Genomic DNA, 96446 nt, shown 5'->3' with positions numbered 1-96446 from the left:
AAGAGCACGCCGCCTAAAATCCTGCGGTAGCTATTACCTAAAGCAGTTACACGGAGTACAGCCGTGGGAGCGTTGCCGCCTCTGGAAAAAATGGCTTGATGAAAACCATCAAGACAGTTGCTCCCACATTAGATCTGCATCGTTTTGGAGCGATAGGTTCAGGCCAGCTCGGTGGCGGTGTTCTTGACCACCGCCAACTCCGGATGCGCCACCAGCTTATCAATGTGTAACTCATCATTGTTCAACCAAGTCTCCGTCAGCACCCGGTAGTGCTCCATGTCCCGGCAACGCATGCGCAGGCTGTAGTCAAACGGCCCGCTGATCAGTTGGCATTCGAATACCTGGGGGCAGGCCTTCACGCAGGCTTCGAAGGCCTTTTGCGCCGAGCGCCCGCTCTGGTTGGACAAGGCCACCAACACCAGCAGCGACAGCCCTGGCGAGACCATCTGCACATCGATGATCGCCCCATAGCCACGGATCACCCCACGTCGCTCCAACTTGCGCACCCGCTCCAGGCAGGGCCTGGGGGTGAGGTGCACCAGCGACGAAAGCTTTTCGTAGGTGATACGGCCCTGGTGGCGCAGCACTTCGATGATGGCTTCATCAATGCGGTCCAGTACGGGGGCGGAATGGGGTCCGGAGGCCTTGGTATCCATGGGGTTCACTTCAAACGGTTGGAATAAATGGCGGCAAACCTTGCGTGGTTGCCTGACCCTTCACATGGTACGGCCTTCCTCCGTCAACGTCTGTATGCGCTCGGGGACGTGCCTGTACACCTCAGGCGCGTTTTTGCTGCTGCACGCGAGGCTGCTGGGCGAGTCGGGCAAACAAGTCTTTCGGGTCGGCGAGGTCCGGCACCAGCTCAAGTTCGCTGCCCACGTCCAGTGCCTTGGCCACATCCAGTACATAACGCAGCGCCGAGTAGTCTTCGATGGCAAAGCCCACGGAGTCGAACAGGGTGATCTGGTGCGCGTTCTCACGGCCGGGCTGCTGGCCGTTGATCACTTGCCACAGTTCAGTCACCGGTGAGTCGTGCGGCATCTGCTGGATTTCACCTTCGATGCGGCTTTGTGGCTCGTACTCGACGATCACGCGGGCGCGCTCGACGATGCGTCGGTCCAGCTCGGTTTTGCCTGGACAATCGCCGCCCACCGCGTTGAGGTGCATACCGGGTTCGATCATTTCGTCTGTGAGGATGGTGGCGTAGGCCTTGTCGGCCGTGACGGTGGTGACGATATCCGCGCCTTTGACCGCTTCGGCGACGCTGCCGGCCAGGATCACCTTGATGGCCGGAAAAGCCTTGAGGTTGTCGGCCAGTTTGGCGGTGGCTTTGGCATCGATGTCGAACAGACGGATTTCCGTGATGCCGAGCATGGCGTGGAAGGCCAGGGCTTGGAATTCACTCTGCGAGCCATTACCGATCAACGCCATGCTGCGGCTGTTCTCGCGCGCCAGGTAGCGGGCGACCAGGGCTGAGGTGGCGGCTGTACGAATGGCGGTGGTCAGGGTCATTTCCGCCAGCAGCACCGGCTTGCCTGTGTCGACATCGCCCAGCGCGCCAAAGGCCATCACGGTGAGCATGCCGGCCAGGGTGTTTTTCGGGTGACCGTTGACGTACTTGAAGGCGTACAGCGACGCGTCGGACACCGGCATCAGCTCGATCACGCCATCCGGGGAGTGGTTGGCCAGGCGTGCGCATTTCTCGAAATCCTGCCAGCGCAGGTAGTCGGCGCGAATGTATTCGGCCATTTCGGTCAGGCAGGTTTGCAGGCCTTTTTGCGCGACCAGATAGCTGAGGTCATTGACGTCGATATAGCGGGTCATGGAAATGCTCCTTGTTATTGGAAGGCGGCCAGCGGTTTCTGCTGCGCACAGAGCGCCGTCATGGAGTGGGCCAGTGCGGTTATTGTGGCGGTTGTTGCGCAAGGATCTCGGCTGAAACTGGGGGGTGGCTCAGCCGGTAAAGCTGAAAAGTGGGGTCGGGCAGCCGAATCGGCTGTCGAGCCTGAGAGGCGATCAAATAAGGGAGGGAGCGTGCTCCTTCCCACATTGCTACAGTGGCGACTCTGATAGCGCGGTCAGCCAGGAGGAGCCATGTCTACCGTTGTTCGTATTGCCCAGCCCGCCGATGCCGAGGGGATCAGCCAAGTGATTCTGGCGGCATTGCACAGCAGTAATGCGCGGGATTATCCGGCGGATGTGATTGCCCGGGTCGCCAGTAACTTCACGCCGGATGCGGTACTGGCATTGCTTGAGCGCCGCGTGGTGCTGGTGGCGATTCAGGATCGGATGATCGTGGCCACCGCCGCACTCGACGGCAGTGTGGTGCGCTCGGTGTTCGTCAATCCGGTGCTGCAAGGGCAGGGCATTGGGCGGCTGTTGATGATTGAAATCGAGTTACGCGCCCGCGAGGCCGGGGTCACGGTACTGAGCGTGCCGTCTTCGCTGACCGCCGAACCGTTCTATGCCAAGTTGGGGTTCCATACTGTGCGCGACGTCTACCACGGCAACGAGCGTACGTTGGTGATGGAAAAGGCGCTGCTGTCCAGGCATCCCATCGGGCCCTATCGCGACCGTCAGCATCGTGCGCAAGTGGTTGCGCTATGGCAGGAGGCTTTTGGCTATGAAACCGCCCATAACCTGCCGACCCTGGCGATTGATAAAAAGCTGGCCGTCAACGATGGGTTGTTTTTCGTGGCGACCGACAAAAAAACTGTGATCGGGACGATTCTGGCGGGCTACGACGGCCATCGTGGCTGGCTGTATTCGGTGGCGGTGCACGCTGACTATCGGCGTCATGGCCTGGGTTCGTCACTGGTACGGCATGCGGAACAGGCATTGACGGCGCTGGGCTGCATGAAGATCAACCTGCAGATCACCAGTGGCAATGAGGCGGTGGCGGGGTTTTACGAGGCGTTGGGGTATGGGGTGGAGCCGAGGATCAGTATGGGGAAGAAGATTGTTGGGAATATTCCGACTCGATCCTGAGAACACCTGAGCTCAAATGTGGGAGCTGGTAAGCCAGCTCCCACATGGGGTTGGGGCGTAGCTTGGTGTGGCTTAGACCTTGACGATCCAGCCCGCTGGCGCTTCAACGTCGCCGGTCTGCACGCCGGTCAGCTCTTTGTAGAGCTTCTGGGTGATCGGGCCGACTTCGGTCTCGCTGTGGAACACGTGCAGCTTGCCGTTGTACTGGATACCGCCGATCGGCGAGATCACCGCGGCGGTACCGCAGGCACCGGCTTCCTTGAACTGGTCCAGTTTGTCGATGAACACTTCGCCCTCGACCACTTCCAGGCCCAGGCGGGTCTTGGCCAGTTCGATCAGCGACAGACGGGTGATGCCTGGCAGCACCGAAGGCGACTTCGGTGTGATGAACTTATTGTCGTGGGTGATCCCGAAGAAGTTGGCCGAGCCGACTTCTTCGATTTTCGAGTGAGTCATCGGGTCCAGGTAGATCGCATCGGCGAAACCGGATTTCTTCGCTTCGGCGCCCGGCATCAGGCTGGCGGCGTAGTTGCCACCGACCTTGGCGGCACCGGTGCCCTGGGGTGCGGCGCGGTCGAAGGTGGAGATCTGGAAGTTGTGTGGTACCAGGCCGCCTTTGAAGTAGGCGCCAACCGGGATGGCGAACACCGAGAAGATGAACTCCGGCGCGGTACGCACACCGATGTTGTCACCGGTGCCGATCACGAACGGGCGCAGGTACAGCGCGCCGCCACTGCCATACGGCGGGATGAAGCGCTCGTTGGCCTTGACCACTTGTTTGCAGGCGTCGATGAAGTCTTCGGTCGACACATGCGGCATCAGCAGGCGCGCGCAGCTGCGCTGCATGCGGGCGGCGTTCTGGTCCGGGCGGAACAGGTTGATCGAGCCGTCCTTGCAGCGGTAGGCCTTGAGGCCTTCAAAGCATTGCTGGCCATAGTGCAGGGCGGTGGAGCCCTCGCTGATGTGCAGCACGTTGTCGTCGGTCAGGGTGCCAGCTTGCCATTCGCCGTTTTTCCAGACCTGGAGAAACCGCTTGTCGGTCTTGATGTAGTCAAAACCCAGCTTGTCCCAATTGATGCTTTCGTTACCCATGACACCCTCTATCTTTGGTCAAGTCGGTTTTTTTTCTGAATGGGCGCAACAATACTGCATTCTTGGCTTGTGTGGGAGCCACTGGGTGGACGCCTTCAGCCTCTGTATTGACCGATCCACCGCTATCGGGGGCAAGCCCCCACCCCCATTTGGCATGCATTCCCCTGTGGGAGGGGGCTTGCCCCCGATGGCCTCCCCGCGGTTTTACAGGTGCAGCGCGTGGCCCAGCGCCCGCAGCGCAGCCTCCTGCACCGCCTCGCCGAGGGTCGGATGGGCGTGGATGGTGCCGGCCACGTCTTCCAGGCGCGCGCCCATTTCCAGGCTCAGGCCGAAGGCGGTGGACAGCTCGGACACGCCGGCGCCAACTGCTTGCCAGCCGACGATCAGATGATTGTCGCGGCGTGCCACCACCCGTACGAAGCCGGTTTTCGACTCCAGGGTCATTGCGCGGCCGTTGGCGGCGAACGGGAAACTCGACACGATGCAGTCCAGGCCGGCGGCCTTGGCTTCATCGGGTGTCTTGCCGACCACCACCAGTTCCGGGTCGGTAAAGCACACGGCCGGGATTGCCGCCGGGTTGAATTCGCGGGATTTACCGCTGATCAGTTCGGCAACCATTTCACCTTGGGCCATGGCCCGATGGGCCAGCATCGGCTCGCCGCTCAGGTCGCCGATGGCCCACACGTTGCGCATGCTGGTCTGGCAGCGGCTGTCGATTTTGACCGCCGCGCCGTTCATCTCCAGGTTCAGCGCCTCAAGGTTCCAGCCCTGGGTATTGGGGGTGCGACCCACGGCGACCAGCACCTGGTCGGTTTCCAGCGAGAGGGTGTCACCCTTCGGGTCACGTACCTGCAACTGGTTGTCGGCAAAACCGCTGACGCTGTGATTGAGGAACAGCTTCACCCCCAAGTGCTTGAGGGACTCGTTCACCGGTTGGGTCAATTCGGCGTCGTAGGCCGGCAGGATGCGATCCTGCGCCTCGACCACGCTGACCTCGGCGCCAAGCTTACGGTAGGCAATCCCCAGTTCCAGGCCGATATAGCCGCCGCCCACCACGATCAGGCGCTTGGGCACCCGCGTTGGCGCCAGCGCCTCGGTGGACGAGATGATCGGCCCGCCAATCGGCAGCATCGGCAGGTTGACGCTTTTCGAACCAGTGGCCAGCAACAGGTGTTCGCACTGGATGCGCTGGTCGCCGACGTCGACGGTCTTGCCGTCCGCCACCTTGGCCCAGCCGTGGATCACTTGCACCTTGTGCTTCTTCAGCAGCGCGGCGACGCCGGTGGTCAGGCGGTCAACGATGCCGTCTTTCCATTCCACGCTCTTGCGGATGTCCAGGGTTGGCACATCCACTTCGATGCCCAGGTGTGAACCCTGGCTGTGCTGGACTGTTTGCTGGAATTGCTCGGCCACATGGATCAACGCCTTGGACGGGATGCAGCCGATATTCAGGCAGGTGCCGCCCAGCGCCTGGCCTTCCACCAGGAGGGTCGGGATGCCCAGTTGGCCGGCACGGATCGCCGCCACATAACCGCCAGGGCCGCCGCCGATAATCAGCAGCGTGGTATTCAATGTCTGCGTCATGCCTTACTCCAGGAACAGGCTGGCGGGTTGTTCGAGCAGGCCGCGAATGGCCTGGATGAATTGCGCTGCATCCATGCCATCGACCACGCGGTGATCGAAGGAGCTGGAGAGGTTCATCATCTTGCGCACCACGATCTGGCCCTTGATCACCATCGGCCGCTCGACGATGCGGTTGACGCCGACGATGGCCACTTCCGGCAGGTTGAGCACCGGCGTGCTGACGATGCCGCCCAAGGCGCCGAGGCTGGTCAGGGTGATGGTCGAACCGGACAGCTCGTCACGGCTGGCCTTGCCATTGCGTGCAGCAGTGGCCAAACGTGCGATTTCCTCGGCATTGCCCCACAGGCTGCGGGCCTCGGCGTGACGCACCACCGGTACCATCAGGCCCACGTCGCTTTGGGTGGCGACACCTACGTGAACCGCGCCAAGGCGGGTGATGACCTGGGCTTCGTCGTCGTAACGCGCATTGATCTGTGGAAAGTCCCGCAGCGCCACGACCATGGCTCGCACGATGAACGGCAGCAGGGTCAGCTTGCCACGCGTGGCGCCGTGCTTCTCATTGAGGTGCACGCGCAGTTCGTCGAGAGCGGTGACGTCGATTTCTTCCACGTAGCTGAAATGCGCGGCCCGCCGGGTGGCGTCTTGCATGCGCTGGGCGATCTTGCGGCGCATGCCGATCACCGGGATCTGTTCTTCGTCGTTGCGTTCGGCGTAGGGGTTGGCTGCGGTTTGGGTTTGCGTCGGACGCTGCTGCAAGTAAGCGTCGAGATCTTCGTGCAGAATCCGCCCCGCCGGGCCTGAGCCCTGGACCAGGCGCAGTTGAATCCCCGCATCCAGCGCATGTTTGCGCACGGCAGGGGAGGCCAATGGGCGTTCGTCGGCGGTACGGGCCACCGGGGCCTGGGCTGCGACAACCGGAGCGGGTTGGCTTTCAACCACCACCGGTGCAGGCTTGGCTTGCACCACCGGGGCGGCCTTCGGCGCCTCCTTCACGACCGGCGCGTCCTTGGCGTTGCCCGCACCCTCCACTTCAATGCTGATCAGAATACTGCCCACGGCCATGACTTCACCCGGCTCGCCGCCGAGGGAAATCACCTTGCCATGCACCGGCGAGGGAATGTCCACCATCGCCTTGTCGGTCATCACATCCGCCAGCACCTGGTCTTCGACCACCATGTCGCCGACCTTCACATGCCACACCGACAGTTCAACTTCCGCGATGCCTTCGCCAATGTCCGGCATCTTGATAACGTGCGTGCCCATTCAGACCTCCATGACCCGTTTCAACGCCGCGCCCACTCGGGACGGGCCTGGGAAATACGCCCACTCCTGCGCGTGCGGGTAGGGGGTGTCCCAACCGGTGACGCGTTCGATCGGCGCTTCCAGGTGGTGGAAGCAATGCTCCTGCACCAGTGCGACCAGCTCGGCGCCAAAGCCGCAGGTGCGAGTGGCTTCGTGCACCACCACGCAGCGGCCGGTCTTCTTGACGGAGTTGACGATGGTTTCCAAGTCCAGCGGCCACAGGCTGCGCAGGTCGATGACTTCGGCGTCGATGCCGGTTTCTTCGGCGGCGACTTGCGACACATACACCGTGGTGCCGTAGGTCAGCACGGTCACGGCCGAGCCCGGACGCACGATGGCGGCCACGTCCAGCGGCACGGTGTAGTAACCGTCCGGCACTTGGGCTTGCGGGTGCTTCGACCATGGGGTGACGGGCCGGTCGTGATGGCCATCGAACGGACCGTTGTACAGGCGTTTGGGCTCAAGGAAGATCACCGGGTCATCGTTTTCGATGGAGGCGATCAACAGGCCCTTGGCGTCATAGGGGTTGGACGGCATCACCGTGCGCAGGCCGCACACCTGGGTGAACACCGCTTCGATACTCTGGCTGTGGGTCTGGCCGCCGTAGATGCCGCCGCCGCAAGGCATGCGCATGGTCAGCGGCGCGGTGAACTGGCCGGCCGAGCGATAACGCAGGCGTGCCGCTTCGGAGATGATCTGGTCGGTGGCAGGGTAGACGTAGTCGGCGAACTGGATTTCGGCGACCGGGCGCAGGCCGTAGGCGCCCATGCCCACGGCCACGCCGATAATGCCGCTTTCGGAGATCGGCGCGTCAAACACTCGCGAGCTGCCGTACTTGGTCTGCAGGCCTTCGGTGCAACGGAACACGCCGCCGAAATAGCCGACGTCCTGGCCGAATACCACCACGTTATCGTCACGTTCGAGCATCACATCCATGGCCGAGCGCAGGGCCTGGATCATGGTCATGGTGGTGGTGGTCATGGCGGTTTCCACTTCAATGCTGTTGTTGTGATCGTTCATGTCAGATCCCCAACGCTTGACGCTGGCGCTTCAAGTGCTCCGGCATCTCTTTGTAGACGTCTTCGAACATGGTCGCGGCGCTTGGAATCTGGCCGCCGGCAAGGGTGCCGTACTGTTCGGCTTGTTTTTGCGCCGCAATCACTTCGGCTTCTAGTTCGGCACTGACCGCCGCGTGTTCCTCTTCGGACCACTGGCCAATCTTGATCAGGTGCTGCTTGAGGCGGGCAATCGGGTCGCCGAGGGGGAAGTGGCTCCAGTCATCGGCGGGGCGGTATTTGGATGGATCATCCGAGGTGGAGTGCGGGCCGGCACGGTAGGTGACCCATTCGATCAGCGTGGGTCCGAGGTTGCGGCGCGCACGTTCGGCAGCCCAGGCGGAAGCGGCGTATACCGCGATGAAGTCGTTGCCGTCCACGCGCAGGGAGGCAATACCACAACCTACGCCGCGTCCGGCAAAGGTGGTGGCTTCGCCGCCGGCGATGGCTTGGAAGGTGGAGATGGCCCACTGGTTGTTGACCACGTTGAGGATCACCGGCGCGCGGTACACGTGGGCAAAGGTGAGGGCAGTGTGGAAGTCGGATTCGGCGGTGGCGCCGTCGCCGATCCAGGCGGAGGCGATCTTGGTATCGCCCTTGATCGCCGAGGCCATGCCCCAGCCCACGCCTTGTACGAATTGGGTGGCGAGGTTGCCGGAGATCGTGAAGAAGCCAGCGTCTTTCACCGAATACATGATCGGCAACTGGCGGCCCTTGAGCGGATCACGCTCGTTGGACAGCAACTGGCAGATCAGGTCCACCAGGGGCACGTCGCGAGCCATCAGGATGCTTTGCTGGCGGTAGGTGGGGAAGCACATGTCGTCGATGTTCAAGGCCAGGGCCTGGGCGCTGCCGATGGCTTCTTCGCCAAGGCTTTGCATGTAGAACGACATTTTTTTCTGACGCTGGGCGACGACCATGCGGTTATCGAAAATCCGCGTCTTGAGCATCGCGCGCATGCCTTTGCGCAGGATCTCGACGGGAACACCGTCAGCCCAGGGGCCGAGGGCCTGGCCCTGGTCGTCGAGCACGCGGATCAGGCCTTTGGCGAGGTCGGCGGTGTCGGCGGGTTCTACGTCGATGGCGGGTTTGCGCACCAGGCCGGCGTCGGTCAGGCGCAGGTAGGTGAAGTCGGTCTTGCAGCCTGGGCGTCCCGAGGGTTCAGGGACGTGCAGGCGCAGCGGTTCGTACGGCTGATTCATGGCTTCTACGCTCGATCTTGTGAATTTCTTGTAGTGGGCGCGCTAGCTGACAGTCAGTCTCCGGATAGGAGAAATCTTGTCCTACAACAATCATAGGCGGGGCGTAGAAGAATATTTATCTGTGTTTCATTGCGCTCACGATCATTTGCGGATAAAAAAACTGCATAAACATAATAAACAGGTGATTTTGTCTCATGCGCAAACTGGACCGTACCGATATCGGCATTCTCAACGCCCTGCAGGAGAACGCCCGCATCACCAACGCCGACCTGGCCCGCTCGGTCAACCTGTCGCCCACGCCGTGCTTCAACCGGGTGAAGGCAATGGAGGAATTGGGCCTGATTCGCGAGCAGGTCACGTTGCTGGACGCCGATCTGCTGGGGCTGCACGTCAATGTGTTCATCCACGTAAGCCTGGAAAAACAGAATGAGTTGGCGTTGCAGCAGTTCGAAGGCGCGATTTCCGACCGGCCCGAGGTCATGGAGTGCTACCTGATGGCTGGCGACCCGGACTACCTGATCCGGGTGCTGGTACCGACGATCCAGTCGCTTGAGCGCTTCATGATGGATTTTCTGACCAAGGTGCCGGGCGTGGCCAACATCCGCTCAAGCTTTGCCCTCAAGCAAGTGCGTTACAAAACCGCACTGCCACTGCCAAGGGACGGACTGATGGTTTGATAACGGCGCGCTATTACATTGAGTACTTTGATCGTTAGCTGGGTAACTAACTTCATCGTATTTTATTTTTGCGGCTAATAAAAAAATGCGTAATCAGTCACGTATTTTTCACATGTGTTTTAACACATTAACCCCCATCAGGCCGTGAAGTTCGCGGTCCAGGAAAGGGGTGAGCCGCAATGTTCATGAGAGCCTTGAAGTTAAACTTTCGTACCACACTTTGTTTTGGCGTGGTGTGCCTTCTGCTGTTAGTACAAGGAGCAATGACGCTGATAAAAGTCGATAAAGTTTATTCGTCGACGGTTGAAATCGAAAACAACTGGCTCCCCAGTATCCGTTTGGCCGGTGAGATAGATTCTGCATTTTATAAACTTCGTCTTGACCTGCGTCGTTATGCCATGGAAACGACCCGCCAGGATCCGGCCTCCCTTGAAAAGCTTAAGGCGACGCGTACGGAAGTGCTCGACATTGCCGAGCGTTATGTGCCGTTTGTGTCGAGCCCCGAGGAGCAATCCACCTACAACGGGGCATTAGCCAGCATCAAGAACTACAGCCAGAAGATGGATGAGTTTCTCGCGCAGGCGTCCAGCCTGTCCGTTGAACAGATGTCGACCTACTTGCGTGATGTCAACGGACCTATCGCCCTGGATGTGCAGCGTGCCATCCGTGAGCTGATCGCGTTGAACGAGAAGGGCTCCAAGGCGGCGGTACAAGTTGCCTCCGGCGAGTATGAAACAGCACGCTTGTTTACCTGGATACTGATGGTAGGCTCCTTGCTGATCACCGTCGTGGTCGCACGCTTGTTTACCCGCAGCATCATTGCTCCGGTACGTGAATTGCTGGTGTCGACCGGCAAAATTGCCGACGGCGATTTACGTGTAGCCATTGCGATCAATGGCAATGACGAGCTGACGGCGTTGCAACGGTCTACCGCGTCCATGCAAATGAATCTGAAAAGTACCCTGCAGCACATCTCGGAAGCGTCCGGGCAGTTGGCGTCGGCGGCAGAGGAGATGAGTGCCATTACCCGCGAATCCAGTGCGGGGATCGAGCGCCAAAGCCTGGAGACGGACCAGGCCGCCACAGCCGTAAACGAGATGACGGCGGCAGTGGAGGAGGTCGCCCGCAATGCGGTGTCGGCGTCCCAATCGACGCAAGATTCCCAGCGCTCGGCCAAAATGGGTCAGGAGCGTGTGACGCAAACCATCGCCTCAATCGAGAAACTCAGCGCCACGGTGCAACAGACCGGCGTGGAAGTTGAAGGCCTGGCCAAGCAGGCTCAGGATATTGCACGGGTGGTTGAAGTGATCCGCTCGATTGCCGAGCAAACCAACCTGCTGGCGTTGAACGCCGCCATTGAGGCGGCCAGGGCAGGAGAACAGGGCAGGGGGTTTGCGGTAGTGGCCGACGAGGTGAGGGCACTGGCGCACAGAACGCAGACATCGACGCAGGAAATCGAGCAGATGATTGCCAAAATCCAGAGCTGCTCCAGCGAAGCGGTGTCCTCCATGGCGCTTAACCGCAACGAGGCGGTGGATTCCTTGAAGATCGCCCATGAAGCGGGCCTGGCCATTACACAGATCACCGAAGCCATCACGGATATCAATGAACGCAACCTGTTGATTGCGACAGCGTCCGAGGAGCAGGCCCATGTAGCCCGCTCCGTGGACCAGAACCTGATCAGTATCCGTGACCTGTCTATCCAGAGTTCTTCGGCGGCCGGCCAGACTTCGATTGCCAGTCAAGAGCTGTCAAGGCTGGCGGTGGACCTCAAGCAGATCGTGTCGAAGTTCTCCGTCGCCTGATAAAACCTGCGCAACCCGCGCAACATGGCGCGGCACGGAGGCCGCGCCTGCCCGCTTTCACAGTTGGTTCAAGGGGATCTTCAGGTAAGTCACCCCATTTTCCTCTGCAGGCGGCATATTCCCCGCCCGCACATTCACCTGGATCGCCGGCAGCAACAGCGTCGGCATCCCCAGCCCGGCATCACGCTGGGTGCGCATCGCGACAAACGCCGCTTCATCCACTCCGTCATGCACATGGATATTCCCCGCGCGCTGCTCGGCCACCGTGGTCAGGCACTTTGCTTCACGGCCTTCGGGCGGGTAGTCATGGCACACGTACAGCTCGGTCTCCAAAGGAAACGCCAGCAGCTTGCGCATCGATGCATACAACTGCCGCGCATCACCGCCGGGGAAGTCGCAGCGCGCCGTGCCGACGTCGGGCATGAACAGCGTATCGCCCACCAGGATCAGCCGGTCGTCGATCAGGTAGGCCATGTCCGCCGGGGTATGCCCGGGCACATGCAGGGCCTGGGCCTTGATAGAGCCGATATGAAACACCTCATCCGGCGCAAACAAGTGATCGAACTGCGAGCCGTCCACGCGAAATTCCGATTCCAGGTTGAACAGGTTCTTGAACACGTCCTGCACTTTGCTGATGGACTGGCCAATCGCGATCTTGCCGCCCAGCGTCCGGCGCAGGTAAGGCGCGGCGGAGAGGTGGTCGGCATGGGCGTGGGTTTCGAGCAACCATTGCACCTGCAGGCGATGTTCGCGCACGTAGGCGATCACCTTGTCGGCCTGGCGGGTGTCGGTGCGCCCGGAGGCCGGGTCGTAGTTGAGCACCGAGTCGACGATGGCACAGGGGCCATCATCTGCCTCGTGTAGGACGTAGGTGTAGGTCGACGACGCCTCGTCCAGAAAGGCTTGTATCAACGCGGGCATGGCGGCGGTCCTTGTAGTGGATTGCGGCTTACATTCGAGATGTTTTCCACATAGGCTTGCGAGCTTAAGGGAAAAAAACGGTCCGAGGCAAAGGATCGACCTGTAACGGGACGTGACGCCATACGGCAACGCTCCTTGTGTGCATCGAATTAAAAAGGCGATAGACCATGACCGAACAACACTGGGGCCCTACCATCAGTGGCGATATCGTAGTCATCGGCGGCGGCTCGGCGGGGATCGGCCTGCTGGCCAGCCTGCTCAAGCGCGACCCCCACCTGAATATCACCCTGATCGAGCCGAGCGACCACCACTGCTACCAGCCCGCCTGGACCCTGGTGGGCGGCGGCGCCTACGACCTGGAAAAGACCCGCCGCCCGCTGGCCGACGTACTGCCCAATGGTGTCACCTGGGTACAGGCCGCCGTCACCGAACTGTTGCCGGACGAACAGACGCTGGTCCTCGACAGCGGCCAACGCGTCACCTGGAACAACCTCATCGTGTGCCCTGGCCTGCGCCTGGCCTGGGAGAAGATCGAAGGGCTGCAAGACACCCTTGGCCAGCATGGCGTCACCTCCAACTATAGTTACCAGCACGCGGCCTATACGTGGCAGTTGGTGCAGCAACTCAAGGGCGGCAAGGCGATTTTTACCCAGCCGGCCATGCCGATCAAATGCGCGGGGGCGCCGCAAAAAGCCCTGTACCTGTCGTGCGATCACTGGCTCAAGCAGGGCGCTCTGAAAAACATCGACGTCGAATTCAACCTAGCCGGCGCCGCGCTGTTCGGCGTGGCGACGTTTGTGCCGCCGCTGATGAAGTACATCGAAAAATACGCTGCCCGCCTGGCGTTCAATTCCAACCTGGTGAAGGTTGATGGCCCGGCACGCAAGGCCTGGTTCGAAGTGAAGGACGCCGCAGGCAATGCGACGGTTGAAGAGAAATCCTTCGATATGCTTCACGTGGTCCCACCCCAAGTTTCCCCGGAGTTCATCCGCCAGAGCCCGTTGGCTGACGCCGCCGGCTGGTGCGAAGTAAACCCCCACAGCCTGCAACACCTGCGTTACCCGCATATCTTCGGCCTTGGCGACGTGTGCGGCACCACCAATGCCAAGACCGCCGCTGCGGCGCGCAAGCAAATCGTGGTGGTCGCCGAAAACCTGCTGGCCCTGCGCAAACAGGCGCCGCTGCCGCTCAAGTACGACGGCTACGGTTCCTGCCCGCTGACGGTGGAGAAGGGCAAGGTGGTGCTGGCCGAGTTCGGCTATGGCGGCAAATTGCTGCCGACCTTTCCCCTGGACCCGACCCAGGCGCGCCGCTCAATGTGGTTCCTCAAGGCCACCTTGCTGCCGTGGTTCTACTGGAACGGCATGCTCAAGGGCCGCGAATGGCTGACCCGCCTGAGCAAGGTGGACTGAATGCTGCTGGCCAGTGTGTTGGGATTATTGATGGGCCTGGTCATGGGCCTGACCGGCGCGGGCGGCGGCATCCTCGGGGTGCCGGCGCTGGTGCTGGGCCTGGGGTTGAGCATGACCCAGGCGGCGCCGGTGTCGCTGCTCGCCGTGGGCGCGGCGGCAGCGGTGGGGGCGATTGACGGTTTGCGCCATGGCCTGGTGCGCTACCGTGCTGCGTTGCTGATCGCGTTGCTTGGCGCGTTGTTTTCGCCAGTGGGCGTGTTCTTTGCCCACCAGTTGCCGGAGCCCGTGCTGATGGGCCTGTTCAGCGCGTTGATGGTGCTGGTGGCCTGGCGCATGTTGCAGCGCGAAAAACGCGAGGCCGGGCCGAGTGACCATGGCACCGCCTCCTGGGCCCAGAAAAACTGCATGCTCGACCAGCAAACCGGGCGCTTCGCCTGGACCGCCAAGTGCAGCGCAACCCTGGCCGCCCTCGGTGCGGTGACGGGAGCGGTGTCCGGCCTGCTGGGCGTCGGCGGCGGGTTCCTGATCGTGCCGGCGTTCAAGCAGCTCACCGATGTGCAGATGCGCGGCATCGTCGCCACCTCCTTGATGGTGATCAGCCTGCTCTCGCTGATCGGTGTGGCCGGTGCGTTCCATGCCGGTGTCCGCATTGAACCGATAGGCTGGGTATTTATCGGCGCAAGCATCGTCGGCATGCTGGCCGGCCGACGCCTGTGCTCGGTGATTCCCGCGCGTATCTTGCAGGTGGGTTTTGCCAGTTTGTGTGTACTGGTTGCTATTGGCATGGTGGTTAAAGCGGCCATCTGATCGGCTCATCCTCTCGTGTCCTCCACCCAGTGCCCAGCACCGTTGTTGAACAAACCGTCAAGCCCGGCGAGTGGCGGGCCGTATTGAGCCCGCTTTTGGCTTGAGGCGTTGATACCTGTCAACGCAGCCTGTGGCAATCCAGGGCATGCTTGCGGCCTGATTTGAAGGCTGATGGAGCCCGCCATGAACGCCCCCGCCACAACCGCCGCATCATTCAAATTTCCCCTGGGCCTGGTAGTCGCCGTGCTGGTGATGGCCGGGGTGCTGCTGTTGCCGCTGCCCGCTGACTTACCGGTGGCTGGGCACCGCATGCTGGCGATCCTCGCGTTTGCCGTGGTGGTGTGGATCACCGAGGCGGTGTCCTATGAGGCCAGTGCGATCATGATCACCTCGCTGATGGCTTTTCTGCTCGGCACGGCGCCGTCGGTGCAAGACCCTATCCATCTGATCGGCACCAGCCCGGCCATCAGCATGGCGCTTACCGGTTTTTCCAACCCGGCATTGGCGCTGGTGGCGGGCGCGTTGTTCATCGCCGCCGCGATGACGCATACCGGTCTGGACCGGCGCATTGCCCTGGTGACGCTGAGCCGGATCGGCACGAGTACCCGGCGCATCCTGCTCGGAGCGGTTGCGGTGACCATTCTGCTCAGCCTCGTTGTGCCCAGCGCCACGGCGCGCAGTGCCTGCGTGGTGCCGATCATGATGGGCGTGATCGCCGCGTTTGGCGTGGACAGACGCTCGAACATCGCGGCCGGCATCATGATCGTGGTGGCCCAGGGCACCAGCATCTGGAACGTCGGCATCCAGACCGCCGCCGCGCAGAACCTGCTGACCGTCGGCTTCATGGACAAGATGCTCGGCCAGCGCGTGTCGTGGATCGACTGGCTGATTGCGGGGGCACCGTGGGCGTTGATCATGTCGGCGGTGTTGCTGTTCCTGGTGCTCAAATTGTTGCCGCCGGAGACCGACAGCATCCCGGGCGGTAAAGAGGCGGTGGCGCAATCGCTGGTGGACATCGGGCCGATGACGGGGCCGCAGAAGCGCCTGTTGACGGTGTCGGTGTTGTTGCTGCTGGCTTGGGCCACGGAAGGGCGTTTGCACAGTTTTGACACCACCTCGACCACGTACGCGGGGTTGGTGTTTCTGTTGCTGCCAGGCATCGGCGTGATGACGTGGAAGGATGTGCAGTCGCGGATTCCTTGGGGCACGGTGATTGTGTTTGGGGTGGGCATCAGCCTCGGGACGGCGCTGCTTACCACCCAGGCGGGGCAGTGGTTGGGGGCTGCCGTGGTGGCTCACACGGGGTTGGATCAGGTTGGGCCGCTGGGGGTGTTTGCGATTCTTGGGGCGTTTTTGATCGTGATTCATTTGGGGTTTGCCAGTGCCACGGCATTGACCTCGGCGTTGTTGCCGATCCTGATTGCGGTGTTGCAGACGTTGCCGGGGGAGTTCAGTCGGTTGGGGATGACGATGCTGCTGGGGTTTGTGATGAGTTATGGGTTTATTCTGCCGATCAATGCGCCGCAGAATATGGTGTGCCTGGGAACGGGGACGTTTACGGCTCGGCAATTTGCCAAGGTGGGGGTTCTGGTGACGGTGATCGGCTATGCGCTGATGCTGGTGTTTGCCGCCACTTACTGGAGCTGGCTCGGCTGGGTCTGACAGTGTAAAGGTTGTCCCCAATACACTGCAGATGCCATGTGGGAGGGGGCTTGCCCCCGATGGCGGTGTGTCTACTTCGATGACCCATTGTTCCTTCGAAATGACAAGATGAACTCCCCTCAGGTTTACTACTCCCTGAGTAATGGTTTTACCGACATCCTGCGTCGGGTCATCTAGGTCATCGAATGAACACATACACCCCCCACACCTGGGAGCCCCACGAGCGGCCCAGCCTGCCCGGTTCGCCGTCGACGCCGTTGCACCCCACCTATAAGCGTTGGTTGTTCGCGATGGTGGGGGTGCTGGTGGCAATTACCGGCGGGCTGGGTAACGCGCTGGTGATCGCCAACCTGCAATACCTGCAAGGTGCACTGGGCGCGACCACCGCTGAAATGGCCTGGCTCCCCGCCGCCTATGTGATGACCAACGTGTGCATGAACCTGCTGCTGGTGAAGTTTCGCCAGCAGTTCGGCCTGCGCGCATTCACCGAAGTGTTCCTGGTGCTGTATGCGCTGGTGACCTTCGGCCACTTGTTCGTCAACGACCTCAACTCCGCCATTGCGGTGCGGGCGGCCCACGGCATGGTGGGGGCGGCGCTGAGTTCATTGGGCTTGTACTACATGATCCAGGCCTTCCCGGCCAAGTGGCGCTTGAAGTCGCTGGTGCTGGGGTTGGGCACGGCGCAGTTGGCCTTGCCGCTGGCGCGGTTGTTCTCCGAAGATTTGCTGCAAATCGCCGAATGGCGCGGGCTGTACCTGTTCGAACTGGGCATGGCGCTGATCTGCCTGGGCTGTGTATTCCTGCTCAAGTTACCGCCCGGTGACCGCTTCAAGACCTTTGAAAAACTCGACTTCCTGACCTTCGCCATCCTGGCTACCGGTGTCGCGTTGCTCTGCGCCGTGCTGTCCCTGGGCCGCATCGATTGGTGGCTGGAGGCTCCGTGGATCGGCGTGGCCTCGGCCTGCTCCCTGGTGCTGATCATGGCTGGCCTGGCCATCGAGCATAACCGCGCCAACCCGATGCTCATGACCCGCTGGCTGGGCAGCGGCGTGATGATTCGCCTGGCACTGGCGGTGATCCTGATTCGCATGGTGCTGTCCGAGCAGTCCACCGGTGCCGTGGGGTTCATGCAGATGTTGAACATGAGCTACCAGCAGATGCACACGCTCTATGTGGTGATGCTCGCCGGGGCGATTGCGGGGCTGGCGGTCAGCGCCCTGACCATCAACCCGGCGCATTTGCTGATGCCGCTGGTGATTTCCCTGGCGCTGATGGCCACGGGGTCGGTGATGGACAGCTTTTCCAGCAACCTGACCCGGCCGCAGAACCTGTATATCAGCCAGTTCCTGCTAGGCTTCGGCGGGACGTTCTTCCTGGGGCCGACCATGGTGCTGGGCACCAAGAACGTGCTGGCCAACCCGCGCAACCTGGTGAGTTTTTCGGTGATGTTCGGCATTTGCCAGAACCTCGGCGGCCTGATCGGCGCGGCGTTGTTGGGGACGTTCCAGATCGTGCGCGAGAAATATCATTCGAGCATGATCGTCGAACACCTGACCCTGCTCGACCCGCGTGTGGCCGCGCGGGTGCAGAGCGGCGGCTCGGCCTACGGCGGCATTGTCGCCGACCCCGAGCTGCGCAACTTGATGGGCATTCGCAGCCTGGCCACGGCGGCGACCCGTGAAGCGAACGTGATGGCCTACAACGATGTCTTCATGCTGATCGCGATCATCGCAATACTGACCATGATCTGGATCTTTATCCGCAGTCTGTGGCTGATGAGCACCACCCAGGCAGCAGCCCCTTCCGTTCAACCCAGCGGCGCTTCTTCATGACCGAACCGACTTCCACCACCACGACCACCAACGCCATCGCTTCCACGCCGGAAGGCAGCACGCCTCCCGGGGCCACGGTGACCGAGCCGCGCTCCTTGCGGGTGCGCATCGTCTCGTCCCTGGGCTTTGCCGCGATTGCCATCGTTGGTGTGCTGATTGTGCTGTATGCCTGGCAATTGCCGCCGTTCAGCAGCGCGGTGGAAACCACCGAAAACGCGCTGGTGCGTGGGCAAGTCACGATTATCGGTCCGCAGCTCAGCGGCTATGTGTTCGACGTGCCGGTGCAGGATTTCCAGTACGTGAAGGCAGGCGATCTGCTGGTGCGCCTGGATGATCGTATCTACAAGCAGCGCCTCGACCAGGCGCTGGCGCAACTGGCGGTGCAGAAGGCGTCGTTGGCGAATGTGGTGCAGCAGCGCAACAGCGCCGAAGCCACCATCCAGTTACGCCAGGCGGCCTTGGTGGACAGCCAGGCGCAGGCGCGCAAAAGCACGGCCGACTTGCGCCGCAATGAAGCGTTGATCAGTGACGGTTCGGTGTCCAAGCGCGAGCTGGACGTGACCCGTGCCGCCAACGCGCAGACCGTCGCGGCGGTGGCCCAGGCCCAGGCCAGCCTGGAAATCGCGCGTCAGGACCTGCAGACGGTGATCGTCAACCGCGGTTCCCTGGAAGCGGCCGTGGCGAGTGCCGAGGCGGCGGTGGAGCTGGCGCGTATAGACCTGTCCAACACCCGCATCATCGCACCGCGTGACGGTCAGTTGGGGCAGATTGGCGTGCGCCTGGGGGCCTACGTCAACTCCGGCGCGCAGTTGATGGCGCTGGTGCCCAAGCAGCTGTGGGTGATCGCCAATATGAAAGAAACCCAGATGGACAATGTGCAGGTCGGCCAGCCGGTGACCTTCACGGTCGACGCCCTGAACCACCGCAAATTCCACGGCACGGTGCAACATATTTCCCCGGCCACCGGCTCGGAGTTCAGCCTGTTGCAGGCAGACAACGCCACCGGCAACTTCGTGAAGATCGCCCAGCGGGTGCCGGTGAGGATTACGGTGGATCCCGACCAGGCCGAGAGCGAGCGGTTGCGGCCGGGGTTGTCGGTCGTCGTCAGCATCGACACCGCTGGCCGCCTGAAAAACAGCCCACCCTGACATCACTGACACAACACAAATCAAAACTGTGGGAGGGGGCTTGCCCCCGATAGCGGTGCCTCAGCCACCCAATGTATTACTGATTCACCGCCATCGGGGGCAAGCCCTCTCCCACATTTTGAATGTATTTCAGGTTGAAGGTGAGGTGGGTTGACTGGCCCTGTTCCAGCAGTTTCAAACCGGGCCGCCCCGGCAGGTGATGGGCATTCACCGGATGGCTCACCGGCTCGATGCAAAAGAACCCCAACCCCGGCGGGCAATACAGCAGGAAGTAATCCGCGCCGCTCGCCTGGCATTCCAGCGCATAACCCAGCTCCGGTTGCTCGATCCGGCACTGCCCATCCCACTGGCAAAAACCATTGTCCACCAGGCCCTCGGGCAGGCTTTTCAATCCTTGGAAATCCCACTCGCCCGGCACCGGCGCCAACCCCGTCGGCAGCTTGGACGCATCACTCATCCACACCTGTGCGGCCTTGGCCCGCAACCGGGTACCCGGCCGACGCGGAAAGTACGGGTGCAAGCCCACGCCATGCCATGCGGCTGTTTCGGCCAGATGAGTCACCCGCAGTTCGATACGCAAGGCCCCATCGCTCAAGCGAATACGCTGCTCGGCGCGATAGGCAAACGGCGTGTCACATCGCACTTCCAGCACGGCTTCATCCGCCGACTGGCTAACCACCTGCCACGCTTGTTGCCAGGCCGAACCGTGAATCGGCAGCGGATCGGTCAGGCTGTTGGGCGTGAGTGCCAGCCAACCCTCGGGGTTATCGAAACCGCCGTGGGCAATGCGGTTGGACCAAGGCACCAACGGATAGCACCCCAGCTTGCCCGGCAAACCGGTGAGGATCGCCTGCTCATCGTTATGGCGCAGCAACGGCTGCCCGGTGGCGCGCACCGTCCAATTGACGAGGCTGCCGCCCACGGCCGGATTCACCGTGAGGTGGGTCAGGTTGTCTTCAAGTTCAATCATCATCACAGCACCACGCTGGGCAGCCACAGCGACAGCGCCGGAATGTAGGTCACGGCCATCAGGATCAGGAACAGCACCCCATAGAACGGCAGCAGCGCCTTCACGGTTTTCTCGATACTGACCTTGCCCACTGCCGCCCCCACGAACAACACGGCACCCACCGGCGGCGTAATCAAGCCAATGCCGAGGTTGACCAGCATGATCATGCCGAAGTGCACCGGGTCGACGCCGAGGCCGAGCACCACCGGCAGCAGGATCGGTGTGAGGATCAAGATCAATGGCGCCATGTCCATCACCGTGCCGAGCAACAACAACATGACGTTGATGCACATCAGGATCACGTAGCGGTTGTCCGACAGGGTCAGGAACATCGTGGTGATCTTCGCCGGGATCTGCATCAGGGTCATGATGTAGCCGAAGCTGGCGGCAAAGGCGATCAGGATCATCACGATGGAAATGGTGCGCACCGTGCGGTGCATCAGCTTGGGCAGCTCCCGCCACTTATAGTCACGGTAGATGAACATGGTCACGAAGAACGCCCAGAGCACGGCAATCGCGGCGGACTCGGTGGCGGTGAAGATGCCCGAGAGGATGCCGCCGAGGATGATCACCATGGCCATCAGGCCCCAGAGTGCGTCGGCGGCGATCTTCAGCGCTTGCTTCAAGGGGATGACGTCGCCCTTGGGGTAATTGCGCTTCTTCGCGAAGATCAGGCACAGCACCATCAGGCAGGCGCTCATCAGCAGGCCCGGTACCACGCCGGCCATGAACAGCGAGGCGATCGACACCGTGCCGCCCGCCGCGAGGGAGTAAAGCACCGAGTTATGGCTGGGCGGGGTCAGCAGCGCCTGCACCGAACCGCTGACGGTCACGGCCGTGGCGAACTCACGGGGATACCCGCGGCGTTCCATTTCCGGAATCAGCACCGAACCGACCGAGGCGGTGTCCGCCACCGACGAACCGGAAATCGCGCCGAAAAACGTCGAGGCCATGATATTCACCAAGGACAGGCCGCCCCGCACAAAGCCCACCAGCACCCCGGCAAACGCCACCAGCCGCCGCGACATGCCACCTTCGGCCATGATCGCCCCGGCCAGCACAAAGAACGGAATCGCCATCAGCGAAAACTTGTTCACCCCGCCGGCCACCTGAATCATCAGGGCCTGGAACGGAATGTCGATCCACCACGCGCCGATCAGCGCCGACAGCCCGAGGGCATAGGCCACGGGCATGCCGATCAGGATCAAGGCGATAAAACTGCCCAACAGAATCAATGCGTCCATATCAGGCGGCCCCTTCGCTTTCTTCAACCAGATCGAAACGCACGACCCGACGATTGCTCTGGTCACCGAGCAGGAGTTTTTCCACGACAAAGATCAGCGTCAGCAGGCCGCCAATGGGAATCGGCATATAGGTGATGCCCACGCGCAGGGTGGGGATGGCGCTCATGAACTGGTTCCAGGTGGACAGGCACAGCTTGGAGCCCCAGACGGTCATGAACAGGCAGATGATGGCCATCAACAGTTGTGAGACGACGCCGACCACTTGGCGTTGGCGCGGTGCGAGGCGGTCGGTCACTACCGCCACCGACATGTGGGCCCCCGCGCGGTAACTGGCGGCCGCGCCGACAAAGGTGAACACCAGCATCAGCAGGATGGCGGTAGGTTCCGGCCAACTCGAGCCGGTGCCGAGGATATAGCGGGCGAAGATGCCCCAGGGGATGATCAGTGCGACCCCGAGTACCGAGAGGCCGGCGACCCAGATGCAGGTCATGTAGATGCGGTCGTTGATGCGCAGCAGTAAATTCTTCATGGCGTTCACCGTAACCGGGCGCGTCCGCATGGGCCGCACCGGGCCTTGCTAGGGGGAAGGGAGGTTACTGAACGGCGTTGATACGCTCGATGATGTCGGCGTAGGGTGCGCCGTACTTATCACGTACCGCTGCGGTGGCGTCATAGAAGGGTTTTTTGTCGACGGTGATGAACTCGACACCGGCCTTTTTGAGTTTTTCCTCACTGCTGGCGGACTTGGCGTCCCACAGCACGCGCTCGTCAGCCTGGGCGGCCTTGGCGGCTTTTTTCACCATGTCCTGTTGCGCGGGGGTGAGTTTGTTCCAGGTGATTTTCGACATCACGATGGGTTCCGGCAGGATCAAGTGCTCGGTGAGGGTGTAGTACTTGGCATTCTGGAAGTGGTTGTGTTCCAGCAGGGTGGGGGGGTTGTTTTCCGCACCGTCGATCACGCCGGTCTGCAGGGCGCTGAAGATCTCGCCGGTGTCCATGGCGATGCCGTTGGCGCCCATGGCATTAAAGGCGTCGATGAACAGCGGGTTGCCTTGCACGCGGATCTTCATGCCCTTCAGGTCTTCGATCTTGCGCACCGGCTTCTTGGTGTAGAGGTTGCGCGTGCCGCCGTCCATCCAGGCCAGGGCGACCAGGCCGAATTCGGAGTTGGTGATCTTGGCGAGGATCTCGTCGCCGATCTCGCCGTCGATGACCTTGCGCATATGGGCCTGGTCACGGAACACGAACGGCAAGTTGAAGACGTTCACGTCCGGGACCACCGGGCCGACGATACCGAGGCTGACGCGGGTCATCTGCACGGCGCCGACCTGGGCCTGCTCGACCACTTCTTTCTCGGAGCCCAGCACACCGCCAGGGAAGTATTTGAAGGTCAGTTCGCCGTTGCTTTCCTTGGTCAGGGCTTTGCCCATGTTTTCTTCGGCCACGACGGTGGGGTAGCCGGCGGGGTGGATGTCGGCGAATTTGATTTCCAGCGCGTGGGCGGCGCTGCTCAGGGCGAAGCATGCAGCGGCGAGCAAGGTGCGTTTGAAGTCCATGGGGTACGTCTCCAGTCTTGTTATTGTTGTATTCAAGGCACAGCGATGCAGCTAGAGGGTGAACGTGGGCTCGGGTAAACCGGTGATGCCAGGATTGAGGGCGAATACGCCGCCGGCCAGCGACTGCTCACTCTGGTCGTCACGGATCGAGGTGACGTACAGGGTGTCCAGGCGACTGCCGCCAAAGGCGCACATGGTGGGTTTTTTCACCGGTACGGTGAGGGAACGGTCGAGACGCCCCTCGGGGGTGAAGCGGTGGATGAGCCCGGCGTCGTTGGCGCAGATCCAGTAGCAGCCATCGGCATCCACGGCGGCGCCGTCGGGTCGGCCGAGGTGCTTATGCATGTCCACGAACACGCGGCGATTGGACGGCGTGCCGGTCTCGATGTCGTAATCGAAGGCCCAGATCTGTTGCACCAGCGGGTGTGAATCCGAGGCGTACATCGTGCGGCCATCGGGGCTGAAGGCCAGGCCGTTGAGGGTGATGAAACCGTTCAACTGGGCATGGGGCAATGAACCCGATGCATAGCGATAGAGGATGCCTTCGGCTGCGTTCGCGCCCATGTTCAGCACCATGCTACCGGCCCAGAAACGGCCTTGGCGATCACAGCGGCCGTCGTTGAGGCGCATGTCCGGGCGTGGGTGTTTGACGCTCGCCAGAGACGTGGTGTCGAGGCTGCCGTCGTTGTGCGGTGTGAGTTGGAAGAAGCCGGTTTCCATCCCCGCGACCCAGTTGCCCGCGTCGGTGCGGGCGATACAGGCGAGCATCTGCGGGGCAGTCCAGGCGGCAACGTGGCCGGTGTCGGCGCTCCAGCGTTGCAGGCCACCGTTGGGAATATCCACCCAGTACAGGGCGTTTTCCTCCGGCACCCACACCGGGCATTCGCCCACGGCATTGCGGGCGTCGACAATCAATTCAGCGTTCATGGCAACTCATTCCCTTGGGTTGTTGTGCGCTCAGTCACCGAATGGCCCAGCGGCGCAGAACGCACCGCCCTGATAAACCTTGGCCGGGTCGTCGGCGGCGACCGGTGGCTGGGTTTCGACCTGCGCGCGGAAGACTTCGGAACTGTCTTTGGGGGCATAGCCCAGGTGTGCGGCGTAGCGGTTGTCCCACCAAGTGTCGAGGTTATCCGACATGCCGTAGACCACGGTGTGGCCGACGTTTGGCGTGTACAGCGCGCGCTCGAGCAGTTGAGTGAGGTCGTCGAAGCTCAGCCAGGTGTGCATCATCCGACGGTTCTGCGGTTCCGGGAACGATGAGCCGATGCGGATACTGACGGTCTCGATGCCATAGCGGTCGAAGTAGAAGCTCGCCATGTCTTCGCCGTAGGACTTGGACAGGCCGTAGTAGCTGTCCGGCCGGCGAGGGGAGTGGGCGTCGATTTTCTCGCCTTGTTTATAGAAGCCGATGACATGGTTGGAGCTGGCAAAAATCACGCGCTTCACACCGTGGCGGCGGGCGGCCTCGTAGATATGGAAAATGCCGCTGATATTGGCGCCGAGGACTTCTTCGAACGAACGCTCAACCGAAACGCCGCCAAAGTGCAGGATCGCATCGACACCTTCCACCAACTGGTGCACCGCGTGTTTGTCGGCGAGGTCGCAGGTGTGCACTTCTTCGGACGCGTCGGCAGCCGGAGCCATGTTGGCGATGTCGGACAGGCGCAGCACGTGGGCGTAAGGACGCAGGCGTTCACGCAGGACTTTGCCCAGGCCGCCGGCGGCGCCGGTGAGCAGTAGGCGGTTGAAGGGAGCGGGGGTGGTCGTGGTCATGGGGATTCCAAATTTTTGTTGTAGGTTGTCGTATGACTATGTCGAAGTATTGTGAGTGATCCCCCAGGTTGTCAACGTTCTTCCTGTAGTGAGCGGGCTTGCCCCGCGCTGGGCTGCGAAGCAGTCCTAAAACCAGACGCCGAGAACGACCTGATAAAACGCATAGACCTATTGGGGCTGCTTCGCAGCCCAGCGCGGGGCAAGCCCGCTCACTACAAGTATTCCAGGGGCTAGAGCAACGAGATCGGATAGCTGATAAAGATCCGGTTCTCATCAAACTCGTTGTTGCTGAAATCCCGACGCATGGTCGAGTTGCGCCACTTCACGTTGAGGTTCTTCAGCGCACCGCTCTGCACCGTGTAGGCCAGTTCCGACTCACGGCCCCATTCCTTGCCATCGGTGATCGCGCCGGTGTGCACATTGCTGCCGCTGATATAGCGGTTCATCAGGGTCAGCCCCGGCACGCCGAGCACCACGAAGTTGAAGTCGTGACGCAACTGCCAGGATTTTTCCTTGGCGTTGTCGTAGCTGGCGTTGTAGCTGTCGTTGGCCAGGGTACCGCCGCTGGTGCCGTTGATGCGCATCCAGGCGCTGTCGCCGGTGAGTTTCTGCAAGCCCACGTAGAAGGTGTGACCGTTGTATTTGGCCGAAAGCAGGGCGAAGGCGGTCTTGTTATCGAGGTCGCCGGCCAGGGCGCTGCCATCTTCCTTGCCGTTGAAGAAGCCGAGATTGGCGCCCAGGGTCCAGTCGCCCACCGGCTGGCTGTGGGTGAGGTTGAAGTATTGCTGCTGGTAGATATCGGTCAATTCGGCGTACCACAGGCCGACCTGGGTGCGCTTGTCGTTGAAGGTGTATTCGCCGCCGCCGAAGTTGAAGCGGTCGGAGGTAAACGCGGCCCTGCCGTTCATGAACATGTCTTCCATGCTCGCGTCGTTGCGCGGGCTGTTGCCGCGAAACTGGCCGCCATAGAGCGTCAGGCCGGCGATCTCGTTGGAGGTGACCTGGCCGCCACGAAAGGTCTGGGGCAGTGAGCGGCCATCGTCGGAGCGCAGGATCGGCAGTACCGGCATCCATTCGCCGACCTTCAATTCGGTCTTCGACAGTTTTGTCTTCAGCGCCACGCCCAGGCGCCCGAAGTTATCGGCAGGGCGGCCGTCGTCGTGGATCGGCAGCAGTTGAGTACCGCCAGTGCCTTTGCCGCCATCCAGCTTTTGTGAATACAGGCCCAGCACATCAATCCCGAAACCTACGGTGCCCTGGGTGAAGCCGGACTTCGCATCGAGAATGAAGCTCTGCGTCCACTCTTCGGCCTTGCCCTGAGGGTTGGTCGGGTTGGTGAAGTTGCGGTTGAAGTAGGCGTTGCGCAGGTTGAGCGTGGCCTTGGCGTCATCGATAAAACCTTCGGCGTGGACGCTGGGGGGGAGGGTGAACGCCAGGCTGCCGAGCGCGATGAGGCCGATACACGAGGACGAATTGCGGGCGAATTGACTCACGGTGGAGCTCCCTTTCGTTTGTTGTTTTTATTATTTGTTATACGTCGTCGTACAACATCGAGCGGGATATTTGCGGGGTTTTCAGGGCTTGTCAACTGGAAGTTATAGGATGACTGCCTCGACGTTGGTCAAAAGTGGGCAGGGTCAAGGTGGGCGGGGGGAATCAGCCGGCCAGAACCATGGGCGGCAACGTACCCAGCAGGGAAACGGCCGCCACCGCTGAAACACCTAGTAACCATTCCAGCATCACGCTGGACTTCAAACTGCCCAGTCGCTCGTCACAACGCTCCAGGCGCAAACGATTCAGCAACGCCAGCGCCAGCATGCCCAGCACCAACATCACCTTGATCAGCAAGATCAGCGCAAACCCATCGAACAGCGGTGTGGGCCACAGCTGCCCGGTGAGCACGCGCACATTGATCAGCCCGGTCATCAGCAAGCCCGTTACCAGCCCATAACCCACACCGCTGAAGCGCCGCAGGATCGGTTCCAGCGCGAAGCGTTGCGGCTGCCGGAGGATCAGCACCAGCACCAACAACCCGCCGAGCCAGGCGCCGACGCAGACCAAATGCACCACCTGGTTGAGGATCAGCAATTGCCCGCTCAGGCCATCGAGCATCGCGCCATGGCCGACGGGAGCGAGGGTTGCCAGCAGCAGCGCGATCAAGGGCAGGCGCAGCGCCGCCCAGGGTCTGATCAGCACCATTACCAGCAACAGGTTGAGCAATAAATGCCAGGCCCAGACCTGGCCAAAAAACGTCTTGCCCAACACCAATTGCACGGTGGCTGGTTGCAGTGCCGCGTCCCAACTGCCGGCCATGCTGGCGGTGATCAGTATCAACCACGCCACGCCAGAGATCAGCCCGAGCCAGGCCAGGGCGCGCGTGATGCGCAGCAACTGCCGGTCCAGCGCCGGCTGCGGTTCAGCGCCCAGCAGCCAGGGCCTGAATACGCAGGCCCCGAACATCAGCAACACGACGATGAAATGCAGGAAACGGCACAGCACCAGCAGCGTCGCCATGGGTTATTGGCCGACCTTGAAGCTGTATTCGCCGTTGCTCTTATGGGTGTCGACCGACACCGCGTTCCACACCACTTTGTAGTTCCCGGCGGCAAGAGGGGCGGCCGGCGTGACCACCAGGGTTTTCTTGTCGGCGTCCGGGGTTTCCAGGCCCTTGATGGCGACTTCGGTACCGTCCTTGCTCAGGGACACCTTGGTGAACGTGGCTTCGACGCCCTCGCTGAAGGTCAGGCGCAGGTCGGCAGGGGCGGCGACGGTGCTGTCGGCGGCAGGGGTAGCGCTTTTCAAGTGGGCATGGGCAAATGCGGCTGAGGCGCCCAGCAGGGAGGCGAGCAGGGCGACGGCAGTCAGGGCTTTCTTGATCAACATTGGGCAATACCAATCAATGGATAGGAGCCGGGAGTGTACGAAGTTTCGACTTCGCTTGTCGCCCCGATCTAGAGCGGATGGTAGTCTTTGGGGCATGTCGTCGTCAGGGAGCCCTTATGGGCAATCACAAGATCGGAATTCGTCGGGTCAACGTCGAGAAAATCCTTTTGGCGGCGGAGAAAATCTTCGCCGAAAAGGGCTATGGCAGCACCGCCATGGCCGATATCGCGCAAGAAGTGCAACTGCCGCGCTCCAACCTGCATTACTACTTCACCACCAAGAGCGAGCTTTACAGCGCCGTGCTGTTCGACCTGCTGGAAGTGTGGAAACAGGACGCCCTGAGCTTCGAAACCTTCGATGACCCACGGGTGGTGCTCAGCAGTTATATCCGCGCCAAAATGCAGCGCTCGCGTACGCGGCCGTATGGCTCGAAAGTCTGGGCCAACGAAATCATCCATGGCGCGCCGACGCTCGGCGAGGCGCTGGATGAAAGCCTGTACGACTGGGCCAAGATGAAGGAAGCGAAAATTCGCCAGTGGGTGGAAGACAAACGCATCCTCCCGGTGGAGCCGTCGAGCCTGCTGTACATGATCTGGGCCTCGACACAGCACTACGCCGACTTTGATCATCAGGTGAAGATCCTGAATGATCACCAGCCGTTGTCGGACATGCAGTTCGAGAGGGCAATACAGACGGTGACGGGCGTGATTTTGCGCGGGATTGGGTTGGAGCCTTGATCTTTGTTGGGGCTGAGGGCCTCATCGGGGGCAAGCCCCCTCCCACACCTGACTGCATTTCACCTGAAAGAATGCGGTCGAATGTGGGAGGGGGCTTGCCCCCGATGGCGGTCTAAAGGCCTACACAGCCTCCCGGTAAGGATTCCTCGGATCCTGCGTCCAATTCAAGAACGGCTTGCCCGTGTCGATGGGCACCATCTCGATACAGTCCGCCACCGGACAGGTGATCTGGCACAGGTTGCAGCCCACACACTCATCATCAATCACTTCGTATTGATGCGTGCCATCCGCCTGCTTCAAGCTTGCGATCGCCTGGTGCGACGTATCCTCGCAGGCGATATGGCAACGCCCACAACCAATGCAGGCTTCCTGATCAATCTTCGCAATCACCTGATAGTTGATATCCAGGTACTTCCAATCCGTCGTATTGCCCACCGCACGGCCGGAAAATTCCTGCAGGCTGGTGTAACCCTGACTGTCCATCCACCGCGACAGCCCGTCCTTCATCTCGTCCACGATCCGAAACCCATGCAGCATCGCCGCCGTGCACACCTGCACCGCGCCGCAGCCCAGGGCGACGAATTCAGCCGCGTCGCGCCAGTTGCCGATACCGCCGATGCCGCAGATCGGCAGGCCTTGTGTTTGCGGGTCACGGGCGATTTCGGCGACCATGTTCAGCGCAATCGGCTTCACCGCTGAACCGCAGTAGCCGCCGTGGGTGCTCTGAGTGCCGACCATCGGCAGGGCGACCATGCGTTCCAGGTCCACGCTGGTGATGGAGTTGATGGTGTTGATCAGCGACACCGCGTCGGCCCCCCCGCGATACGCCGCCCGCGCCGCGACGCGGATGTCGGTGATGTTCGGCGTGAGCTTGACGATCACCGGCAGCGAGCAATACGTCTTGCACCAGCGCGTCACCTGTTCCACATACTCCGGCACCTGGCCCACCGCCGCGCCCATGCCACGTTCGGGCATGCCGTGGGGGCAACCGAAGTTCAGTTCGATACCGTCGCAACCGGTGGCTTCCACCCGCGGCAGGATGTTTTTCCAGGACTCCTCAACGCACGGCACCATCAGCGACACGATCAGCGCTCGATCCGGCCAGTCCTTTTTTACCTGGGTGATTTCCCGCAGGTTGATCTCCAGCGAGCGGTCGGTGATCAACTCGATATTGTTGATGCCCAGCACTTCGCGGTTGGCGCCATAGTGCGCCGAGTAGCGGGAGGACACGTTGACCGCCGCCGGGTCTTCACCCAGGGTTTTCCACACCACGCCGCCCCAGCCTGCTTCAAACGCGCGAACCACATTGTAGGCTTTGTCGGTGGGCGGCGCGGAGGCCAGCCAGAACGGGTTGGGGGCCTTGATACCGGCGAATACAATCGAGAGATCGGCCATTATGCAGCCTCCACATTCAGCATGAGTTGGGCGTGCATGGCTTCGGCGGCCAGCTTGCCATGTTGCACGGCCTGCACGGTGAGGTCCTGGCCGAGGCTGACGCAGTCGCCACCGGCGTAAACCCCGGGAATACTGGTGCGCAGCTGCTCGTCGACGAAGATCCGCTCGCCCACGCGGTGCAGCTGTTGTGCCAGCGGATCGTGCAGTGCCTCGCTGTCAAAACCCTGGCCGATGGCCTTGAAGATCGCATCGGCAGCCAGTTCGAAGGTTTCGCCGGTGGGTTGCAGGCGGCCGTTGTCCAGGCGCGTGCGGGCGAAACGCATGCCGCGCACATGGCCCTGATCGTCCAACAGCACTTCTTCGGGTTGGGCCCACGTCAGCAGGCGCACTTGGTTGGCCTTGGCGATGTCCTGTTCATGGTGGGTCGCGCCCATGTCGGCCAGGCCTCGACGGTAGACGAGGTTGACGTCGCGGGCGCCGAGGCGGGCCATTTGCACGGCCATGTCGATGGCGGTATTGCCGGCACCGAGCACGATGCAGCGGTCGGCCAGGGGCAGTTGTGTGAGGTCATCGGCCTGGCGCAGTTCGCGGATGTAGTCGGTGGCGGCGAGCAGGCCGGGGGCGTCCTCGTGGGGCAGGCCCAGCTGTTTGCTCGCGGCCAGGCCGAGCCCCAGGAATACCGAATCGAATTGCTGATGCAGTTCGCTGAGGGTGAGAGTGTCCCCCAGGCGCTGGCCGTGGCGGATCTCGATGCCGCCGATCTGCAGGAGGAAATCCAGCTCTTTCTGGGCGAAGTCGTCCACCAGTTTGTACTTGGCGATTCCGTATTCATTCAGGCCGCCAGCCTTTTCCCGCGCTTCGAAAATCACCACGTCATGGCCGTGCAGGGCGGCGCGATGGGCGCAGGCCAAACCCGCAGGCCCGGCGCCGACCACGGCGATGCGCTTGCCGGTGGGGGCGGCGCGCTGGAAGGGGTGTTCGCTGAAGTGCGCGTTGTCGATGGCATAGCGTTGCAGCAGGCCGATCAGCACCGGGGCGCATTCTTCGGCGTTATTGCGCACGCAGGCCTGCTGGCACAGGATCTCGGTGGGGCACACCCGCGCGCAGCTGCCGCCGAGGATGTTGGCCGAGAGGATTTTCTGCGCGGCACCTTGCACGTTTTCGGTGTGGATGTTGCGGATGAACGAGGGGATGTCGATCTCGCTGGGGCACGCGTTCACGCACGGCGCGTCGTAGCAATACAGGCAGCGCGAGGCTTCCAATTGTGCCTGGCGTGCGTTGAGGGGCGGTGCCAGGTCGGTGAAATGGCTGGCGAGGGTGGCTCCATCCTCAACGGGATGGGGGAGGTGGGTCAGGGTCTGGATCACGGTGGTGGCCTCACGGTTATTGAGGTGCTGCCTCTGATGGGCAGTGGTTTTTGTGTTGCCTGTACTGGCCTCATCGGGAGCAAGCCCCCTCCCACATTGGGTGGGAGGGCGCTTGCTCCCGATAGCGGTCTCAGCGGTTCACAGCAACCGGCTTGGAATGCGCTGCCCGCTTGCTCAACTGCTCAAACACCGCCGGGTACGCCGGCCGCTCCACATACCGCCCCGCACCGCGCTCGGCCCTCAGGTCGCCATCGGCCCAGACCAGCTTGCCCTGGCTGATGGTGTGGCTCGGCACACCGCGCACGGTCTTGCCTTCGAAGATATTGAAGTCGACCTGCTGATGATGGGTCTTGGCGGAAATGGTCCGTGTACCCTCGGGGTCCCACAACACCAGGTCGGCATCCGCACCCACGCGGATCGCGCCTTTGCGCGGGTAGAGGTTGAAGATCTTCGCGGTGTTGGTGGAGGTCAGCGCGACGAACTCCTGCATCGACAGGCGCCCGGTGTTGACGCCTTCGTCCCACAGCAGCGCCATGCGGTCTTCGATGCCGGCGGTGCCGTTGGGGATCTTGCTGAAGTCGTCTCGGCCGGCGGCTTTTTGCTCGGCGCAGAAGCAGCAATGGTCGGTGGCGGTGGTGTGCAGGTTGCCGGATTGCAGGCCATGCCACAGCGCCTCCTGATGCCCGCGCGGGCGGAACGGCGGGCTCATCACGTAGCCGGCGGCGGTTTGCCAGTCGGGGTGTTGGTAGACGCTGTCGTCCAGCAGCAGGTGGCCAGCGAGGACTTCGCCATACACCGGTTGGCCCTTGCTGCGCGCATAGGTGATCTCATCCAGCGCTTCTTTGGTCGACACGTGCACCAGGTACAGCGGCGTGCCGATAGTCTCGGCGATGCGGATCGCGCGGCTGGCCGCTTCACCTTCAACCTGGGATGGGCGCGACAGCGGGTGTGCTTCCGGCCCGGTGATGCCCTGGGCCATCAGCTTGCGTTGCAGGTGGTACACCAGCTCGCCGTTCTCGGCATGCACGGTGGGCACCGCGCCCAATTCCAGGCAACGCTCGAAGCTGGCGACCAGGGTGTCGTCCGCCGCCATGATCGCGTTTTTGTAGGCCATGAAATGCTTGAAGCTGTTGATGCCATGGTGGCTGACCAGCTCGGCCATTTCCTCGCGCACCTGCTCGCTCCACCAGGTAATCGCCACATGGAAGCCATAGTCGGACGCGGATTTTTCCGCCCAGCCGCGCCACTGGTGAAACGCGTCCATCAAGGATTGCTGCGGGTTGGGGATCACAAAGTCGATGATCGACGTAGTGCCCCCCGCCAGGCCTGCTGCCGTGCCACTGAAAAAGTCTTCACTGGCCACGGTGCCCATGAAGGGCAGTTGCATGTGGGTGTGGGGGTCGATGCCGCCGGGCATCAAATATTGACCGCTGCCATCGAGTATCTCAGTGCCGGCGGGAACGTTCAGGTTCGTGCCAATGGCGCGAATTAGACCGCCTGCGCATAACACATCGGCGCGGTAACTTTCATCATGGGTAATAACGGTGGCGCCACGGATCAACAGCGACATGTCGAGTTCCTCACAGGCTTGACCGGCTTGTGCCAGTTCTAAGTGTTGTAATGCTGCTTACCGATGGTCGGTTAATTCCTGTCATCGGTGACAGGAATAGAAACTAGCCCGAGTTTTTCGATTGAGCAAGAAGATTTTTTATAAGCTTATAGCGTGTTTAATTTATTGATTTATAAGTTAAAAATTTATAAATCACCAAAATGTGGCGGCCGCTCACCATTTTGACGCACTTGACAGGTTCGCAAATTGAGCAACATTTCTTATTGCAAATCAGACGCTTGAGAGATGCCTCTTGACGAAGACAGTTAATAAAAATAATTGTGTTGCACCAGATTGAGTCCGGAGGGTTCGGGCAACTTACGCATTATTTAGCCTGAGTAACGTGGCAAGTACCGCGGGCTCAATCGGAAAGCTGATTAACATCAGCCAGTTATATAAGCGGTACGGGTTCGAGGGCCGTAGTCGGCACGGTTATTGAGTGCAGTGGCGGCTGGCCGGGTCCGTGATGTCATGTTGTTTATGAGGTACTCCGGCCATCCGGCGCAGCGCGTTGGATGAGCAACAATAATTCGAAAAAACCGTGGAGCGGCCATGCAACAGAACAGATCGCAAGTCATTGAACGCAACGGCCTGTACGAACTCGACGCCGGCCCCGACGTCCTCGACAGCCCGCGCTACAACCACGACATGGCACCGACCAAGGTGCATGAACGCACTTGGAACAAGTGGCACATCACCGCGCTGTGGGTCGGCATGTCGATCTGCGTGCCCACGTATACCTTGGGCGGGGTGCTCACCGCGTATTTCGGCTTGTCGGTGGGCGAGGCGCTGATGGCGATTTTGCTGGCCAACATCGTGGTGCTGATCCCGCTGACCCTCAACGCCTTCCCCGGCACCAAGTACGGCATACCGTTCCCAGTGTTGTTGCGCTCATCGTTCGGCATCCTCGGTTCCAACGTGCCGTGCCTGATCCGGGCGCTGGTGGCGTGCGGGTGGTTTGGTATCCAGACGATGTTTGGCGGGCTGGCGATTCACCTGTTCCTGGGCTCGATTTTCGACGGCTGGAAGTCCCTCGGCGGTACGGGTGAAGTGATTGGCTTCATGATTTTCTGGTGCCTGAATTTGTGGGTGGTGCTGCGCGGCGCCGAATCGATCAAGCGCCTTGAAACGTTGTCGGCGCCGTTGCTGGTGGCGGTGGGGATCGGCCTGTTGGTGTGGGCAATGCCTAACGTGTCGATCAGCGAATTGATGGCGATCCCGCCCAAGCGTCCGGAGGGCGCGAGCCTCACCGGTTACTTCATGGCCGGCCTCACCGCGATGGTGGGTTTCTGGGCCACCTTGTCGCTGAATATTCCCGACTTCAGCCGCTACGCAAAAAGCCAGAAGGACCAGATTCTCGGGCAGATTTTCGGCCTGCCGCTGACCATGTTCCTGTTCGCCGCCCTCGGCGTGATCATGACCGCCGCCTCGGTGAAATTGGTGGGCGTCAGCGTGTCCGATCCCGTCACCCTGATCGGGCATATCCAGAGCCCGGTGTGGGTGGCGGTGGCGATGGCGTTGATCATCGTCGCTACCCTGTCCACCAACACGGCGGCGAACATCGTGTCGCCGACCAACGACTTCCAGAACATCGCGCCCAAGCTGATCAACCGCACCACCGCCGTGATCCTGACCGGGTTGGTGGGGTTGGCGTTGATGGGCCATGAACTGCTGAAAAAGCTTGGCCTGATCGTTTCCGATGTGAGCCTGGAAACCGTGTATTCCAACTGGTTGCTCGGCTATTCAAGCCTGTTGGGGCCGATTGCCGGGATCATGGTGGTGGACTACTTCATCACCCGCAAACAACAACTGGACCTGGCCGGGCTGTACCGCGATGACGTGTACCCGGCGTGGAACTGGAGTGGCTTTATCGCGTTTGGCGTGCCGGTGGTGCTGACCTTGCTGTCATTGGGCAGCGATGCGTTCAGCTGGTTCTACAGCTATGGCTGGTTCACCGGTTCGGCGCTGGGCGGCTTGCTGTATTACGGCTTGAATGCCAAGCGTGGTATCAGCCCGGTCGCTGCTAAGTCACCGCTGTAACGGAAGTGGAATGCAATCCAAATGTGGGAGGGGGTTCCACCTGTTCCACTTATAAAAAACCAGCCTGAGGAGATCCCCATGAACGCTGCCCTCGACGTTCTGCAATCGACCCATCAGCACATCAACCGCGACCGCTTGTGGCAATCCCTGATGGACCTGGCCAGACTCGGCGCCACCCCCAAGGGCGGCGTGTGTCGGCTGGCCCTGACCGACCTCGACCGCAAGGCCCGCGACCTGTTTGTGCAGTGGTGCGAGGACGCCGGTTGCACCGTCACCATCGACGGTATCGGCAACATCTTCGCGCGCCGCCCCGGCCGCAATCCTGACCTGCCACCGGTGATGACCGGCAGCCATATCGACACCCAGCCCACCGGTGGCAAGTTCGACGGTTGCTTCGGTGTGCTGGCGGGCGTGGAAGTGCTGCGTACCCTCAACGACCTCAAGATCGAAACCGAGGCGCCGCTGGAAGTGGTGGTGTGGACCAACGAGGAAGGCTCGCGTTTCCCCCCGTGCATGATGGGCTCCGGCGTGTTCGCCGAGAAATTCACCCTGGCCGATACCCTGGCCAAGGTCGATGTAGACGGCGTCAGCGTCGGCGATGCACTGAATGCGATTGGTTATGCGGGCACACGTCCCGTCAGCGGTCATAAAGTGGGGGCGTATTTCGAGGCGCATATCGAACAGGGACCCATTCTTGAGGACGAGCAGAAAACCATCGGCGTGGTGCTCGGCGCACTGGGGCAGAAGTGGTTTGACCTGAAACTGCGCGGCGTCGAAGCGCATGCGGGGCCGACGCCGATGCATTTGCGCAAGGACGCCCTGGTCGGCGCGGCGGCAGTGGTGGCGGCGGTGAATGCCGCAGCGCTGGGTCATCAACCCCATGCGTGTGGGACGGTGGGTTGCCTGCAGGCCTATCCCGGCTCGCGCAACGTGATCCCTGGCGAAGTGCGCATGACCCTGGATTTCCGTCACCTTGAGCCGGCGCGGCTGGACTCGATGATTGCCCAGGTGCGCAAGGTGATCGATGAAACCTGTGCCAAGCATGGCTTGAGTTTTGAGATGGAGCCCACGGCGGATTTCCCACCGCTGTATTTCGACAAAGGCTGCGTCGACGCCGTGCGCGATGCGGCGAACGGCCTGGGCCTGTCGAACATGGACATCGTCAGCGGGGCAGGGCACGACGCGATCTTCGTCGCAGAGCTGGGTCCGGCGGGGATGATCTTTGTGCCCTGTGAAGGCGGCATCAGCCATAACGAAATCGAGAATGCCGCACCGGATGATCTGGCTGCTGGGTGTGCGGTTCTATTACGCGCAATGGTGGCAGCTTCCGCCGCAATCGCCAGCGGCAAGTTAGCCGCCTGAAATACGGTAGAAAAAATGTGGGAGGGGGCTTGCCCCCGATAGCGGTGGGTCAGTCACCCTGTTATCGGGGGCAAGCCCCCTCCCACATTTGAACAGTGTGTGATGTTAGATCCAGATGGCATCCCACAATGGGTAGTCGCCGATCTTTTTCACCAGACCTGCTCTCAATGGATTGGCCACTACATACCTCGCCATCTTCACTAGATCATCCTCCTTGCGCAGTGCGCGGTCATGAAAGCTTTCCTGCCAGAGTCTTCCCTTGCGACCACTCACGCCATTAACGGACCGCGTGCTCTTGGATTTTACCTGTCGCATCAGATCTGCAAGAGAGCCTTTTTTCAGCTCAATAATCCAATGGAAATGGTCCGGCATGATCACCCACGCAATTGAGTTCGCGAGCCCTTGGTGTTGTGCCAGCCGAAATTGCCAGACCAGCAGCCGACCCAAGTGGAAGTTGCTGAAAATGGGAATGCGTTCGTGAGTGTTGGTGGTGATGAGGTAGATACGGTTGGGTTCGCTGAAGCGTCCGATGCGCAGGCGGTGTGACGCGGGTAATTCTGCCATTCCCTGGCCCTCTCAAGATGCGTCTAGAGAGGCTAGATTGGAGGGCCGCAGGGTGAGGGGCGGACTTTTGGCAGGATGTGTCTGGAAGGGCGCGATCGGGAGCAAGCCCCCTCCCACCTTGGCTCTGCGGTGTTCACACATTATGTGTCCGGCACCGGACACGTGTGGGAGGGGGCTTGCCCCCGATGGCAGTCGTTCAGTTGATAGTGATGTGACTGACCCGCCGTGTCAGGCGCCAGGTTGCCACCCACCGCCCAGCGCAGTCACCAACCCCACGCTCGCCTGCAACTGCCGTGTCTGCACCGCCTGCAACGTCCTCTGCGCCTGCAACGCCGCCGTCTGCGCCGTCACCACGTCCAGGTAACTCACGGCCCCGGCCTGGTAGCTGTTCATCGCCAGCGATTGGGTGTGCTGCGCCGCATCCGCCGCCGCTTGTTCATCCTGCGCCTCAAGCTGCAAATCCCGCAGTTGCGCCAGGTTGTCTTCCACCTCGCGCACGGCCTTCAATACCTGGCTGCGGTAGTGCGCCGAGGCTTCTTCAAACTCGGCCTTGGCCTGGCGTTCATTGGCGCTCAAGCGCCCGCCATCGAAGATCGGCAGGTTCACCAGCGGCCCCAACGCCCAGTAGCGATTACCGGCGGACAGCAAGTTGCCAACGCCCTGGGTTTGCCCGCCAATCAGCCCGGTCAGGCTGAAATCCGGGTACCACGCCGCCTTGGCCACGCCGATATTGGCGTTGGCGGCGAACACCCGGCGCTCTGCCGCCGCGATGTCGGGGCGGCGTTGCAGCAGGTGGCTCGGCAATTGTGAGGGAATGCCCGGCAGCGCGATCAGTTGCTGGCTCGGCGGCAGGGTGAAGTCACTGGCCGCCACACCCACCAACTCGCCTATTGCATGCTCGGTCAGGTTGCGTTGCCCGCGCACTTCATCCCGTTGCGCCTTGGCCTCGGCGAGCTGGTTTTGCGCACGGGTCAGGTCCAACTCCGAAGCAATCTGGCCCTCATACCGACTGCGGGTCAGTTGCAGTGCCTGGCTGAAGTCATCCAGCGAACGGTCGAGAATCCGCGCCTGCGCGTCCAGCCCATTGAGCTGCACATACAAGGTTGCCAACTGATGCTGCAAGCTCAGGCGCGCCACCGCCAAATCGTCACCCGAGGCTTGCGCCTGGGCATCGCCGGCCGCGACTTGGTTACGGATTTTTCCCCACAGGTCCAGGTCGTAACTCAGCGAGAAGCCTGCCGTATTGCTGTTGTACACCGACGGCTGCGTGGTTCCCCGCAGCGGCCGCGAGTCCGATTGCCGCTGGCGCAGCGGCTGCGCGCTGGCGGTGATCTGCGGGAACAGCCCGGCATGCAGTTGGCTGGCATACGCCTGGGACGCATCGAAGTGCGCCAGCGCCGCCGCCAGGTCCGGGTTGGCCCGGAGCAGTTGCTGTTGCAGGTCATTCAGGCGCGCGTCGTGGTAGAGCGTCCACCATTCGGGGGCCATTTGGTCGGACGGTTGCGCGCTGTGCCAAGGGCCGTCGCTGGTCTGTTCGCGGTAATGCGCGGGCAGGTCAAGCGACGGCACCTTGTAGGCGGGCGCCATCGAGCAGCCCTGCAACGCCAGCAGCATCAATGCTGCGAGAGGTTTAAGCCTTGGGCGCATGCGCACCTCCCGAGGCATCGGCCAACTGCACCGGGTCGCCTTCGCGCAGGGCATCGGGCGGGTTGTCGACGATACGGTCGGCGGGTTTCAAACCTTGGTCGATGACCAGGCGTTCGCCCAGGTCGAGGCCGATGTGGATGTCTTGCAGGTGCACATGATTCTGCGCATCCAGCACCGCCACTTGGGTGCCTTGGGCACGGAAGATCAACGCGCTGGCCGGGATGCTCACGCCATGGGTGTCGGCTGGAATCGGCAAGGTGGCTTCGGCGTAGTCGCCGGGCAGCAACTCGCCATTGGGGTTGTCGGCGACGAACTGCGCGAGCAACGTGCCGGAGCGGCGGTCGATGGCGGTGGAGTCGCCGATCAGGCGCGCCTTGAAATGCTCGCCTGGATGCTCGGGCACGGTCAGTTCGGCTTCAAGCCCTGGGTGGATGACGGCCGCGTAGTTCTGCGGCACCGGCACATACAGGCGCAATTGATGCGTGTCGGCGATGTTGAACAGTTCCGGGTCGCTGTCGGTATCGGCCTTGATCAGCTGGCCGATATCGGTGTTTCGCGCGGTGATGGTGCCGGCGAAGGGCGCACGGAGGGTCTTGTAGCTTTCCAGGGCCGACAAGCGCGCATAGTCGGCAGCGGCGGCTTCAGCATTGGCTTTGGCTGCCGCCGCGTTGGAGGTTTTTTCATCGGCTTCCTGGCGCGACACCGAATGACTGGCCAGCAGGTTTTGCCAGCGTGTCGCCGTGGTGGCGGCCAGGCGTGCATTCGCCTGCTCCTGGATCAAGCGCGCATGGGTCTGCGCCAACTGTTGGTCGAGGTCGGGGCTGTCGATTTCGGCAAGGATCTGCCCGGCCTTGACCTGACTGCCGATATCCACTTTCCAGTCCTTCAAATAGCCACTGACCCGGGCATGAATCGGTGCCTTGCTCCAGGCTTCAAGGTGCGCAGGCAGGCGCAGGGTATCGCCGGCGACGTTCTGCTTGGGCTGGAACACCATCACCTGCGGGATGGCGGCGGTTTCAGTCCAGGCCGTGACCGATTGTTCGTGCAGCGTGCGGGCATGCAGGCCGTTGGCGACCAACAGGGCGGCCAGGGTCAGGCCGCCGACACCCATGAGCATCAGACGCTTGCGCGAGGGTTTGTGATCAGACGACATGTGGGGTTTCTCCTGCAACTGCGCGAGTAGGCTGACGACCGTGGACCAGGCTGAAGACCACGGGAACAAACAACAAAGTGGCGAGGGTGGCGAAGATCAAGCCGCCGATGACGGCGCGCCCGAGCGGGGCGTTCTGCTCCTCGGAAATCGCCAGCGGCAGCATGCCGATGATCATCGCCAGGGCGGTCATGCACACCGGACGGAAGCGTGTGTAACCGGCCTCCATGGCGGCTTTCAACGCGTCGCCATGTTCGGCCAGGCGCTCACGGCAGAAGCTCACCACCAGGATCGAGTTGGCCGTGGCGACGCCCATGCACAAGATGGCGCCGGTGAGTGCCGGTACCGACAATGAGGTGCCGCTGAGGAACAGCATCCACACAATCCCGGCGAGCGCCGCCGGCAAGGCCGTAATGATCACAAACGGGTCGGACCACGACTGGAAATTGACCACGATCAGCAGGTAGATCAGCACCACGGCGCCGAGCAGGCCAAGGCTCAGGCCGCTGAAGGCTTCATGCAGTGCGTCGATCTGCCCATGCAGGCTGATTACCGCACCTTTGGGCCGCAGGGCAGCGGTGTCATCCAGCACTTTTTGCACATCACGGGCCACGCCGCCGAGGTCGCGGCCTTGCACGTTGGCGTACAGGTCCAGGGTCGGTTCGATGTTGTAGTGGGTCACCACCGCCGGGCTTTGCACGCGGGAGATGGTCGCCACGCCGCCGAGGATCTGCGACTGGCCGTCGGCGCCGGTCACCGGCAAGGCCTCCAGAGAGGGCAGGCTGTCGAGGCGGTATTGCGGGGTGGCGGCGACGATGGAATAGGACACGCCGTTGGCCGGGTTGAGCCAGAAGGTCGGCGCCACCTGGGAGCTGCCGGCGAGCGAGGCGACCATGCTGTTGGTCACGTCACGCTCGGTGATGCCCAGGCCATTGGCGCGCATACGGTCGACGTTCACCTGCAGCGACGGATAGCCGGTGGACTGCTGGATGCGCAGGTCGGCGATGCCCGGTACGTGCTGCAACCGGCGCTCAAGCTCCACGGCGTAGGCGCGGTTTTCTTCATCGCTGCGCCCGGAGATTTTCACGTCCAGCGGGGCCGGGGCACCGAAGTTGAGGATCTGGCTGCTGATGTCCGCCGGCAGGAAGGCGAAGTGGCTGCCAGGGAAACTGTGCGGCAGCGCTTCACGCAGTTTTTTCACGTAGTCGGCGGTCGGTGCGTGGTCCTTTTTCAGGCTGACTTGGATGTCGCCATCCTGCGGGCCGATGGTGCCGCTGCTGCTGTAGGCCATGTCGATGCCGCTGAGCGGGATGCCGATGTTATCGACGATGGTGTCCAGCTCTTCGGCAGGGATGATTTCGCGGATCCGCGCTTCAATGCGGTCGAAGGCGGCGGCGCTTTCTTCTATGCGCGTGCCCAGCGGCAGGCGCACATGCAATGCCAGGGCACCTGCGTCGGTGGCCGGGAAGAAGTCCTGGCCCAGGCTCGGAAGGAGCAGGAATGACGCCAGCACGCAGGCCAGGAAACCGACGATAAAGCGCTTGCGATTGCCCAGGGCCAAGGTCAGCAGGCCGTGATAGGTGTCGCGGATGTTCGAGAAGTGGCGCTCGAAACCCTGCTGGAAATTCAGCACCGATTGCAGCACGGCATTGCGCTGCTGGGTGTGCTGCTCGCCCTCGTGGTGGTTGATGAATTCGTCTTCCGGGTGATGCCCCGCACCTGGCTCCGGCGTGTGCGGCTTGAGCAGGAACATTGCCAGGGTCGGCACCAACGTACGCGAGAGGATGAACGAACTGGCCATGGCAAAGATCACCGCCAGCGCCATCGGCCGGAACAGGTAACCGGCGATGCCTTGCAGCAAAAACATCGGCACGAACACGATGCAGATGCACAGCAGCGAGACGAACGCCGGGCCGACAATTTGCGCGGCACCGTCGAGGATTGCCGTCTTCACCGGCTTGCCTTGTTCCAGGTGCCAGTTGATGTTTTCGATGGTCACCGTGGCGTCGTCCACCAGGATCCCCACCGCCAACGCCAGCCCGCCGAGGGTCATCACGTTGAGGGTTTGCCCGCTGACCGCCAGCAGTGCGATGGCCGATAGCACGGCCAGCGGAATCGAGGCGGCAATAATGATCGTGGAGCGCCAGCTGCCGAGGAACAGCAGGATCATCGCACTCGTCAGCAGTGCGGCGATGATGCCTTCCTGGGCCACGCTGCCGACCGATTGTTTGACGAACACCGAGGCGTCGCCCAGTAATGAAGTCTTCAGTGACGGTGGCAGGGTTTCGTTGATGCGCGGCAGCATCTGGCGGATGCCGTCGATGATCGACAGGGTCGAGATGCTGCCGTTTTTAAGCGCCGGCATCAGCACCGCACGGTGGCCGTCGACGCGCACGATGTTGGTCTGCGGCGGCGAGCCGTCACGCACGTGGGCGACCTGGCCGATGGTGATCAGCGCGCCGTCGACGGTCTTGATCGGCAGGTCGTTGAGTTCATCGATGGCTTTGGGGCTGTTATTCAGCAGGATCGTGTATTCGTTGGGGCCGAGCTTGGCGGTGCCCACCGGGATGATCTGGTTCTGCAGCGCCAGGGCGTTGCCCACGTCCTGGGCCGACAGGCCTTTGGCGGCGAGTGCCTGTGGGTCAAGGTCGAGGGTGATCTGGCGTTGCTTGCCGCCCATGGGCGTGGGCATGGCCAGGCCGGGCAGGGCGCTCAAGGGCAGGCGGATGTTGTTCTGCACCAGGTCGCGGATCCTGGCTTCCGACAGGCTGGGGCTGGAGAACGCCATCTGCAGGATCGGCACCGTGGAGGCGCTGTAGTTGAGGATCAGCGGCGGTGTGATACCCGGCGGCATCTGCTTGAGCACGGTTTGTGACACCGCCGTCACTTGGGCGTTGGCGGTGCGGATATCCACGCCGGGCTGGAAGAAGATCTTGACGATGCCCATGCCGGGCAGCGATTGCGATTCGATGTGTTCGATGTCGTTGACGGTGGTGCTCAGGGAGCGTTCGTAGGTGTAGATCACACGACCAGCCATGGCGTCCGGCGACAGGCCGTTGTACTGCCAGACCACGGCGACCACGGGGATGCCGATATCGGGGAAAACGTCAGTGGGCGTACGCAGGGCCGCCATCGGCCCGATGATGCAGATGAATATGGCCAACACGATAAACGTGTACGGCTTTTGCAGTGCGGTCTTTACCAGCCCGAGCATGCGTGAACCTCCGGAGGAGCAGGATTGCAAACCCCGGCAGTCTCACGCGACCCACCTAACACGCACCTTTCAGCCAGGTGAAGGAACATTTAGGTAAGGGCTGAAAATCGTTTCATAGGCATTCATTTGTTCTAGACAGGTCAGCCGCCCAAGCTTGTAACCCATCGGACACATTGTCCTGCTTTGGAGCCCTGCCATGTCACTCAAACCACTGTTATTGATTCCCGCCCTCGGTGCTGCGCTGTTGTTGTCGGCGTGCGCCGGGCCAATGCCCAAAGCCGACCCGAGTGAAGCCTGGATCGGCTTGAGGGAAGAAGCGCCGAACGACCTGATGGCTGAACGCGTGGACGGCAAGCGTGTGGATGACGGCCGCTTTTTTGAGGTCTCGCCGGGGGACCATCGCCTGGATGTGACGCTGTTCGAGGAGGAGGCGGGTGACGACAACCAGCAGGACTGCCAGGGACGTGTCGAATACAAGCATTTCAAGGCGGGTGAGCATTACACCCTGGTGGAGTCCAGCCTGGGTACCACCGTGCGCGCAGCCTTGATGGATGGTCACGGCAAGGAGGTCGCAGCGACTCAGGACTTCAATTGCATGCCTGGCTAGGCGTGGTGCACCGCCGCCTTATGAGGCTTGGCGGGCGCAGCGGGTTTTACGTGGGGGTGATGGTGCCGGCGGGTGATGCGCAACACCCCCCACAACATGGCGGCGGCTACCGACAGCCAACCGCAGATCAACAGGAAAATCGTCGTTGCAAGGCTCATTCGGGCCTCCTCTCGCCCCGTACGGGGCACACACAGTCTTCTCAATGGACAGTCTAGCTACCCGGCGGTTGCCTGCTATTGACCAATGGTCGTGTCCGTCCAACTTGTTTGCTCTATCCGCTTCCTTTACTAAGCCTACGGGCTATACCCGCGTGGCCGGGCGTCCTATGATCAGGGCCCTCACCGGCAGTTGATCAAGAGAGTAGAAAATTGCGGTTACGGTCGAACCTTAAAACATCCTTTCTATTGGCCTGCGCCCTGGGGCTTGTGGCCTGTTCCGCAACCCCGTCGAAACTGGCGGGCCTGCCGGAGCGTGTCGAACTCAATGGCGTGCCGACGTTTCGCAGCGAGGCTTATCAGAGCGGTCCTACGGCGTTAGCCAGCATGCTGTCGCAACAAGGCATTGTCATGACACCGGGGTTGCTGGATAAGCCACTGCATCTACCGGGCGGCGAAGCGGACCTTGAGCGCAACATGCAGGTGCTGGCGCGCGAGTACGGGCTGATGGTGTACCCGCTGGATGCCAAGCTGACGGCGGTGCTGGCGCAAGTGGCGGCGGGGTATCCGGTGATGGCGCGGATCGGCGGCGGGCTGTGGTCCGACGCGCACTACGTGGTTGTGGTGGGGTTCAATCAACAGAAAAGCACGGTGTTGCTGCGTTCGGGCATGGACCGGCGGCTGTTGATGAGCTTCAGCGACTTTGAGTCGAAGTGGAAAAGCGCCGGGAGTTGGGCAATCCTCACCCAGCGGCCGAGCCAATTGCCGGCAAATGTGGACGCCCAGCGCTGGCGGGATGCGGCCAACGCCACGGCCCAGGCCGGGCAGGAGCGGGCGGCGGCGCAGGCGCTTAAAGTGCTGGCGGAACACCGATAAAAAATGTGGGAGGGGGCAAGCCCTCTCCCACACGGGTATTGCACATTGGATCTGGCGTTGTTGCTTAGCGACGCACTTCTGCCGCGTTCGGACGGTTCTTCAGGTTCTTGTCGGCCTTGTAGCGCAACGCCACATCCGGCACCGAGCCGCTCTTGCCGGTCTCTACCCAATTACGAATACGGCTGGCATCGGCAAAGTGGGTGAATTTGCCAAAGGCATCCAGGATTACCAGCGACACCGGGCGGTTGCCCATGCTCGTCACCAGCACCAGGCAATGACCGGCCTGGTTGGTGAAGCCGGTCTTGGTCAGCTTGATGTCCCAGTTGGCGCGGTTGATCAGGTGGTCGGTGTTGGAGAAGCCCAAGGTGTAGTTGGGCTTGCGGAACGACACGGTCTTTTCCTTGGTGGTGCTCAGTTGGCTGAGCAACGGATAGTGTCGCGCGGCGGCCAGCAGTTTGCTCAGGTCGCGGGCGGTGGAGACGTTGTGGATGGACAAACCGGTGGGTTCGACATAGTGCGTGCTGGTCATGCCCAAGGCCTTGGCCTTGGCGTTCATCGCGGCGATGAACGCGGCGTAACCGCCCGGATAGTGGTGGGCCAGGCTTGCCGCGGCGCGGTTTTCCGAAGACATCAGGGCGATCAGCAGCATTTCCTTGCGGGGCATCTGGCTGCCGATCTTCACGCGGGAGAACACGCCTTTCATCTCTGGCGTATCGGTGATGTTGATGTCGATGTACTCGTCCATGTTCTGCTTGGCTTCCAGCACGATCAGGCCGGTCATCAATTTGCTCACCGAGGCGATGGGCACCACCACGTCAGGGTTGCTGGAATAGATCACCTTGTTGGTCTGCAGGTCGACCAGCATGGCGCTGCCGGACGCAATTTGCAGTTTGGAGGTGTCACGCGGCGCCTGGGTGGTTTCGGCGGCGTGCGTGAAGTTGCCTGTGAAAGCGAAAAACAGGCTGATGATAGAGAGACGAATTTTCACGCGGATGAACTCGCTAAAAAGTAAGGAAATACCGTTCAGGAACGGTTTTTTGATAAATGCCGTTACATTTTAGGAGTATGGACGAGAGACTGTCGAATGTTCTTCTAAAACCAGACGAAAGTACTTAAAAACTAAGAAAAAACAGGGTTTATCACGGGCAATAAAAAGCCCTGCGATAAGGCAGGGCTTTTTCAGTACGCCTGGTTATTAATCGTGCAGGGTTTCTGCGGCGTACAGGGTATTTTCCAGCAGGCAGGCACGGGTCATCGGGCCGACACCGCCGGGTACTGGGGTAATCCAGCCAGCACGGGGCAGGGCGGTCTCGTACACCACATCGCCGACCAGCTTGCCGTCTTCCTGGCGGTTGATGCCCACGTCGATGACGATGGCGCCTTCCTTGATCCACTCACCCTTGACCAGCCCCGGCTTGCCGGCGGCGACTACCACCAGGTCGGCGCGGCCGACGTGGCCGGCGAGGTCCTTGGTGAAGCGGTGGGTGACGGTCACGGTGCAGCCGGCCAGCAGCAACTCCATGGCCATCGGGCGACCCACGATGTTGGACGCGCCGACAACTACGGCGTCGAGGCCGTACAGGTCGACGCCGGTGCTTTCCAGCAGGGTCATGATGCCTTTCGGGGTGCACGGGCGCAGCAGCGGGATACGCTGGGCCAGGCGGCCGACATTATAAGGGTGGAAACCGTCGACATCTTTGTCCGGGCGAATGCGCTCCAGCAATTTGGAGGCGTCCAGATGGTCGGGCAGCGGCAACTGGAGCAGGATGCCATCCATCTTCGGGTCTTCGTTGAGGCCATCGATCAGGTCCGTAAGGGCCTGCTGGGTGGTCTCGGAAGGCAAGTCGTAGGCCTTGGAAATAAAGCCGACCTCTTCACAGTCTTTACGCTTGTGCGAGACATAAACCTGAGAGGCAGGATCGCTGCCGACCAGGATCACCGCGAGGCCGGGCGTGCGCAGGCCTTGCTGGCTACGCTCGGTGACGCGTTTGGCGATCTGCTGGCGCAGGCTGGCGGCGATTGATTTGCCGTCGATAAGTTGTGCAGTCATTACGCGTGATTAACCATCGAGAGGGGGAAGAAAAGTGCGCGCATTCTCGCATGCCAGGACGTGAGGGCAAAGGCGCTTGGTCTGCAAATTGCCCTAACTCCTTAAATAAAATCAGTTTTTTTCAAAAAAGATTTGACGGGTTTCGGGGGCATCTATACTATTCGTCGCACTTGTCGGGCACAGCCTAGCACTGGTTAAGAAGGTCGAGCGGAATAGATGATTGTTCTGCAAGGCTGGAAGCACTTAGTTTGTAATCCTCCAAGAGTACAGATTAATAAGGCGCCCGTAGCTCAGCTGGATAGAGCATCCGCCTTCTAAGCGGATGGTCGCAGGTTCGAGTCCTGCCGGGTGCGCCATTAGGCAGCTTTGGCACAAGTAGCGTTAGATGGTGGGCGTAGCTCAGTTGGTAGAGCACGGGATTGTGACTCCCGTTGTCGAGGGTTCGATCCCCTTCGTCCACCCCATATTTTGAAAAGGCGCCAGATTAATCGTCTGGCGCCTTTGCTTTAAGAGCTTCAAGCGCGGATGTGGTGGAATTGGTAGACACACTGGATTTAGGTTCCAGCGCCGCGAGGCGTAAGAGTTCGAGTCTCTTCATCCGCACCAATTAAAGCTTGGCCCCGTTGAAAGACAGGGTAAAGCTCGACAAAGAAGTAGTTTGGTTTCTTTGTTAACGCAATATGGTGGGCGTAGCTCAGTTGGTAGAGCACGGGATTGTGACTCCCGTTGTCGAGGGTTCGATCCCCTTCGTCCACCCCATATTCGAAAGGCGCCAGATTTAACAGTCTGGCGCCTTTTTTGGTTTTAGCGGTTCGAATATTCCGCGGCTGCAGGTACTGGGTCGCAATGGCAGGGCGTTTCGTCGTATTTATGTATCTCGATGATGCCGCACTGCCTGCCAGCCCTGTGTGTGGGTTGGCCGTCGGGGTGATGGATGACGACTTCTTCTATATATAGAAGGGGCGGCGCAGAGCCCTGGCGTGATGGGCTGTATTTGTCACCGGGGCGAGGTGCATCAGTGCCTTCGTACCGATAAATTGCCGGCTGTTTTCGGGCGTATTTCCAGTAGGGTGACTTCTTGAGTTTGACCCACTAGAATGCATGCCCTTGATTGGGGTCGGAAATGGCCGGCTAACGTCTGTGCAACGAGGAATATCCATGCAAGTTTCTGTTGAAAATACTACTGCTCTCGAGCGTCGCCTGAGCATCACCGTGCCGGCTGAGCGTATCGAGACTGCGGTCAACAAGCGTCTGCAGCAGACTGCCCAAAAGGCCAAGATCGCTGGTTTCCGTCCAGGCAAAGTGCCAATGAGCGAAATCAAGCGCCGTTTTGGTGCCGATGCGCGCCAGGAAGCTGTCGGTGACGTGATCCAGGCTTCCTTCTACGAAGCGGTCGTTGAGCAAAAGCTGAATCCGGCGGGTTCGCCGTCGATCGAGCCTAAGTCCCTGGAAGCGGGCAAGGACCTGGAATACGTTGCCGTATTCGAAGTGTTCCCTGAATTTGAAGTGGCCGGTTTCGACGGTATCGCCATCGAGCGCCTGAGCGCCGAAGTGGCTGATTCGGACCTGGACAACATGCTGGAAATCCTGCGCAAGCAGAACACTCGTTTCGAAGTGGCCGAGCGTGCTGCCCAGAACGAAGACCAGCTGAACATCGATTTCGTTGGCAAGGTTGACGGCGAAGCGTTCGCCGGCGGCTCCGCCAAGGGCACTCAGCTGGTGCTGGGTTCCAACCGCATGATCCCTGGTTTCGAAGACGGCCTGGTTGGCGCCAAAGCCGGCGAAGAGCGCGTACTGAACCTGGAATTCCCTGCTGACTACCAGAACCTGGACCTGGCTGGCAAAGCCGCCGAGTTCACCGTGACCGTCAACAGTGTTTCCGAGCCTAAGCTGCCAGAGCTGAACGAAGAGTTCTTCGCTCAATTCGGTATCAAGGAAACCGGTATCGAAGGCTTCCGCACCGAAGTTCGCAAGAACATGGAGCGCGAGCTGCGTCAGGCCATCAAGTCCAAGGTCAAGAACCAGGTCATGGACGGTCTGCTGGCCGCCAACCCGATCGAAGTGCCTAAGGCCCTGCTGTCCAACGAAGTGGATCGCCTGCGCGTACAAGCTGTTCAGCAGTTTGGTGGCAACATCAAGCCTGACCAACTGCCGGCCGAGCTGTTCGAAGAGCAAGCCAAGCGCCGCGTTGTGCTGGGCCTGATCGTGGCTGAAGTGGTCAAGCAGTTCGACCTCAAGCCTGACGAAGACCGCGTTCGCGAAATGATCCAGGAAATGGCTTCGGCCTACCAGGAACCTGAGCAGGTCGTGGCTTGGTACTACAAGAACGATCAGCAACTGAACGAAGTGCGTTCGGTTGTGCTGGAAGAACAAGTTGTGGATACTGTTCTGCAGAAGGCTAAGGTGACCGATAAAGCGGTCTCTTACGAAGAAGCAGTCAAACCGGCGGAAGCAGCACAAGCCGACTGATTGTCCAACTCGTTGGAAATTCAACCATAAGCCAGCCTCGCGCTGGCTTATGCGTTTTCAAGACATGACTATTTGGGAGTAACTGCAGAGCATGTTCCGTAATTCCTATATTCAGCAGAACTCTGATATCCAGGCCGCTGGCGGCCTGGTCCCGATGGTTGTCGAGCAGTCCGCTCGTGGCGAACGCGCCTACGACATCTACTCGCGCCTGCTCAAGGAGCGAGTGATCTTTCTGGTGGGCCCGGTAGAGGACTACATGGCCAACCTGATCTGTGCGCAGCTGCTGTTCCTTGAAGCGGAAAACCCGGACAAGGACATCCATCTCTACATCAACTCCCCAGGCGGTTCGGTGACAGCTGGCATGTCGATCTACGACACCATGCAGTTCATCAAGCCGAATGTATCGACCACCTGTATCGGTCAGGCCTGCAGCATGGGTGCATTCCTGTTGACCGCAGGTGCTGAAGGCAAGCGTTTCTGCCTGCCTAACTCGCGCGTGATGATTCACCAGCCATTGGGCGGTTTCCAGGGCCAGGCGTCGGACATCGAAATCCACGCCAAGGAAATCCTGTTTATCCGTGAGCGTCTCAACACGCTGATGGCCAAGCACAGCGGGCACACCCTGGAAGAAATCGAGCGCGACACCAACCGCGACAACTTCATGAGTGCCGAGGCAGCGCGTGATTACGGGCTGATCGACGCAGTGATCGACAAGCGCCCCGCTTAATATAAGCCGCTCAAAATAGGGCTGGTCGGCATGTCCGACCACTGGCGGGCTTGAAAAAGCCCGCATAAGCCTTCATCTTGTGTTGCAAGCCTATCGGATTTGGATCGAACGAATGACTGACACCCGCAACGGCGAGGACAACGGCAAGCTGCTCTATTGCTCCTTCTGTGGCAAAAGCCAGCATGAAGTACGCAAATTGATTGCCGGCCCCTCGGTCTTTATCTGCGACGAGTGCGTCGACCTGTGCAATGACATCATCCGTGAGGAGGTGCAGGAAGCCCAGGCCGAAAGCAGCGCGCATAAATTGCCTTCGCCTAAAGAAATCAGCGGCATCCTTGATCAATACGTGATTGGTCAAGAGCGTGCAAAGAAGGTTTTGGCCGTAGCGGTGTACAACCACTACAAGCGCTTGAACCAGCGTGACAAGAAAGGCGACGAAGTTGAACTCGGCAAGAGCAACATCTTGCTGATCGGTCCTACAGGCTCGGGTAAAACCTTGCTTGCAGAAACCCTCGCTCGTCTCTTGAACGTTCCGTTCACTATCGCCGACGCCACCACCCTCACCGAGGCTGGCTACGTGGGTGAGGACGTCGAGAACATCATTCAGAAGCTGCTGCAGAAGTGCGACTACGACGTAGAGAAAGCCCAGATGGGTATTGTCTACATCGACGAAATCGACAAGATTTCGCGCAAGTCGGACAACCCGTCGATCACCCGGGACGTTTCCGGTGAAGGCGTGCAGCAAGCCCTGTTGAAACTGATCGAAGGCACGGTTGCTTCCGTACCGCCACAAGGCGGCCGCAAGCACCCGCAGCAGGAATTCCTTCAGGTTGATACGCGCAACATCCTGTTCATCTGTGGCGGTGCGTTCTCCGGTCTGGAAAAAGTTATCCAGCAACGCTCCACCCGTGGTGGCATTGGTTTCAGTGCGGAAGTGCGCAGCAAGGAAGAAGGCAAGAAGGTGGGCGAGTCCCTGCGTGAAGTCGAGCCTGACGATCTGGTCAAGTTCGGTCTGATCCCGGAATTCGTTGGCCGTCTGCCGGTCCTGGCTACGTTGGACGAATTGGATGAGGCTGCTCTGATTCAGATCCTCACCGAACCGAAAAACGCCCTGACCAAGCAATACGCCAAGTTGTTCGAGATGGAAGGTGTAGACCTCGAGTTCCGTACCGACGCGCTCAAATCGGTGGCCAAGCGGGCACTGGAGCGCAAGACCGGTGCACGTGGTCTGCGCTCGATTCTTGAAGGCGTACTGCTCGACACCATGTACGAAATCCCCTCGCAGTCCGAGGTGAGTAAAGTGGTGATCGACGAAAGCGTTATAGAAGGTAAGTCCAAGCCACTGTATATCTACGAAAACAGTGAGCCGACTGCCAAGGCTGCGCCAGACGCGTAAGCGTTTCGCAGTGTCGGTATAAACAAGGGGCCTCCAGGGGCCCCTTTGTTTTTACGAGGTTTTTTACGCCAGAGCGTTTACTGCGTTTAACTGCTGGCAATAAGCTTGTTTTTTTTGCATGCAGCCCCCATCTTGGTTTCAAGCTTACTTTTCAACTGTCATAGAGGCGAAATCATGAAGACAACCATCGAATTGCCTCTCCTGCCGTTGCGTGATGTCGTCGTCTATCCGCACATGGTTATCCCGCTGTTCGTGGGGCGCGAGAAGTCTATCGAAGCCCTTGAGGCAGCGATGACGGGCGACAAGCAGATCCTGCTGTTGGCCCAAAGAAATCCTGCTGATGATGATCCGGGCGAAGAGGCCCTGTATCGCGTTGGCACCATTGCCACTGTTCTGCAATTGCTCAAACTGCCGGATGGCACCGTCAAGGTGTTGGTGGAAGGCGAGCAGCGCGGTGCGGTCGAGCGCTTCATGGAGGTGGATGGTCACCTGCGCGCCGAAGTAGCGCTGATCGACGAAGTCGAGGCCCCGGAGCGCGAGTCTGAAGTTTTTGTACGCAGCCTGCTCTCGCAATTCGAGCAGTATGTGCAGTTGGGCAAGAAAGTCCCGGCTGAAGTCCTGTCGTCCCTTAACAGCATCGATGAGCCAAGCCGCCTGGTCGACACCATGGCCGCGCACATGGCGCTGAAAATCGAGCAGAAGCAAGACATCCTCGAAATCATCGACCTGCCGGCCCGTGTTGAGCATGTGCTGGCACTGCTGGATGCCGAAATCGACCTGTTGCAGGTTGAGAAACGCATCCGTGGTCGTGTGAAGAAACAAATGGAGCGCAGCCAGCGCGAGTACTACCTGAATGAGCAGATGAAGGCCATTCAGAAGGAACTCGGCGACAGCGAGGAAGGCCACAACGAAATCGAAGAGCTGAAAAAGCGTATCGATGCCGCCGGCCTGCCGAAAGACGCCCTGACCAAGGCCAACGCCGAGCTGAACAAGCTCAAGCAAATGTCGCCGATGTCGGCCGAAGCCACCGTGGTGCGCTCCTACATCGACTGGCTGGTGCAGGTGCCGTGGAAGGCTCAGACCAAGGTGCGCCTCGACCTGGCCCGCGCTGAAGACATCCTCGATGCCGACCACTATGGCCTTGAAGAAGTCAAAGAACGCATCCTCGAATACCTCGCCGTGCAAAAGCGCGTGAAAAAGATTCGCGGTCCGGTGTTGTGCCTGGTGGGCCCGCCTGGTGTGGGTAAAACCTCGCTGGCCGAGTCGATTGCCAATGCCACCAACCGTAAATTCGTGCGCATGGCCCTCGGTGGTGTACGCGATGAAGCGGAAATTCGTGGTCATCGCCGGACGTACATCGGTTCGATGCCAGGAAGATTGATTCAAAAGATGACGAAGGTGGGTGTGCGCAACCCGCTGTTCCTGCTCGATGAAATCGACAAAATGGGCAGTGACATGCGTGGCGATCCGGCCTCGGCGTTGCTCGAAGTGCTCGACCCCGAGCAGAACCACAATTTCAACGACCATTACCTGGAAGTCGACTACGACCTGTCCGACGTGATGTTCCTGTGCACCTCCAACTCCATGAACATTCCGCCGGCATTGCTGGACCGGATGGAGGTGATTCGTCTGCCGGGCTACACCGAAGACGAGAAGATCAACATCGCGGTCAAATACCTCGCGCCCAAGCAGATTTCGGCCAATGGCCTGAAGAAGGGCGAGATCGAATTCGAGGTCGAGGCGATCCGCGATATCGTGCGTTATTACACCCGCGAGGCCGGTGTACGGGGCCTGGAGCGCCAGATCGCGAAGATCTGCCGCAAGGCGGTCAAGGAACATGCGCTGGAAAAACGCTTCTCGGTGAAGGTCACGGCCGACTCCCTGGAACACTTCCTGGGCGTGCGTAAATTCCGCTATGGCCTGGCCGAGCAACAGGATCAGGTAGGGCAGGTGACGGGCCTGGCGTGGACCCAAGTGGGCGGCGAATTGCTGACCATCGAAGCCGCGGTGATCCCGGGTAAAGGCCAACTGATCAAGACCGGTTCCCTGGGTGACGTGATGGTCGAATCCATCACCGCCGCACAGACCGTGGTGCGCAGCCGCGCCAGGAGCCTGGGGATCCCCCTGGACTTCCACGAGAAGCACGACACCCACATCCATATGCCGGAAGGGGCGACGCCTAAAGACGGCCCTAGCGCCGGCGTAGGCATGTGCACGGCGCTGGTGTCGGCATTGACCGGCATTCCGGTGCGAGCCGATGTCGCAATGACCGGGGAAATCACCCTGCGTGGCCAGGTATTGGCCATCGGTGGCCTGAAAGAGAAATTGCTTGCGGCACACCGGGGCGGTATCAAGACCGTGATCATTCCTGAAGAGAATGTTCGCGACTTGAAGGAGATTCCTGACAATATCAAGCAGGATCTTCAGATTAAACCGGTTAAATGGATTGACGAGGTCCTGCAAATTGCGCTGCAATACGCGCCGGAGCCCTTGCCGGATGTGGCTCCGGAGATAGTCGCGAAGGACGAAAAACGCGAGTCTGATTCCAAGGAACGAATTAGCACGCATTAATGTGCTGGAGCCTGGGGGCTTCCTTGACAGCTTTTTAGAGCCCTTGTTATAAAGCGGCTCTTAAGTGTCTGTAGGCCATTCAGCACTGGTTTTTGCTTTTACCAAAAAAACTTAGAATCATACTCAATAGATATATAAGGGGACTTAGAGTGAACAAGTCGGAACTGATTGATGCTATCGCTGCATCCGCTGATATCCCGAAAGCTGCTGCTGGCCGTGCGCTGGATGCAGTAATCGAATCCGTCACTGGCGCTCTGAAGGCCGGCGACTCCGTGGTACTGGTAGGCTTCGGTACTTTCTCTGTGACTGACCGCCCAGCTCGCACTGGCCGTAACCCACAGACTGGCAAAGCACTGCAAATCGCTGCTGCCAAAAAACCAGGTTTCAAAGCCGGTAAAGCCCTGAAAGAAGCCGTCAACTAAGTTTCGATCAAGCCTTTACCTACCCGGGTCGAACGCAGGTTCGACCTGGCAGCGGAGCGGCAGCTGACCCACGTATCCATCGGGTCGCCACGCCGGGGGTGTGGGTTCAAACCCCCGTCCGCTCCGCCAGTTACGAGAAGGCGCATCCTCGGATGCGCCTTTCTTCTATCCGGACTCTACCCACGCTCCACGGTTGCCTATTTTTGAAGTTCAACCGTTTCTGGGGGACGCATGCTGCAAAATATCAGGGACAATTCACAAGGCTGGATTGCCAAGACCATCATCGGGATCATCGTCGCATTGATGGCGTTCACCGGTATCGAGGCCATTTTCCAGGCTTCGGGTAATAGTAAGCAGGACGTGGCCAAGGTCAACGGTGAAGAAATCACCCAGACCGAACTGAGCCAGGCCGTCGACATGCAACGTCGCCAGCTGATGCAACAGCTGGGCAAGGATTTCGATGCTTCTCTGCTGGACGAAAAACTGCTGCGCGAAGCGGCCCTCAAAAGCCTGATCGATCGCAAGCTGTTGCTGCAAGGCGCCGCCGATTCCAAGTTTGGCTTCTCTGAAGCTGCCTTGGACCAAGTGATCCTGCAGACGCCGGAATTCCAGGTGGACGGCAAGTTCAACGCTGAACGCTTTGACCAGGTGATCCGTCAGCTGGGCTACAGCCGTCTGCAATTCCGTCAGATGCTGACCCAGGAAATGCTGATCGGCCAGGTGCGTGCAGGTATCGCCGGCAGCGGTTTCGTCACCGATTCCGAAGTGCTGGCATTCGCCCGTCTGGAAAAACAGACCCGCGACTTCGCCACCGTCAACATCAAGGCCAACCCAGCGGCGGTGAAACTCACCGATGACGAGGTCAAGGCTTACTACGACCAGCACGCCAAAGAGTTCATGACCCCTGATCAAGTGGTCATCGACTATCTGGAACTGAAGAAGTCATCCTTCTTCGACCAGGTTGCCGTGAAGGACGATGAGTTGCAGGCTGCCTATCAGAAAGAAACCGCGAACCTCGCTGAACAGCGTCGTGCCGCGCACATCCTGATTGAAGTCAACGACAAGGTCACCGACGCGCAAGCCAAGGCCAAGATCGAGGAAATCCAGGCACGCCTGGCCAAGGGTGAGAAGTTCGAAGCCCTGGCCAAGGAGTTCTCCCAGGATCCAGGTTCGGCCAGCAATGGCGGCGACCTGGGCTTTGCCGGCCCTGGCGTCTACGACCCGGACTTCGAAACGGCCTTGTACGCGTTGAGCAAGGACCAGGTTTCGGCGCCGGTGCGCAGCACCTTCGGTTGGCACCTGATCAAGCTGTTGGGCGTTGAAGCACCGCAAGTGCCGACGTTTGCCAGCCTGAAAGACAAGCTGACCAAAGAGCTCAAGACCCAGCAAGTCGAGCAGCGTTTTGTCGAAGCGACCAAGCAATTGGAAGATGCGGCATTCGAAGCCTCCGACCTGGCCCAGCCGGCGTCCGACCTGAAGCTGACCGTTCACACCTCTGCACCATTTGGCCGTGAAGGTGGTGAAGGTGTTGCGGCCAACCGTGCCGTGGTCACCGCCGCGTTCAGCCCGGAAGTGTTGGATGAGGGTGCCAACAGCACCGCCATCGAACTGGACCCGGAAACCATCATCGTGCTGCGTGCCAAAGAGCACCTGAAGCCTGCGCAACTGCCGCTGGAAAGTGTTGCAGCGGCGATTCGCACCCAGATGGCCAAAGAGCGCGCCAGCGCGGCTGCCAAGACCCACGCTGATGAGTTGATCGCCAGCCTGCGTGATGGCAAGACCCCGCTGAACCAGCCGGTCGACGGCCAGGCATGGAAGGTCACTGAAGCGGCTACCCGTAGCCAGGAAACAATTGACCCGGCCGTACTGCAAGCCCTGTTCCGCATGCCTAAGCCTGCGGCCAAGGATAAGCCGACGTTTACCACGGTGACCCTGGCTGACGGTAGCCTGGTGATCGTGCGCTTGAATGGCGTCAACGAAGCCGCTGCCCCGACGGACGAAGAAAAGGCGCAATACCGCCGCTTCCTCGCTTCCCGTGTCGGTCAGCAAGACTTCGCGGCTTACCGCAAGCAGTTGGAGACCAAGGCTGACATAAAGAAGTACTGATGTCGGTTTGAATAAAAAGCCCTCGGCCTGAAAAGTCCGGGGGTTTTTTATGTGCGCTAGACTGGGCCTTCACTGTGCGGACCAGGGAGTTTGCAGCATGTTCGATCAAGGAAGTGAGGGGGTGATGATCCGCCGCGCCAGTGTGGCGGATGCCCCGGCGGTTTTGCAGGTGTTCGACGAGGTGATTGCCTGGTTCGTGTCCATGGGCAATCACGGTCAATGGGGGACTGAGCCTTGGTCGGCTTCGCCGCGACGGGTTGCGCAAGTCACCGATGCCTGCGCGATGCCGGGTGCGTGGGTGGTTGAGGCGCGCGGCGGCCAGATCCTGGCGGCACTGGTGTTGGGCGAGCCCATGGCTTATGTGCCCGCGGCGACAGCGCCGGAGGTGTATGTGCGGCTGTTGATCGCCTCGCGGGATCAGCGTGTACGGGGTATCGGGCGGCGCCTTATGGCTTTCGCCGACGACCGTGCCCGTGCTGCGGGAGTAAGGCGTTTGCGGGTGGACTGCTATGGCGGTGGGACCGGCGACCTGGTGCGGTTTTATGAGTCGTGTGGCTATGAGCGCATTTCAACGTTCGACCTGGAGGGATGGCCGGGCCACTTGTTGGGGCGCAGCCTGTAGCGCGCCGGTTATTGCCAAAAGCATCAGCAGCACAACCACCCATGGAAATGCGCCGACGCCCCAGCCTTGTAGTAACACGCCGCCCGCCAAACCGCCGCCCGCTATGCCCAGGTTCCATACGGTCACCAGCATCGATTGCGCGGCATCTGCTGACTCGCCCGCCGACTTGGCCAGTGCCGTTTGCAGCAGCGCGGGCAGCCCGCCGAAGGCCAAGCCCCAGAGTGCCACGGTGACGTAGATGACGGCTGGCAGGTCGATCCAAAACGCCAGCGCTAAGGCGATCAGGCCAAATAGGGCGCAACTGATCAGCAGCAGTGCGCGCAACCACCGATCAATCAATACGCCGGCCAGCCAGATGCTCAACAATGCAGCGAGGCCGAACACCAGCAACACCCGATCGATATCGGTGACAATTCCAGCCGGTACCAGCAGCGGGGCGATATAGGTATAGAGAATGTTGTGGGCCAGCACGTAGGTGAAGGTCACCCACAGCACCGGACGAATGCCTGGCAATGTCAGCACTTGATGCAGCCCCAAGCGTTTTTCGGCACGTTCGCCGGCAAAATCCGGAAGTTGCCAGCGCGCCCAGATCAGTAGCACCAGCGTCAGCCCGGTCATGATCGCAAAACTCAGGCGCCATCCAACCGCGGCGCCCAGAAAGGTGCCGGCGGGCACACCCAATGACAGCGCCAGCGGCGCACCCAGCATGGCTACCGCGATTGCCCGGCCTTGCAGGTGTGGCGCAACCATCCGGCTGGCATAACCCGCCAGCAGCGCCCAAAGTAGCCCGGCGAAAACCCCTGCAAAGAAGCGCGCAACCAGGGTCAGCCCGTAGTGGCTGGACAGTGCGGTCACGCTGTTGACCAGCGCAAAGCCGCCAATGGCCACCAGCAACAAGGGCCGACGTCGCCAGCCTCGGGTCAACAGCGTCAGCGGGATGGCGGCGAGGAGCGATCCAAGTGCATACAGCGTGACCAATTGGCCGACCAGCGCGGGCGACACGCCCAGGCCTTCGCCCATCTGCGGCAGCAGCCCGGCGGGCATGGCTTCAGTGAGAATGGTGATAAAGCCGGCGCTGGCCAAGGCGAGCAAGCCAGCCATCGGCAGTGTTTCAGGCCGGGTTGTGACTGGGGAATCGGTGAGGGAGGTCATCGTGTTCTGTCCATGCAAAAGGTCAAGCAGGAAGAGTAGGGGGCTGTGGTCGGCGGAAAAACAGGCTAAGGTTCCGAACTTATCGGACTTCGGTGTCCGCAATCTCAAAGGGCACATCATGGACAGTCTGGGCAGCCTTTCGGTATTCGTGCAGGTGGCAGAGACGCGCAGTTTCACCACCGCCGGCCGTCTGCTCGGCGTGTCGTCTTCGGCCATCGGCAAAAGCATCGCGCGGATGGAACAGCGCCTGGGGGTTCGGCTGTTTCACCGCAGTACCCGTAGCATCACCTTGACCAGCGAAGGCGCGCTGTTCCTCGAGCGTTCGCGGCGTATCCTGGCTGAGGTCGAGGCTGCCGAACGGGAACTGACGGAGGCCTGCGCCACACCCCGTGGCAAGTTACGCATCAGCGTGCCGCAAGTGCGCGGTTTGCTGATGCCGGTGCTCAGTGACTTTATGCGCGCCTACCCGGAGATCGAGCTGGATGTGGATTTCTCCGACCGTATGGTGGACGTGATCGAAGAAGGTTTTGACGCGGTGATTCGTACGGGCAAGCCGGAAGATTCACGCTTGATGGCCCGTCACCTGGGGCACTATCAGCTGGTGTTGGTGGGCACCCCGGGCTATTTCCGTGAGCATGGCACCCCGCAGCACCCGCAGCAGTTGAGCGAACATGCCTGCCTTCGCCACAAATTCTGCGCCACGGGCAAACTGGAGCCTTGGCCTTTGCACCTGGCTCCCGGTGCGTCGGAGCCCACTTTGCGCACCCCACTGGTCAGCACGACCATCGAGTCCCTCAACCATGTGGTGCTCGAAGGATTGGGAATCGCTTGCCTGCCGGATTACATGGTCAACCACGCGGTGCGTGAGGGGCGCCTGCAAAGGGTGCTGGACGACTGTATCGAGCACCGTGGCAGTTTCTGGATGTTATGGCCATCAAGTCGCCATGCCACGGCCAAAGTGCGGGTGTTTATCGATCATATGTGCGCTGGGCTTTTTCCTACGAACGGCGTCGTGTGAGGCTGTGACGTTTTACCGACAGGAATGCGCGCGCCAAGGCCTCGTTCTGTTGCACAATACCGCCCTGACTGTTTTCCTCGGGATTTTCAATGTCGACATCATTTTACTTGCGTAGCCTTGGGGTGGCGCTGGTGTTGGCGGGCGCCGCGGGCTGCTCGTCACCCAAGACCGCTATCTATGAACATGAGAGTTTCGACGACTCCGGCACGTTTTCGCGGGATTACCCGGTCAGTGATGTCGCGGCGTGCGAGGCCGCGCGGCGTGCCCTGCTGAGCCAGGGCTACATCATCACCAGTAACGATGCGAAAGTGGTCGTGGGTAACAAGAGCTTTCAGCAGACCGGCGAGACCCACCTGCAAATCAGCTTCAACGTGGTGTGTGCCGATGATGGCAAAGGCACCAACCATTCGACGATGTTCGCCAATGCCTTGCAGGATCGCTACGCGCTGAAGAAGGTCAACAACTCCGCGAGTGTGGGGGTGGGTGTGCTGGGGTCGGTGTCGATGCCGATCGGCTCCACCGATGATTCGATGGTGAAGGTGGCAAGCGAAACCGTCTCGGCGCCGAAATTCTACGAGCGCTACTTTGCGCTGGTGGATGTGTTCCTGCCTCAGGAAGTGAAGAAGGCTGCGCATATTCCCGAGCAGCCGAAAGCTGAACTGGGGGTGCCGGAACCTAAAGTGGCACCGGCTGCCGAGAAGGTCGAGCCGGCGAAGGAGGCGAAGGAAGAGCCTGCCGTTTCGCAACCCGTCACGCCGCCTGCCGAGGCCGCGCCGATTGCACCGCAAGCAGAGCCCGCACCCGCGGCCACCAACCCGGACCTGCCAGCGCCGACAGAAGCGATCCCGCCCCTGCCGACGCCTGCGCAGTAACTCAGACCGCTACGGGGTTCGCCTTGTCGACGTTGATCCCGTAGCGGCTGATGGCCTCACTGACTTTTTCACGGCCGATCACGCCGTCATCCGCGAGTGCCTTCAAGGCCGCCAGCGCGATGAAATGCCGGTCTACTTCGAAAAACGCCCGCAAGCTTTCACGGGTATCCGATTGCCCGAAGCCGTCCGTGCCCAGCGCCACAAAGCGCCGATTGGGGACAAAGGGGCGAATCTGATCGGCGAAGAGTTTCATGTAGTCCGTCGCCACCACCACCGGCCCCGTTTGCCCGGCCAGGCATTGCTCCACGTAGCTCTCCCGTGGCTCGCTCTGCGGGTGCAGCAGGTTCCAGCGTTCCACCTCATGCCCGTCACGCCGCAATTCGGTGAGGCTGGTGGTGCTCCACACAGCGCTTTGCACGCCGAAGTCCTTCTCCAGCAGCTCCGCCGCCGCGATCACTTCGCGCAGGATTGAGCCACTGCCCATCAGTTGCACCTGGGCCTGTTGGCTGGCCTTGAGCCGGTACATGCCCTTGAGAATGCCGTCTTCCACACCTTCGGGCATTGCCGGGTGCGGGTAGTTTTCGTTGAGCAGGGTGATGTAGTAATAAATGTCCTCCTGCTGCACATACATCCGCCGCATACCTTCGCGAATAATGACCGCCAGCTCGTAGGCAAACGTCGGGTCGTAGGACACGCAGCACGGAATCACCGACGACAGGATATGGCTGTGCCCATCGTCATGCTGCAAGCCTTCACCCATCAGCGTGGTGCGCCCGGCCGTGGCCCCCAGCAGGAAGCCGCGCGCCCGCGCGTCACCGGCCGCCCAGGCGAGGTCGCCGACCCGCTGGAAGCCGAACATCGAATAGAAGATATAGAACGGCACCGTCATCAGGCCGTGATTGCTGTAGGACGTACTCGCCGCAATCCACGAGGAAATGGCGCCGGATTCATTCAGGCCTTCCTGCATGATCTGTCCGTCCTTGCTTTCCTTGTAGTAGCTCAATTGCCCTGCGTCCTGTGGGGTGTAGAGCTGGCCTACGGCGGAGTGGATGCCGATCTGTCGGAACAGGCTCTCCATACCGAAGGTGCGCGACTCATCCGGCACAATCGGTACGATCAGTTTGCCCAGGTGCGGGTCCTTGAGCAGGGTGCCGAGGATGCGCACAAACGCCATGGTGGTGGAGATCGCGCGCTCGCCGGTGTCCTTGAGTTGGGTGGCGAAGGCGGACAGTTCGGGAACCTGCAGGGGCTCGACCGCACTGTGGCGCGCCGGTACGTAGCCGCCCAGGGCCTGGCGGCGTGCGGCGAAGTAGCGGGCTTCTTCGCTGTCGGCTGCGGGCTTGAGGTAGGGAATGTCGGCGAGCTGCTCGTCAGCGACTTCCAAACCAAAGCGATCGCGGAAAGCCCTTACCGCATCAGCGCCCATTTTCTTCAATTGATGGTTGATGTTCTGGCCTTCGCCGGCCTCACCCATACCAAAGCCCTTGACGGTTTTCGCCAGGATCACCGTAGGCTGTCCACTGTGACGCACGGCAGCGGCGTAGGCGTTGTAGACCTTGTCCGGGTCATGCCCGCCCCGTGAGAGTTTCCAGATGTCGTCGTCGGACATGTCCGCAACCAGCGCCAGCAATTCTGGGTATTTGCCGAAGAAATGTTCGCGCACGTAAGCGCCGTTCTGTGATTTGTAATTCTGATAGTCGCCGTCCACGCATTCCATCATGCGTTGGCGCAGCAGCCCGCTTTGGTCTTTCTCCAGCAGCGCGTCCCAGCCACCGCCCCAGATCACTTTGATCACGTTCCAGCCGGCGGCGCGGTACAGGCTTTCGAACTCCTGGATCACCTTGGCATTGCCGCGCACCGGGCCGTCCAGGCGCTGCAGGTTGCAGTTGACCACGAAGATCAGGTTGTCGAGTTTCTCGCGCCCGGCCAGGGAGATGGACGCCAGGGATTCCGGCTGGTCCATTTCGCCATCACCGAGAAATGCCCAGACCTTGCGGCCCAGGTGTTGCTTGAGGCCGCGCAGTTCCAGGTAACGCATAAAGCGCGCCTGGTAGGCGGCGGTGATCGGGCCAAGGCCCATGGACACCGTGGGAAATTGCCAGAAGTCCGGCATCAGTCGTGGGTGCGGGTAGGACGAGATACCGTCGCCACCGGCCTCGCGGCGGAAGTTGTCGAGCTGCGCTTCGCTGATGCGGCCCTCGAGGTAGGCGCGACCATAGATGCCGGGAGAGGAGTGGCCCTGGATGTAGACCAGGTCTCCGTCAAAGCTGTCGGTACGGCCACGGAAGAAGTGGTCGAAGCCTACGTCGTACAACACCGCGGCTGACGCATAGGTCGCAATATGCCCACCGACACCTGAATGTTTGCCTGCACGCAATACCATCGCCATGGCATTCCAGCGGATAAACGCATTGGTACGGCGTTCGATGGCCAGGTTGCCGGGGTAGGGCAACTGACGGTCCACCGGGATTGTATTGACGTAGGGCGTGGTCACCCGCCCGTAGAAGTCGCCATGCCGCGCCACGTCGAAATCCAGCAACTGATCGATCAGGTAATGCGCGCGCGGGCGACCTTCGGTGGACAGCACCGATTCGATGGACTCCAGCCACTCGCGGGTTTCCTGCGGATCGTCGTCGCGTCTGACTGCGTTGTTCGGGGTCATGTGAGGCTCCAGGGTAGGCAGATTTCAAGTGGCGGGCTCCTTGTGGGAGTGCCGACAAAGTAATTGCAATTGCAACTACATGATCGAATCTAGCGCGGGATGAGCTACTATTGCAACCTTCTTGAAATTCCCCGGATGGTGTTGCATGTCGTCGAAAGAGCCGGATGTATGGTTCCGTTTTGTCAGGGCTCACAGGACGGTGATCCGTGAAATCGAGCGGCGCCTGGCAGCGGCGGACCTGCCGCCGTATGCCTGGTACGACGCGTTGTGGGGCCTGGAAAGCGGCCCCGACGGCACCCGCCGCATGCACGAATTGGCCGATGTGCTGGCCATCGAGCGCTACAACCTCACGCGCTTGGTCGACCGTCTGGAAAAGGACGGCCTGGTGGTGCGTTCCCGCTCCGACGGCGATGGCCGCGCGGCGTTTGCCTCGATCACCGATGCCGGCCGGGTGCTGCGTAAAAAGATGTGGAAGATCTACGAAAGCACGGTGGATGAGTTGTTTCTGTCTCAGCTCGAGCCGGAGCAGCGCCAGGGGTTTGCGGATGCGCTGGAACGCACGGCGGGGCTGGCGATGGACGCAGGCGTGCAGACCCGCAGCCGCCGCAAAGTCTGAGAAACATGGAGTTCAAATGGGGCGCGGGCTTGTTGTGGTGAGCAGGCCTGTTGTGGTGAGCAGGCTTGCTGTGGTGGGCAGGCTTGCTGTGGTGAGCAGGCTTGCCCTGCGCTGGGCTGCGAAGCAGCCCCTGGGATCGTCGGTGAACCCGTCGGGGGACAAGCCCCACTCACCACAACAAACCCGCTCCCACATTTTTTGATCGCATTCCAGTTCATTTCAGGACGTACCGCTTGATGCCTTTTTCCACTAGCAGGGCATCAATCCGCCCCTCATCCGCCAACGCCCTGAGCGCCGACACCACAATCCAATACCGACTCGGCGCCGCCGTCTGCACCGAGCCCGCCCCCAATGCCACGAACCGCGCCTGCACGTGCCCCGCCAACTGATCGACAATCGCCTGCGGATAGCCGGTCACCGCAATCACCGGCGCTGCATTCCCCGCCAGGCAATCACGCAAATGGCAACTGCGCCTGGGCGCCTCGGGATGCAGGCGATTCCAGCGTTCAGCGGTCGCTGCCTCGCGGGCCAGCCGTGTGTAGCTGGGGCAACTCCAGAGTTGCGCGGTGATATTCCAGTCCTGTTCCAGCAAGCGCTTGGCCTGCACGACCTCTTCCAGCGCGCGGCCTGCGCCGAGCAGTCGCACATCCCCTGGCGTGTCCTGCTGGAGCGGGTACATACCCTTGAGCGCAGCTTCACGGTCCTGCTCATTCAGGGCCGCTGTATTGTCATGATCATGCAGGGCCAGGTAGTAAAAACCAGGCTTGCCGTCGACATACAGCGTACGCAGCGCCGCCAGCACAATCGCTTGGGCTTCGTCCCCCGAGGCCGGGTCATACGGTGTGCAGCGCGGATGAGTGGCCAGCCACAACGGCAAGGACGGCTGCGCACCTTTGGGCCAACGGGAGGGCTGGTTTTCAATGTCGTTGCACAGGATGCCGCGCTGTTGGGTGACGTCCGACAGCGCGCTCAGCTGTGCGGAGGATTGCGCACTGTGCAGGTACAACAAAGGTTTTTCCGCCGTATTACGGGCGAACCAGCCGGGCCAGTGACCCGCGCGGCGTGAGCGTGACTGGCCGCGGATCACCCAGGCGTGTCGGCTGAATTCGAGGGTGTCGGCCATGCGTGTCACGGTGTACAGCGGTGAACGGCTGGCGGCGGCAGCAGTGCTCAAGGCGTCGATACAGAGCTGCGCGGCGTTTACGGTAGCGGCGGTCATGGAGAGGGTCACCTGGCGACGAATGCCATTACCCTAATGGAAATTCGCATGTGGTTGCAATTGCAATGATTGCAATAGTTCTTCAAAGCCCAGGTGCTAAATCCCTGTAACGCTGCTACGTTTAATCCTTGAGTGCAGGAGCGTCATGGTGCAGACATTTTTTCGTCATGACGGCACTTTAGGCTGGCTGTGCAGGTCATTAATCAGCAGCCGCTTTTAATTCAACAAGGAGTCCAGCATGGACGATTACCAGGAAGAACTGCTCGAGTACCGCGCGATTGAGTTGGACCCGCTGGAACCCGCAGACGATGCGACAGAGCTGTAAGACCGGCTTCAGGCGGAATGCCGCTGACTGCGGCGAAATTCCCCTGGGGTCTGGTTGTTCCACCGCCTGAAGGCCCGTTGAAACGCCTGGGCCGAGGCAAAACCGAGCAAGTAGGCGATCTCGCCGAACGCCAGTTCCGTATCGCGAATGTAGGTCATGGCCAGGTCGCGGCGGGTATCGTTGAGAATCGCGCGGAACTGAGTGCCTTCTTCGGCCAGTTTGCGGCGCAACGTCCAGGTCGGCAGCTTCAGGCGTGCCGCCACTTCTTCCAGGTCGGGTTCCCGGCCGCCATTGAGCATCGGTCCGAGCAACCGGGTAATGCGCTCGCGCAGGCTGCGGGTGCGGGTCAACTGTTCCAATTCCCTTTCACACAGCTGTAACAGCAATTGCCAGGTGCTCGGGCAGTGTTGCGGGTTGCGCAGCGCCAGGGTGTGCTGGTTGAGGCGCAGTTGATTGGCGTCGGCTCCGAAGTGAACGTCGCCAAGCGCGTTGTAGTGTTCGCTGTATGCCGGCGCTTCGAACTCGATATCGATGCGCTGCGCCTGCACCGGTTGCTGGGCCAGGCTGGACAATTGATGCAGCCAGCCGGCGATGATCGAGTCCACCACAAAGCGGTTGTAGGCGTTGTAGGGGCTGATGGAATAGAAGCGCAGCCAGGCGCCTTCGGCATCTTCGACAAAGCTCGACTGCCCACGATAATTGGAGCCGTACAGTGCTTCGAAGCGCGTCAGCGCACGCGCCGCCTCGCGCACGTTGGGCGCCTGGGCGGCGGTGACGCCCGCCAGCCCGGCCTGGCTCAAGCGACTGAGCTGGCCCATGCGCAGGCCCAGGCCTGGGTCGCCGGTCAGTTGAATGGCCGCATGGCCCAGGCGCATGTAGCGCGGGATCGACAAGCGGGCACCGGCCTCGGCGAGGCGCGCCGGGTCGAGTCCGTATTGCAGCAACAGCGGCTGCGGGTCCAGGCCATGGCTGTGGATGGCATCGGCCAAGGTGTGCACGAAGCCCACCGACAGATCCCCCAGCCGTACCGGTTTCACAACCAGATATTCAACAGGCGCGCGCCACGGGCTTCGCCATCGGCGCTGACCTGTCCATTGCTGCTGAGAAAGCTGTGCCCGGCGGTGCCCAAGTCCCAGAACTGCCCGCGCAGGAACACGCTCATACCGGCGCTGGCCTGGCTGACCGGTTGTTGGCTGATCAGCGTAAGGCGGTGCCAGGCTTGGCCCTCACTGAGTTCTTCGGGCTTGAGGCTGATTTCGGTCGGGGTGGACACGCTTTTGAAGCCGCGCCAAGGGCGGTCCCAGGTATCGCGGCCGAGCACAAAGGCCGGCACCGCGATCAGCTGCGCGCCTTGTTCGTTGAGTTTGCGGTAGTTGTCCGGGTACCAACTGTCGCTGCCCACCAGCACCCCCAGGCGCCCGGCCGGGGTGTCGACCACGCTGACGATGTTTTCGTCACCGGGCTCGATAAAGCCGCGTTCATCGTAGATCGGGTAGAGCTGGCGCTGCGGCTGGCCCACCGGCAAGCCGTCTGCGTTGAAGACCAGGCTGGCGTTGTACAGCGCGCCATGGCCGACCTGCAGCTGCCCCTGGCTGACACTCGGGTTGGGCAGGGTGATGGAACCGGCCACCAGCGTGACGCCGAATTCCTTGGCCAGGCCGCCGAACACCAACTGATAGTCCCGTGCCATGCCGGAGGCTTTCATGCGCAGGTAGGCGTCGTCTGTGCGGTTGTCGCCCGTCGCGCTGATCCAGGCGCGCGCGAACAGCAGCGGGTTGCTGACCGACAGCCAATTCATCGCATCCTTCACGTGGAGGGCCTGGTAAACCTCGTTCTTTTCGCCGGTGAGCATCAGCCAGGTGCCGATATGTTCAGGCAGCACCACGATGGTCTTGTCGTTGATCAGCCCCTGATCGCGGGCTTTTTGCAGGTAGGCCGCGAGCTTCAGGTGCAGGCGTTCCAGGCTCTGGTAGTCGGCGGGAAACAGCTCCGGCTGGATGCCCAGCAAGTTGCCCCGGTCGGCGGGCAGGCCTTCGTTGACGGCGAGGGTGATACGCAGGTCCGACAGGTAATGCGCGACGGGGCGCTCCTGGGTCCAGACCAGATACGCGGCGACGGCGGCAACCAGGGCCATGGTGACGGTAAAAGCTAGAAGTTTACGCATGGGGGAACAGACAACAGACCGTGTGCAGGGTTCGCCGACTAGGGTAGGGCCCATGGGCGGGCTTGCCAAGGGGCGCTGTGCATTTGGATCAATAACTTGTCAGTTTCGGTCATTGAGCCGTCGTCCACCGGCTCTTAGTCTGTGGGACATAAACCGATGGCGCGCCGTTCGAGCGTGTCACGTCCCGTGATGATCCGTTGTGGAGCTTGACCATGACCGCTGTTGCCTACCCGCACCTGCTGGCCCCGTTGGACCTGGGTTTTACCACCTTGCGCAACCGTACCCTGATGGGCTCGATGCACACCGGCCTGGAAGAAAAAACCGGCGGTTTCGAACGCATGGCGGCCTATTTCGCCGAGCGTGCCCGAGGAGGGGTGGGCCTGATGGTCACGGGCGGCATTGGCCCGAATGATGAGGGCGGCGTGTATTCAGGCGCAGCCAAACTGACCACCGACGAAGAAGCGCAGAAGCACAAGATCGTCACCCAGGCCGTGCACGAGGCGGGCGGCAAGATCTGTATGCAGATCCTCCACGCCGGCCGTTATGCCTACAGCCCCAAGCAGGTGGCACCCAGTGCGATCCAGGCGCCCATCAACCCGTTCAAACCCAAGGAGCTGGACGAAGAGGGCATCGAAAAGCAGATTCAGGATTTCGTCACGTGCTCGTTGCTGGCCCAGGTCGCCGAGTACGACGGCGTGGAAATCATGGGTTCTGAAGGCTACTTCATTAACCAGTTCCTCGCGGCCCACACCAACCATCGCACCGACCGCTGGGGTGGCAGCTACGAAAACCGCATGCGCCTGGCGGTAGACATCGTGCGCCGTGTGCGTGAAGCCGTGGGCCCGAACTTCATCATTATCTTCCGCCTGTCGATGCTCGACCTGGTGGAAGGCGGCAGCACCTGGGAAGAAATCGTGCAGTTGGCCAAGGCCATCGAAGGTGCCGGTGCGACCCTTATCAACACCGGGATCGGCTGGCACGAAGCGCGGATCCCGACCATCGCCACCAAAGTACCGCGTGGCGCGTTCAGCAAAGTCACCGCCAAGCTGCGCGGTGCGGTGCAGATCCCGTTGATTACCACCAACCGCATCAACACCCCGGAAATCGCCGAGCAGATCCTCGCCGAAGGCGATGCCGACATGGTCTCGATGGCACGCCCCTTCCTGGCCGACCCAGAGTTCGTCAACAAGGCCGCCGCCGGCCGCGCCGATGAAATCAACACCTGCATCGGCTGCAACCAGGCGTGCCTGGACCACACCTTTGGCGGCAAGCTGACCACCTGCCTGGTCAACCCCCGTGCGTGCTACGAGACTGAGCTCAACTACCTGCCGGTCAAGCAGATCAAGAAGATCGCCGTGGTCGGTGCCGGCCCTGCCGGTTTGGCCGCCGCAACGGTCGCCGCCGAGCGAGGCCATCAAGTCACCCTGTTCGACTCCGCCAGCGAGATCGGCGGCCAGTTCAACATCGCCAAGCGTGTGCCGGGCAAAGAGGAGTTCTTCGAAACCCTGCGCTACTTCAAACGCAAGTTGCAGACCACCCACGTCGAGCTGTGCCTCAATACCCGCGTGGACGTGGCGCAACTGGCGGCGGGCGGTTACGACGAGATCATCCTGGCGACCGGCATCGCACCACGCACGCCGGCGATCCCAGGGATCGATAACGCCAAGGTGCTGAGCTACCTGGACGTGATCCTGGAACGTAAACCGGTCGGCAAGCGCGTCGCCGTGATCGGCGCGGGCGGTATCGGTTTCGACGTGTCGGAATTCCTCGTGCACCAAGGCGTGTCCACCAGCCTGGACCGCGAAGCCTTCTGGAAAGAGTGGGGCATCGACACCCAGCTGCAAGCCCGTGGCGGCGTCGCGGGCATCAAGCCGCAACCGCATGCGCCGGCGCGAGAAGTGTTCCTGCTGCAACGCAAGGCCTCCAAGGTCGGCGATGGCCTGGGCAAGACCACCGGGTGGATCCACCGTACTGGCTTGAAGAACAAGCGGGTGCAGATGCTCAACAGCGTCGAATACCTGAAGATCGACGATGAAGGCCTGCATATCCGCATCGGTGCCGAGGGCGAACCGCAGGTGCTGGCAGTGGACAACATCGTCATCTGCGCCGGCCAGGACCCGCTGCGTGAATTGCAGGACGGCCTGGTCGCGGCCGGCCAGAACGTGCACCTGATCGGCGGCGCCGACGTGGCGGCCGAGTTGGATGCCAAGCGCGCCATCAACCAGGGCTCGCGTCTCGCGGCGGAGCTGTAAGACCCCGAGCGGGGCGGTGTTAGACTACCGCCCCGTTTTTCATGCAGATCCCTCCCGATGGGTCCCTTCGATTGGCTTCCCCACGCCCCCCTTGAACGCTTGCAGCTCGATTGGCTGAACGGCGTCGAGTTGGCCGTGCTGCGCCTGGACCGTATCGACCCACTGATCAGCGGCAACAAGTGGTTCAAGCTCACCGGGCACTTGGCCCAGGCGCACAGCGCGCGCGGTCTCATCAGCCTGGGCGGCGCTTACTCCAACCATCTGCACGCGTTGGCCGCCGCCGGCAAGCGTTTCGGTTTTCCCACCGTCGGCCTGTTACGCGGGCATGCGCAAGACACCCCGACCGTCGTCGACCTGAAAGCCTTTGGCATGCAACTGCATTGGCTGGGTTATGGCGGCTATCGCGCTCGGCATGAACCGGGTTTCTGGCTGCCGTGGCGTGAACAGTATCCCGACCTGCATCCCGTGCCCGAAGGCGGCGGTGGCATCACGGGCGCCATGGGCTGCGCGGTGCTGGTCGAGCAGGTGCGTGCGCAGTTACACCGGGTGGGCTGGGCGGATTACGACGCCTGGTGGCTGGCGGCAGGCACCGGCACCACGCTGGCCGGCCTGGCACTCGCGGAAAGGGGCGCACACCCGGTGTACGGCGCCATGGCGGTGCCGGATGGCCACGGTGTGGCGCAGAACGTCGAGGCTATCGTGCAGGGCGGATATGAGCTGGTGGACGCCAGCCGCGGTGGCTTTGCCAACGTCGACCCCTTGCTGCTCGAGTTTATCGACGCAACAGAGCAGGCCTGCGGCGTGCCCCTGGAGCCGCTCTACACCGGCAAGGCCTTACTGGCTTTAAAGACCCACATCGAAGCCGGGGGCTTAGCCCCCGGCACTCGCCTGGTCTTCGTCCACACCGGCGGCCTGCAAGGTCGCCGAGGTTTCAAGGGTTAGCGCGTTTGCCCGGCATCATGCGCAACGCGGTGTTGTCGCGCAGGATGTAATGGTGGGCAATCCCGGCCAGCGCATGCAGCCCGATCAGCCAATAACCGACCTTGCCGAACCACACGTGCCAGCCCTCGATCTGCTTGGCCAGGTCCTTGTTCTCAGCGATCAGCGGCGGCAATTCCATGCCATAGAACATCACCGAATGCCCCTCGGCACTGACGATCAGCCAACCGGCAATCGGCATGCCGATCATCAACGCGTATAACGCGACGTGCATCAGGGTGGCCAACAGGCTTTGCCATTGCGGCGGCGCCGGGACGATCTTCGGTGCCACCCCCAGGCTGCGTGCAAACAGGCGCAGCCACACCAGCACAAACACGGTGAGGCCAAACATAAAGTGCATCTCGACGATCAGCGTTCGCGCACCGCTGCCTTTGGGGAACTGGCCGCGTAACTCAATGCAGGCGTAGACCACCGCCAGTAGCACCACCATCAACCAGTGCAACGCAATCGACATGGTGCTGTAGCGCGTATCGGAATTTTTCCACGGCATCGCTGGGTTCCTCACTCATCAGGGCAAACCTCCATTCTTTGGCGACGGAGTCCTTTTACTGTAAGCCTGTTTTAAGCGATTTGCCCGGCGCGAATAGCGTTGACTTGATCTTTGTCAGTTGCTCTGTGGCATTTCCCCGCGGGCCAGGCGGGCGTTGATGTCGCTGATCACCGCCGGCAGGTCGGTGATGGTGTCAATCAGGTAGTGCGGGCGCGAGCCTTCGAACATCGCCTCGATGCGTTTGCGCTCGCTGGCCAGTGTGGCCGCGTCCAGGGCGCGAAATTGCTCATAGGTCAGGCCCAAGGCATTGCCGGAACAGGTCAGGGCCACCGTCCACATCCCGGCGCGGCGACCTTCGAGGATGCCCGGCACGGTGTCGTCGACCTTCACACACGCGGCGACATCATCGATCCCCAGCGCGATCACGTTAGCCAGGGCCTGGGCCGGCCATGGGCGACCATTGGGCACTTCGTCGGTGGCCACCACATGGTCTGCGATGTAGCCGTTGGTGGCGGCCAGGGCAACCACCTTGTCCATGACTTGCTTGGGGTAGCCGGAGCAGGAGCCGACCTTGATGCCTTGCACGCGCAGCCGGGCGATGGTGTCGAGGGCACCGGGAATCAGCGCCGAGTGTTCGGCGATCTTCTCGATCTGCAACGGCATGAAGCGCTGGTAGATGGCGGTCACGTCGTCATCGGTGGGCGTGCGGCCGAAGGCCTTGCGGTAGCGTTCGGCAACCTGTGGTTGATCGCAGAGGGTGCGGATGTGGTCCCACTTGCCCATGCCCATCGGGCCACGGGCTTCTTCGATGGAGACTTGCACGTCGAACTCGGCGAAGGCCTCGACGAAGATTTGCGTGGGGGCAAACGAGCCGAAATCGACCACGGTGCCGGCCCAATCAAGGATAACGGCCTGGAGGGTGTTGGGGTTTTGATACTGCATGGTTCAGATCCTATCGGTAAAAGGGGGAATCAAATGTCCAACACTTCCATGGCGTGCAGCACCTCGGCGATCGCCTTGACCGCTGCCCGCATGCCTGCCGCGTCGACATCGCCGATACAGCCCACGCGGAAGGTCTCCACCTGGGTCAGCTTGCCTGGATACAGAATGAAACCCTTGGCCTTGACCCGTTCGTAGAAGTCCTTGAACTGGTAGCGCGGGTCTTGCGGCGCATGGAAGGTGACGATGATCGGCGCCTGGATGGCGGCCGGCAGGAAGCTGCGCACGCCCAGTTCGGCCATGCCGCCGAGCAGCGCCTGACAGTTGCTGGCGTAGCGTTTATGCCGCGCGGGCAGGCCGCCTTCTTCCTGGTATTGCAGCAGCGCTTCGTGCAGGGCGGCGACCACATGGGTCGGCGGCGTGAAGCGCCATTGGCCGGTCTTGGCCATGTAGCTGTGCTGGTCGAACAGGTCCATTGCCAGGGAGTGGCAGTTGCCTTGGGCGGCGGCCAGCGCTTGTTTGTCGGCGAAGACGAACCCCATGCCCGGCACCCCCTCCAGGCACTTGCCGGAGGCGGCGACCAGCGCGTCGAACGGGACTTCGCGGGCATCGATCGGCAGCGCGCCGAAGGAACTCATGGCGTCGATGATCAGGCGTTTGCCGTGGGTTTTAACGACCTGGGCGATCTCCGGCAGCGGGTTGAGAATGCCGGTGCTGGTTTCGCAGTGGATCAGGGCGACGTGGGTGATGGCCGGGTCGGCCTGTAGCAGGCGGTCCACATCGGCAGCGGTGGTCGGTTCGTCCTCGGCGGTTTCAAAGGTGCTGAAGGCGCGGCCCAGTACTTCGCAGATTTTCGCCAGGCGCTTGCCATAGGCGCCGTTGATCAGCACCAGCACCTTGCCGTCGCGCGGGACCAGCGTGCCGATGGCCGCTTCGACGGCGAAGGTGCCGCTGCCTTGCAATGGCACGCAGTGGTGGCTGTCGACGCCATCGATGATCGCCAGCAATTGTTCGCAGACGCTGGCGGTGAGTTGGTTGAAGCGGTCGTCCCATGAACCCCAGTCCACCATCATGGCCTGGCGGGTGCGGGCGGATGTGGTCAGCGGGCCGGGCGTGAGCAGGAGGGGCGCGGTCATTGCAAATCCTCGTAAAGCCGTTGAGTCAAGCTACGGCGCCTAAATTGCAGTTTGGCTTGTCATCAATCAAATTGTTTGTTGTTATGCGAGCTATCAGTGAGGCCGATAGCCATGAACCTGTTCCAACTGCGTGCATTCGATGCCGTGGCCCGTGAGGGCAGCTTTACCCGCGCGGCGGCGCGGCTGTTTATCAGCCAGCCGGCAGTGACCGGACACATCAAGGCCCTTGAAGAGCATTACCAGATCCCGTTGCTGCGCCGCACCGCGCGACGTGTCGAGTTGACGGAAGAGGGCGCACGCCTCGCGGCGATCACCCGGGCGATCTTTGGCCTGGTGGATGAAGCTCAGACCCTGCTGGAGGCCAACCGCCAATTGCTCACCGGGCGCCTGGAAGTGGCGGCTGACGGACCGCACCTGGTGATGCCGATGATCGCCAGCCTGCGTGCGCTTTACCCTGGGATTACCGTGAACCTGCGCCTGGGCAATGCCCAGGAAACCCTGTCCGCACTGTTGTCCGAACATGCGGATGTGGCGGTGCTGACCGAGGTGGAACCGCGCAATGGTTTGCACCTGCAACCCTTGAGCGAGTCGCGTATCTGCGCATTGGTGCCGGCGGGCCATGCGTGGGCCACGTCGGCGGCAGGTATCCGCCTGGAGCAGTTGCATGAGGTGATCATGGTGCTGCGCGAGCCCAGTTCCATCACTCGTCGCACCTTTGACAACGCCTGCGTGGCGGCGGGTGTGCAGCCCAAGGTGCTGCTGGAATTGGACAGTCGCGAGGCGGTCAGCGAGGCCGTCGCCGCCGCGTTGGGGGTTGGGGTGGTGTCGTCGATGGAGGTCAGCCCGGACCCACGGGTGCAAGCGATTCCCCTGCACGCTGATGGGCTGGTCAATCGGCACATGCTCGGTTGCCTGGAGCGGCGCCGCTCGTTGCGCCTGATCCAGGCCTTTTTCGCGTTGACGCCCTGATCGGTTTTTGGTGGAACGATGTGTTCTTGCGCTATAAACTCTGCCCCCAAAGCGCCGGCCAGTAGACGTTTCGGCGCGATGGACGAATAGAGAGTGAGTCATGGGCGCACAGTGGAAAGTCAAACATAAAGAAGCGGCATCCAATGCCAAGGGCAAGATCTTCGGCAAGCTGGTGAAAGAAATCACCATCGCCGCCCGCAACGGTGCCGACACCGCGACCAACGCCCACTTGCGTCTGGTGGTGGAACAGGCCAAAAAGGCCTCGATGCCCAAGGAAACCCTGGAACGCGCCATCAAGAAAGGCGCCGGTCTGCTCGGCGAAACCGTGCAGTACCACCGCGTGACCTATGAAGGGTTCGCCCCGCATCAGGTGCCGCTGATCGTTGAGTGCGTGACCGACAACATCAACCGCACCGTGGCGGAAATCCGCGTAGCGTTCCGCAAGGGCCAACTCGGTGCCTCTGGTTCCGTGGCCTGGGATTTCAACCACGTCGGCCTGATCGAAGCCTCGCCGGACAGCCCGGACGCCGACCCGGAAATGGCCGCTATCGAAGCCGGCGCACAGGATTTTGAAGACGGCGAAGAAGAGGGCACCACCCTGTTCATCACCGAGACCACCGACCTCGATGCCGTACAGAAAGCCTTGCCTGAGCAGGGTTTCACCGTGCTGTCGGCCAAGCTGGGTTATATCTCGAAGAACCCGGTGAGCGGTTTGAGCGATGAGCAGATGGCGGAAGTGGAAGCCTTCCTGGAAGGCCTGGACAACCACGATGACGTGCAGGATATGTTCGTCGGCCTGGCTGGCTGAAACACGGTAAAAAATGTGGGAGGGGGCTTGCCCCCGATAGCGGTGTGTCAGTCGATTCCTCAGGTGACTGATTCAGCGCCATCGGGGCCTCGGTATCTACACCAATCTGGGTACGGCGCTGGACCTGTGGCGAGGGAGCTTGCTCCCGCCGGCGGCCTGACAGCCGACCGCTATCTAACGGTTAGGCCGCGATCCAAATGTGGGAGGGGGCTTGCCCCCGATAGCGGTGTGTCAGTCGATTCATCAGGTGACAGATTCAGCACCATCGGGGCATCGGTATCTACACAATTCTGGGTATGGCGGCGGACCTGTGGCGAGGGAGCTTGCTCCCGCCGGCGGCCTGACAGCCGAGTGCCATCTAACGGTTAGGTCGCGATGCAAATGTGGGAGGGGGCTTGCTCCCGATAGCGGTGTGTCAGCCGATTCATCAGGTGACTGATTCAGCGCCATCGGGGCCTCGGTATCTACACAATTTTGGGTATGGCGCTGGACCTGTGGCGAGGGAGCTTGCTCCCGCTGGCGGGCTGGCAGACGACCAGGATGTTGGATCAGACCGGGTACATATCCGTTATTTAGGTAACGGCCGCTATGGGTTCCGCCCTTACGGCGGCTCACTTTTGAAAAGCGCAAAAGTAAGCAAAACGCTCTTGCCCCAACACTCGGCACCTCGCTCACGCTCGGTGTGCCCGTAATCCGACAGGTATTTGGGGGGCCGCCGCCACGCGCCATCCATGGCGCGGGGCGGCTAAACCGGCATCCCTGCCGGTTTACCCCCCAAACCCCTGTCGAATTCCGGCCAGCGTGTTTGACGGGGCGGCTGAGATCAAAAGCTAGATCAAGATCAAGATCAAGAACGGCTCGCTTCGCATCGTGGTTAGCGGGGTTGCTACAGCGTTGTGTCGATACCTATGGCTATCGCAGGCAAGCCAACCCCATTTGGATTGGGTTTCAGCCCCAATTCAGCAGTTTTTCGATTTCATCGAACCCCGGCCGCGCCAATACATCGGGCTGACAGCAGCTTATTTGCAGCGCGATCAGTCCATCGCTCACCTGATCCTCAACCCGCTCCAACAACTCCCCCAGCAACACGCCGAACGCCCGCACTTCAATACGCTGCAACGCTTTGGTCTCCAGGGTTTCCGCCGTGGCATGGAACGACGCCGCGCCAAAATCCCCCAGCAGGCAGTCCCCCGCTTCATTCCAGAGGATATTGTGGCCATACAGGTCGCCATGGGTGATGCCATGCCGATGCAGATGCGCGCCTACCGACGCGACCCCGCGTGCCATGCGCAGCGCCACTTCAAGGCTGAAGCAAGCGCCCGCTTCGTAGATGTCGCGTGTGCACGAGGCCAGGCTCGGCAAGGCCGCGAGGTTGCGGTAGCTCGGGTTGATCAGCTCCATCACCAGTGCGGCCTGGTCGTCAGGGTGGCCGACAACGCGGCCCTCGACCTTGATCAGGTTGGGGTGCAAGCCGGCGGCAATGCAGGCCTGCATTTCGTGCAGCGGCGAGCCATCACTGGTGATGCTGCCTTTATACAGTTTGACGGCGACGGCTTTGCCCGACGGTTTCCACAGCGCTTTACGGATGACGCCGGAAGCGCCTTCGCCGAGGACTTCGGCCAGTGCCAGGTCGGACCAGGGAATATTCGCGGTAGTCTCATCGCCCGGCACCTCGACGGCCATTTCCACCGGGTTACCGGCATAGGCCAGCCAGGTCAGGCTGGGCAGCGTCAGCAGCCACTGCGGCAAGCGGGTGAAGCGGTTGGAGGCAATGCGGAGCAATTCGAGGTTGTGGCAGTTGGCCAGGCTTTCCGGCAGGTGCGTCAGCTCGTTGCCGGCCAGCATCAGCTTTTGCAGGAGTGGCCGTTCGCCCAATTCACTCGGCAACTGGCTGATGCGGTTATCGGTCAGGATCAGCCAGCGCAGCAGGGGCGGCAATGCGGCGGCGGGCACGTGGCTGATCCGGTTGGCCTTGAAGCCGATCATGCTCAGCTTGGCGCACTGGCCCAGGCTGGCCGGCAGCTCGGTGAACAGGTTGTCCGAGCAGAACAGCACGCGCAGGTGCGGCAGGCGGTGCAGGTCGTCGGGCAGGCGGCTCAGGGCGTTACCGCTGAGGTTGAGGATTTCCAGGGAGTCGGCCAGTTCGAAGATTTCCCGGGGGAATTCGGTCAGCCCGCAGGACAGGTCCAGGCGCGTGATGCCGGCCAATCGGCCGGCCTTGAGTTGGGCGAGGGTATTCATGAACGGCGCGGTCACTCGGCAAGAAGGCGTAAATGGCGCTCATGATACCGGGTCGGGCACCGGTTGCGGGCAGGTCTGTTGCAACTGCCCGAGACGGCTGGCAGTACGGGCGAGGTCGATGGCCTGGCCGCCCAAGGCGATGTCGAGGGGCTGCTCACCGATAAGCACCAGGTGCTTGTCCCGGTCGTAGAGCACGTCCACCAAGTTGATAAAACGCTGTTGCACGGCAATCGGACACTCCGCCAGTTGAGGCAGGCCGTCGATGACCCAGTGATCGTAGTCCTGGCACAGCAGCAGGTAGTCCATGACCGCCGTGAGTTGTTCGCACAGGTCGTTGAACGTGAAGGCAACGCTGCGTCCCGCGTGGCGCCGGCACATCAAGGTCCGGTGGCCGACGGCCAAGGGCTGGGGCGGGCAGTCCGCAGCGGGCAGATCAAGTGCTGCACGCTGGCTTGCAGTTCCCGGCCATACGTACTGACCGCTGGTAAAACGTTGCGCGCTCTGCGCCTGGGGCAGGCTGCGAAAATCCTGCGGCGAGCTGACCTCCAGCACCTCCATGCGCGCGTCGATCAGGTCGATCACCGGCTTGAATCGCTCGTGGTACAGAGGGTTGGGCAGCAAGCCTTGCGGCGCATAGTTGGACGTCACCAGCACCAGCACACCGCGCTCGAACAAGGCCTTGAACAGCCGCGTGATCAGCATGGCATCGCCGATATCGTGGACGTGGAATTCGTCGAAACACAGCACCCGGCAATCTGCCAGCCGTTCATCGAGGGCCACGGCAAGGGCATCGTCCTGCTCACGGTGGGTGAACATGTCGCGATGCAGTTGGGCGAAAAAGTCATGGAAGTGCACGCGCTGCTTCTGCGCAATCGGCAACGCCTGGAAAAAACCGTCCAGCAGCCAGCTTTTGCCGCGCCCCACCGGTCCGTGCAGGTACAGGCTGCGGGCGGGTTGGCCGGCGAGCAAGTGCTGGGTTTCCCGGGCCAATGCTGCAATGGCTCGGGTTTGACCGGTGCTGAGGGTGTAACCCTGTTGTTCGGCCTTTTGCTGAAAGAACGCGGGGATGGGCGAGGCGTCGAGGGGGGCGGTGTGTTTACCGAGCAGGCGACGGATCAAGGAAAGCGCGGCCAATGCAAGTCACTCTATAGTTCAGTGGTTGCTCACTTTAGGGCGCTCGCCGCGTTTTGACCAATAGAGAAGGGCGTTGCCCGCTATCTCGAAAAAGCCTGTCACGAAGGTAATCCTGTCCAGACTGGCAGTTTCTCGCTGATTGTCTAACCTCCTACAAAGGAGTAATTCCTGTACAAGGATTTGGGGCAGTGAAGGGACGAGCAGTATTGGCAGTCATGGGCGCGATGCTCTGCAGCACGGCTTACGGCGCACAACTCCAGGTGGAGGTGCGTATCGACGTGCAGCGGGGCTGTCAGTTGGTGGGTACCACCCGCGAGGCTGGCATCGAGCAGCTGGGTATCTTGGATTTCGGCAGCGGCCCGCGTCTCAACGACCCGGCCGGGCCCTTGAGTGCGGCGTTGATCAGCCAGCGCCAGCCGCGCCTGGAGTGCAACCCCGATACGCCGTATCAAGTGCGCGTGGACGGTGGCCTGCATGGCGGCACCGGTGAGGTGCGCTACCTGAGCGCCACCCCTTCGACCCAACCCATTCCCTATCGCCTGTATGCCGACGCTGCGCGGCGCGTGCCGTTGCCGGTGGACGAGCCGCTGAGCGGCCGGGTGCCGGACGCAGGCTTTGTTGACCTGCCGCTTTACGGCCGCATTGAGCCGCTCAAAGACATCCCCGCCGTCGGCCGCTACACCGACCTGCTCAAGGTGACGGTGACATGGTAAGCCGCTGCATGGCCCTGGTGGTCATGGGCGGCCTGCTGGTGCTGGCGGATGACGCGCAGGCGGCTGCCGCCACCGGGCTGATCCAGGCGCGGCTGGTGATCACCGCCAGTTGCGAAGTGAGCAAAGGGGTTGAAAGCGCGCCGGTCAACCCCACGGGCGGCACGGCGATGCTCGACTTCGGCAGCCAAGGGCCGACCTGGAGCAACCCGCTGGGCGCTGGCGTCACCGCGGGCGACAAGGCGCCACTGGCGGTGTCGTGCAACCCCTCGGTCTCGAGCTTCACCGTGACCATCGACGGCGGTACCAACGGCGATGGCACCACCCGGCGCCTGAGCAATGGGCGCCAGATGATTCCTTATCGCCTGTCCGCCGACCCGCAGGGTCACAGCACCTACAGCATCGGGCAGCAACACAATTTTGTCGTGGCCAAGGGCACCCAGATACCGATCCCGGTGTTTGGCTCCGTGGTCGCCAATACCAGTGCCTTACCGGCAGGGATCTACACCGACACGTTGACGGTGACACTGGACTGGTAACTCAAGAGGATGGAAACCATGCATGTACTTGTTTCTCGATTAGGCGTTTGCGCGCTGGGCCTGGCGATGGCCTCCAGCCTCAACGCGGCAACCACGGTGACCGGGCAGATCACGTCCAGCCTGATATTGATCTCCAGCTGCCAGGTCAACGGCTCTGGGGCGGCCAGCGGCTTGAACTTCGGTAGTTTGAATTTCGGCACCACCAACAGCTTGTTCACCAACGCCGATGCGCAGTTGCTCGGCGGTACCGGCACGGGTGGCGGATTGTCGATCCTGTGTTCCAGTGGCACCACGCCAGCCGTCAAGGTGCGCGCCGGTGCGCATGACGGCGCTTCCCCAGGCGGCAGCCGTGCGCTGGCCGACGGTGCGGGCAACTTCGTGCCTTACGACTTCTACACCGACAGCGGCCACTCCGCGTTGTTGGCGATCGACGGCGTGATCACCCTCGCCGCCAGTACCGGCGTGGCGCAGACCGTCAGCCTCTACGGTCGGGCGGTGGGCAAGGCGGGGCTGCCGGCAGGCACCTACACCGACACCGTGGCCGTGGAACTGACGTTCTAGCGATGTGGTTCAGAGCGTTGCTGGCCTGTGCGCTGGCGGTGCCGCTGCCGTTATCGGCGGTGACCAGCCAGAGCTTCCAGGTGAGCGCAACCATCACCCCTGGCTGCCTGATTGTGGGCGGGAGCTCCAATTACGGCGCGCTGACCTACGGCAGTCATTCGGCCCTGGCGACCAGCACCGTCACGGCGGCGCTGACAGCGGGCGTCACGTTGCAATGCACGCCGGGGGTGGCGCTGAGCATGAGCGTCGACGGCGGGCTGCACAGCAGCACCGGGCGCAATTTGCAGCTCAACAGCGGCAGTGCGCGGGTGGCGTATCAGTTATTTCGGGATGCGGCGTTCAGCCAGAGCCTGGGGATCGGCCAGAGCGTCACCGTGGCTTACAGCGATGCGAACACCATCAGCCTGCCGATCTATGGGCGGGTGCAATTGCCGGGCAATCAGCCTGGGGGGACGTACAGCGACACGCTGCAAGTACAGCTGACGTGGTAAGGCTATTGGTATAAGGAGTGGGGTTATGCGTTCACCTTCCCGGCGGCTGTGGGCCGCGGGTCTTGCCTTGAGTGCCGCGTGCACGGCGGGGCTAGTGCAAGCGGCCAGCTCGGTGCTGATCTGGCCCATCGATCCGGTGCTGGAGGCCGATCAACAGGCCAGCGCACTGTGGCTGGAAAACCGTGGGACCGAAACTGCGAGCTTGCAGATTCGCGTCTTTGCCTGGAGCCAGAGCGGCTTCGACGAGCAATACCAAAACCAGCGCGAGGTGATCGGCAGCCCTCCCGTGGCGCGGATCGAGCCGGGGCAGAAACAACTGGTACGCCTGACCCGTACCCGTGAAGTGCCGCCTGGGCAAGAGTTGGCCTACCGCATCATCATCGATGAAATCCCTTCACCCTTGCAGGTGCCCACGCCGCCGGAAGGCAAGAACACGGCAGCGGCGATCCGCTTTCAGATGCGTTATTCGGTGCCGCTGTTTGCCTACGGCGCGGGCCTGTGGAGCAAGGACGACAGCACGCGCCAGCGCGACCCCAAGGGCGCCGGCAAACCGGAGCTGAGCTGGCACAAGGTCACGGTGGCAGGGCGCAACTACATCGAAGTGCGCAACCAGGGCGCCGTGCATGCGCGCCTCACCGATGCGTCATTCAAGCAGGGTGGGCAGACGCGGCCGTTGGTGGACGGCCTGTTGGGCTACGTACTGCCGGGCGCAACCATGCGCTGGCCGGTGCCGGATACGTTGTCGGCCGACCAGCCGCTGCAGGTCAGGATCAACGGTGCGCCGCAGTTGGAGAACCTGGCGCCGAAGCGATAACCGCAGGGTAGCGGGGCTGGGAAGCCCCGGGTTTTAAACGGATGGAGATGTCCATTGAAGGACACAACGCCATGATGAGTCGTGGTCTGGCTCGTGGTATATGGCTGTCGGTGGTAAGCGGGCTGGGCGGCGCAATAATTGCGCTTCCGGGCGTGGCTGGCGACCTGCCACCGCCCCCGAGCAGTATGGAGGCTGTCGCCGATGCACAGTTGTTTCTGGAGTTGGTGGTCAACCAGATGGACACCGGCCGTGTTATTGCGGTCGATCAACGGGCCGGGCAACTCTACGTGCCGGCCAGTGCGCTGCAGGATGTGGGCATGAAGCTGCCCGGTGAACCGAGTGGCAGTGTGGCGCTGGACCAGATCCCCGGCCTGCACAGCGAGTACGACAGCCATGGACAGCGCCTGTTGCTGGATGTGCCACCGTCGTGGCTGCAGGCGCAATTCATTGGCAACCGCAACACCTATCCGCGTACCCAGGCGATGAGCAGCTTCGGCGCCTTGCTCAACTATGACCTGTATTTCAACGACACCGACGAAGGCGGCAGCTACCTCGCCGCCTGGAACGAAGTGCGGCTGTTCGACAACTGGGGCACCTTGTCCAATACCGGTCAGTACCGCCAGACCCTGGCCGATGGGGTCGGCAGCAGTACGCTCAACAACGGCTACCGGCGCTACGACACCACCTGGCGTTTCTCCGATGATGAGCAGCTGCTGACCTACGAGGCCGGTGACGTGATCAGCGGCGCCTTGCCTTGGAGCAGTTCGGTGCGCCTGGGCGGCGTGCAACTGTCGCGGGACTTTGCGGTGCGCCCGGACCTGGTGACCTATCCGTTGCCGCAATTTGCCGGTGAGGCCGCGGTGCCATCGTCGGTGGACCTGTTTATCAACGGCTACAAGTCCGACAGCGCACTGCTGCAACCAGGGCCTTACACGCTGACCAATGTGCCGTTTATCAACGGAGCGGGCGAAGCCGTGGTGGTGACCACCGACGCCCTGGGTCGCCAGGTCTCGACCACCGTGCCGTTCTATGTGACCAGCACGTTGCTGCAACAGGGTCTGACGGATTTCTCGGTGGCCGCCGGTACCTTGCGCCGGGAGTACGCCCTGAAGGATTTTGCCTATGGGTCGGGTGTGGCCAGCGGCACCTTTCGTTATGGGTATTCCGACAACCTGACCTTGGAAACCCATGCCGAAGCGTCCAGCGACCTGACCGTGGGCGGCCTGGGCGGCAACCTGCGGCTGGGCAACTTCGGCGTGCTCAACACGGCCGTCAGTCAAAGCCAGTTCGAAGGCCGCACCGGCCAGCAACTGAGCCTGGGGTATCAGTACAACAGCACGCGCTACAGCCTGTCCTATCAGCGGGTGGAGCGACACGAAGCGTACGCCGACCTGACCCTGGTCGACACGCCTTACGCCAGCCTCAGCAAGCGCAGCGAGCAGGTAACCCTGAGCCTCAACCTTGAGCGTTTCGGCAGCCTGGGTGTGGGGTATTTCGACGTGCAGGCGGCGGACGATTCGCGCACGCGCCTGCTCAACCTGAGCTGGAGCAAACCGCTGTGGCGCAACACCAGTTTCTACCTGTCGGCCAACCGTGAGATCGGCGACAGCAATTGGGCGATGCAGGCGCAACTGGTGATTCCGTTTGATCTCAACGGCAGCCTGGCCCTGAGCACCGAGCGCAGCAAGGAGGGCGCCAGCCGCCAGCGCCTCAACTACAGCCACGCGGTGCCCAGCGAAGGCGGGGTAGGCTACAACCTCGGTTATGCCCAGGGCGCTGGCCCGGCGTACCGGCAGGCCGACCTGACGTGGCGCTTGCAATCGGTGCAGTTGCAGGCTGGCGTATACGGCAGCAGCGATGCCGAGACGCGTTGGGCGGATGCCAGTGGCTCGCTGGTGTGGATGGGCGGCGACGCCTTTGCCGCCAACCGCATCAACGATGCCTTTGTGGTGGTGAGTACCCAGGGGTTCGCCGGGATTCCGGTGCGCTACGAGAACCAGTTGGTGGGCGAAACCGACCGCAACGGCCATCTTCTGGTGCCGTGGAGCAGCGCGTATTACCGCGCCAAGTATGAAATCGATCCGCTGAACCTGCCGCTCAACGTGCAGAGCCCGAATGTGGAACAGCGTGTGTCGGTGCGGCGTGGCAGCGGTTACCTGCTGGAGTTTCCATTGCGCCGGGTACTCGCGGCCAGCGTCACCCTGGTGGACACCCAGCATCAGGAGTTGCCCCTGGGCAGCCTGGTGGTGCACGAGCAAAGCAACCAGCAGGCGGTGGTCGGCTGGGATGGCCTGGTGTACCTGGAAAATCTCTCGGGGCATAACACCCTGCACGTCACGCTGGGCGAAGGGCGTACCTGCCAGGCGCGGTTTGATATCGATGAGCAACAACAGGATGTGCCGCTGATCGGGCCGTTGGTATGCCAATGAGGGGAATGGGGTGGCTGTGTGTCGTGGGCGTAGTGTTTTCGGGCCAGGCCATGGCGCTGTGTTCGGTGGTGACCACGACGCCGGCGAGTTTCGGTTCGATCAGCTCGATGACGGTGCGCACGGCGGCGCAGGCCAGTTCGACGGCCAACGCAGGGTTGAGCTGCGCCTCGGCGTTGATTTCGCTGCTGGTGTCCTCCGACCACTTCTACGCGACGATCACCTCCTCCAACACCGGGATGGTCGGGCCTACCGGCGATGTCATCGGCTATACGATTTACGGCAGCAACAGCACCAGTTTCCCGATAACCAGAGGTACCCAATTTGAATTCGGTGGAGCCGGGGGCATTGCCCAAGGCATCGGTTTGATCGCGGGGCCTGGGACAAAAACCGTCCCGCTGTACCTGAGCAGCATCACCGGCAGTAACGTCGCTGCGGGGGTGTACACCGAGACCTTGAACATTGCCTGGAACTGGAACTACTGCTCGGGGATCGGCATTGGAGGTATCTGCCTGGGCCGCGACATCGGCAGCGGCACGGCAGCGTTGACCGTGAGCATGACCGTCACCAATGACTGCCAGATCACCGCGCCCAATATCAGCTTTGGCAGCGCGCCGGTTGTCAGTGGGTTCTCCACCGTGACCGGGCAGACCAGCATTTCCTGCACCAAAGGCAGCGCCTACAGCGTCGGCCTGAGTGACGGCCAGAACCCGCTCAGCGTGGGCGGGCGACGGCGCATGGTGTCCGGCGGCAACTACCTGGCCTACGATATTTTCAAAAGCGCCGGGACTACCCGCTGGGGCAGCGTGGGCGCAGCGCGTCGCGACAGCTCCACCGCTGAAATCAACCCCGGCAACGGCCTGGGCACCGGTAGCCAGGTGTTCAACTACAACGCCAGGGTCTACACCGACCAGAACACGCCACCCGCCGGTACCTATCTCGACAACGTGGTACTCGACGTGGGCTTTTAGAACGTCTGCATCGGTGGCGTGGGCTGATCCACCGGGCTGACCACCGCATAGTTGTAGCCGGCGCCGGACCAGTATTGGGCCTGCAAGCCATCGGCACTGCGGCTGCCACGGGGCAGGAAGCCGTTTTCGGGACCCGGTGGACGGATGTAGAAACTGATGCGCCGCCCTTGCCGGTCTTCGTACAGCACCATGGCCGCCGCGCCTTGCTCGGTGGTAAGCAAGCGCCCGCTGACCGGCGTGAAGCCCGATGCGCTCAAGTCAGGCAGGCGGTGCGCCTGGTTGAAGTAGCGGTCGAGCCAGGCCTGCATCGTGCCGTCGCCCTGGACCTTGTAGTCGGCGGGCATGATGCCGTCCTGGGCAAACAAGCGGAACGCCTGCATCGCGTCGGCCATTGGCAGCAGGGGCGGTTGGGTGGCTTCACGGGCGTGCCAGCCGCCGAGGCCGCCGAGGCTGACGGCGATCAGCAGCACGGCTGCGGTGGCGACGTGGCGACGCGACTGGTGCTTGATGCGTTGGCGGATGAGCGCCGGGTCCAGGTCCGGGTTGGCCGGCTGTTGCAGCGCACCGCCCAATGCCGCGCGCAGCAACTGTGCATCGTGCTGCCAGGCGTGGACCTGGGCCGCAACGTCCGGGTGGGTGGCCAAATAGGTTTCCAGCACACGGCGATCACTCTCCAGCAGTTGATGATCGACGTAGGCATGCAAATCGCGTTCGCTGGGGGGCAGGCTGATCATTTGAGTCTCCGCAGGGAAGGGCTGGCAATTTCGCCATCACTGAGTTGACGCAGGGCTTGGCGTGCCCGCGACAGGCGCGACATCACGGTACCGATGGGCACCTCGAGGATCTCGGCGACCTCCTTGTAGCTCAAGCCTTCGACGGAGACCCACAGCAGCAGCGCGCGCTGCTCGGTGCTGAGTTGATCGAAGGCTTGCAGGGTCGACTGGGCGATCACCGTGCGTTCCACCGACGGTTGCACATCGTCGCGTCCGGTGAAGAACTCCAGCATGCGTGCGTAGCGCCGGGTGCGGCGGTGGGCATCGAGGAATTGTCGGTAGAGGATCGAGAACAGCCAGGCGCGCAAGTCGCCTTCGATGCGTTTATCGGCCCAACTGATGATCCCCCGCTCCAGGGTCGACTGCACCAGGTCGTCGGCGCTGCTGGCGTTGCGGGTCAGGGACACGGCAAAGCGCCGTAGCCTGGGGATGAGTTCACGTAACTGTTCGTCGAGTTCATGCATGGGCGTCTGGCGGGTCACTACGCTGGGACTAGAGAGACGTGCGGCGTTGAAGGTTATTCCCTGTGTTGGGAAATAAATCCACGGCCCGGGAATAGAGCGGATCGGCGTTCGTCTTAATGCTCCGACCTTATGTTCACCCCTAAGGCCTTTGGCCCTGGAGTTCCTTCATGGTAGATCACTCATCACCGCCCCGTCCCCCGTTGAGCACTGCGAGCCTGATCGCGCGCCTGGCGGGTATCGGTGCCGTGGTTGCGGTTGTGGCGGGGGCATTTGCCTACGTCAATGGCACCCTCGACCCACAGCGCCTGCGCCCGAAAACCTTGGTCAACGCTCTGGAAACCAACAATGGCGTGCACCCCGGCTTCCGACGTAACCACGCCAAGGGCGTGTGCGTGGCGGGGTATTTCGAGAGCAGTGCCGAAGCCCGCGCCTACTCCAGCGCCCAGGTGTTCAGCGCGGCCAAGACCCCGCTGATCGGTCGGTTTGCGTTGCCCAGCGGCAACCCTTATGCGCCGGACAGCAGTGTACCGATCCGCAGTTTTGCCGTGCAATTCAGCCAGGCCAACGGCCAGCAGTGGCGCACCGGCATGAACAGCATGCCGGTGTTCCCGGTGGGCACGCCCGAGGCGTTCTACCAGATGCTCAAGGCCGGCGCACCAGAGCCCGCCACCGGCAAACCGAACCCGGCGAGTATGCCGGCGTTCTTTGCCGCCCATCCCGAGACCGCGTCGTTTCTGGCGTGGGTCAAGACCGCCAAGCCTTCGGCCAGTTATGCGACCGAAACCTACAACGGTATCAATGCGTTTTACCTGGTGGGTGCCGATGGCAAGCGCCAGGCCGTGCGTTGGGGCGTCGTACCCCTGAGTCAAGACGCACCGGGCGATACCGCGCCAGCGGGGAGTGATTTCCTCGAGAAGGACCTGCTGCAGCGCCTGTCTGCCGGGCCGCTGCGTTGGCAGTTAAGCATGACCCTGGCCAACCCCGGCGACCCGTTGGACGATGCGAGCAAGGCCTGGACCGGCGAGCATAAGGTCATCAACGCCGGCACCCTGGTGTTGCAAAGCAGCCAGCCGCAAGCGGACGGTGCTTGCCGTGATATCAACTTTGATCCGCTGATTTTGCCCAGTGGCATTGAAGCCACCAATGACCCCCTGCTGGCGGCACGTTCGGCAGCGTACGCCAGCTCGTACCTGCGCCGTGCCGGTGAAGTCAGCCCGTTGCATAGCGCCCCTCAGGAGTCGAAGCCATGAATGCCCAACCCCGGTTTTTCGCCCCCTTGGCGCGTCTGTTGCACTGGCTGATGGCGCTGATGGTCATCGCCATGCTGTTTATCGGCGCGGGCCTGGCGGCTTCGGTGTCGGAGCGGCATGAGTGGTTGATTCACCTGCACAAGCCGCTGGGTATTGCGATTCTGGCGTTGGTGATCGTGCGGTTGGTGGTGCGTTTTTCCACCCGCCAACCGCCGTTGCCAGCCGACTTGCCGTTGTGGCAAGTGCTGGCGGCCAAGGCGTCCCACCTGGTGCTGTATGCCTTGATGCTGGTGCTGCCGCTGCTGGGCTGGGCAATGATTTCGGCGGCCGGCGACCCGGTGATGCTCAGCAGTTCGGTGCAGTTGCCGGCGCTGGTGGGGGCGAATGCGCCGCTGTTCGCGGTGCTGCGCAAGGCACACGGGTTTCTCGCCTACCTGTTGTTCCTGACGGTGCTCTTACACCTGGCGGCGGCGCTGTTCCATGGGTTGGTCCGACGCGATGGCGTGCTGCAAAGCATGACCGGCTCCAAACACTAACCCTGTAGTGAGCGAGCTTGCTCGCGCTGGGCTGCGAAGCAGCCCAAAATAGGCCCAGCCGATGCATCTCAAGCATCGCCGCGCCAGTATTGGGGCCGCTAAGCAGCCCCACGCAAGCAAGCCACAACCTCAGCGCAGGACGTCGACGATATCAGCGACCGTACTCAACACGTCCTTGCCCAACTGCATCGAGCGTTTGCCTGACCAGCCGGTGTGCAGGTCGGGCGCGTCGTCGTTATCCTTGAATGGCATTTCCAGGGTCAGCGACAGGCAGTCGTATTGTTGGCCTACCGCGTTGCACGCCAGGGTCATGTTGGCTTCGCCCGGCAGGTCGCGGGTGTAGCCGTAGGTGGTCTGGAAGTCGCGGGTCAGCGCGCTCAGGTGGCCGCGGAAGTGTTTTTCCAACGCCTCGATGCGCGGGGTATAACCGGGGTTACCCTCGCAGCCCGCGGTGAACACGTAGGGAATTTCCTCGTCACCGTGGATATCGAGGAACAGGTCGACGCCGTACGTTTCCATTTGCTGCTGTACGAACAGCACTTCCGGGCTGATCTCCTGGCTGGCGCTCTGCCAGGCACGGTTAAGGTCCTGGCCCATGGCGTTGGTGCGCAGGTGACCGTGGAAGGCGCCGTCCGGGTTCATGTTGGGCACCAGGTACAGGTCGGCGACTTTCAGCAGTTTTTTCAGCTCGGCGTCACCGTCCTGCTGCAGGCGTTCGATAATGCCCTCCATAAACCATTCGGCCATGTGCTCGCCAGGATGCTGTTGGGCGATGATCCAGATCTTGCGGCGGCCTTCGCCGCCTTTGCCGCGACGTAGCAGTTGGATATCACGGCCTTCGACACTTTTACCGGTGGCCAGCAGCTTCGTGCCGGCACGGCTCAGGGCCTTGTCGATCAATGCGTCGTGGCGCTCGCGGCTGTAGGGCTCGAAGTAGGCAAACCACGCGTGTTTCTCACGGGTTTCGAGGCTGATGTGCAGGATTTCCCCATCAAAGCGCGAAGGCACCCGGAACCAGTTGATATGGTCGTAAGAGGCCACGGCGTTGTAGCCGCTCCACGCGTGCGGGTAGGAAGACTTGCTCGCGTTGCTCAGGCGGAACGTGTGGGTGTGGCCCACGTGCATGCCTTCGGCCTTGAAGTGGAACCACTGGAAGTGTGGGCTGCGCGTGTCGGGTTTGATTGCCAGCAACAACTGATAGGCATCGTGGGCATCCAGTACCTGGATATTGCCACTGTCGAAGTCGGTGCTGATTTTGATGGAGGTCAAGGCCACGGTCATAGTCTGGGTGCCTGAATATGAGTGTTGTGGCGCCATATTACACAGGAGTCTGGTAAAGGCTGGACGCAAAATTGTTGCTGGGGGAAGGGGGGGGGCGTCATCCGTGACGCCGCCGCAGCTTAGAATCTATGAGATTGATTCTCAAGCGCTATTTCGCAAAGATGTGAGCCAGAGCGCTCGACCGACTTTCTTTCGGCGATGGTCTTTTGCTACCATGCGCGCCATCGAGCAACACACAGTCTTCATTAGCCTGAAGCCATGCCGGGGAAACCGGCAAAAAAAAGACCCGGCCAAAGAGCCGGGTCAAAAACCGTGATTAGCCTGATGAGGAGATATTCCAAGAGTCCGACCTAAGGTCCCTTGGTCTATCGACTGATCTCGCGATCAGCTGGGTCCAATAATAATCATTATCATTTGCAAGTCAAATGTTTTTATCCGTGAGATAGAAATATTTTTCTTCCGCGCCGGTTACCCGTTTGCCTGAGCCACTGGCACCTGCAACGACCGTTCCACCATCGCCTTCGCCATATCAATCAAATACACCACTGAAAATGCCAGGTCACGATGACTGCCCTGATGGCTGCTTGCTGATTCATAGGCGGTGGCCGCGGCGCTGCGCAGCAGGTCTGAAGCGTGTATCAGGGCTTCCTCCTGGCTGATGCCTGGCTTGAGGGTGAATAGGGCTCCATCCGGAAATGATTCCGAACTATCTTCTTTCAAGTAAAAATCCAGCGCGCGCTTGGCGGCACCGCTATGGCGCAGGTCGTGCAGTTCAGTGTCTTCAGCGGTTTCAGGCAGGAGGTTGGGGCTGGTCGTCATGGGGGGCGGTACTCCGGATGGGTGTCGAAAACCTTATGTCCGATGATAGTACGTATCGTATTTATGTCGTTTTATGGATTACTACAAACTGTTTATTGCCCTGAAAACTCCATGACGTATTGCCAGCCCCATGGATAACTGGATTGCGTTGGTCAGGACCAACATGGAAGACCGCAAGGTCACACAAGGGGAGTTGGCCGAGCGCTTGGGCATGTCCCAGGGCGGCGTTGGCCATTGGCTCAACAAACGGCGGGCGCCAAGCCTGGTGGACATGAACCGGGTCCTGGCGGCGCTGGGGCTGGGGTACCTTGAAGTCGCACTGGATATCCGCGAGCGGGCCGAGGAAGCCCCACCGGAGAAAAACTACAACCCGTATTACCGCTACCCGGTCAGCGATTGGAGAGGGGTGTGCGAGGTGCGCGAAGAACGGGCGCCTTATGGCATGTCCCGCTTCGAACTGACGGATTATCACGCCCAGGGCGACGCCTTTTGGCTGCCGGTCACAGGCGACGCCATGACCGCCCCCAGCGGTCTGAGTGTCAGTGCGGGCATGATGATCCTGGTAGACCCGGCCATCGCGGCCGAGCCCGGCAAGCTGGTGGTCGCCCAATGGGCCGAGAGCCCACACGCTACCTTCCGCCAGTTGCTGGAAGAGAGCGGCCAGCTTTATCTGGTGCCGCTCAATCCCACCTACCCGAAACGGCTGTTCACTGACGAATGCCGCATCCTCGGCGTGGTGGTTCAAGCCACGGCGAAGTTCTAGCCAGCCGTTTCGAGCTCCACCAGCGCGCAACCTTCTGCAACCATTTCACCTTCCTGGCAGAACAGCGCCTTGACCACTCCAGCCTGGGGCGCGCGGATACTGTGTTCCATCTTCATGGCCTCCAGGACCACCAGTGGCGTGCCGGCCTCCACGTTTTGTCCGACCTCCACCAGCACCCGCACGATGCTGCCGTTCATCGGCGCGGTAAGGCCGCCTTGGTGGGACTGGTTGGCCTCGACTGCTGCAATCGGGTCGAACAGCGTTGCCGCCTGCATCTCGCCGTCCCAGCGCAGATACATCGTGTGGCCATGGCGCACCGCCAAATGGCTGCGACGCACGCCCTGTTGCTCGATCAGCAGCTGTTCGCCGCGTAGCTGGGCGCCGTCCGCGGCCAGAGTGACCAGCCGATCTTGGCCGTTGCAGCTCAAATGCAGCGAAACCTCGGCCGGCAACCCAGCACGAAACCCACGTTTATCCGCCCAAGGCCCTTCACCCGGCGGCAAACTCTGGATGTAGGCCGCGCCTGCGGCTTGCCAGAATTCATCGCCCAGTTCACCGGGCGACGGCAGCAACTCGTCCTGATAACGTGGAATAAACCCGGTATCCAACTCGGCCGCCGCGAACGCCGGATGCCCGATAATGCGCCGTAAAAAGCCCAGGTTGGTCTTCAGCCCGCCCACGGCAAACTCATCCAGCATGCCCAGCAACCGCAGCCGCGCCTGTTCACGGTCCTCGCCCCAGGCAATCAGCTTGCCGAGCATGGGGTCGTAGAAGGGCGACACGCTGTCGCCTTGCTCCACGCCACTGTCCACCCGGCAGCCCGGCCTCGGCGTGGATTCGCGGTACAGCGCGAGATGCCCGGTAGCCGGCAGGAAATCATTCGCGGGGTCCTCGGCATACAGTCGCACTTCGATTGCATGGCCGATCAGCGGCACCTGCTCCTGGGTGATCGGCAAAGCCTCGCCCTGGGCGACACGAATCTGCCAGGCCACCAAATCCAGTCCGGTGATCGCCTCGGTCACGGGATGCTCCACCTGCAGCCGCGTGTTCATCTCCATGAAGAAGAACTCGCCGCGCGCGTCCAGCAAAAACTCCACCGTACCGGCGCCGACATAACCGATGGCCTGTGCTGCACGCACGGCAGCTTCGCCCATGGCCTTGCGTTGTTCAACGCTCAACCCCGGCGCGGGCGCTTCCTCGACCACCTTCTGGTGGCGGCGCTGGATCGAGCAGTCGCGTTCATTGAGGTACAGGCAATGCCCATGCTGGTCGGCAAACACCTGGATCTCCACATGACGCGGCTTGAGCAGGTATTTTTCCACCAGCATCTGCCCATTGCCGAAGGACGACAGCGCCTCACGCTGGGCCGACGCGAGCGCCTCGGCCAATTGGCTGACGTCCTCGACCACCTTCATGCCTTTGCCGCCGCCACCGGCTGTAGCCTTGAGCAGCACGGGGTAGCCGATGCGTTCGCAGGCGGCGCGGAAGGTGTCCAGGTCCTGAGCTTCGCCGTGATAACCCGGCACCAGCGGCACACCGGCGGTTTCCATCAGGGCCTTGGCCGCCGACTTGCTGCCCATGGCATCGATCGCCGAGGCGGGTGGGCCGAGGAAGATCAAGCCAGCGGCTTCAATGGCGCGGGCAAACCCGGCGTTCTCCGACAAAAAACCGTAACCCGGATGAATCGCCTGGGCGCCGCTGGCCTGGGCGGCGGCGATCAGTTTGTCGATTTGCAGGTAACTGTCAGTGGCCTTGCTGCCCCCCAGGTCGACACGAATATCCGCCTCGCGACTGTGACGCGCATCGCGGTCGATGGCGCTGTGCACCGCCACGGTGGTCAGGCCCATCGCCTTGGCGGTGCGCATCACCCGGCAGGCAATCTCGCCTCGGTTGGCCACCAGCACGGTCGTCAATGTTGTCATGAACGCGGCTCCTGAGGCTGCCAGCTCGGTGGACGTTTTTGCAGGAAGGCGCGCAAGCCTTCCTGGCCCTCGGCGCTCACGCGAATACGCGCGATGGCGTTTTCGCAGTAGCGGCGCAAGGCCGGGGTGAGGGCGCCGTTGCCCACTTCGCGCAGCAAGTCCTTGCTGGCGCGCATCGCCGCCGGGCTGTTGTGCAGCAGGTTGGCGATCCACTGTTCGACCTGATGGTCCAGCTCGCCAATCGGGTAACTCTCTGCCAGCAAACCTATGTCCCGCGCGCGTTGGCCGCCAAAGCGCTCGGCGGTCAGGGCATAGCGCCGTGCCGCGCGTTCGCCGATGGCTTGCACCACGAACGGGCTGATCACGGCCGGCGCCAGGCCGATGCGTACTTCCGACAGGCAGAACTGCGCGTCATCCGCGCCAATTGCCATGTCACAGCAACTGATCAAGCCCAGCGCGCCACCGTAGGCTGCGCCTTGCACTACTGCGAGGGTCGGGATTTTCAGCTTGGCCAGGTTGTACATCAGCTCCGCCAGTTCGCGGGCATCGTCCAGGTTGGTGTGGTAGTCCAACTCGGCCGATTGCTGCATCCAGGCCAGGTCGGCACCGGCGCTGAAGTGTTTGCCGCGCCCGCGCAGCACCAGAAAACGCAGGGACGGATCGCCTTGCACCTGGTCGAGGGCGATGATCAGTTCGCGGATCATCTCGGCATTGAACGCGTTGTTCTTGGCTTCACGACTAAGCCACAGCGTGGCAAAACCACGGCTGTCGGTGATCAGTTCGAGGGTATTGAAATCGCTCATGGGGTACGGCTCCATTTACATGCGGAACACGCCGAAGCGGCTCGGCTCGATGGGGGCATTCAGCGAGGCGGACAAGGCCAGCGCCAGCACGTCACGGGTCTGCAACGGGTCAATCACGCCGTCATCCCACAGGCGCGCGCTGGAATAGTAGGGGTGGCCCTGGGTGTCGTACTGGTCGAGGATCGGCTGCTTGATTGCCGCCTCTTCTTCGGCGCTGAATCCCACGCCCGCGCGTTCGGCCTGCTCGCGCTTGACCTGCACCAGCACACCGGCCGCCTGCTCGGCGCCCATCACGCCAATGCGTGCATTCGGCCACATCCACAGGAAACGTGGGTCGTAGGCGCGGCCACACATGCCGTAGTTACCCGCGCCAAAGCTGCCGCCGATGATCACCGTAAACTTCGGCACCTTGGCGCAGGCCACTGCGGTGACCAGCTTGGCGCCGTGCTTGGCGATGCCACCGGCTTCGTACTTCTGGCCGACCATGAAGCCGGTGATGTTCTGCAGGAACAACAGGGGAATGCCGCGCTGGCAGGCCAGCTCGATAAAGTGCGCGCCTTTTTGCGCGGCTTCGGCGAACAGAATCCCGTTGTTGGCCAGGATCGCAATCGGGTAGCCGTGCAAGTGCGCAAAACCGCACACCAGGGTGGTCCCAAACAGCGCCTTGAACTCATCGAACACTGAACCGTCGACCAGGCGTGCGATCACTTCGCGCACATCAAAGGGCTGCTTGGCGTCGGCCGGGATCACGCCGTACAGCTCTTCGCTGCTGTACAGCGGCGCCACGGGCGGGCGTTGCAGCAACTCGCCCTGTTTGCGCCAATTGAGGTTGGCCACGCTGCGGCGGGCCAGCGCCAATGCGTGTTCATCGCTGTCGGCATAGTGGTCGGCCACGCCGGAGACCTTGCAGTGCACATCGGCACCGCCGAGGTCTTCGGCGCTGACCACTTCACCGGTCGCGGCTTTCACCAGCGGCGGGCCGGCGAGGAAGATGGTGGCCTGGTTGCGCACCATGATCGCTTCGTCGGCCATCGCCGGCACATACGCGCCGCCGGCAGTGCACGAGCCCATCACCACGGCGATCTGCGGGATGCCTTGGGCGCTCATGTTGGCTTGGTTGAAGAAGATCCGGCCGAAATGCTCGCGATCGGGAAACACTTCGTCCTGACGCGGCAGATTGGCGCCGCCGGAGTCCACCAGGTAGATGCACGGCAGGCGGTTCTGCTCGGCAATGGTCTGCGCGCGCAGGTGTTTTTTGACCGTGAGCGGGTAGTAGGAACCGCCTTTCACCGTGGCGTCGTTGGCGACGATCATGCATTCGACGCCTTCCACGCAGCCGATCCCGGCAATCACCCCAGCGGCCGGTACGTCTTCGCCGTACACCTGATGGGCGGCCAGTTGGCTGAGTTCAAGAAACGGCGAGCCGGGGTCGAGCAAACGATTGATGCGCTCGCGAGGCAGCAGTTTGCCGCGCGAGGTGTGCCGCTCCTGGGCCTTGGCGCCGCCGCCTTGTTGCACGTGGGCGAGCAGGGTGTGCAGGGCGTCGACCTGTTGGCGCATCGCCGCGCTGTTGGCGGCAAACTCCGCCGAGCGGGGGTTGAGCTGGCTGTGCAAGGTGGCCATGGTGCGCTCCTTCAGCGGGTTTCGTTGAAGAGTTCGCGACCGATCAGCATCCGGCGGATCTCACTGGTGCCGGCGCCGATCTCATACAATTTGGCGTCACGCAGCAGGCGCCCGGCCGGGAATTCATTGATATAGCCATTGCCGCCCAGGATCTGGATGGCATCAAGGGCCATTTGCGTGGCGCGTTCGGCGCTGTAGAGGATCACCCCGGCCGCGTCCTTGCGCGTGGTCTCGCCACGCTCGCACGCCTGGGCCACCGCGTAGAGGTAGGCGCGGCTGGCGTTGAGTTGGGTGTACATGTCGGCGACCTTGCCCTGGATCAGCTGGAATTCGCCGATGCTCTGGCCGAACTGCTTGCGGTCGTGGATGTAGGGCACGATCAGGTCCATGCACGCCTGCATGATCCCGGTGGGGCCGCCGGACAGCACCACGCGCTCGTAGTCGAGGCCGCTCATCAGCACTTTGACGCCGCCATTGAGCACGCCGAGGATGTTTTCCTGCGGCACTTGCACGTCATCGAAAAACAGTTCGCAGGTGTTGGAGCCGCGCATGCCCAGTTTGTCGAACTTGTTGCTGCGGCTGAAGCCTTTCCAGTCGCGCTCGACAATGAACGCGGTGATGCCGTGAGGGCCCTTTTCCAGGTCGGTCTTGGCGTAGATCACATAGGTGCTGGCGTCGGGGCCGTTGGTGATCCAGGTTTTGCTGCCGTTGAGCACGTAATGGTCGCCGCGTTTATCGGCGCGCAGTTTCATCGAAACCACATCGGAGCCGGCATTCGGCTCACTCATGGCCAGGGCGCCGACGTGTTCGCCGCTGATGAGTTTGGGCAGGTAGTTGAGTTTTTGTTCGTGGTTGCCGTTGCGGTTGATCTGGTTCACGCACAGGTTGGAATGCGCGCCGTAGGACAGCGCCACTGACGCCGAGCCCCGGCTGATCTCTTCCATGGCCACCACGTGGGCCAGGTAACCCAGGCCGGCGCCGCCGTACTCTTCCGGCACGGTGATGCCCAGCAGGCCCATGTCACCGAACTTGCGCCACAGGTCGGCGGGGAACAGGTTGTCGATGTCGATCTGGGCCGCGCGAGGCGCGATTTCCTTGCCCACGAAGGACTGCACCTGGTCGCGCAGCATGTCGATGGTTTCACCGAGGGCGAAGTTCAGGGACGGGTAACTCATGACAGGCACCTTAATGTGAGCATTGTTTTTGTGTGGAGGGCGCGCCAGGGGAGGGCGCTCACCTTTACGTTAACGTAAGCTTGCGTTGCGGCGCTGTCAATCGTAGTTTACGTTTACGTCAACCTACAAAAAAGACAACAGGGGTCGTTATGGATCAATCGAATCAGAGCTACAGCCGTGGCCCTCAGGACAAAGCCTTGCTGGCCATGACCATCGGCCAGGCCTTTGATCGCACGGTTGCGCGTCATCCTGACGGCGAGGCCCTGGTGGTGCGCCACCAGCAGCTTCGCTACACCTGGCGGCAGTTGGCCGAGGCGGTGGATGTACACGCCCGCGCTTTTCTTGCCTTGGGCATGCAGGCCGGCGACCGCCTGGGTATCTGGGCGCCCAATTGCGCCGAGTGGTGCATCAGCCAGATCGCCAGTGCCAAGCTCGGGGTCATCCTGGTCAATATCAACCCGGCCTACCGCAGCAGTGAACTGGACTAC

83 protein-coding genes and 4 tRNA genes (1 of these 87 running past the window's edge) are annotated in these 96446 nt (G+C 61.6%); 42 read left to right on the top strand and 45 right to left on the bottom strand.

Features of this window, described 5'->3' with window-relative positions; all coding sequences use genetic code 11:
* Positions 1-158: 158 nt before the first annotated feature.
* Complete coding sequence (locus K7431_RS09955; RefSeq protein ID WP_043205579.1) at positions 159-656, bottom strand: Lrp/AsnC family transcriptional regulator; 498 nt, start codon at positions 654-656, stop codon at positions 159-161.
* 121 nt (positions 657-777) lie between these two features.
* Entirely contained in the window at positions 778-1824 is a 1047-nt protein-coding gene (locus K7431_RS09950; RefSeq protein WP_015884763.1) for an ornithine cyclodeaminase, read from the bottom strand.
* Positions 1825-2094: 270 nt separating this feature from the next.
* Here K7431_RS09950 and K7431_RS09945 point away from each other — a divergent pair, with 270 nt between their 5' ends.
* Positions 2095-2988: a GNAT family acetyltransferase gene (locus K7431_RS09945; protein ID WP_015884762.1), complete on the top strand. Its 894-nt coding sequence runs from the start codon at positions 2095-2097 to the stop codon at positions 2986-2988.
* A gap of 72 nt (positions 2989-3060) precedes the next feature.
* Here the strand turns inward: K7431_RS09945 and K7431_RS09940 are convergent, their stop codons facing one another.
* From K7431_RS09940 to K7431_RS09920, 5 genes are all read right to left on the bottom strand, one after another.
* Positions 3061-4080 (bottom strand): branched-chain amino acid aminotransferase, encoded by a 1020-nt coding sequence (locus K7431_RS09940; RefSeq protein WP_015884761.1) that lies wholly within the window; start codon positions 4078-4080, stop codon positions 3061-3063.
* 204 nt (positions 4081-4284) lie between these two features.
* Entirely contained in the window at positions 4285-5664 is a 1380-nt protein-coding gene (gene lpdA, locus K7431_RS09935; protein ID WP_015884760.1) for a dihydrolipoyl dehydrogenase, read from the bottom strand.
* 3 nt (positions 5665-5667) lie between these two features.
* Entirely contained in the window at positions 5668-6927 is a 1260-nt protein-coding gene (locus tag K7431_RS09930) for a dihydrolipoamide acetyltransferase family protein (RefSeq protein WP_015884759.1), read from the bottom strand.
* The gene (locus K7431_RS09925) at positions 6928-7986 is read right to left on the bottom strand and encodes an alpha-ketoacid dehydrogenase subunit beta (RefSeq protein ID WP_043205577.1); all 1059 of its coding nucleotides are present in this window, start codon (positions 7984-7986) and stop codon (positions 6928-6930) included. It abuts the gene before it with no gap.
* Position 7987: 1 nt separating this feature from the next.
* A complete protein-coding gene (locus K7431_RS09920; RefSeq protein ID WP_015884757.1) occupies positions 7988-9223 on the bottom strand; it encodes a 3-methyl-2-oxobutanoate dehydrogenase (2-methylpropanoyl-transferring) subunit alpha in 1236 nt (411 codons plus the stop codon).
* Positions 9224-9417: 194 nt separating this feature from the next.
* Between K7431_RS09920 and K7431_RS09915 the strand changes: the two genes are divergently transcribed.
* Both K7431_RS09915 and K7431_RS09910 read left to right on the top strand, forming a co-directional pair.
* The gene (locus K7431_RS09915) at positions 9418-9900 is read left to right on the top strand and encodes an Lrp/AsnC family transcriptional regulator (protein ID WP_015884756.1); all 483 of its coding nucleotides are present in this window, start codon (positions 9418-9420) and stop codon (positions 9898-9900) included.
* Between the two features lie 179 nt (positions 9901-10079).
* Positions 10080-11705: a methyl-accepting chemotaxis protein gene (locus tag K7431_RS09910; RefSeq protein ID WP_015884755.1), complete on the top strand. Its 1626-nt coding sequence runs from the start codon at positions 10080-10082 to the stop codon at positions 11703-11705.
* 57 nt (positions 11706-11762) lie between these two features.
* Here the strand turns inward: K7431_RS09910 and K7431_RS09905 are convergent, their stop codons facing one another.
* Positions 11763-12626, bottom strand: coding sequence for an MBL fold metallo-hydrolase (locus tag K7431_RS09905; RefSeq protein ID WP_015884754.1), 864 nt, complete (start codon positions 12624-12626; stop codon positions 11763-11765).
* A 167-nt stretch (positions 12627-12793) separates the two neighbouring features.
* Between K7431_RS09905 and K7431_RS09900 the strand changes: the two genes are divergently transcribed.
* The 5 genes from K7431_RS09900 to K7431_RS09880 all read left to right on the top strand — a co-directional run bounded on the left by K7431_RS09900 (position 12794) and on the right by K7431_RS09880 (position 19487).
* Entirely contained in the window at positions 12794-14038 is a 1245-nt protein-coding gene (locus K7431_RS09900) for an NAD(P)/FAD-dependent oxidoreductase (RefSeq protein ID WP_015884753.1), read from the top strand.
* Entirely contained in the window at positions 14039-14845 is an 807-nt protein-coding gene (locus K7431_RS09895; RefSeq protein WP_015884752.1) for a sulfite exporter TauE/SafE family protein, read from the top strand.
* A gap of 183 nt (positions 14846-15028) precedes the next feature.
* Positions 15029-16507 (top strand): DASS family sodium-coupled anion symporter, encoded by a 1479-nt coding sequence (locus tag K7431_RS09890; RefSeq protein ID WP_043205576.1) that lies wholly within the window; start codon positions 15029-15031, stop codon positions 16505-16507.
* Positions 16508-16692: 185 nt separating this feature from the next.
* Positions 16693-18339, top strand: coding sequence for an MFS transporter (locus tag K7431_RS09885; protein WP_015884750.1), 1647 nt, complete (start codon positions 16693-16695; stop codon positions 18337-18339).
* On the top strand, positions 18336-19487 hold the full coding sequence (locus K7431_RS09880; protein ID WP_015884749.1) for an HlyD family secretion protein: 1152 nt from the start codon (positions 18336-18338) through the stop codon (positions 19485-19487). The genes K7431_RS09885 and K7431_RS09880 overlap by 4 nt, the downstream gene beginning before the upstream one ends.
* 76 nt (positions 19488-19563) lie before the next feature.
* On the opposite strand, the gene K7431_RS09875 is transcribed toward K7431_RS09880, so the two are convergent.
* The 9 genes from K7431_RS09875 to copC form a co-directional block, all read right to left on the bottom strand.
* A complete protein-coding gene (locus tag K7431_RS09875) occupies positions 19564-20457 on the bottom strand; it encodes an aldose 1-epimerase (RefSeq protein ID WP_043206291.1) in 894 nt (297 codons plus the stop codon).
* A gap of 2 nt (positions 20458-20459) precedes the next feature.
* Complete coding sequence (locus tag K7431_RS09870) at positions 20460-21740, bottom strand: TRAP transporter large permease (RefSeq protein WP_015884747.1); 1281 nt, start codon at positions 21738-21740, stop codon at positions 20460-20462.
* Between the two features lies 1 nt (position 21741).
* Positions 21742-22269: a TRAP transporter small permease gene (locus K7431_RS09865; RefSeq protein ID WP_015884746.1), complete on the bottom strand. Its 528-nt coding sequence runs from the start codon at positions 22267-22269 to the stop codon at positions 21742-21744.
* 64 nt (positions 22270-22333) lie between these two features.
* On the bottom strand, positions 22334-23296 hold the full coding sequence (locus tag K7431_RS09860; protein ID WP_015884745.1) for a TRAP transporter substrate-binding protein: 963 nt from the start codon (positions 23294-23296) through the stop codon (positions 22334-22336).
* 51 nt (positions 23297-23347) lie between these two features.
* Positions 23348-24223, bottom strand: a complete 876-nt coding sequence (locus tag K7431_RS09855; protein WP_015884744.1) for an SMP-30/gluconolactonase/LRE family protein — start codon at positions 24221-24223, stop codon at positions 23348-23350.
* Positions 24224-24253: 30 nt separating this feature from the next.
* Positions 24254-25072 carry an NAD-dependent epimerase/dehydratase family protein gene (locus K7431_RS09850; protein WP_015884743.1) on the bottom strand — a complete coding sequence of 273 codons (819 nt, stop codon included), beginning with the start codon at positions 25070-25072 and terminating at the stop codon, positions 24254-24256.
* A 230-nt stretch (positions 25073-25302) separates the two neighbouring features.
* Complete coding sequence (locus tag K7431_RS09845; RefSeq protein ID WP_015884742.1) at positions 25303-26565, bottom strand: OprD family porin; 1263 nt, start codon at positions 26563-26565, stop codon at positions 25303-25305.
* Positions 26566-26728: 163 nt separating this feature from the next.
* The gene (gene copD, locus K7431_RS09840) at positions 26729-27586 is read right to left on the bottom strand and encodes a copper homeostasis membrane protein CopD (protein WP_015884741.1); all 858 of its coding nucleotides are present in this window, start codon (positions 27584-27586) and stop codon (positions 26729-26731) included.
* A gap of 3 nt (positions 27587-27589) precedes the next feature.
* Entirely contained in the window at positions 27590-27955 is a 366-nt protein-coding gene (gene copC, locus K7431_RS09835) for a copper homeostasis periplasmic binding protein CopC (RefSeq protein WP_015884740.1), read from the bottom strand.
* A 116-nt stretch (positions 27956-28071) separates the two neighbouring features.
* Between copC and K7431_RS09830 the strand changes: the two genes are divergently transcribed.
* On the top strand, positions 28072-28692 hold the full coding sequence (locus tag K7431_RS09830) for a TetR/AcrR family transcriptional regulator (protein WP_043205574.1): 621 nt from the start codon (positions 28072-28074) through the stop codon (positions 28690-28692).
* A 120-nt stretch (positions 28693-28812) separates the two neighbouring features.
* Here K7431_RS09830 and preA read toward each other — a convergent pair whose 3' ends face one another.
* The 3 genes from preA to hydA all read right to left on the bottom strand — a co-directional run bounded on the left by preA (position 28813) and on the right by hydA (position 33024).
* Positions 28813-30090, bottom strand: a complete 1278-nt coding sequence (gene preA / locus K7431_RS09825; protein WP_173390408.1) for an NAD-dependent dihydropyrimidine dehydrogenase subunit PreA — start codon at positions 30088-30090, stop codon at positions 28813-28815.
* Positions 30087-31454 (bottom strand): NAD(P)-dependent oxidoreductase, encoded by a 1368-nt coding sequence (locus tag K7431_RS09820; protein ID WP_015884737.1) that lies wholly within the window; start codon positions 31452-31454, stop codon positions 30087-30089. Before K7431_RS09820 ends, preA begins: the two co-directional genes overlap by 4 nt.
* Positions 31455-31584: 130 nt before the next feature.
* The gene (hydA, locus tag K7431_RS09815) at positions 31585-33024 is read right to left on the bottom strand and encodes a dihydropyrimidinase (protein WP_015884736.1); all 1440 of its coding nucleotides are present in this window, start codon (positions 33022-33024) and stop codon (positions 31585-31587) included.
* Between the two features lie 591 nt (positions 33025-33615).
* Between hydA and K7431_RS09810 the strand changes: the two genes are divergently transcribed.
* Together K7431_RS09810 and K7431_RS09805 are read left to right on the top strand one after the other, a co-directional pair.
* The gene (locus K7431_RS09810; protein WP_015884735.1) at positions 33616-35103 is read left to right on the top strand and encodes an NCS1 family nucleobase:cation symporter-1; all 1488 of its coding nucleotides are present in this window, start codon (positions 33616-33618) and stop codon (positions 35101-35103) included.
* A gap of 78 nt (positions 35104-35181) precedes the next feature.
* Entirely contained in the window at positions 35182-36465 is a 1284-nt protein-coding gene (locus K7431_RS09805; RefSeq protein WP_015884734.1) for a Zn-dependent hydrolase, read from the top strand.
* A 105-nt stretch (positions 36466-36570) separates the two neighbouring features.
* Here the strand turns inward: K7431_RS09805 and K7431_RS09800 are convergent, their stop codons facing one another.
* The 4 genes from K7431_RS09800 to K7431_RS09785 all read right to left on the bottom strand — a co-directional run bounded on the left by K7431_RS09800 (position 36571) and on the right by K7431_RS09785 (position 43040).
* A complete protein-coding gene (locus tag K7431_RS09800; RefSeq protein WP_015884733.1) occupies positions 36571-37029 on the bottom strand; it encodes an REP-associated tyrosine transposase in 459 nt (152 codons plus the stop codon).
* A 228-nt stretch (positions 37030-37257) separates the two neighbouring features.
* Positions 37258-38676 (bottom strand): efflux transporter outer membrane subunit, encoded by a 1419-nt coding sequence (locus K7431_RS09795; RefSeq protein WP_015884732.1) that lies wholly within the window; start codon positions 38674-38676, stop codon positions 37258-37260.
* Positions 38660-39829: an efflux RND transporter periplasmic adaptor subunit gene (locus K7431_RS09790; RefSeq protein WP_015884731.1), complete on the bottom strand. Its 1170-nt coding sequence runs from the start codon at positions 39827-39829 to the stop codon at positions 38660-38662. The genes K7431_RS09795 and K7431_RS09790 overlap by 17 nt, the downstream gene beginning before the upstream one ends.
* The gene (locus tag K7431_RS09785; protein WP_015884730.1) at positions 39819-43040 is read right to left on the bottom strand and encodes an efflux RND transporter permease subunit; all 3222 of its coding nucleotides are present in this window, start codon (positions 43038-43040) and stop codon (positions 39819-39821) included. The genes K7431_RS09790 and K7431_RS09785 overlap by 11 nt, the downstream gene beginning before the upstream one ends.
* Positions 43041-43236: 196 nt before the next feature.
* Between K7431_RS09785 and K7431_RS09780 the strand changes: the two genes are divergently transcribed.
* Positions 43237-43647 (top strand): PA0061/PA0062 family lipoprotein, encoded by a 411-nt coding sequence (locus K7431_RS09780; RefSeq protein ID WP_015884729.1) that lies wholly within the window; start codon positions 43237-43239, stop codon positions 43645-43647.
* Here K7431_RS09780 and K7431_RS09775 read toward each other — a convergent pair.
* Positions 43644-43805 (bottom strand): hypothetical protein, encoded by a 162-nt coding sequence (locus tag K7431_RS09775; protein WP_163825860.1) that lies wholly within the window; start codon positions 43803-43805, stop codon positions 43644-43646. The two genes, K7431_RS09780 and K7431_RS09775, sit on opposite strands and share 4 nt — an antisense overlap.
* A gap of 210 nt (positions 43806-44015) precedes the next feature.
* Here K7431_RS09775 and K7431_RS09770 point away from each other — a divergent pair, with 210 nt between their 5' ends.
* On the top strand, positions 44016-44678 hold the full coding sequence (locus K7431_RS09770) for a C39 family peptidase (RefSeq protein ID WP_015884727.1): 663 nt from the start codon (positions 44016-44018) through the stop codon (positions 44676-44678).
* A gap of 64 nt (positions 44679-44742) precedes the next feature.
* Here K7431_RS09770 and pbpG read toward each other — a convergent pair whose 3' ends face one another.
* On the bottom strand, positions 44743-45666 hold the full coding sequence (pbpG, locus tag K7431_RS09765) for a D-alanyl-D-alanine endopeptidase (protein WP_015884726.1): 924 nt from the start codon (positions 45664-45666) through the stop codon (positions 44743-44745).
* A 207-nt stretch (positions 45667-45873) separates the two neighbouring features.
* Positions 45874-46728, bottom strand: a complete 855-nt coding sequence (gene folD / locus K7431_RS09760; RefSeq protein WP_015884725.1) for a bifunctional methylenetetrahydrofolate dehydrogenase/methenyltetrahydrofolate cyclohydrolase FolD — start codon at positions 46726-46728, stop codon at positions 45874-45876.
* Positions 46729-47007: 279 nt separating this feature from the next.
* Between folD and K7431_RS09755 the strand changes: the two genes are divergently transcribed.
* From K7431_RS09755 to K7431_RS09705, 11 genes are all read left to right on the top strand, one after another.
* Positions 47008-47084 (top strand) — tRNA-Arg (locus tag K7431_RS09755).
* A gap of 32 nt (positions 47085-47116) precedes the next feature.
* A tRNA-His gene (locus tag K7431_RS09750) sits at positions 47117-47192 on the top strand.
* 57 nt (positions 47193-47249) lie between these two features.
* Positions 47250-47334, top strand: a tRNA-Leu gene (locus K7431_RS09745).
* A 77-nt stretch (positions 47335-47411) separates the two neighbouring features.
* Positions 47412-47487 (top strand) — tRNA-His (locus tag K7431_RS09740).
* Positions 47488-47886: 399 nt separating this feature from the next.
* Positions 47887-49197, top strand: coding sequence for a trigger factor (gene tig / locus K7431_RS09735; RefSeq protein WP_015884724.1), 1311 nt, complete (start codon positions 47887-47889; stop codon positions 49195-49197).
* 91 nt (positions 49198-49288) lie between these two features.
* Complete coding sequence (gene clpP / locus K7431_RS09730; protein ID WP_015884723.1) at positions 49289-49924, top strand: ATP-dependent Clp endopeptidase proteolytic subunit ClpP; 636 nt, start codon at positions 49289-49291, stop codon at positions 49922-49924.
* Between the two features lie 112 nt (positions 49925-50036).
* Entirely contained in the window at positions 50037-51320 is a 1284-nt protein-coding gene (gene clpX, locus K7431_RS09725) for an ATP-dependent Clp protease ATP-binding subunit ClpX (protein ID WP_003238279.1), read from the top strand.
* Between the two features lie 174 nt (positions 51321-51494).
* Positions 51495-53891 (top strand): endopeptidase La, encoded by a 2397-nt coding sequence (lon, locus tag K7431_RS09720; protein WP_015884722.1) that lies wholly within the window; start codon positions 51495-51497, stop codon positions 53889-53891.
* A gap of 149 nt (positions 53892-54040) precedes the next feature.
* Positions 54041-54313 carry an HU family DNA-binding protein gene (locus tag K7431_RS09715; protein ID WP_003174819.1) on the top strand — a complete coding sequence of 91 codons (273 nt, stop codon included), beginning with the start codon at positions 54041-54043 and terminating at the stop codon, positions 54311-54313.
* Positions 54314-54544: 231 nt separating this feature from the next.
* Positions 54545-56419 carry a SurA N-terminal domain-containing protein gene (locus tag K7431_RS09710; protein ID WP_015884721.1) on the top strand — a complete coding sequence of 625 codons (1875 nt, stop codon included), beginning with the start codon at positions 54545-54547 and terminating at the stop codon, positions 56417-56419.
* A 97-nt stretch (positions 56420-56516) separates the two neighbouring features.
* Positions 56517-57041 carry a GNAT family N-acetyltransferase gene (locus tag K7431_RS09705; RefSeq protein ID WP_043205570.1) on the top strand — a complete coding sequence of 175 codons (525 nt, stop codon included), beginning with the start codon at positions 56517-56519 and terminating at the stop codon, positions 57039-57041.
* Here K7431_RS09705 and K7431_RS09700 read toward each other — a convergent pair.
* Positions 56988-58193 (bottom strand): MFS transporter, encoded by a 1206-nt coding sequence (locus K7431_RS09700; protein ID WP_015884719.1) that lies wholly within the window; start codon positions 58191-58193, stop codon positions 56988-56990. The genes K7431_RS09705 and K7431_RS09700 overlap by 54 nt on opposite strands.
* 118 nt (positions 58194-58311) lie before the next feature.
* On the opposite strand from K7431_RS09700, the gene K7431_RS09695 reads away from it, so the two are divergent.
* Both K7431_RS09695 and K7431_RS09690 read left to right on the top strand, forming a co-directional pair.
* Positions 58312-59211: a LysR family transcriptional regulator gene (locus tag K7431_RS09695; RefSeq protein ID WP_015884718.1), complete on the top strand. Its 900-nt coding sequence runs from the start codon at positions 58312-58314 to the stop codon at positions 59209-59211.
* A gap of 89 nt (positions 59212-59300) precedes the next feature.
* The gene (locus K7431_RS09690) at positions 59301-60083 is read left to right on the top strand and encodes a DUF2242 domain-containing protein (protein WP_015884717.1); all 783 of its coding nucleotides are present in this window, start codon (positions 59301-59303) and stop codon (positions 60081-60083) included.
* 1 nt (position 60084) lies between these two features.
* Here K7431_RS09690 and aceE read toward each other — a convergent pair whose 3' ends face one another.
* Positions 60085-62745: a pyruvate dehydrogenase (acetyl-transferring), homodimeric type gene (gene aceE, locus K7431_RS09685; RefSeq protein ID WP_015884716.1), complete on the bottom strand. Its 2661-nt coding sequence runs from the start codon at positions 62743-62745 to the stop codon at positions 60085-60087.
* Between the two features lie 145 nt (positions 62746-62890).
* Here aceE and K7431_RS09680 point away from each other — a divergent pair, with 145 nt between their 5' ends.
* Positions 62891-63361: a MarR family winged helix-turn-helix transcriptional regulator gene (locus K7431_RS09680; RefSeq protein WP_015884715.1), complete on the top strand. Its 471-nt coding sequence runs from the start codon at positions 62891-62893 to the stop codon at positions 63359-63361.
* A 214-nt stretch (positions 63362-63575) separates the two neighbouring features.
* Here K7431_RS09680 and K7431_RS09675 read toward each other — a convergent pair whose 3' ends face one another.
* The 3 genes from K7431_RS09675 to K7431_RS09665 all read right to left on the bottom strand — a co-directional run bounded on the left by K7431_RS09675 (position 63576) and on the right by K7431_RS09665 (position 67069).
* Positions 63576-64580 carry a transketolase-like TK C-terminal-containing protein gene (locus tag K7431_RS09675; RefSeq protein WP_043205565.1) on the bottom strand — a complete coding sequence of 335 codons (1005 nt, stop codon included), beginning with the start codon at positions 64578-64580 and terminating at the stop codon, positions 63576-63578.
* A 333-nt stretch (positions 64581-64913) separates the two neighbouring features.
* Complete coding sequence (locus K7431_RS09670; RefSeq protein WP_015884713.1) at positions 64914-65942, bottom strand: AraC family transcriptional regulator; 1029 nt, start codon at positions 65940-65942, stop codon at positions 64914-64916.
* A complete protein-coding gene (locus tag K7431_RS09665) occupies positions 65939-67069 on the bottom strand; it encodes a carbon-nitrogen hydrolase family protein (RefSeq protein ID WP_015884712.1) in 1131 nt (376 codons plus the stop codon). The genes K7431_RS09670 and K7431_RS09665 overlap by 4 nt, the downstream gene beginning before the upstream one ends.
* 212 nt (positions 67070-67281) lie before the next feature.
* Between K7431_RS09665 and K7431_RS09660 the strand changes: the two genes are divergently transcribed.
* A complete protein-coding gene (locus tag K7431_RS09660; RefSeq protein ID WP_015884711.1) occupies positions 67282-69321 on the top strand; it encodes an NADPH-dependent 2,4-dienoyl-CoA reductase in 2040 nt (679 codons plus the stop codon).
* 57 nt (positions 69322-69378) lie between these two features.
* Positions 69379-70263, top strand: a complete 885-nt coding sequence (locus K7431_RS09655; protein ID WP_015884710.1) for a 1-aminocyclopropane-1-carboxylate deaminase/D-cysteine desulfhydrase — start codon at positions 69379-69381, stop codon at positions 70261-70263.
* Here K7431_RS09655 and K7431_RS09650 read toward each other — a convergent pair.
* The 3 genes from K7431_RS09650 to K7431_RS09640 form a co-directional block, all read right to left on the bottom strand.
* Complete coding sequence (locus tag K7431_RS09650) at positions 70253-70810, bottom strand: cytochrome b (protein WP_015884709.1); 558 nt, start codon at positions 70808-70810, stop codon at positions 70253-70255. The two genes, K7431_RS09655 and K7431_RS09650, sit on opposite strands and share 11 nt — an antisense overlap.
* A gap of 114 nt (positions 70811-70924) precedes the next feature.
* Positions 70925-71752: a phosphonoacetaldehyde hydrolase gene (gene phnX, locus K7431_RS09645; RefSeq protein WP_015884708.1), complete on the bottom strand. Its 828-nt coding sequence runs from the start codon at positions 71750-71752 to the stop codon at positions 70925-70927.
* Between the two features lie 29 nt (positions 71753-71781).
* The gene (locus K7431_RS09640) at positions 71782-72885 is read right to left on the bottom strand and encodes a 2-aminoethylphosphonate--pyruvate transaminase (protein ID WP_015884707.1); all 1104 of its coding nucleotides are present in this window, start codon (positions 72883-72885) and stop codon (positions 71782-71784) included.
* Positions 72886-72996: 111 nt separating this feature from the next.
* Between K7431_RS09640 and K7431_RS09635 the strand changes: the two genes are divergently transcribed.
* Both K7431_RS09635 and K7431_RS09630 read left to right on the top strand, forming a co-directional pair.
* The gene (locus tag K7431_RS09635; RefSeq protein WP_015884706.1) at positions 72997-73854 is read left to right on the top strand and encodes a LysR substrate-binding domain-containing protein; all 858 of its coding nucleotides are present in this window, start codon (positions 72997-72999) and stop codon (positions 73852-73854) included.
* A gap of 100 nt (positions 73855-73954) precedes the next feature.
* Entirely contained in the window at positions 73955-74662 is a 708-nt protein-coding gene (locus tag K7431_RS09630; RefSeq protein WP_015884705.1) for a YebC/PmpR family DNA-binding transcriptional regulator, read from the top strand.
* 948 nt (positions 74663-75610) lie between these two features.
* Here the strand turns inward: K7431_RS09630 and K7431_RS09625 are convergent.
* Positions 75611-76903: a protein kinase gene (locus tag K7431_RS09625; RefSeq protein WP_043206290.1), complete on the bottom strand. Its 1293-nt coding sequence runs from the start codon at positions 76901-76903 to the stop codon at positions 75611-75613.
* A gap of 39 nt (positions 76904-76942) precedes the next feature.
* A complete protein-coding gene (gene zapE / locus K7431_RS09620; RefSeq protein WP_015884703.1) occupies positions 76943-78037 on the bottom strand; it encodes a cell division protein ZapE in 1095 nt (364 codons plus the stop codon).
* A 215-nt stretch (positions 78038-78252) separates the two neighbouring features.
* On the opposite strand from zapE, the gene K7431_RS09615 reads away from it, so the two are divergent.
* From K7431_RS09615 to K7431_RS09585, 7 genes are all read left to right on the top strand, one after another.
* Entirely contained in the window at positions 78253-78750 is a 498-nt protein-coding gene (locus K7431_RS09615; RefSeq protein WP_425311602.1) for a Csu type fimbrial protein, read from the top strand.
* Positions 78744-79286, top strand: coding sequence for a Csu type fimbrial protein (locus K7431_RS09610; RefSeq protein WP_015884701.1), 543 nt, complete (start codon positions 78744-78746; stop codon positions 79284-79286). The genes K7431_RS09615 and K7431_RS09610 overlap by 7 nt, the downstream gene beginning before the upstream one ends.
* 18 nt (positions 79287-79304) lie before the next feature.
* Complete coding sequence (locus tag K7431_RS09605) at positions 79305-79847, top strand: Csu type fimbrial protein (RefSeq protein WP_043206289.1); 543 nt, start codon at positions 79305-79307, stop codon at positions 79845-79847.
* Positions 79848-79849: 2 nt separating this feature from the next.
* On the top strand, positions 79850-80338 hold the full coding sequence (locus tag K7431_RS09600; protein WP_012725024.1) for a Csu type fimbrial protein: 489 nt from the start codon (positions 79850-79852) through the stop codon (positions 80336-80338).
* A 25-nt stretch (positions 80339-80363) separates the two neighbouring features.
* Entirely contained in the window at positions 80364-81152 is a 789-nt protein-coding gene (locus K7431_RS09595; protein WP_012725023.1) for a fimbrial biogenesis chaperone, read from the top strand.
* A gap of 71 nt (positions 81153-81223) precedes the next feature.
* Entirely contained in the window at positions 81224-83581 is a 2358-nt protein-coding gene (locus tag K7431_RS09590) for a fimbria/pilus outer membrane usher protein (protein WP_080567203.1), read from the top strand.
* Positions 83572-84549: a Csu type fimbrial protein gene (locus K7431_RS09585; RefSeq protein WP_012725021.1), complete on the top strand. Its 978-nt coding sequence runs from the start codon at positions 83572-83574 to the stop codon at positions 84547-84549. Before K7431_RS09590 ends, K7431_RS09585 begins: the two co-directional genes overlap by 10 nt.
* Here K7431_RS09585 and K7431_RS09580 read toward each other — a convergent pair.
* Together K7431_RS09580 and K7431_RS09575 are read right to left on the bottom strand one after the other, a co-directional pair.
* The gene (locus K7431_RS09580) at positions 84546-85283 is read right to left on the bottom strand and encodes an anti-sigma factor family protein (protein ID WP_012725020.1); all 738 of its coding nucleotides are present in this window, start codon (positions 85281-85283) and stop codon (positions 84546-84548) included. The genes K7431_RS09585 and K7431_RS09580 overlap by 4 nt on opposite strands.
* Entirely contained in the window at positions 85280-85786 is a 507-nt protein-coding gene (locus tag K7431_RS09575; protein WP_043205560.1) for a sigma-70 family RNA polymerase sigma factor, read from the bottom strand. The genes K7431_RS09580 and K7431_RS09575 overlap by 4 nt, the downstream gene beginning before the upstream one ends.
* A 167-nt stretch (positions 85787-85953) precedes the next feature.
* On the opposite strand from K7431_RS09575, the gene K7431_RS09570 reads away from it, so the two are divergent.
* Together K7431_RS09570 and K7431_RS09565 are read left to right on the top strand one after the other, a co-directional pair.
* On the top strand, positions 85954-87036 hold the full coding sequence (locus K7431_RS09570; RefSeq protein WP_012725018.1) for a catalase family peroxidase: 1083 nt from the start codon (positions 85954-85956) through the stop codon (positions 87034-87036).
* Entirely contained in the window at positions 87033-87572 is a 540-nt protein-coding gene (locus tag K7431_RS09565) for a cytochrome b (protein WP_012725017.1), read from the top strand. Before K7431_RS09570 ends, K7431_RS09565 begins: the two co-directional genes overlap by 4 nt.
* A gap of 129 nt (positions 87573-87701) precedes the next feature.
* Here K7431_RS09565 and K7431_RS09560 read toward each other — a convergent pair whose 3' ends face one another.
* Together K7431_RS09560 and K7431_RS09555 are read right to left on the bottom strand one after the other, a co-directional pair.
* Positions 87702-88853: a M14 family metallopeptidase gene (locus K7431_RS09560; RefSeq protein WP_043205559.1), complete on the bottom strand. Its 1152-nt coding sequence runs from the start codon at positions 88851-88853 to the stop codon at positions 87702-87704.
* A 468-nt stretch (positions 88854-89321) separates the two neighbouring features.
* Positions 89322-89672 carry a DUF6124 family protein gene (locus K7431_RS09555; protein ID WP_012725015.1) on the bottom strand — a complete coding sequence of 117 codons (351 nt, stop codon included), beginning with the start codon at positions 89670-89672 and terminating at the stop codon, positions 89322-89324.
* Between the two features lie 130 nt (positions 89673-89802).
* On the opposite strand from K7431_RS09555, the gene K7431_RS09550 reads away from it, so the two are divergent.
* Complete coding sequence (locus tag K7431_RS09550) at positions 89803-90435, top strand: LexA family protein (RefSeq protein WP_012725014.1); 633 nt, start codon at positions 89803-89805, stop codon at positions 90433-90435.
* Here K7431_RS09550 and K7431_RS09545 read toward each other — a convergent pair.
* Genes K7431_RS09545 through K7431_RS09530 form a run of 4 tightly spaced genes read right to left on the bottom strand, consistent with a single transcriptional unit; the run spans position 90432 to position 95958 of the window.
* On the bottom strand, positions 90432-92357 hold the full coding sequence (locus tag K7431_RS09545; protein WP_012725013.1) for an acetyl/propionyl/methylcrotonyl-CoA carboxylase subunit alpha: 1926 nt from the start codon (positions 92355-92357) through the stop codon (positions 90432-90434). The two genes, K7431_RS09550 and K7431_RS09545, sit on opposite strands and share 4 nt — an antisense overlap.
* Positions 92354-93160 carry a gamma-carboxygeranoyl-CoA hydratase gene (locus K7431_RS09540; RefSeq protein WP_012725012.1) on the bottom strand — a complete coding sequence of 269 codons (807 nt, stop codon included), beginning with the start codon at positions 93158-93160 and terminating at the stop codon, positions 92354-92356. Before K7431_RS09540 ends, K7431_RS09545 begins: the two co-directional genes overlap by 4 nt.
* 15 nt (positions 93161-93175) lie before the next feature.
* Positions 93176-94783 (bottom strand): carboxyl transferase domain-containing protein, encoded by a 1608-nt coding sequence (locus tag K7431_RS09535; RefSeq protein WP_012725011.1) that lies wholly within the window; start codon positions 94781-94783, stop codon positions 93176-93178.
* An 11-nt stretch (positions 94784-94794) separates the two neighbouring features.
* Positions 94795-95958 carry an isovaleryl-CoA dehydrogenase gene (locus K7431_RS09530; protein ID WP_043205557.1) on the bottom strand — a complete coding sequence of 388 codons (1164 nt, stop codon included), beginning with the start codon at positions 95956-95958 and terminating at the stop codon, positions 94795-94797.
* 149 nt (positions 95959-96107) lie between these two features.
* On the opposite strand from K7431_RS09530, the gene K7431_RS09525 reads away from it, so the two are divergent.
* Positions 96108-96446, top strand: partial view of an AMP-binding protein gene (locus tag K7431_RS09525; protein WP_012725009.1) — the start only. It continues 1299 nt past the right edge of the window; 339 of the gene's 1638 nt are visible here — the first part of the coding sequence; it begins with the start codon at positions 96108-96110; its stop codon lies off the right edge, out of view.

Origin of the sequence: Pseudomonas fluorescens group sp. (assembly GCF_020093335.1) — a bacterium.
GTDB lineage: Bacteria > Pseudomonadota > Gammaproteobacteria > Pseudomonadales > Pseudomonadaceae > Aquipseudomonas > Aquipseudomonas petroselini.
The sequence above is the reverse complement of the archived record's forward strand: the minus strand, read 5'-3'. Positions and strand labels throughout refer to the sequence as shown.

Excerpts from the sequence above, each read along its gene's own strand:
- K7431_RS09955 (WP_043205579.1), bottom strand. The coding sequence starts at position 656 with ATGGATACCAAGGCCTCCGGACCCCATTCCGCCCCCGTACTGGACCGC.
- K7431_RS09950 (WP_015884763.1), bottom strand. The coding sequence starts at position 1,824 with ATGACCCGCTATATCGACGTCAATGACCTCAGCTATCTGGTCGCGCAA.
- K7431_RS09945 (WP_015884762.1), top strand. The coding sequence starts at position 2,095 with ATGTCTACCGTTGTTCGTATTGCCCAGCCCGCCGATGCCGAGGGGATC.
- K7431_RS09940 (WP_015884761.1), bottom strand. The coding sequence starts at position 4,080 with ATGGGTAACGAAAGCATCAATTGGGACAAGCTGGGTTTTGACTACATC.
- lpdA (WP_015884760.1), bottom strand. The coding sequence starts at position 5,664 with ATGACGCAGACATTGAATACCACGCTGCTGATTATCGGCGGCGGCCCT.
- K7431_RS09930 (WP_015884759.1), bottom strand. The coding sequence starts at position 6,927 with ATGGGCACGCACGTTATCAAGATGCCGGACATTGGCGAAGGCATCGCG.
- K7431_RS09925 (WP_043205577.1), bottom strand. The coding sequence starts at position 7,986 with ATGAACGATCACAACAACAGCATTGAAGTGGAAACCGCCATGACCACC.
- K7431_RS09920 (WP_015884757.1), bottom strand. The coding sequence starts at position 9,223 with ATGAATCAGCCGTACGAACCGCTGCGCCTGCACGTCCCTGAACCCTCG.
- K7431_RS09915 (WP_015884756.1), top strand. The coding sequence starts at position 9,418 with ATGCGCAAACTGGACCGTACCGATATCGGCATTCTCAACGCCCTGCAG.
- K7431_RS09910 (WP_015884755.1), top strand. The coding sequence starts at position 10,080 with ATGTTCATGAGAGCCTTGAAGTTAAACTTTCGTACCACACTTTGTTTT.
- K7431_RS09905 (WP_015884754.1), bottom strand. The coding sequence starts at position 12,626 with ATGCCCGCGTTGATACAAGCCTTTCTGGACGAGGCGTCGTCGACCTAC.
- K7431_RS09900 (WP_015884753.1), top strand. The coding sequence starts at position 12,794 with ATGACCGAACAACACTGGGGCCCTACCATCAGTGGCGATATCGTAGTC.
- K7431_RS09895 (WP_015884752.1), top strand. The coding sequence starts at position 14,039 with ATGCTGCTGGCCAGTGTGTTGGGATTATTGATGGGCCTGGTCATGGGC.
- K7431_RS09890 (WP_043205576.1), top strand. The coding sequence starts at position 15,029 with ATGAACGCCCCCGCCACAACCGCCGCATCATTCAAATTTCCCCTGGGC.
- K7431_RS09885 (WP_015884750.1), top strand. The coding sequence starts at position 16,693 with ATGAACACATACACCCCCCACACCTGGGAGCCCCACGAGCGGCCCAGC.
- K7431_RS09880 (WP_015884749.1), top strand. The coding sequence starts at position 18,336 with ATGACCGAACCGACTTCCACCACCACGACCACCAACGCCATCGCTTCC.
- K7431_RS09875 (WP_043206291.1), bottom strand. The coding sequence starts at position 20,457 with ATGATTGAACTTGAAGACAACCTGACCCACCTCACGGTGAATCCGGCC.
- K7431_RS09870 (WP_015884747.1), bottom strand. The coding sequence starts at position 21,740 with ATGGACGCATTGATTCTGTTGGGCAGTTTTATCGCCTTGATCCTGATC.
- K7431_RS09865 (WP_015884746.1), bottom strand. The coding sequence starts at position 22,269 with ATGAAGAATTTACTGCTGCGCATCAACGACCGCATCTACATGACCTGC.
- K7431_RS09860 (WP_015884745.1), bottom strand. The coding sequence starts at position 23,296 with ATGGACTTCAAACGCACCTTGCTCGCCGCTGCATGCTTCGCCCTGAGC.
- K7431_RS09855 (WP_015884744.1), bottom strand. The coding sequence starts at position 24,223 with ATGAACGCTGAATTGATTGTCGACGCCCGCAATGCCGTGGGCGAATGC.
- K7431_RS09850 (WP_015884743.1), bottom strand. The coding sequence starts at position 25,072 with ATGACCACGACCACCCCCGCTCCCTTCAACCGCCTACTGCTCACCGGC.
- copD (WP_015884741.1), bottom strand. The coding sequence starts at position 27,586 with ATGGCGACGCTGCTGGTGCTGTGCCGTTTCCTGCATTTCATCGTCGTG.
- copC (WP_015884740.1), bottom strand. The coding sequence starts at position 27,955 with ATGTTGATCAAGAAAGCCCTGACTGCCGTCGCCCTGCTCGCCTCCCTG.
- K7431_RS09830 (WP_043205574.1), top strand. The coding sequence starts at position 28,072 with ATGGGCAATCACAAGATCGGAATTCGTCGGGTCAACGTCGAGAAAATC.
- hydA (WP_015884736.1), bottom strand. The coding sequence starts at position 33,024 with ATGTCGCTGTTGATCCGTGGCGCCACCGTTATTACCCATGATGAAAGT.
- K7431_RS09810 (WP_015884735.1), top strand. The coding sequence starts at position 33,616 with ATGCAACAGAACAGATCGCAAGTCATTGAACGCAACGGCCTGTACGAA.
- K7431_RS09805 (WP_015884734.1), top strand. The coding sequence starts at position 35,182 with ATGAACGCTGCCCTCGACGTTCTGCAATCGACCCATCAGCACATCAAC.
- K7431_RS09800 (WP_015884733.1), bottom strand. The coding sequence starts at position 37,029 with ATGGCAGAATTACCCGCGTCACACCGCCTGCGCATCGGACGCTTCAGC.
- K7431_RS09795 (WP_015884732.1), bottom strand. The coding sequence starts at position 38,676 with ATGCGCCCAAGGCTTAAACCTCTCGCAGCATTGATGCTGCTGGCGTTG.
- K7431_RS09790 (WP_015884731.1), bottom strand. The coding sequence starts at position 39,829 with ATGTCGTCTGATCACAAACCCTCGCGCAAGCGTCTGATGCTCATGGGT.
- K7431_RS09785 (WP_015884730.1), bottom strand. The coding sequence starts at position 43,040 with ATGCTCGGGCTGGTAAAGACCGCACTGCAAAAGCCGTACACGTTTATC.
- K7431_RS09780 (WP_015884729.1), top strand. The coding sequence starts at position 43,237 with ATGTCACTCAAACCACTGTTATTGATTCCCGCCCTCGGTGCTGCGCTG.
- K7431_RS09775 (WP_163825860.1), bottom strand. The coding sequence starts at position 43,805 with ATGAGCCTTGCAACGACGATTTTCCTGTTGATCTGCGGTTGGCTGTCG.
- folD (WP_015884725.1), bottom strand. The coding sequence starts at position 46,728 with ATGACTGCACAACTTATCGACGGCAAATCAATCGCCGCCAGCCTGCGC.
- tig (WP_015884724.1), top strand. The coding sequence starts at position 47,887 with ATGCAAGTTTCTGTTGAAAATACTACTGCTCTCGAGCGTCGCCTGAGC.
- clpP (WP_015884723.1), top strand. The coding sequence starts at position 49,289 with ATGTTCCGTAATTCCTATATTCAGCAGAACTCTGATATCCAGGCCGCT.
- clpX (WP_003238279.1), top strand. The coding sequence starts at position 50,037 with ATGACTGACACCCGCAACGGCGAGGACAACGGCAAGCTGCTCTATTGC.
- lon (WP_015884722.1), top strand. The coding sequence starts at position 51,495 with ATGAAGACAACCATCGAATTGCCTCTCCTGCCGTTGCGTGATGTCGTC.
- K7431_RS09710 (WP_015884721.1), top strand. The coding sequence starts at position 54,545 with ATGCTGCAAAATATCAGGGACAATTCACAAGGCTGGATTGCCAAGACC.
- K7431_RS09705 (WP_043205570.1), top strand. The coding sequence starts at position 56,517 with ATGTTCGATCAAGGAAGTGAGGGGGTGATGATCCGCCGCGCCAGTGTG.
- K7431_RS09700 (WP_015884719.1), bottom strand. The coding sequence starts at position 58,193 with ATGACCTCCCTCACCGATTCCCCAGTCACAACCCGGCCTGAAACACTG.
- K7431_RS09695 (WP_015884718.1), top strand. The coding sequence starts at position 58,312 with ATGGACAGTCTGGGCAGCCTTTCGGTATTCGTGCAGGTGGCAGAGACG.
- K7431_RS09690 (WP_015884717.1), top strand. The coding sequence starts at position 59,301 with ATGTCGACATCATTTTACTTGCGTAGCCTTGGGGTGGCGCTGGTGTTG.
- aceE (WP_015884716.1), bottom strand. The coding sequence starts at position 62,745 with ATGACCCCGAACAACGCAGTCAGACGCGACGACGATCCGCAGGAAACC.
- K7431_RS09680 (WP_015884715.1), top strand. The coding sequence starts at position 62,891 with ATGTCGTCGAAAGAGCCGGATGTATGGTTCCGTTTTGTCAGGGCTCAC.
- K7431_RS09675 (WP_043205565.1), bottom strand. The coding sequence starts at position 64,580 with ATGACCGCCGCTACCGTAAACGCCGCGCAGCTCTGTATCGACGCCTTG.
- K7431_RS09665 (WP_015884712.1), bottom strand. The coding sequence starts at position 67,069 with ATGCGTAAACTTCTAGCTTTTACCGTCACCATGGCCCTGGTTGCCGCC.
- K7431_RS09660 (WP_015884711.1), top strand. The coding sequence starts at position 67,282 with ATGACCGCTGTTGCCTACCCGCACCTGCTGGCCCCGTTGGACCTGGGT.
- K7431_RS09655 (WP_015884710.1), top strand. The coding sequence starts at position 69,379 with ATGGGTCCCTTCGATTGGCTTCCCCACGCCCCCCTTGAACGCTTGCAG.
- K7431_RS09650 (WP_015884709.1), bottom strand. The coding sequence starts at position 70,810 with ATGCCGTGGAAAAATTCCGATACGCGCTACAGCACCATGTCGATTGCG.
- phnX (WP_015884708.1), bottom strand. The coding sequence starts at position 71,752 with ATGCAGTATCAAAACCCCAACACCCTCCAGGCCGTTATCCTTGATTGG.
- K7431_RS09640 (WP_015884707.1), bottom strand. The coding sequence starts at position 72,885 with ATGACCGCGCCCCTCCTGCTCACGCCCGGCCCGCTGACCACATCCGCC.
- K7431_RS09635 (WP_015884706.1), top strand. The coding sequence starts at position 72,997 with ATGAACCTGTTCCAACTGCGTGCATTCGATGCCGTGGCCCGTGAGGGC.
- K7431_RS09630 (WP_015884705.1), top strand. The coding sequence starts at position 73,955 with ATGGGCGCACAGTGGAAAGTCAAACATAAAGAAGCGGCATCCAATGCC.
- K7431_RS09625 (WP_043206290.1), bottom strand. The coding sequence starts at position 76,903 with ATGAATACCCTCGCCCAACTCAAGGCCGGCCGATTGGCCGGCATCACG.
- K7431_RS09615 (WP_425311602.1), top strand. The coding sequence starts at position 78,253 with ATGGGCGCGATGCTCTGCAGCACGGCTTACGGCGCACAACTCCAGGTG.
- K7431_RS09610 (WP_015884701.1), top strand. The coding sequence starts at position 78,744 with ATGGTAAGCCGCTGCATGGCCCTGGTGGTCATGGGCGGCCTGCTGGTG.
- K7431_RS09605 (WP_043206289.1), top strand. The coding sequence starts at position 79,305 with ATGCATGTACTTGTTTCTCGATTAGGCGTTTGCGCGCTGGGCCTGGCG.
- K7431_RS09600 (WP_012725024.1), top strand. The coding sequence starts at position 79,850 with ATGTGGTTCAGAGCGTTGCTGGCCTGTGCGCTGGCGGTGCCGCTGCCG.
- K7431_RS09595 (WP_012725023.1), top strand. The coding sequence starts at position 80,364 with ATGCGTTCACCTTCCCGGCGGCTGTGGGCCGCGGGTCTTGCCTTGAGT.
- K7431_RS09590 (WP_080567203.1), top strand. The coding sequence starts at position 81,224 with ATGATGAGTCGTGGTCTGGCTCGTGGTATATGGCTGTCGGTGGTAAGC.
- K7431_RS09585 (WP_012725021.1), top strand. The coding sequence starts at position 83,572 with ATGCCAATGAGGGGAATGGGGTGGCTGTGTGTCGTGGGCGTAGTGTTT.
- K7431_RS09580 (WP_012725020.1), bottom strand. The coding sequence starts at position 85,283 with ATGATCAGCCTGCCCCCCAGCGAACGCGATTTGCATGCCTACGTCGAT.
- K7431_RS09575 (WP_043205560.1), bottom strand. The coding sequence starts at position 85,786 with ATGCATGAACTCGACGAACAGTTACGTGAACTCATCCCCAGGCTACGG.
- K7431_RS09570 (WP_012725018.1), top strand. The coding sequence starts at position 85,954 with ATGGTAGATCACTCATCACCGCCCCGTCCCCCGTTGAGCACTGCGAGC.
- K7431_RS09565 (WP_012725017.1), top strand. The coding sequence starts at position 87,033 with ATGAATGCCCAACCCCGGTTTTTCGCCCCCTTGGCGCGTCTGTTGCAC.
- K7431_RS09560 (WP_043205559.1), bottom strand. The coding sequence starts at position 88,853 with ATGACCGTGGCCTTGACCTCCATCAAAATCAGCACCGACTTCGACAGT.
- K7431_RS09555 (WP_012725015.1), bottom strand. The coding sequence starts at position 89,672 with ATGACGACCAGCCCCAACCTCCTGCCTGAAACCGCTGAAGACACTGAA.
- K7431_RS09550 (WP_012725014.1), top strand. The coding sequence starts at position 89,803 with ATGGATAACTGGATTGCGTTGGTCAGGACCAACATGGAAGACCGCAAG.
- K7431_RS09545 (WP_012725013.1), bottom strand. The coding sequence starts at position 92,357 with ATGACAACATTGACGACCGTGCTGGTGGCCAACCGAGGCGAGATTGCC.
- K7431_RS09540 (WP_012725012.1), bottom strand. The coding sequence starts at position 93,160 with ATGAGCGATTTCAATACCCTCGAACTGATCACCGACAGCCGTGGTTTT.
- K7431_RS09535 (WP_012725011.1), bottom strand. The coding sequence starts at position 94,783 with ATGGCCACCTTGCACAGCCAGCTCAACCCCCGCTCGGCGGAGTTTGCC.
- K7431_RS09530 (WP_043205557.1), bottom strand. The coding sequence starts at position 95,958 with ATGAGTTACCCGTCCCTGAACTTCGCCCTCGGTGAAACCATCGACATG.